The sequence below is a fragment of the Litoreibacter roseus genome (assembly GCF_009811795.1).
Classification (GTDB): domain Bacteria; phylum Pseudomonadota; class Alphaproteobacteria; order Rhodobacterales; family Rhodobacteraceae; genus Litoreibacter; species Litoreibacter roseus.
On sequence record NZ_BLJE01000001.1, the window covers coordinates 459,473 to 571,998 of the forward strand.

Below are 112,526 nucleotides of genomic sequence, written 5' to 3' on the forward strand. Positions count from 1 at the left end.
GCCCAATGCGGTAACGGGAAGTGTCCTCAGCGTATCGGAAGCGTCCGAAGATGTGCCAGAGGCAGAAACCGGCGCTGACGTGATCTACATGTCAGAGCCGTTGGATCGGCCAGCGGAACTGGAAGGTCAGACCTACAAGGTGAAGTGGCCCGACAGCGAACACGCGCTCTACATTACGATCAACGATATCGTGCTGAACGGCCACCGGCGTCCGTTCGAAGTGTTCATCAACTCGAAGAACATGGAGCACTTCGCGTGGACCGTTGCACTGACCCGCATGATCAGCGCGGTTTTCCGACGGGGTGGGGATGTATCCTTCGTCGTCGAGGAACTGAAGGCCGTGTTTGATCCCCGTGGTGGCGCATGGATGCAGGGCAAGTACATTCCATCTATTCTCGCAGCCATCGGCGGCGTGATTGAGCGGCATATGATTGCCATCGGGTTCATTGATGGAGAAGGCCTCGGTCTGAAATCGGATCCACAGGCGCAGGTCGTGAACCTCTCCGGCGGTCGCGGCCCCGCATGCCCAAGCTGTGGCCAGTACGAAATGAGAATGGTTGAGGGATGCATGACCTGTGTATCTTGCGGTCACTCCAAGTGCGGCTAAAGCCTGCTTAGCAGTGTAGTAATGCGACGGACTATGCGCAGGCATTCTAATCTAGGGATGAGCTGGAAAGGCGGTAACTGCGTTAGCCTTAAGTGGCGTTACTTTTCAGAACGGTGTTATCGTCGCCGAACGGGCATCTGACGTCTTCGCCGTTACTGGCGGACGTTGTGCTGCGCCGACCTATCCCCAACCCGTAAATAACCAATACGTCGGTCCGATGACGTAAGGAGTATATGGGAATGAGCTTCGGATTATCGTTCTCAGCCCTTCCTGTCGTCGGCGCCAGTCATGGCGACCGGAGGTGCTGCTAAATCCACGCAGATGACAACCAAACCGCTTATAACCTACAAGGGATCACCGTGGTAACGAGAAAGTAGGCAGCATGAACAAGACAGAAATTATTCAGTCGGACGTTCTCGAAGATCGCAAACCGGCCTATGCGTTGGTGGGCGAAGTAGATCTGGTGGTCGTCAAATTCGATGACGATGTCTCTGTCTTTTATGGTCGATGTCTGCATCGGGGCGCACTGATGTCGGACGGTCATGTCAGCGGCGATAACCTGATTTGCGGCCTGCATGATTGGGATTACCGGCTCGACAGCGGCGTGTCCGAGTACAACAACTCCGAGGTGTTGCCGAAATTCGAAAGCTGGATCGAAAATGGCGCTGTCGTGGTCAATGCCGACGAGATCAACGCATGGGCGCAAGACAACCCACAACCCTTCAATCGGGATGCTTACCTCGGTCTTTATGCCGATACGTCACACGGTACCGAGGAAGAACCCTACAATGGGCTTATCCAAGGATACGCCAAGGACGGTTTGTCGAAAACCGGTCATCACGGGGTAGTTGCTTCCATGGGGGTACCGCGCGGCGAGTTACCAGATTGGGACGATATCCAGATCCTGACAGCGCAGCTTGCAACGCCACCGCTGCTGGATGACGAACCCGTGGGGACCGAAGTTGTGATCGGTCCGAATGCGCAAAAGCCTCTTACGCTCAAGATCCCGCTCTTTGTGTCGGATATGAGCTTTGGGGCGTTGAGTGAACCAGCAAAGATTGCGCTGGCTCAAGGGGCCGAGATGGCAGGCACAGGCATTTGCTCTGGCGAGGGTGGGATGCTGCCGGAAGAGCAAGACGCCAACAGCCGCTATTTTTACGAACTTGCGTCCGCGAGGTTTGGGTTTTCGTGGGACAAGTTGGACAGGGTTCAGGCATTCCATTTCAAAGGCGGCCAAGGCGCTAAGACCGGGACGGGTGGGCATCTGCCGGGCAACAAGGTCAATGACAAGATCGCGGACGTGCGCGGGTTGGAGCCAGGGACAGGCGCGGTTTCGCCATCAAGGTTTCCTGAGTGGACCAAGCCTGCTCAGATTCGCGATTTTGCCGATGAGGTTCGTGATCGGACAGGTGGCATTCCGATCGGGTACAAACTTTCTGCTCAGCATATCGAAAAGGACATCGACGCCGCGTTGGCTGTTGGTGTGGACTATATCATTCTGGACGGACGGGGCGGCGGAACAGGGGCAGCGCCGATCATTTTCCGTGACAACATCTCGGTGCCGACGATCCCCGCATTGGCACGGGCAAGGGCGCATCTTGACCAACTTGGACGGCGTGACGTCACCCTAATCATCACAGGCGGGCTGCGCAAACCAGCGGATTTTGTCAAAGCCCTTGCGTTAGGTGCGGATGCAATCGCGCTGTCGAACTCCGCGATGCAGGCAATTGGCTGCATTGCTATGCGGGCTTGCCATACCAACAATTGTCCGGTTGGTATCGCGACGCAGAAGCCGGGATTGATCCGTCGACTCCAAGTTGAAAAATCTGCCGCGCAACTTGCTAATTTCTTTGGCGCAAGCGTGGAATTGATGCAGGTGATGGCGCGCGCCTGCGGCCATGACCATCTGTCGAAATTCACTCAAGATGATCTGACGACCTGGAAGAAAGAGATCGCTGCACTTTCCGGTGTAGCCTTTGGCGGCGTTGCCTGAAGGAGAGTGCCATGAATGAAGAGAGTCTAAACTGGATTTCCGTGGGCCACGTTGAAGATCTGCCTGATGGGCGGGTGAAAACCGTGACCGCACGGACAACGTCGATTTGTTTGTCTCATTTTGACGGACAATGGGCCGCGATGAACAACCATTGCCCTCATCAGCGTGGGCCGCTTGGGGAGGGCAGCATCGAAAAGGGTGTGGACGGCAAGTGTTGGATCCGCTGCCCGTGGCATGGCTGGGACTTCGACCCGTTGACCGGCAAACCTCCGGGCGGGCATGAGGATTCCGGACAGACGATCTATCCGCTGGAGATCCGCGAAGGTGAGATCTTCGTGGGTCTCGAACCTGAGCCTCCGCATGAACGTACGGTCACGGATGCCATGGTTGAGACGCTCACGAATTGGGGCGTGCAGAGCGTATTTGGCATGGTTGGCCATTCCAACCTTGGCCTGTCTGACGCGATCCGGTTGGCCGTGGCGGACCAGCGTATGAAATACTACGGCATTCGACATGAGGGTGCAGCAGCTTTTGCGGCCTCGGCCTACGGCAAATTGACCGGACGGCCGGCTGCCTGTCTAACCATTGCAGGCCCGGGTGCGACGAACCTGCTTACGGGGATGTGGGATGCCAAAGTGGACCGCGCACCTATCCTGGCGCTTACCGGGCAGGTCCAAACGCAAGTGATGGGGCCGGGTGCGTTTCAGGATATCGATCTGAAGTCAGCATTTCAGGCGGTGTCTGCATTCTCGCAACCCGTTCTTCCAAGTTCCGACCACGTCGAACTGGCCTCTCTTGCCTGTAAAACCGCGCTGGTCGAACAAAACGTCGCGCATCTGATCTTTCCGGATGATGTACAGACGCTGCCGTCCGATCAGGAGGCCGGTAGGCCGGACGGGCGTGTGACCCAGGCTGCTGTCCGACCGGCCCAAAGCGATCTGGATGCAGCAGCTAAAATGATCTCGGCCGCCAAGCGCCCCTTGATTATTGTCGGGCACGGGGCGTTCGATGTGCGTGAGGACGTCGCTGATCTGGCCAAACGTCTGGGTGCCCCTGTCGTGACGACGTTCAAGGCAAAAGGATTGGTGCCAGACGATCATCCCAACGCGGGCGGCGTTTTGGGGCGGTCAGGTACGCCGGTCGCCAGCTGGTTTATGAACGAAACCGATTTGATAATCGCGCTTGGTGCAAGCTTCTCAAACCACACTGGCATCGAAAAAGGGAAAGAAATTATTCAGGTCGATTATGACCGGATGCAGTTGGGCAGATTTCATCCCGTCGCCCTGCCAGTCTGGGGGGAGGTGGGAGCGTTTTGTAAAGGGCTCGACCCATCGCGCCATCCGGACGCTGATGATCAGATCAGCGAGTTGGCCGAACGCTGGCAAATCTGGCGCGCCGAAAAGCAGGCGCGCTTGGCCGAGGATCACGGCAAAGGCATCCATTCCTTCGCGATCTTCGACGTACTCGGCAAAGTTGTACCGGATGACACAATCTTTGCGGTCGATGTTGGCAACAACACCTATTCCTTCGGCCGCTATTTGGAAACCAAGGGGACGCAGCGGGTTCTGATGTCGGGTTATCTGGGCTCCATCGGTTTTGGCTTTCCTGCGGGCATTGGGGCATGGGCCGCCACACAGGACATCGAAAAGCTACGCGGTCGCAAGGTAGTATCGATCTCTGGTGATGGCGGGTTCGGTCAGTACCCGATGGATTTCACGACAGCCGTTAAGTACGGGATGGATGTCACCCATATCCTGCTGCACAACGGGGAGCTTGGCAAAATCTCGAAAGAGCAGCGCTCCGGCGAATGGCCCGTTTGGGAAACAGATCTGCACAACCCCTCCTTTGCCGCTTTTGCCCGGCTTTGTGGCGGGCACGGGGTCAAGGTGACGGACGTCAGCGACATGGAGGCTGCCATTGTGGAGGCTTTGGCTGTCGATGGTCCTGCACTTGTGGAGATGATGACCGACGCCGATTTGGTTTAAAAGCGTGCTTATCGTGAAGTTGCCATTGCCTGCTACGTAGCCGGGTTGGGCAAGACCTCAGCGATGTCAACACGCGCCACCGTTGACGTGTCTGAAAGGGTTGGTAAGTGCTGCCCTGTTGGCATCAGCCACCCCTTGTAGTGGGCGAGCAGACCGACGAGGGGGAGCGTCAGGCGCACGTCAAAGCAGAACCGTCCTTCGGTGTCTTGGTACTCCACTGTGTTCGAGCGTGGCGCAAGCACACGGGGCAATCGCAGTCTGCCGAGACAAAAGCCGCTGACCGGCATCTTGACCGTGCCACTCCCTGCGCTGACAGGAACGTCGAATGTGAACAGTGCAAATTTTTCGGTGAAAACGCCATCTCGCGCGCGTGTCAAAGCAGACGTTAGAATCGTACCATCAAAATTCCTTGTCCAACGCTCGCGGGGTAGGCCGTCTTCTTCAATGCTTCGATCTACTTGAACCGTCACCGGGATATTGACCCCTGTTGCTGGAAAACCAAAAAAGCGCGACAAAAGCTTCGGTAAAACCCATTTCCCGCCTTCGATTTGTGCTGTTCCAGACCAAACGGGATCGCCGGTTTGTCCATGAAAGTCGCGCAGAGCATCGGGCAAGTCCTGAAAGGTTTCCGTGCCAAGTTGAGTTTCGAAGATGCTGACACTTTCTTGGCAGATCTTCGCTTCGGTTTTGATGCTGTAGTGGACCATCTGTTCAAGAATATCTGATAGCGATAGGGCCTGATCCGCGAGCCTTGCGCCTACAGGTGCCGCGCCGCCAAGCAGCTTCCGAAGCGCCGCAGCGGCTGGCAAGATCGGGATGTACGGCCCGTGATCATTCTTCGCCAGCAATGACCACCTGGCTTGGGTAAAGGTCCCTTTAGGGTCAAGGCCGCGTATCTCCACCAGCATCGCCCCCTTGTCAGAGGTTGAAAGTCGGGTCAGCATTCTTGCCTTTAAAAGCAAAGGGATCAAGGCCTGCGGATCGGGGAACAGACCCCGTTCGCGGAGAGTTGCCATCGCCTCCAAACCCCATTGTTCTATGTTGGATTCGAGACCTGCGGAGAATGCGACGCGACCTCTCACGTTGTATTTCGGGCCAAGATATTCCGCGTCAAATGTCTCGACCGGCGCGACCCGGCGACGTCCCAGATTTGGAATGTCGACCGACTGACCCTTTGTCCAACCAGTTATTTGGTCGAGATGTCCGGCGCGCCAAACGGGGACCGCTTTGCCCGCATAACTCAGAATGGCCTCGATCACGGCACGTCCCACTTCGCTCTTCCCGCCGGGAGTGATGCAGATGTCGATTGTGTCCACGCGTTGCCAGTTCTTGGTCAGGTGTGCGACCACGCAGGACGACAAAGTCGGTGTTGAACTGGCCCCGGTCAACGCAGTGACGCTATGCTGGCACGCGACTTCATTCAGACTGTCCGCGAAACCGGCGAGGTAGTCTCTGGCGTCCGCCAGATCGATCAGATGCGCGCCTGCTTTGATGACAGCCCGAGCGGTCTCGTAACTCGCGGCTTGAAAGGGGCCTGAGCAGTCGACAACAGCGAACGGCTTGATCTCTTCCAACCGCGCTTGCAGAGAATTTCCCCGATCAAGATCGACGCCTTTCACGATCTTGCTTCCTGACCCTGTTAGCTCTTTCGCAAAACGACGCGCCTTTTGTGTGTTACGAGACGAGACGAACAGCTCGATCTCATCCCAGCCAGCGAGATGGCGCGCTAGACGTGCGCCAAACACGCCTGTCCCACCGATGAGAAGAACACGCCGAACCATCACAAGCCGAACCTACGGCGCGTGTCAGCACTTGGCGCGATGCAAGTCTCTTTTTTTCCAAAGAGGCGATACCGGTTCCGGGCAATTATTCCATATCCGAAGTCGCGCAGCGGCTTCGGTATGATTTTGAGCAGGGGCACCACTCTGGCGGGCCCTTTCAAGTGTCTGGATAGTGCTATGACCCCGTCTGACTTCTGCAAGGCGCGACCGTTTTCAATGAACAAGAAAGTGCCCGGGTCATCCGGGTCAATGCCGTGCTGCATCGCCAGAGCTCGACCCTCCGGCGATTGGATTGAAACAAACCGGATACTGTCTGTTTTCTCGTTCTTCAGGGTGTAGTGCACGCCTCCATCACATAAGACACATTGGCTGTCGAAGACCCAGATGGCGTAGTCCTTGCGCGGTGTCATATCTTGGCATCCTCAAAGATGGCGTCCTGGCTCAACACTTCACCAAATAGTCGGGTCTTGAGCCGTAGCGAGAACTTGAACCGGCCTTGTCCGAGATCGTGATGGCCAATCGCCAAGGCACCCGGACTGATCACTCGGGGAAGGCGAATCCGGCGGCCCAAGACGGATAGAAAATAATGATCACTCCGGAACCACAGAACACCTGAGGCAACGTTGACTTTCAGGGCCATGCCAATGCCGTATCCGATGTATTCTTCAAGCCCGGTCGGGCCTGCAAACCGTTTCGAACTGTGTACCATTTGGGGAAAGCCGGATCGTCGCCCGTACTGCCGAATCCAGAATTGCCCGTTGCCTGCTATATCTTCGGTGACAATCACAACGGCCGGTTGAGCGATACAACTCAGATCATAGGGCAGGGGCGCGCCGACGAGACGGGCTGCATGCGCCAGAAACCGACCAAACCAGGTCATACGCATTTCGGTCACGACCCCTTGGTAAGCGACACTATCACCGCCGCGTACTTTTTTACCAAATCGCTGGCGGATCGCTGGCGGCAGTTGGAGCCATCTGTCTTTTCCCAAGAGGGCGCTGAAGCGAGTGTCTTGCTGCTGAAGGTCTGGGTGGGGAAGCTGGTTCATTTGCATGTCTGTCACCATGTCGGATGTATCTGATATTTCTGTATGAACAGAAATTTGGGGTTAAAAAAATGCTGGAACTTACTCCGACTTTTTTCCCGTCAGGGACAGCAGTGAAATCACCTTATTTCCCATCTTCATAAGCATGTTCAGTTTGGATTTCGGCACACCCAGCATTTGCGCGTACCAACTATCAACGGTTTCCAGAAACTCCTGCATGTCTTTCATGCGTTTCAAGACGACTGGGTTCAAATTGCCTTCGTCTTCCGCGGAATTCACACAATCTGCCAACAACCGCATGGCTGGATCGATCTCGCGCTCTTTTCGGCCTTGCGCGATTCTCATCGCCATTTCCCAGACGTCGGTTTCTGCTTCAAAATGTTCCCGACGGTCGCCAAGAACCGGAACACGGCGGATCAACCTCCAACTCACCAACTCCTTCAAAGAGTTCGACACGTTGGATCTTGCGATCCCAAGCTCTTCGGAAATCTGTTCGGCATTGAGTGGCGCGGTGCTGAGGAACAAGAGCGCTTGGATCTGCGCCACGGAACGGTTGACCCCCCATTGTCCGCCCATGTCGCCCCAATACAGGATAAATTGAGACTTCGCGGCAGGTACTGATATGTCTTCTATTTCTGTCATGACAGAAATATCTGTCAATTCCGTTGGAGAGTCAACTAATTTCTTGGCTTGAGAACAGGTCAAGCCCGGTTCATCTCGTAACGGGATTTAACTAAGCTACCCTAACACGTGACGCGGAGCTAAATAACAGCCGATGAATATCCTTTTCATAATGTATGATCAGCTACGCTTCGATTATCTCAGCTGCGCCGGGCATCCGCATCTGCAAACGCCAAATTTTGATCGGGTGGCCGCTAAAGGCGTGCGGTTTACTAACGCGTTCGTACAGTCGCCCATCTGCGGTGCGTCCCGCATGAGCACCTATACGGGGCGCTATACCTCATCTCACGGGGCTCAATGGAACGGGTTCCCTCTGCGGGTTGGGGAGATGACGCTTGGCGATCACCTGCGCGAGATTGGAGTGGGCTGCTGGCTCGTCGGCAAGACCCACATGCGGGTGGATGCGAAGGGAATGGAGCGTCTTGGCCTGAGCCAAGATACCGTTATTGGCGCTCGTCAGGCGGAATGTGGTTTTGATATCTGGGTTCGGGATGACGGTCTATGGGGGCAGGGGCCGGACGGCTTTTACGATCAGAACCGCAGCCCGTATAACGAATATCTCAAGTCGAAAGGATATGACGGGGAGAACCCTTGGGCAGATTACGCCAACGCTGGAGTTGAGGATGGCAACATCGCGAGCGGTTGGATGTTCGAGAACGCCGACAAGCCAGCCAATATTGCGGAGGAAGACAGCGAAACGCCTTGGCTGACCTCCGAAGCCATCAGATTTATTGACCAGGCGGATGGTCCGTGGCTGGCGCATGTCAGTTATATCAAACCCCATTGGCCCTATATCGTGCCCGCGCCCTACCATGATCTGTACGGCCCTGAGCATATCGCACCCACAATACGCCACGATGTTGAGCGGACCGATCCGCATCCAGTCTATGGCGCGTTTATGGACAGCAAAGTCGCGTCCGCATTTCAGCAAGGTGCCGTGCGAGACAAAGTTGTTCCGGCCTATATGGGCTTGATCAAGCAATGCGATGATCAGCTTGGCCGTCTTCTCGATCATCTGGAGGATACCGGACGTGCAGAGGACACAATGATCGTGCTGACTTCGGACCACGGGGACTATCTGGGGGACCACTGGCTGGGCGAAAAGGATCTGTTCCACATGCCGTCAGTAAAAGTGCCGTTGATCATTTATGACCCACGACCCACAGCCGACAACACCCGCGGCACAACCTGCGATGCTTTGGTTGAGGCGATAGATCTGGCGCCAACCTTTATCGACGCCCAAGGGGGTAAGGTCCCGGACCATATTCTCGAAGGTCGGTCTCTGCTGCCTTGGCTACATGGCGGTCTGCCACAATGGCGTGAGGTTGCGATAAGCGAATACGATTACTCGGGCACATCCGTTTGTGAGAAACTTGGTCTATCTCCGCGGGACGCCCGGTTGTTTATGGTCTTTGACGGTCGCTTCAAGATGATCCACGCTGAGGGTGGATTTCGTCCCATGCTCTTTGACCTGGAAACCGATCCGGAGGAATTCTTCGATCTCGGAAAAGGTGCGGCGCATCAGGCCGACATTGACCGGCTTTATGGCCATCTGGGGAAATGGGGGCGACGGATGTCGCAGCGTGTCACCAAATCAGATGCTGAGATCATCGCAAGTCGGGGCGGATCAGCCCGAAAGGGGATATTGCCCTTTATGGTGGACGGATCGGAAGTCCCGGAAGAGTTGACGCAGACCTACCGCGGACCTGTTCGCCAAAACCACACAACTTCGGAAAGTGAAGGGGAGGAGCGGTAATCTTCACATGAAACAACTCGGCAGTCTGTATGCAGATGCACTTAGACCTCCGATGAATGGATAACTCCATACTGGGCATAACATCGGTGCAAATCCTGATGTTCGCTTCGACCGGGGTAGCTTGTTGCCAAGACCTGCCGGAGATCATCCCGTGGTTTGACGTGAAACCGCGCCAGAAACCGGCGCAAGGGGGTTACAAAGATCCGCGGCAGATTTGCCTGTGTGCCGAAATCCACCACATGAACTGAGCCGCCCGGCGCTAAATGCCTAACACTTTGGGCGAGCGCTGACTTCCAATCCGGGATCATTGATAGGCTGTAGGACAAGATGATCCGATCGAACTTTTCATGTCCAAAAAGTGCTCGTGCCTGAAAAGTGCATGCGTCCGCGCGGGCCAGTCGGGCCTTCGTCCCAACCTCAGCGCGGGCTGTTGTCAGCATCTCTTCCGAGATGTCGAGCCCGTAGAGATGACAGCCCGGATATCTTGCGCTGATATAGGCCAGGTTCCGTCCAGTGCCGCAAGCCACCTCAAGAACATGGCTGTCCTCTGCGGGGGCAAGATCAGATATCAGATGATCTCGGCCAAGGAGAAAGGCTTTTCGGGTGACGTCATAAATCAACCGCTGATGCCGATAGGTCGCGTCCATCAGATCTGCATGGTCCGCCGACACATTTGTCATAGGGTGAACCGATGCAGATAAAACCCGCCATAGATCGCGGATCCATCTGCCTCAAACCTGTTGCGGGAGATGACGATATGGTGGCGCCATTGACTCAAGATGTCCTCCGATACTCGCCTGGGCAAGATATCACCCACTCCGCCAGTCCGAAAGATCACACCTAGCCGGGCGCAGCGACACGTGTAATATTTGCCAGATCGGGTTCAATTGCGCGTTCCAGCAAACCCTCTCGCGATAGCGGAAGGTTCTGGAGTGCTGCGACGCCAAACTGGTCCCCGACGCTTGGCGAGTAGATCATAGAAGTCCCCAAATCATAAATCCGTATCGACGGATTATTTCGCCGATTTACTCTTTGGTTTCGATGTTGCGGCTCAGGACAGTTTACGCTTGCCGTCCAGAACCGCATCCCAATCAATGAGCCGCAGAACGGCATCCGGCGCTCCGATAATAACCGCACAGTTTTCGATTTCATGATAACTGAACTGGTTGCTTTGACCCGCCACCGTCGCTTCAAACGTCGTGATCGAGACGTTAAACCTCTGGGTATCCGCTGTGACGAGGTTGGGCGATGACGGCAAGAGACCCTGACGAGAATGGCTGGGCCAGTTCAGCTACAACATGGATCACCCGTATGAGTGGGGGCGGTGATTTCTCACGCATGCACGTACTGGACCGGCCGATGATCGTCCGCTTGAAGGCGATGCAAGCCGCCAAAGCCCTTGATGTGGGATGCGGCGAAGGTCGCTTTTGCCGTGTGATGGCCGACATGGGCTTCTGCGTGACCGGACTTGATCCGATCGCGCGTATGCTGGACATCGCGCGCGCCCGAGACGGCGAAAGTACATACGTCAAAGGTTTTGCGGAAAGTCTGCCGTTCGATACCGAAAGCTTCGATTTGATCGTCTCCTACCTGACTCTCATTGATATCGACGATGCAGAAAGCGCAATCTCAGAGATGGCTCGTGTGCTGGCTCCGGGTGGTCGCATTCTGGTGGCCAACCTCTCTGGTTTTGCGACGTCCAGCGCTGTTGTCGGGAAACGGTACTGCAGCGACACAGGGGAAGAACTTCGCCCCCTCGGGCGATATCTGGAGGACAAAAAGGAGTGGTTCGAATGGGACGGTCTGCGGGTTCAGAACTGGCATCGCCCTCTGTCGCGGTACATGCACTGGTTCCTTGCGAACAACCTGGCCCTTACTCATTTTGACGAACCAAGGACCACCGGGGGGCCAGCAGACCGTTTGAAATCCTACGAGCGAATGCCGTATTTAATGATAATGGAATGGCAAAAGCCGTTCTAGTCGGGATACCCTGATCTGCATCTGCTCCTTGCCGATCAGAGCGTCCCACCAAACTCTTCAAACGCGCGGATCATGCACTCTACGAACAAGTCTGTCGTCGGCAAACTGACGGCGCCGGCGGGCGTTAGAACACCGTATTTCATGGAGAACTCAGGTGTTATCTTTCGAACCGTCGCTGGCCGACTGATCGAAAAAGCGGTGAAAGGATCGGTGATCGTGTACCCCAGCCCCTGAGACGCAAGGTTCGCTGCAACAAGTGATGAAGATGTGCTGAGAACAGGCCTCGGTGTCTTTCCTGCTTCGGAAAAAATGGCGTTTATCTGTTGCTGAAGAAGCGTGTCCGGCGTGAGCGAGATTAGCGGTTCATTGATTAGGTCGTCGACCGAAATCGCATCATTTTGGCGCAGCGGATGATCTGGACCAAGTACGGCAACCGCAGATTTTGAGCCCAAGGGCCGGATGTCCAGTTGCATCTGTTCAACCGGAAGCGGGCCAAAGCCAACGTCAAAGTGATGCCCGGTCAACCAGCGCTCCATCTCTCGCCGATGATGGGTTTCGATAACGACGCCGACGTCTGGCATATGCTCTCGAAATTCCTTCGTTGCGATTGGCAGAATGCTGTTGGCAAGCCGTGTCAAAGCAACCACCCGCACTTTTCGACCCGCACCCTGCCTGATGTCCTCTGCGATGCCCGAAAGCTGTTCCAACCCCGCAAGAATGCGCTCGACGTCCCGGTAGAAGAGTCGCGCCTCTTCGGTCGGGCGCAGGGTGCGCCGGTCCCGTTGGAACAACTGAAAGCCAACCTCCTTTTCCAAATTGGAGATCAAACGTGAGACGGCGGGCTGGCTGAGGTTCAGGTCAAGCGCCGCGCCCGCAAGGGATCCGCGGCGAACAATAAGGCAAAATGCGTGGAGCGCCTTTGGGATCATGATCTATTCAGCTTTATGCAAGTTGAGGCGTCAGTCTTGCATAGAGCGGTGTGTTAAGCAAACCGCGGGGACTTGTTCAAACCGCAATCAGATGGTTGTCAAAGGCTAGATCGTGGGTTCGAAGCGGCGATAAGCCTGTTTCAGTCAACCGGTGCAATCCCCCCAGTCCGTCCGTCGCAAGGCCGCCACCGGGCGCAGTGGCAATACCGCTGATATCTGGTCTGCGGGCCTGCCCCTCGAAGCCCTCTACGGGATCAAAAATCTGAAGAAAGCCGCCCCGTGGAGACGTGATGACTATTTTTTGTGGGTCTTTCAGTACGGCCACGCTGCCCGCGTACCCGCTCATGGATCTGCGATGTAGTTCGGGGGCCGTCAATTGGGTGAGGCCCTTGCCGGGTTCATACACAGCGACCAAAGAGGGTGCCACGAAGGCGTCGCCCTGCCACTGAAAGGCGCAGGCGATCAGTCCGTTTTCACCAGCCGACAGATGGCGGAGTGAGTTCTGATGAAGGTCCTCTGGAAGCGCAACCTGATCCCGGATTTCACCGGCGGTGTTCATCACAGTAAGATTGGGCTTCATGGTGTCGAGGTTCAGTTTTTCCCGCCCGCTGTCGGGGTGGGTCCGAATGCCACCGTTCGCCACTGCAAGCAAACCCGTGCTCGGACAACGCAGAATGTCATGGGGGCCTATCCCGCCCGCAGAGAACTCACCAATTCTACGGTAACCCTTCGTGCTCTGCCAAATCCCGATAAGACCTTCACCCGTTTCAAAACGGTTTTCGGTCGTGAAAAGCAGCTCGCCGTCTGCGGAAAAGGCACCATGGCCATAGAAGTGATAACCTGCAGGCGCGGTGAGATTGCATAGATTTTTTCCCGTAACGCAGTTTATGACGATTGCGTAAGTGCCGGGTCTGCGGGCAAATGCAACGGCCTCGGGTTTCTTTGGGTGCGCCGCAGCCGCATGACCGCGACTTGGAAGCGGGATACGAAAGGCCAGTCCGCCGTCCATGTCCAGGCCGTACAATGCAAACGTACCGTCCAACTCTTGGGCGGCTGTCAAATAGCACGCATTACCGGCGTCGGCCCATGTCAGACTGGGCGTCGCTCCTGCGGCAAGCAAACCGCCCAGAAAGCGTCTGCGCGTGGTCATGTGCGGGTTCCGCGCGTTAAGAAACCGGTGCCCCACATCGGTTCAATGGTCGCGGCGGACCAACGTTTCAAAATTGCCTTCATCGTATCGCTACTTTCACCCTCTTCATTTCTTATAACTCTGCTCAGGAATATGCCAAGTGCGATTCACCTTGCCTTCCGTGACGGAGAATCCATCACACCCAGCATCCGACCGAGGGAAAGACGGCTGGTGTCCCGCAAGACAATGGCGCTAAGTGGTTAGATCGCGATTAGGTTGTGGACACAAAAACGATGACGGAACCTTCCTCGAAAACCTCCCGGCCTTTGATGGTTATCGGTTGGCACGAATGTATCAGCTTGCCTGATCTCGGGCTGCGGGACTTCGCAGTAAAGGTCGATACCGGCGCACGGACGACTGCGCTGCACGCAGCGAATATCGAGACATTTCGCAAAGATGGGCAGGACTGGGTGCGGTTTGACCCGCCAAGAATTGGCGACCACCAACCGGCTACATACGAAGGACCGGTGTTCGCGATACGGGACATTACCAACACCAGCGGAGTGCCCGAACCGCGCATTGTTATTCAGACACCGCTGGTCATTGCGGGGCGGAAATGGAAGATTGACGTTTCGTTGGCGGATCGCGGCTCGATGCGGTTCCCGCTCATTCTCGGTCGTCGTGCACTGCGGGGGCACAATATCGCAGTCCATCCGGGCCGGTCGTACCTCGTCAGCACAAAACCGAATTATTAAAGGATAAAGCTCATGAAAATCGCCATGCTTGCCCGAAATGCAGAGCTTTATTCTCACGTCCGTCTTAAGGAGGCCGCCGAGGCCCGCGGTCATACGCTGGATATTATCAACACCTTGCGCTGCTACATGAATATCGCGTCGCGCCGTCCAGAGGTTTACTACAACGGTGAAAAATTAGTGGGCTACGACGCTGTTATTCCGCGGATCGGTGCGTCTATCACCTTTTACGGGCTGGCCGTCTTGCGCCAGTTCGAGATGATGGGGGTCTACCCGCTGAATGAAAGTGTTGCGATCGGCCGGTCGCGGGACAAGCTGCGCTCGATGCAACTCTTGGCCCGTGACGGCATAGGCCTTCCAGTTACAACCTTCGCGCATGATGCCAAACAGGCAGAGGAGGTCGTGAAACTGGCTGGTGGCGCGCCGACGGTCATCAAATTGCTCGAAGGAACGCAGGGGATCGGTGTGGTTCTAGCGGATACCGAGCGGTCCGCGAAATCCGTAATTGAAGCATTCCGAGGCGCGAACGTGAACATACTGGTGCAGGAATTCATCAAGGAAGCGGGCGGTACGGACATTCGTGCCATCGTCGTCGGCGGTAAGGTGATTGCCGCGATGAAGCGGACCGGGGCGGAGGGAGAATTCAGATCCAACCTGCACCGCGGCGGATCTGCGCAACTTATAAAGATTTCGTCCGAAGAACGCGCAACTGCGGTGCGCGCCGCGAAATCCATGGGGCTGGCGGTATGTGGTGTCGATATGCTGCGCGCAAATCATGGACCCGTGGTGATGGAAGTGAACTCCTCCCCCGGCCTCGAAGGGGTGGAAAAGGCGACCGGCCTCGATATTGCGGGCAAGATCATCGAATACATCGAGAAACATGCGAAGCCTAACGCGACCAAAACCAAAGGTAAGGGATGACCAAGCGATCAGGATTTGAGATCGCTGGCGAAGTCATAGCGTCGGGCACCCGCAAGACGGTTCAACTGCCTGTCAGCACGCTTTCGGATCACACGCCTGTTGCCGTGTCAGCACATGTTATTCATGGACGGCGAGAAGGTCCGACGGTTTTTATCAGCGCAGGCATTCACGGTGACGAGGTGATCGGCGTTGAGATCGTGCGCCGGTTGCTTCGGGCCAAGAACATCAATGCTTTGCGCGGAACCCTGATTGTGGTGCCCATAGTGAACACCTTCGGGTTCTTGAACCATTCGCGGTACCTGCCGGATCGCCGAGATCTCAATCGTAGCTTTCCTGGCTCCCCCAACGGATCATTGGCGTCACGCCTCGCGCATATTTTCCTGAATGAGGTCGTCGCGCGCTGTTCTTTCGGGATTGATCTGCACTCCGCAGCGATCCATCGGACAAATTTGCCGCAGATCAGGGTTTCCGCCAACAATAAGGAAACCATGCGGCTGGCGCGGACATTCGGTGCGCCGGTTATTCTGACGAGCGCACTTCGCGACGGTAGCCTTCGGCAGGAGGCTAAGACTATCGGCGTCGACGTGCTGCTCTATGAAGCGGGCGAGGGGATGCGCTTTGATGAGATGTCAGTGCGGGCCGGTTTCGCCGGTATTCTGCGCGTATTGAAAGAACTGGGTATGTTGCCGCCGAAAGGGATTGCAAAGGCAAGTGCGCTGTCCGTTGTTTGCTCAAGCAGCCATTGGGTGCGTGCGCCACTTGGTGGCCTGCTGAGAGTGTTTAAGAGTGAGGGCGATGTGGTCGAGGAGGGCGTGGTCTTGGCGGCCATCTCGGATCCCTTCGGGGAGGACGAGACAGAAGTGGTTGCGCGCAGCGGCGGCATCATCGTCGGACGTGCCGTTATGCCCGTCGTCCATGAAGGGGACGCCCTGTTTCACATCGCGGCCGTTAAATCAGCGGACCTTGCCGAGGCGACGGTTGATGATTTGGTGAACCAGCTAGAAGAAGATCCGCTCTTTGATGAAGATGAAATCATCTAACTGAACTCCATTTTTACTGGCTTTATAGCCGTCAGACCAGCAAGCGGCCTATCCGCCGGCCGCCGACAGACGCCGCTGATCCTGAGGTGTTTGTCGAAGACTTGCCATTAAATGCTGGAACTTCTCGCCTTGGATTGCCACGTGGTTGCGCAACACGTGCGCTGCCGTTTCTGCATCGCCGTCTGCCAATGCGTTGACGATCAGCTTATGCTCGGCCATCGACTGCGGCATGCGGCCTCTTAGCCTGAGTTGGCTTCGCCGGAACGGCTCAAGCCGCCGTTGTAATCTGAGCGCCTCGCCCTCGAGAAAAGCATTTCCGGATTGCGTATAGATAATCTGGTGAAATAGTTCATTTTCAAGGTAATAAGTCGCTGCATCACCTGCTTTTGTCGCGGCCTCGCATGCTGCGTTTGCGCGCCGTAGGTCCTGCAGTGCGATGTCTGAAATCCTCGTGGCCGCAAGACGACCAGCGAATGCTTCCATCTCCGCCATGACCTCAAACATCTCAATCAGTTCAATCGGACCTGGCTGACGAACAAACACACCGCGCCGCGGGATCTGTTCAACGAGACCCGAGAGTGACAGCTTCTGAAAGGCTTCTCTGACCGGGGTCCGCGACACTTCGAATTTCTCGGCCAACTTGATCTCGTCCAGCCGCTCGCCATTGGTGAAATCGCCTTGAAGTATCATCCCTTCAAGCTCGGTTGCGATCAAATCTGCCCGGCGACCATTCATTCATATTGGATAGATCCTCCACGCCAAGGATGCAATAATTATCATATTGTATACAAAAAAATTGACATAGGATGCAAAACCTCCATTGTCTTCCTTTATCCGGATATCTGCTCTGCGTGATTCCGGACCGATCAAGTAGGGAGGATCGAATGAAAAGAATAATGATGACGGCAGTAGCCGCGCTTGGCGTGTGCGCCGCAACGACATCCAGTGCCACTGAGCTGCGTTTGTCTCACCAGTGGTCGAACCAAGACATTCGGCATCAGGTTGCACAGATGGTAGCAGACGAGGTTGCCGCTGCCGATGTTGATCTAGACATTAAGATTTTCGGATCAAAGTCGCTCTTTAAGCCTCGCGAGCAGTACAAGCCGCTCAGCCGGGGACAGCTTGATATGACGGTCCTACCGCTCAGCTACGCTGGGGGCCAACAGCCTGCCTTCAATCTCACACTTATGCCGGGGCTGGTGAAAAACCATGATCATGCAGCGCGCCTAAGCGACAGCCCTTTTATGGAAGCACTCGAAGAGAAAATGGCCGACGACGACGTCATGGTTCTGGTCCACGGTTATCTTGCTGGCGGTTTTGCAGGTAAAGAAAAATGCATCACAAGCCCCGCTGATGTTGAAGGGCAGCAGACACGTGCTGCTGGCAAGGCATTTGAACAGATGTTGGCAGGTGCCGGGGCATCCATCACCTCGATGGCCTCTTCGGAAATCTACAATGCGATGCAAACGGGCGTTTTGACGGCAGCCAACACATCTTCGTCGTCCTTTGTGTCCTATCGTATCTACGAGCAAGTGGCTTGCTATACGCCTGCAGCCGATGTCGCATTGTGGTTTATGTATCAACCACTTCTCATGAACAAATCCACCTTCGAAGGTCTTTCGGAGGAGCAGCAGACGGCACTTATGTCGGCAGCTGAAAAGGCAGAAGCATTCTATCTTGAAGAAGCCAAGAAGCAGGATGCGGCCTCGGTCGACGTATTCCGGAACGCGGGCGTCGAAATTGCCGAAATGTCGACAGATGATTTCGAAGCATGGCGCGAGATTGCGAAAGAGACGTCTTACAAAGCCTTCGTCGACGAAGTGCCGGATGGCCAGGAATTGCTCGATATGGCGCTGGCTGTCGAGTGAGCGGAAAGGGGCAGGGCTGCATGGCCCCGCCCCTTTTTTCTGGCTGAAGTTGGAACAAGGGGTCGGCTATGGCTGTCCAATCCACGACGTCTGTTGCACGGACCGGAGATAATGCATTTCTAAAAGCCGTCGCCGCGTTGTCCACCGTCGCTGGTTGGATTTCGGCGGGGATGATTGTGGTGGCCGTTGGGATCACCTGTCAGATGATCTTTGTCCGCTTCGTCCTGAATGCCTCTACGATCTGGCAAACCGAAGCGGTCGTCTATCTCGTGATCGCCGCGACCTTGCTTGGGCTGCCTTACGTGCAGCGGCTTCGTGGGCATGTGAATGTCGATCTCGTACCCCTTTGGTTACCGAAGGGTGCGCGTAAGGGGCTGGCCATCATCACACTTTCAGTGTCCATCGCGATAATCGCGGTAATGCTCTGGTACGGCTACGAGTATTGGCATTTCGCGTGGGATAGGGGCTGGCGATCGGACACTGTTTGGGGGGTGCGGTTATGGATACCGTATCTGGCCTTACCCGTGGGGTTCGGTTTGTTTCTGCTACAACTGATTGCCGATCTGGTCGCTGTTCTTCTGAACATTGAGGCCCCCTTCGGACTGGAGGACGACTGATGGATCCGCTTCTGCTCGGCGCATTGGTAGCCGTTTTCACAATCTTTGTTCTCTTCTCGGGCGTATCGGTTGCAGTTGGTCTCCTTATCGTTTCCGCGGGGTTCCTCATTGTTTTCGACGGCATGCGGTCATTGGAACTGATGCCCGAAATTCTGTTTGGAAAGCTGGATAACTTCGCGCTGCTCTCCATCCCCATGTTCATTATTATGGGGGCGTCCATTGCATCAACACGAGCGGGGGCCGACCTTTATGAGGCATTGGAGCGCTGGCTGACGCGGGTTCCGGGCGGGTTGGTTATCTCCAATCTTGGCGCATGTGCTTTGTTTGCAGCGATGTCGGGCTCAAGCCCGGCGACCTGTGCGGCCATCGGCAAGATGGGCATCCCTGAGATGCGCAAGCGTGGATATCCAGATGGCGTCGCAGCAGGTTCTATCGCTGCTGGTGGTACCTTGGGCATTCTGATCCCACCCTCCGTCACGATGATCGTCTACGGGATCGCGACGGAGACTTCTATTGGTCGTCTGTTTCTTGCTGGTGTCTTCCCTGGGTTGCTGCTGGTCGCGTTGTTTATGGCGTGGTCGCTCTATTCCACTTGGCGCACGGGCGACGCGAACGTTCTATCCAGTACGACCTATACATGGCGTCAACGGTTCGAGGTTTTGCCTCGCGTTTTACCGTTCATCGCGATCATCCTTGGTGTGCTTTATGCCATGTATGGCGGTATCGCGACACCATCAGAAACCGCGGCGGTGGGCGCTTTGCTGTGCTTAGTGATTGCAATTGTGATCTACAAACTCTGGAACCCCAAGGATTTGTGGGTCGTGCTGCGCGACAGTACGAAAGAGTCGGTGATGATCCTTTTCATCATCGCGGCCGCAGGCGTGTTTTCCTACATGCTGTCGAGCCTTTTTATCACGCAATCGATTGCTGAATGGATCGGCACTCTTGAAGTCAACCGCTGGGTCCTCATGGGCGTCATCAATCTGTTCTTGCTGGTCGCCGGGTTCTTTCTGCCGCCGGTTGCGGTAATACTAATGGCCGCCCCTATTTTGTTGCCGATCATCACGACAGCGGGGTTCGATCCGATTTGGTTTGCCGTTATCCTGACAATCAATATGGAGATTGGTCTGATCAGTCCGCCCGTTGGATTGAACCTCTATGTGATCAACGGCATCGCGCCTGACATTTCGCTAAAGACCATCCTGATGGGCTCACTTCCATTCGTCGCGTGTATGGTCATCGCGATCATCCTCCTATGCCTATTCCCCGGCATCGCGACATGGTTGCCAAACGCCGTCATGGGAACATCGGTATGAATGTGCTTGGCGACCTGCTGTCGACCTTGTTCGAGCGCCGCGCGCGCGAGACGGCCCGTGGTCGCGCGCCGGATGCAAGTTTCGCCGAGATGGCCGAGGAACTCTTGAGCACCCGTGGCGAGGTCACCGGCATGGTTCTGGCAGAGGATATACTGACCCGATATGAGACCCTATCACTGGATGAGAAACTCCAGTTTTTCAGATATCTGGTGCACGATATGGACATCTCCGCCGATGCCGTGCGCGACACATTGAATGCGTATCAGGGCGCGCAGTCCAAAGCGACCTATCGCGCCTTTATGCAAGCTGCCGAACCCCGGCGGCAAGAGTTGGTGAGACGTCTCAATCAACTGCCCGGCGCAACGGCCCGCTTGGTAAGAATGCGCGCCGATCTTCTGGGGTTTTTGCCAGACAATGCGGAACTGGCAGCGCTTGATCTCGACTTTCGCCATCTCTTTGCGTCGTGGTTTAATCGGGGCTTTCTTGTCTTGCGCGCCATCACGTGGGCAAGCGCGGCTGACGTTCTGGAAAAGATCATTGCCTACGAGGCGGTGCATGCGATCGACAGTTGGGATGATTTGCGCCGCCGCTTGAAACCAGCGGATCGCAGATGTTTTGCCTTCTTCCATCCTGCGATGCCAGGGGAGCCGCTCATATTTGTTGAGGTTGCTCTAACGAAGGGGGTGCCTGGTTCAATCGCGGATGTCTTGTCGGCGGACCGTGCGAGCATCGAGGCGCATGAAGCAGATACTGCAGTGTTTTACTCCATTTCCAACTGTCAGGCGGGCTTGGCCGGGGTGTCTTTCGGAAACTCGCTTATCAAACAGGTTGCGGGCGATCTGGCGGCAGATCTGCCGGGACTTGGGACATTTGTGACCCTGTCACCAATCCCCGGTCTCTTGAAATGGATGGCGTCTGAAAGCTTGGAGGCGTCATCTGAAGATCATGAGCGGGTTCGAAAGCTCGCGGCGTATTACCTCTTAAATGCAAAGCGTGATGACGGCCTTCCCGTTGATCCCGTTGCACGTTTTCACCTCGGTAACGGCGCTTTGGTACATGCGGTGCATGCGGGCGCGGATCCATCGGAGAAAGGGCGGGCACAGTCTTTGGGCGCTATGGTGAATTACGCGTACGACCTTGCCAATGTCTCGAAAAATCACGAGAGATTTGCGGTCGACCATGAAGTTGTTGCAGCCCCAACGGTGCGGCAGTTGTCGCAGATGGGCAGCAAGGAAGCAGCATAGGGGCAGGGCGGTGAGCAATCCACTTTTTGACACTCTTTTCGCGAAACATGCGGGGTCCGACCGGATATTCCTGATCCGGCCGGGGCTGGATGACCTCACCTATGCCGCGTTCCTCGAGATGTGTGCACGGTTTGCGAATGTCATTGCCGAAGCTGGTTTGACCGAAGGCGACCGTTTGGCCATTCAGGTGGCAAAGTCTGCGGAAGCGCTCGCGGTGTACGGCGCATGTGTACAATCAGGTGTAATTTTCTTGCCCCTCAACACGGCCTATACGGCCAGCGAAGTTGCGTATTTCGTCAAAGATAGCGGCGCGAAATTGGTTTTGTGCGACCCTGCTGCAGCTGACGATCTCAAGCCCGTCGCAGACACGAATGGTGCGGCACTTATGACTCTCGATGCTGAAGGCAGAGGAAGTTTTGCAGACGCCGCTGATACGCAACCGGTGAATTTCGTGACAGCAGAGCGCAAACTCGATGACTTGGCCGCATTTCTCTATACATCCGGGACAACCGGGCGCTCGAAAGGAGCCATGCTAACGCAAGGAAATCTTCTTTCGAACACGGAAACGCTGCACGAGATCTGGCGGTTTTCATCAGATGATATCTTGCTTCATGCGTTGCCAATTTTCCACACGCACGGGCTTTTTGTTGCGACAAACCTGATCCTGAATTCGGCCGCACGCATGGTGTTCTTTCCGAAATTTGATGCAGATTTGATGCTGGATCACATGCCCGACGCGACCGTTATGATGGGCGTGCCGACGTTCTATACCCGACTTCTAGGCTCTGAGCGGCTGACGCAGGATCAGGCACGATCAATGCGCCTCTTTATTTCGGGAAGCGCTCCGCTTCTCAGCGAGACCCACAGGCAATTCAAGTCCCGTACCGGTCACGCGATTTTGGAACGCTACGGAATGACGGAAACGAACATGAACACCTCGAATCCCTACGCGGGGGAGCGGCGTCCAGGCACAGTTGGCTTCCCCTTGCCAGGAGTCGAACTGAAAGTCACCGATCCGCTAACGGGCCAAGACTTGCCTGGGGGTCAGGTGGGACAGATCGAGGTGCGGGGGCCCAATGTATTCAAGGGCTATTGGAATATGCCTGAGAAGACCAAAGAAGAACTGCGGTCCGACGGATTTTTCATCACTGGCGATCTCGGGCAGATTGATGAAGACGGTTATGTCCATATTGTTGGGCGCAACAAGGATCTTATTATTTCAGGCGGGTACAATATTTACCCCAAGGAAGTTGAGGTTGTTCTCGATGCCCAGGACGGCATAGCCGAGAGCGCTGTCATCGGTGTGCCCCACGCAGATTTTGGCGAGGCTGTGATCGGTGTCGTCGTCCCGTCCGGAGAAGACGATCCCGACATTGATGCAATTACATCGGCAATCGCTGGTAATCTGGCACGATTCAAACAGCCAAAGCAGTTGATCGTCGTGGATGCGTTGCCCCGCAACACGATGGGCAAGGTCCAGAAGAATGTTTTGCGCGACAAGTATCGCGAAGCGTTCTCTTAGGGATTTCTCTTTTTTCCACGCCAATCCAAGCTCTTGTTATTGAGGTCAACCAGATCTTCTGATCCGACCAGCACCGCTTGTCCCAGCTTTATGGCCCGTACCAGTGTGGCGTCGGATGCCCATTTGTAAGCGGGGCGACCCTCAATATGGTCGTACCAAACTCCGTCGCACGCATTGTCCAAGAGAACCCTCTGAAAACAGTGGTCGAACTTTATGGGCCAGTCCCGCCCGCCCGCAACTTCCGGTAGGGTGATTTTTGTCAACTCCAGCCAGCGCATTTCGATGTCAGCCCGGTCCGTAGAGGTGTGGATAGTCATTGGCATTCACTGAAAATGGATCTGTTCTGGAGATACTCAAGCGGTCTCGGACATCTTGTTTGGAATGGTGTCGCCTCAGGGTCGGAGTGGCTTAAGAAAGAGCAGGACAAAAACAGAAGTATAGACGGCGATGTGCCGCATTTCTTAAATTCCATTAAACTACTGAAAAGTAATGGAGGCGAGTACCGGAATCGAACCGGTGTACACGGATTTGCAAGACTTAGCATCTATCTGAATTTATTGATAAAAATGTTTAGATAACGAGTGAAAATCGGCGGAACAGATCGTGAATGTTTAGACGTTATTTTTGCCGATTTAGAAGTTTTTTTGGGCCTCAAAAAGTCAATTGAGGTAAGGCTAATATTGCATCTAAATATTAACGATTTCACTTGGAAACCCACCTAAAAATAGCCCGATGATGTGATAGGATGGTTACAATTTACTTCCTTCCAAACGGTCGTGATCTCAGCGCCGAAATGATTCGAATAGCGTTGGCACTTGATTGGTCGAAATTTTCTGGTGGTAGGTATTCCAATTTGAAGCTGAACGACGCGAGAAAGAAACACTGAAAAGCTGCTGCAAGACAGAAGGGGCATACGACTGTTTTTCACAGATGAAAGCTCTCGGCCCAATCCGGACCTTTTGTTAAATGACCAACGCCGTGCTGAAGTTTCACCAAAGCGGACGTCATCCTATGATATATCTACGTCGCAGTGCCATCAGCGATGTCACACAATGTCTGAAGCAATGGATAGAATTCGCTGCAATCGACTTTACCTCGATTGGCGCGGATAACCTTACTCGCGAACTCGCCTTTTCCATATTCACTTGGCTGTAGCTTTTCGCCCTTTTTTTGTCTTAGCTTCGGTTTCCTTCCATCAAGCTCATACTTTAACCATTCGTCAGGAAAAAGCATCTCGATGTAAACATCCTCAACCAAACCTGCGGGCTTCGGGATCGGAACAACATAAAGATTACTTGAAACCTTGTAGTAGGTCTTTGAGCCATCAACCTTGGCTAAAGAGTTGGTCTCACGTTTTATAAAAGTCCACATACCTTCGCTTTGTTTGTCATTGTCAACGATAACAATCACAGGCTTCTGCCCCTCAACGGCGTGAAATTTTTTTGTTCTCTCAATGTGAAGTTTGCAAAACTTAACTAAGTTTCCTCCACCTCCGCTTACATCAAGGAAGCGGTCCGCAGATTTTGAGTGCTTTACAAAATCAACGCCCCAGTGGTCTCCATTTGCCTTTTTCCCTTTTGTTGGAAATCTTGAGATATCTACAAGGTTCGTGGCCACCCGTGCGTTACTTTTGTGCCAGAGTATAGCCTCCTTTAGATACGTGTAGTCGGTTTTTCCTTCGCTAATGATCAATGGCTTCGGCGAAATATGGATACGATGGTAGTGAAAGTAGTCACCGGAAAGCCGCAAATAATGTGGTGCTGGATTTGAACTAGTGTAGTTTCGAAGAGGTTGGATGGTGTTAGACCGATCTTTGATATCGCAAATGTGCCTTAGTTTCCCCCAAACCTGGTCGGAAGAAAGCGCATCATATTTAATGTTTAGTTTGTTGCTGGCGTGAGCTTCGCCTTTAGTCATCATCGCGTAAGCACAGTATCTTGCACCCTTGTAGTAGTGCTTCTTGATATTAACCCCTTCATTGACTGTAAGGTTGGTTACAGACTGCCAATGAGTGCGACCCTGCATGCGGGTTTTAGAAGTGTTGACTTTGAAACCACAACGAGTGATCTCGCGCTCTAAGCTGGGCCCAACGATCCATTTCTCAGGGATAGGAAATGGAAAGGCTATCTTACTTGGAAACTGGCGCAGATTTGTAGAGAAAGAAATATCATCAACGTATCTCGAGTAGGTGCACCTGTGCTCTTTGGCCAACTTCTGAAGTGCGACATCTAGAGGTTGTGCCAGAAACTCTGAGATTATTGGTGAAGATGGCGCCCCTTGAGGTAACGAGTTTTGAAAGCAGGCCAACTGCGAAATTGCGGTCGCTGCCTTCTCTCCAAGCTCAAACTTATTGTGTTTTAAGAAGAATCCCCTGACCCGGCCAAAATTGAAACTCGGAAAGAAATCTTCGAGATCAGCATTAAAGACAAACCGTCGAGAAGTGTGTCGACATGCATTGGTGTAGATCGACAGATCACGTTTCTTTTGAAACCCATGAGACAAAACTCTCATCGGATTCTTTGGAGTGCCAAAAATATCAAGGTAGCATTGATACAGTAGCCTGCTCAGACGAGATTGCATGAACTTTAAGTCTGGATTGGGAGCTAGAATTTTCCTGTCTGCACCGTTCTTTTTCTTAATTTCAAAAGCCTGGTATTTGTTCACATCGGCGGTCTTATAAATCGACTTTGACAAAAATTTGGGTTCGACACCAAGTAGATGAGCAACGTCTGAAAGGTCTGAACATCGCCGCAATTCGGCAAGACCATGATGGTAAATTTTTTTCATGTGAAGTGATCCGCAAGCACTCTTTCGTCTACACGGTAATTAACCGGAATGTAAGGATACATAAGGGGAAAGCCCACTGACCTTCTGTATAGCCATCACAATACATGATGGAAGGATCTGCTTGCGGATCTTTCGCTATGATAACTGTTTCTATGCGCAACTCAACAGGTGAGATTGGGCAAGACATGACTAGAATGGTATTTCATCGCCATACGCCTCAGCGGAGGGCGGGTCGGGAAGCGCCCCTGTTGGCAGTGGCAGATTTGTCGCTGTGAATAGATTGAGTAAGTCCTCTCTATCCATGAACATGAGCTGGCTTCGCTTTGTAGCGTCCAGTCTTTGACCCAACCAGTTCTTGGCTTGCTTGGTGATTTCCCCACCCGCTACGATGAATGCATGATCAACTAGAGCTTTCTTGCTAGTCTCAGGGTCGAAAATCTCGTGCCCCAACATCATCAAAGACTGTTGATGTATTTCTGAGATGTTTCTGTTACTGCCCTTGCTCATGCCTGCCGCATCCAGCTTTCCCTTCTTCGCTTGAATCCCGAAGTAGAGAACATGTCGCGTTGGCAACACGTAGCGCATCCATAAGTCTTTTCCGTATTCTAGGGCTTTATCTTTGTGGCCGGCTGCTTGAATTCGGTGAAACCCCAGCTGCCTGAACAGCGGCAGTAGTACCTCTTCGATCAGCTCGTCTTCCGAACACTTACTAAGGTAAGCATTTAGGGCTTTACGTCGCTCTATTTGTTTGGGTGTAAACGGATAATGAGGATTGGCCGCTTGTGAAATTGTTTTTGTTCCAATGTGTCTGACATAGAAGTGCCCGTCTTCACCGTAGTAGCCCTCATACCCCTCTCTAGAGAGCGGTTTATTCAAGTATCCGAGTGCAAGCGCGCGTTCGGGGTCATCATCTTCTGCATCGGATTTGTGCATTAGAACTCGTAAAACATGTACAAATCTTTCGGGCAGAACGTTTGGACCTGGCGTCGGTTCAGCCAAGAGCTGAGCCATTACGTCTGACGTCCATGCCCAGCGGGTTGAACCGTCATGAACGTAGTCCATGTCGCACTCCTCGAAGAACCGCGTGATATAGCTGCTTGATCTATACGGAAAATGTGGTGCATCCCCTATCACGGCTTCAGCCAGATTTCTAAGGTTGCGGTCTTTGAATTTCATTTTTGCTTTCTTTAATGAAGTGAATTGGCAAAAAGGGAAGTAGCGAAGCACAATGTCTGCTTTAGCTCGAGACGATAACCAAATCATATTCGCCGCGAAAGCCCGTTCGCCATCGATGTGCCTAGTGTTTGACGCATGAAGCGAATGATAGGGCCAAACTCTGCGGCAGGTGTGACTGCGTAACAGATCATGGGACCATTTGTCTTTGCCCTATCCTCGGCTTTGATCTGTGCGCATCTGTTGCGCCCTCTGGGCTCTGATGCGCTGGCGCACTTTTTTCGTGTAGTGCTGGACCATGGCCGGACTCTGTCCAGTGACTGAGGCTATAAGGTCGTCGCCACAACCCGCCTCAAGAAGCTCACAGGCCGCGTTGTAGCGCCAACTGTGGATGTCATACTCCAACGCGCCGATACGCTCTCTGACTTTCCTGACGGCCGCTGAGGCGCCCCTGTAGGACCAACGGTTCGATCCGTATTCGTTTGTCAGGATGAAAACAGAATTGCGGCTGGCGGCGTCTAGGGCGGTCTGTAGCTCAGGTAGAATAGGAACCCAAAGTTCCTTTGACGTTTTGCTTTGTCGTACCCAGACCGCGCCGTCTTCGATGTTTGACCAGCGCATGTTGAGAACGTCCCCGATCCTTTGTCCGGTGCAGACGCACAGTTCCATCACGAGCCGTTCGCGCGTGCCGAGATCACACGTTGCCCGGTAAGCCTCGATCAATTCGCGCGGCCACGGATCACGCTCGCGCTTTTGCGTTTTCAACTCTGGCACGCCGCGTGCAGGGTTGTTGTCGCGCCAGCCAAGATCGACGCAGTGTTCCATAAGAATTCGCAGAACGCGGAGCGAGTAATTTGCGAAATAGGCTTTGCCAGCATTTGCATCCCGCATCCGTATAACGTCTTTGCGCTGCATCTTGGCAGGGTTTGCTTCGCCCATAATCCGGCGGAAGAAATCCAGATGTTTGTCGTAGTCGAGGCCCGTACGGGGCTTCAAGTTTTTGTAGCGTGGTGACTTCCGGTAGTCGTCTATCAGGGCGTTGAAATTGCGTGAGACCACACGTCTGGGCTTGTCCTTCTGAGTGAGAATGCCTGCGTATTCGCTCCAGAACTCAGGTGTCCCGAATTCGCTTTGGAATTTTTGTGAAGGCCAGCCTCGGCGCTGGAAGTAAATTCCATTGCGCTGGCGATAGACGTGTTTGGGAAGCTCACGCTTTGCCATGACACATATCTATCCCGTCAAATTCGTCGCCATCGCACGAACCCGCAAGTTCGATTTCGATCCTTCGGCCTTCAACAACCACTCGGGAAACAGATTTTCCCGCGCTTTCAAGCGTGTTCAACAAGCGGAGTGCCCTCTGTTCTATCGTTGTTGCCGACATTGCCGTCGATACCCTTCATATCTGCGAGCGATATGAGTACCATATATAGTGTTTGTACTTGGTATCAACAACTACATGTTGTGTTTTGAAGGTTTTCTGTTGGTCTTTGCGGCGTTGATGGCCGATTAAGGTTTGATTTAGCGACAGAAGGTCGGTGTAAGCATATAATATCAATAGCTTAGCCTGTATCGATGGGGCAGCCAAGCAATGTTTAGGTTGAAATTGGAAACGCATTGATTCCGCGGTCGGCACTTTCTGAGCCGGGTTTGCGCATCACTGGCGATGAATGAAGTTCATTACTTCATGCAAACCATCCGACTTTATGTTTCGAAGCGTTTCCGAACATCTGGGTAATGATGGTTGGAGAGCCCTATGAGTGGGCGAAGTCATGGGGAGCCTGATCTATGGTGCACTTAATCGGTTTGGTGTCACTAACTGCATATCCCAACAAGATAGTGAGGGGAGGAATGTCACGCCACCCACCCCCTCCGATCCTTGCGTCTCCGGGGGCGGGGGCTAGTGTTGTTCACCGCCGGAAGCTGGAGGCTTCCTTGCGAATGGCGCCATCGGAAAACAATGAAATTTAGGTTCCTGTGCGTTGCGATGCCTTCGATTTTCGTGACCGTTGCACAGATGCCAACCGTTTGGGCATCTGTAGGATAACCCGCCGCTTCATCTCTGGGGAGCTGATTTCAAATCTGTCGCGAAATCGGCCTCTGACACTCGTCAGGGGGGGTGTTTTTTCAGGGTTTGTGGTGTCAAAAACAGAACAGAACAAAAACAGAATGTTTAGACATTTGTTTAGACGGCGACGCGTTGCTTCGCCTAAAATCAGCTAAGTCATTGAAAAGTAATGGAGGCGAGTACCGGAATCGAACCGGTGTACACGGATTTGCAATCCGCTGCGTCACCACTCCGCCAACTCGCCGAAGCCTCCGCGGATGTCTCTTAGACTATGGCATTTATGCGCACAAGCCAAAGTCGTTCGAGTTGTCCGTTGTCGTGCAGAAGTTTCTGTGCCAAAACGATTTGGATGGAAACTAGACTAAAGAGTTTAGTATGATGGATTTCGCGGCCAGCCGCACAATGATGGTCGACACTCAGGTCCGACCGTCCGATGTTACCAAGTTCCCGATCATCGACGCAATGCTCACCGTACGCCGGGAGGCTTTTGTGCCGAATGCAAAGCGCGCTGTGGCTTACGCTGGTGAGGATGTCGACCTAGGGCGCGGGCGTTTTTTGCTAGAGCCCCGCACGCTGGCGAAGATGCTGGATGCATTGGATATTCAGCAGGATGACTTGGTGCTCGATCTTGGATGCGGGCTTGGGTATTCAAGCGCTGTGCTGGCCCGTCTTGCTCAGGCTGTCGTAGCCGTGGAAGAAGACGAAACGCTTTTGTCCGAAGCTGAGACAGCCCTTTCTGAACAAGGTGCGGACAATGTAGCGGTGATGGCTGGCACGCTGGCCGAAGGTGCGGCCCAGCACGGCCCTTATGATGTCATTACAATTCAGGGAGGTGTCGAGCAGGTGCCTGATGCTCTGATTGACCAACTCAAAGACGGCGGCCGGATTGGCGCACTTTTCGTGGATGGCGCGCTTGGCGAATGCCGTATCGGATATAAAGTCGATGGGTGGGTCACATGGCGGATGGCATTTAATGCCGGTGCCCCGATCTTGGCCGGTTTCGAGAAGAAACCCAGCTTTTCGTTGTAGAGATATTTGAGCAGAGGCGCGACGCATGATCACGAAACGAACCATATACGGCGCTCGGGCCGCCTTTGCGTCGGCGTTGTGCATTGCGGCACTTGCAGCGCCAGTGTCAGCAGAAAGCATTCGCTCTGCGCTGGCGGCTGCATACGAAAACTCCAATCTTCTTGAGCAAAACCGCGCTTTGCTTCGGTCTGAGGATGAAAACGTAGCGGTTGCGCTGTCCGCCCTGCGCCCTCAAATCAACGGCACGTCGACGATTACTCAGAGCGATCAGGCGTCTAACCTGCCGGGCGGGGATCTTACCTCGACAATCAGCATCGGACTTGATCTGCTGATTTTTGATGCGGGATCCACACGTCTGGGCGTTGAAGCGGCAAAGGAAACAGTTCTGGCGGTCCGCGCGCAGCTTGTCGCGCTAGAGCAGCAGGTTTTATTCGATGCGGTGCAGGCCTATCTGAATGTGCTTCGCGATCAACGCGTCGTTGACTTGCGGCAGAATAATGTGCGGCTGATCACACAAGAGTTGCGAGCCGCGCAAGATCGGTTCGAAGTGGGCGAAGTGACCCGCACGGATGTGTCGCAAGCTGAGGCGCGCTTGGCGGAGTCCCGAGGCGAATTGGCGGCTGCGCAGGGTGACCTGGAAATCTCCCGTGAGCTTTATCGTGTGACGGTCGGACGTCGGCCCGGCGTTCTGGAGCCAGGTCGTTTCATCTACCCGTTGCCGAACAGCGAGAGCAGCGCAATCGCGGTCGGGCAGCGTGAAAACCCCAATATCGATCAGGCGCAGCGTGAAATCCGTGCCAATGAATTGAACGCCGCACGGGCCGAGGCCAACATTCGTCCTCGTATCACGCTGCAGGCGCAAGCGGGTCACAGCGAGCGGATAGACAACAATAGCAGTATCGGGCTGACAATGAATGTTCCGATCTATCAGGGCGGCCAACTTCGCGCTTTGGTACGCCGCGCCAATGCTGTGGTGCATGCATCCCGGGCGAACCTGAACCAACAGGTTCTTTTGGTACAACAGGGCATTTCGGACGCTTGGACAAATCTTGTCGTATCGCGGGCTCAAGTGGTTTCGAGCCAACAACAAATCCGGGCCGCCGAGGTCGCCTTTGAGGGCGTCCGCGAGGAAGCGACACTCGGCGCACGGACGACTTTGGATGTTTTGGATGCGGAACAAGACCTTCAGGACGCGCGGACAAATCTGGTTGTCGCTGAAACGACGGTCTTTATTGCGGGGTACCAGTTGCTAGCATCAATGGGCGTTCTGACCGTTGACGATCTGGACCTGGCGGTAGAGCGGTATGACCCGTCTGAGTATTACAATGCGGTGAAAAACGCGCCGGTTCCGGTCTCGCCGCAAGGACGGAACCTGAACCGTATCTTGAAGCGCTACGACAATTAACCCTCATCAGCAACGATATGTTGTGTGTTGAATAAGGTTTGTCTATTCTTTCGCTAAAAGAGTAGAGGTATGGGTATGGCCAATCCGGTGCACAGTGTTGAAGTTGAAGACGTCATGTCTTCCATTCGTCGCCTTGTGGCGAATACCGGTCCGGCACGGGCGGCCAAAGCTGCCGAGGCGCAGCAGGGCGCAAAGTCCGAGGCTCTCGTTCTCATTCCAGAGTTTCGCGTTGATGAACCCATTGCGAAGTCGACATCCGAAACCGACGGCAAGATTTCTGCAACCGCGCCGACCCTGTCTAACTTGCGCATGGCCTTGGACGGCGAGAAGATCAACACGCCTGCCGATATCAAGCTCCCGGATACGACACCTGAACCTGCAAAGCCGCAGGACGAGGGGATCAGACCGCCCAAGAAAACCGACTACTACGGTCGTACCAAGAGCCGCAGCCTCAGACGTGGCATACAAACACCGAAAAAATCGTCCCTCGTGGCTCAAGCGGCTGGCTTCGCCGAGGCGAAGGCGACAGAGTTTGAGCCAGAGCCTGCAGAAATGAACGCGCTGAGTGCGAAAGACGATCCGATGACGCGTTATTTGGCACGCTTTGCCAAGGAAGGCGCAGAACCGCCTAAGCTCGACCATACCGTTGCCCAAGTTGAAGGTATCCTGAACGCGGAGGCCGACGATATGATTGAGCAAATGCAAGTTACTGAACCAACTGCGATGCCCGCAAACGATATGTGGAGCGATGCAGATATCACGGACCGCGTGCGCGCGGCAGTGGTCGATACGCAGGCGCTGTCCGACGTGGAAGCACCTTCCATAGACGAAGAAATGCTGCGCGATATGGTGGCTGAGATCGTTCGGGAAGAGCTGAGTGGCGTTCTGGGCGAACGGATCACCCGCAATGTGCGCAAGCTTGTGCGCCGTGAAATTCACCGCGCTATCATGACCCACGAGTTCGAGTAGATCAGAGGTCGACCTTTTCGGTGAGACCCAACAGTCTTTCGATATTCAGATGCGCCGCGAGATGATCGGCGAGGTGATCTAATGTGCGCTCCACACTGTCCTCATAGGATGGCACATCAGATCCGCCACCGAGCTGCGATAGGTAGTCTGCTCTGAACGCATCTTGTGCAAAGATGCCGTGGACATAGCATCCCCTGATCCGACCATTGACGGACGCAGCACCAGCGCCGCGACCTTCAATCTCAAGCCACGCGCGGCCGCAGTCGGGCCCCGTCGTTTCGCCGAGGTGGATCTCGTAACCGCTGACAGGCAGGTCCTTTGTCAGTGCCTTGCCAGTGACGCGGTGAAGTGTCTTGTCGTGAGACATTTCCGTTGTCACGTCTAACAGGCCAAGCCCGGGAACAGCACCTTTTACACCTTCGATGCCGTCTGGATCGCTGACGATCCGGCCAAGCATCTGATACCCGCCACACAGTCCCAGAACATGCCCGCCGCGGCGTACATGTGCAAAGAGGTCGGTGTCCCATCCTTCTGCGCGAAACGCGGCCAAGTCGCCGATTGTCGATTTGGAGCCTGGAAGGATGACTAGCGCGGCATCACCGGGCAGGGCGCGCCCCGGCTCGATAATCTCGACGGTAACGCCCGGTTCGGCAGACAATGGATCCAAGTCGTCAAAGTTCGAAATACGCGGCAGACGCGGGACCGCGATTTTCAGAGGGCCGCCCTTGGACGAGGTGATGTCCATCACATCCTCTGCCGGGAGGCGCCACGCATCGGGAAACCATGGCAACACGCCGAGCGCAGTCCATCCGGTATGGTCAGAAATTGCGGTCATGCCGTCGTCAAAGAGCGAAACATCCCCGCGAAACTTGTTGATAAGAAATCCCTTGATCCGATCACGATCTGACGGTGGCAAAATTGCGGATGTCCCCACCATCTGAGCGATCACGCCACCACGATCGATATCGCCAACCAAAACGACTGGCACACCCGCCGCTTCGGCAAAGCCCATATTCGCAATGTCGCCCGCCCTGAGGTTGATCTCAGCGGGGCTTCCCGCGCCTTCTAGAACGATAATCTCTGCTTCCCCCGCCAACCGGTGGAAGCTCTCGACTGCTGGCACCAGCAACTGTGGTTTGGCCTTAGCATAGTCCCGGGCCTTCAGCGTCGCGACACGTTTGCCCTGTACGATAACCTGTGCCCCTATATCTGTCTCGGGCTTCAGAAGGATCGGGTTCATATCCGTGTGGGCCGCAACGCCACAGGCCCGTGCCTGCAAAGCCTGCGCGCGTCCAATCTCACCACCATCCACGGTTACCGCAGCATTGTTGGACATATTCTGAGGTTTGAATGGTCTGACGCTCATGCCACGTCGGGTCAGCAGGCGACAGAGCCCAGCGACAATCATTGATTTGCCGACATTGGAACCGGCGCCTTGAATCATGATTGCTCTGGTCATTTAAACCATCCTCCCGCAGGCTGACCTGAGACGAATTTGAAGGGAAGTAAAGCGCCAATGAACACCCCCGCGCATCTGATATTTGGTGCCGCGGCTTTTGCCCGCCCGAATGACTGGAAGATCAACTGTGCGGCAATCCTGGGCGCCTTTGCTCCGGACGCATCCCTTTATGCGATGGCGGGTTGGCATCTGCGGGTCTTGGGTACGCCGCCCGAGGTGGTCTTTCGGGAGCTTTACTATTCCGATGCGTGGCAATCTGTATTTGCCGTAGACAACTCTTTCTTTGTCTGGGGCGCGCTTCTTGCATTGGCACTCTATTTCAGACGGTCAGCAGGTATCGCGTTCGCGGGGGCCGGGCTGCTTCATCTCGCGCTGGATTTCCCGCTTCATCATGATGATGGCCGGATGCACTTTTGGCCCGTGAGCACTTGGGTTTTTGAAAGTCCGGTCAGCTATTGGGACCGCGCACATTACGGCGACATCATTGGACCCATCGAAATTGCCGTGAGCTTGCTTCTGTTAGGATTGCTTTGGCGCCGCTTCCGCTCGGCGATTGCACGCGGGCTCCTTCTTCTGGCTGCTTGTTTTCAGATCGCACCCGTCTTTTTCTGGTTGTTGGTGTTCGACGGCTAAGCGTCGAAATGCCGTGCGGCCTTGGCGGCGCTTGACCATTGCCGGTGCATCCGGCAGCGTCCGACCATGTTTCCAATTCGCGATCACAACCCCTCCGAAAAGACGCCCTGGGTCACATATGCGTTGATCCTGGTGAACGTCGTCGTGTTCATCAGTTATTGGCCACTCTTCGATGATCCGCGTGAAATCAACATGTTCTTCGATCAATGGGCCATGCGGCCCGTCGAGGTGAGCAATGGCGAAGAGTACTACACGCTGGTGACGTCTATGTTTCTGCATGGCGGCATCATGCATTTGCTTGGCAACATGCTCTTTCTCTGGATTTTCGGAGACAATCTCGAAGAGCAGTTGGGCCATGTGACTTTTCTGGGCTTTTATCTGCTGAGCGGGCTCGGCGCAGATGTCTTCCAGCTTCTGTCCGATCCGGGCTCGGTCGTGCCGACGGTGGGCGCATCGGGTGCCATCGCCGGGGTGATGGGGGGATACCTTTTGCTATATCCCAAGGCCAAGGTCGATATCCTGCTGATCATCGTGATTGTCTTCAAGATCATCCCTGTGCCCGCATGGCTGATGCTGGGGCTTTGGTTTCTTCTGCAAGTTGTGCAAGGCGTCGTCGTCGATGGGAGTGGGGGCGGCGTTGCTCACTGGGCCCATGCAGGCGGGTTCATCGTTGGACTTCTTCTTATGATCCCCGTCTGGTTGAGACTTGGCGGGCCGATGTACTGGCAGCAGACGGACGGACATCCACCACATCCAGAGGCGCAATACACCTCATCAAACTTGCCCAAGGTGACGCGTCGAAGATGAGCGGTTCTGGTGCAGGTACGCGGCAGACAGCCAGCTGTCACTGTGGTGCGGTTGAGATTACCTTCACCATGAAAGACGATTGGTCAGACGCGCGCCGGTGCGATTGCAGCCTGTGTCGCCGCGTAAAGCCCGCCGCCCTGTCGTCAGACGTGGATGCGCTTGAGGTAATACGTGGGCAGGATACGCTGAAGCTTTACCAATTTGGCACGAAGACGGCGCGGCATTATTTCTGCGGCATCTGCGGGACCCACACACATCATCAGCGTCGGTCAAACCCGTCGGAGATGGGTGTCAATGTCGGCTGTATAGTGGGTGCTGACCCCCGGTCGGCCGGGGACGCGCTTTGGGTCGATGGCGTGCGCCATCCAAACGACCCGAAGTGATCACGCGCGCTCGGCGTATTCCATCGTCTCAGTGTTCACGATGATGTCTTCATCTTGGCCGACGAACGGGGGAACCATGACCTTCACGCCATTATCGAGAACCGCAGGCTTAAAGCTGTTGGCGGCCGTCTGGCCTTTCACCACAGGCTCGGTCTCAACCACTTTGCAGGTGACCTTCTGAGGCAACGTCGCGTTAAGCGCCTCGCTCTCATAATACTCAATCACCGCGATCATGCCATCCTGCAAGAATGGCCGCCGGTCACCGAGAATGTCAGCCGGAAGTTCGATCTGCTCATAGTTTTCCGTATCCATGAACGTCAGCATTCCGTCAGATTCATACAGAAATTGTTGGTCTTTCTGTTCAAGACGGACGCGTTCGACCTTATCTGCTGAGCGAAAGCGTTCGTTCAGCTTGGAACCATTGCGCAGGTTCTTGAGTTCTACTTGCGCAAATGCACCACCTTTGCCGGGTTTTACATGATCTACCTTCACAGCGGCCCAAAGTCCGCCGTTATGCTCCAAAACATTGCCTGGTTTGATCTCATTACCGTTGATTTTCGGCATTGTGGCATTTCCTTGACGAAAGGTTGAATGAAAGGTGCCGCATCCTATATATGGCACTCGTCGCCGCATCAAGACGACTAAATGCGGTAAACAAAAGGCGAAAGCTATGCAAATGGTGCATGGGTGGCATTCCGATAATGCAATGACGAATCGGAAGTTATGTGTCAGACAGGACGCCATGCCGAATACACAAGAGCAAAAACAAAGGATACGAAATGGCTGCTGATTTCGTTGATGGCAACGCATTCAACTTTGAACAGGGTCAACGCGCGCGAAAGCTTTTCGCCGCAGTTGTTTTGGCCGCGCTGGACGATGCTATTGCTGACGACAAGAAGTATGGAAATGGTCCTGAACAGATCGCACGATGGGCACGCTCTCGTGACGGCCGTGAGGTGCTGAGCTGTGCGGGAATCGATCCGAACGAGCGTGTCGTATCTGGCCTGATGGCGTTTGTGGGGAACGGTGTCCGCACGTCGGTTGCGCTGTCTCGCGAAGAAAGCGAACGTCGGAGCCAAGCCGAAGCCGCTTAAGTCAACTTATAGACCAAAGAAAAGCGCGTCCGCCCGGGCGCGTTTTTCTTTTTGAGCGTGTAGTTTTCAAAGGTAAGCGATTGGTGGTACCCGCGGCCGGACTTGAACCGGCACGGCCTTTCGGCCCAGGGATTTTAAGTCCCATGTGTCTACCATTCCACCACGCGGGCGCTGACGGTCAGCATATCGCGGCGAAAAGATGGGCGAAAGGTCAGAGATCGGTTTCACGGATGTCTGGCGCGGTTTTTTCCAACGGTTGTAATCGATGGCGTTCGGGCAACCACGGGTTCCGTATCAACGCTTCGCGCAGCGCGATCTGCCCTTCCTCCTTCCGGCCCAGTTGCAGCAGCGCAAGCGCGCGTCCAGACAAAGCACCAATATGATCGGGCGTTAGTTCCAGAGCGCGTTCGAGATCTGTCAAAGAGGCCGGATAATCCTGCCGAATAAAATGGACAAATGCGCGCTGATTATAGCCCTCGGCGTAATGGGGGCAGTAATCGATCAGTGTGTCGAAGTCTTCCATTGCGCCTGCGAAATTATAGGATGCGCGCCGCTCCATCCCGCGGCGCAGGATTTCCTGAGCGGTTTCGTTTGGCGCGGTGGTCCAGATCTCCCACATCTCATTGCTCAGATTGCGGGCCGTGTCCTCATCTGGCGCGGACGCCACCAGCTCCATCAACTCTATATGGCGCGCGCTGCGGTCTGGCAGTGGCGGACACTCGGCGAGAGCTGGCAAAGCCACCAGCACGAGAAATACTACTCTCATCATACAAGTGATCCTGACGGCACGGACCGTCAGGTCAAGTCACAAGCCGGTCAATCGCGGACCCCGGAAAAGCGCGCCTGCCATGTTTCGCGATCCTCGTCACTGATTTTCGCAAACAGCACATCGGGCACGGCGAACTCATGTCCTGCGGGCAAGGCCTCCAAAGCGGCTGCAACGTCGGTTGGCCATTCCATGTCCAGTGTATTTATGGCTGACAACATTTTTGCAGATGCGGTCGGGATGAAGGGCGCGGACAGGACGGCGTAGAAGCGGATCAGGTTCAGCGACAACCGGATTTGCGCGGCGGCGGTGTCTGGATCTTCCTTGAAGACCGCCCAAGGTGCGGCGGCCTGCAAGTATTCATTCCCCGCCACCCAGATTGCCCGTAGCGCCGTCGATGCCTTACGCACCTCCATACGGTCCATGCAGTCTTGGTAGGTCTTCAGTCCTTGGGTCAATGTGTCGATCAGCGCAGTTTCGGCCGGGCCATAAGTGCCGCCCTCGGGCACGACCTCCCCGAACTTGGAACGGCAGAATTTCGTGACGCGGCTGACAAAGTTGCCGAGGACATCGGCCAGATCTTTGTTCACCGAGGTTTGAAAGTTCTCCCACGTGAACTCGCTGTCAGAATTCTCAGGCGCGTGGCTCAGCAGCCACCAGCGCCAATAGTCCGCTGGCAGGATGTCCAACGCCTGATCCATAAAGATACCGCGCCCTTGAGAGGTCGAGAACTGCCCGCCATCGTAGTTCAGATAGTTGAACGACTTGATGTAATCCACCAGCTTCCAGGGTTCGCCGGACCCAAGAATGGTGGCCGGGAAACTCAGCGTATGAAACGGCACGTTGTCCTTGCCCATAAACTGAAGATAGCGCACGTCCTCGGCGCCTTTGTCCGTACGCCACCATCGCTGCCACGCCTCATCATCGAGACCCTTGGCGTCGGCCCATTCCTTCGTGGCCGCAATGTACTCAATCGGCGCATCGAACCAGACGTAGAAGACTTTGCCTTCCATGCCGGGCCAGTCTGCATTGCCCCTCTTGACGGGAACCCCCCAGTCAAGATCGCGGGTAATGCCCCGGTCCTGCAATCCGTCACCGTCGTGCAGCCATTTTTTGGCGATCGAGGTGGTCAGGATTGGCCAATCGCTCTTGGAGTTGATCCAGGTGTCCAGCTCGTCCTTCAGCTTGGACTGCCTGAGATAGAGATGCTTGGTTTCCCGCACTTCCAGATCGCTGGAGCCGCTGATTGCGCTGCGCGGATCGATCAAATCGGTTGGATCAAGCTGCTTGGTGCAGTTTTCGCATTGATCGCCGCGGGCTTTGTCGTAGCCGCAATTCGGGCAGGTGCCTTCGATGTAGCGGTCCGGCAAGAAGCGACCATCTGCATTGGAATAGACCTGCTTCTCGTTGACCTCTTCGATCAAACCGGCATCAGCGAGACGGCCTGCAAAATGCTGGGTGAGCGCGCGGTTCTGCGGGCTGGAGGAGCGACCGAAATGATCGAATGACAAGCCGAACTGATCCGCGATGTCTGCCTGAACTCCGTGCATTTCCGCGCAGAATTCCGCGATGGGCTTGCCCGCTTTGGCAGCGGCCAATTCCGCCGGTGTGCCATGTTCATCTGTGGCGCAGATGAACATGACCTCGTCGCCCCGCGCCCGGTGATAGCGGGCAAATAGATCCGCAGGCAGTTGAGAGCCTACGAGATTGCCCAAGTGCTTGATCCCGTTGATGTACGGAATTGCCGAGGTGATCAGGATACGTGCCATGTCTATGCGCCTTGTTCGTGTGGCGGCACCTTTAGCCCAAGGGGGCCGCTGCGACCAGTGGTGCTTTTCAGAGCGCTAGCGATGGTCCCTTTGACGCCGCAACAGACGTCCGATCAGGAAGGACGTGCGGGGGGCGTAAACGTAGGGGGTCCGCTCCGGAACAGTTTTCCGTGCGCGCATCCGCGTCAGTCCAAAGGCAACCAGAATGGCATGACCGACCGAGATCATCAGGAACAATGCATCAGGGCCGTAAAGCGCAATCAGTTGTGATGCGAGCAGGGGCGAGGCAATTGCACCCAGAGCGAAGAAGAACATGAGCGCGGCCGACAACTCGACCCGTTCTTCGGATGTAGCGAAGTCATGAGCGTGGGCGGCGGCGACAGAATAAATCGGGAAGGTCGTCAGACCAAAAAACCCTGCCGTCAACATCAGGGCCGTGGTACCTGAGCCCGCCAGAAGAACCGTTGTGCCGCACGAAACCATTGCGGCCACGGACATCCAGATCAACACCCAACGGCGGTCGTATTTATCCGCAAGCCATCCCGCGGGATATTGGGCCAGCGCCCCACCCAGCACGAAAGCTGCGAGAAAATAACCGATCTGGTCTGGCCTCAAACCTACCTCTTGGCCGTAGATGGGGCCTACCATTCGGAAGGCGGCACTTGTCAGCCCGGCGACGACAACTCCGGCGGTGGCGAGCGGCGACTTGGCTATAGAGATGGCAGGCCTCAGGCGCGGTGCGCTTGGCGTTGCTGGTTGCGACACACGTGTCAGCACCAGCGGCAAAAGCGAGGCGCAGCAAAAGAGGGCCAGCAGGTTGTAGGAGACATAGCTTGCCGGTTCCAGAAATCCGATCATCAGTTGCGCCACAAGCGACGCCCCCATGTCCACGACCCTGTAGCTTCCCATGGCGCGCCCTCGGGTCTCGTTTGTGACCTTGGCCTGCAGCCAACTTTCGACGACTGTGTAGCATCCGGCGATGCACATACCCGACGCGATGCGCATACCGGCCCAGGCCAGCGGATCGATCACCAGCATGTGGGCCAGCAAACCGATGGCCCCTGTCGCGGTGAACGCGGCAAATGCACGGGAATGGCCGATGGACCCCATCAGACGGGGCGCCCACCAGCAGCCGATGAAGAAGCCCAGGAAATGCGCTGACCCTAAAAGCCCAACCTCAGCAGTCGTAAATCCAAGGGCGAGACCCGACAGGGCATCCAACGGACCAACGCCGCCGGAACTCAGCTGCAACAGGACGACTGACAGAAAGAGGGCAGCAAAAGATATCAGCAAGCGCATGGGATTGGCCTTGGATTGGATACCGGCACCATTGCAGACTCCGCACCCTGAGCCAGTTGATTTTCGCCATCTCCATGTCGTTTCCGGTGCGCAGCAACATTTTCGGGTTGCCGTTGAGGCCGCGGGGAATACTCTCGCTCGAAATGCCGGACGTGAGGGACCTACGATGAAAATGATGAAACTGGGCCGGACGGATTTGACCGTCTCTCAATTGTGCCTTGGCTCGATGACATGGGGCACACAAACCGACGAAGCCGGGGGACATGCCCAGATTGATGCATGTCTGGACGCTGGCATCAACTTTCTCGATACGGCTGAAACCTATCCCGTCAATCCGATGACAGCGGAAGGCGCGGGGCGGACGGAGGAAATTATTGGCACGTGGCTTGCCAAGACAGGGCGCCGCGATGATGTTGTGATCGCGACAAAGGTCAGCGGTGCAGGAAACAAGAATATTCGCGACGGCGCGCCGATCAGTTCCGAGACGATCAAGGTGGCTGTCGAAGGCTCCCTGAAGCGGCTGCAGACGGATGTGATCGATCTCTACCAATTGCACTGGCCCAATCGGGGCAGCTACATGTTCCGGCAAAACTGGACCTATGATCCATCCGGTCAGGATCGGGCTTCGACGATTGCCCATATGGAAGATGTGTTGGGCGAGTTGCAGCGTCAGGTGGATGCCGGGCGCATCCGGCACTTCGGACTCAGCAATGAAAGCGCATGGGGAACGACGAAATGGCTCGAAATGGCAGAGAAAATGGACGCGCCGCGGGTTCAGTCGATCCAAAACGAGTATTCCTTGCTCTGTCGGCTCTACGATACCGATCTGGCAGAACTTTCGGTTAATGAAGATGTCGCGCTTCTGGCCTTCTCGCCGCTCGCAGCAGGCTACCTTTCCGGGAAATACCAGGGCGGTGCCGTGCCGGAAGGATCCCGAAAATCGATCAACGAAACGGTCGGCGGCAGGGCTTCTGATCGGGTCCTGAATGCGACGCAGGCATATCTGGATATAGCGGAAAAGCACGGGCTAGATCCGGTTCAGATGTCCTTGGCATGGTGTTGCCAGCGGCCGTTCGCGGCATTCCCGATTTTTGGTGCGACGACGATGCCGCAGCTTGAGAACATTTTGGCGGGCAAGGATCTGGTGCTGAACCAAGAGATTCTGGATGAGATCGACGCTGCCCACAAGGCGCACCCGATGCCATACTAACGCAGATACGAGTCAAAGAGGGGGGACAACGATGCCGATGAATATGAACCGTGAGGTCTTTATCACCTGCGCCGTCACGGGCTCTGCTCAAACCCAAGACAAGAGCCCTCATGTCCCCCGGTCACCAAAAGATATCGCAGACAGCGCTATAGAAGCGGCAAAAGCTGGCGCGGCGATTGTGCACTGTCATGTTCGGGATCCTGAGAGCGGGGCGCCGTCACGCAAACTCGAATACTACCGTGAGGTCACGAACCGCATCCGCGACAGTGACACCGACGTCGTTTTGAACCTGACCTGCGGGATGGGGGGGGACGTGTATTTTGGACCAGCGCACAAACCTTTGCCCTTGGACAGCCAGACCGATCTGGTCAGCACAGAGGAACGTCTCGCCCATGTGGCGGAGTGTCTGCCTGAGATTTGCACGCTTGATTGCGGTACGATGAACTTTGCCGAGAACGATTATGTGCTCACCAACACGCCGGGAATGTTGCGCGATATGGGGCGACGCATGGTCGAGTTGGGGGTCACACCCGAGATCGAGGTGTTTGATACAGGTCACCTCTGGTTCGCCAAGCAACTGGTGTCGGAAGGCGTACTTTCCGATCCGGCGCTGGTTCAGTTCTGCATGGGGGTGCCGTGGGGTGCGCCGGACGATCTGAATACGTTTCTGGCGCTAGCCAACAATGTGCCGGACCGCTGGACCTTCTCTGCGTTTGGTCTAGGGCGCCAACAGATGCCATATGTGGCGGCGGCCGTCTTGGCCGGGGGCAATGTGAGGGTTGGGCTCGAAGATAACCTGATGTTGGATCGAGGTGTACTGGCGACCAACGCTCAACTGGTGGAGCGTGCGGTCGATATTGTTGAACGTCTCGGCGCACGTGTTCTTAGCCCGGCAGAGGTTCGGGACAACCTGAAGCTGACGAAGCAGTCCGCCAGATGAGAGGGCTATATCTGCGCTTGATTGCTGCGTGTGTTGCCCTTGCGGCCTGTAGTCCTCCATCGGATCAGATCCTTCGCGACCCTGCGGCACCAATTGCGTCTATTGCTGAAGTGGATATCACGCGGTTGACCGGCGACTGGGTCGTGGTTGAAGCCTTTGAGAGCAGTGAAATAGGCGCCGTGGGCGATAAAGTCCGCTTGCTTCCACTTCGGACGGGCCAGTCGGGCGCAGAATATGGCTTGATCATCGGCGCCGAGACCGGGCGGGGGATGGAGTTTGCGCTCAACCGCGCGGCGTCCGGGCGGTTTGAGGAAAACCGGCTTGCATCGCGAAACGCGCGCGCATTCTGGGTTCTTTGGGTTGATACCGACTACCGCACGGCGGTTATCGGAACGCCTTCGGGCCGACATGGATGGGTGATGGATCGCGGGCAAGAGACCTCCCCGGACAGGCTGAAAGCCGCGCGGGACATCTTGGACTGGTACGGCTACGATCTGTCGCAGCTTTCGGGCCAACCGAGATGAGGCAAACCGCAGCGATCATCGGCGGTGGCGTGATAGGCGGCGGGTGGGCCGCACGATTTCTGTTGATGGGCTGGGATGTCCGGGTTTTTGATCCTGATCCCGATGCGGAGCGAAAGTTGGCAGCAGTTCTCGAAAATGCCCGCCGCGCATTGCCAAGCCTGTCGGACGTTGCACTGCCTGCAGAGGGCGCGCTCAGTTTTCATGAGACAATTTCTGACGCAGTCACTGGCGCTGATTGGATACAGGAAAGTGTTCCGGAAAGGCTGGAGCTCAAACACAAGACGTATCAGCGCATTCAGTCAGCCTGTGCGCCAGACGCAATCATTGGCTCGTCCACCTCCGGGTTCAAACCGTCCGAACTGCAGAACTGTACGTCACAGCCCGAACAGATTTTGGTCGCTCATCCGTTCAACCCGGTTTACCTGCTGCCATTGGTGGAATTGGTGCCCTCAGACCAAACCTCCGACAAAAGTATTGAGGTGGCCAAATCGGTTTTGACATCCATAGGGATGCATCCGCTGCACGTTCGCGCAGAGATCGATGCGCATATTGCAGATCGCCTGCTTGAAGCTGTCTGGCGCGAGGCGCTTTGGCTCGTCAGCGACGAAATCGCGACGACCGCAGAGATCGACGACGCCATTCGCTACGGGTTTGGATTGAGATGGGCGCAGATGGGGCTGTTTGAGACCTACCGGATCGCGGGCGGGGAAGCCGGGATGGCGCATTTCATCGCTCAGTTCGGTCCCGCTTTGAAATGGCCCTGGACGAAACTGATGGATGTCCCTGACCTCACGCCGGATCTGACCGAGAAGATCGCCATGCAATCCGACGCGCAATCTGGCGGCCACAGCATTCGTGATTTTGAACGGTTGCGCGACCGAAACCTCGTCGCGATCCTTAGGGCGTTGAAATCGCAGGACAGCGCGGCAGGCAAGCTGTTGAACGCTCAAGACAACGCGCGGATCAAACCGATTAAGGATATGACTCGTCCGTTTGTGACAGTCCAGCGCACCGTCCCGCTCGACTGGACTGACTACAACGGTCACATGAACGAAGCGCGCTATCTGCAGGCCTTTGGGGATGCAGCGGATCGGTTCATGGAACTGATCGGCTGCGACGCCGCCTACATCGCTTCGGGCGGCAGCTATTTCACCGCTGAGACCCATATCCGTCACCTGAACGAAGTCCATGCGGGGCAGGAAATTTCAGTCACCACCCACTGCCTGGGTGGCGCTGGCAAGACCATGCACCTTTTTCACCAGATGAGGTCAGGTGATCGCCTGCTGGCCACAGGTGAACACATGCTGATCCACGTCAGTCTGCAGACCCGGAAAGCAAGCCCACCGGCTCCGAAGATTGCGGAAACGCTTGCGCAGATAGCGGAAGGTCATGGCGCCTACGGACACCCGGACGGAATCGGCGCTGCCATCGGGAAACGGTGAATTTTTAGTCAGACCCGAATGCTGTCTTGTCAGGCGGTGGCTTTGTGATTAGCCTCTGCAAGATTTCGAAAAATTCGGGGAAGAACCAAGATGCGCGTGGGTCGCGTTGAATGGCCAACTGTGGGCCTTTTGACACTTTGCTACTTCGTTTGGGCCGTTGGGACGACAGTCTTCGTAGGGGTGCATCCGGCGATCGGCGTGATCGTAACCGGCGTGTCGATCACCCTCTATTCTTCACTGCAACACGAGATCATCCATGGTCATCCATTTGAAAACCAAGCGCTGAACGAAGCGCTGGTCTTTCCGTCCCTCAACCCCGCTATCCCTTATCAACGGTTCCGCGACACCCATCTGGCTCACCACAAGGATGCCAACCTGACGGACCCCTATGACGATCCAGAAAGCAACTATCTGGACCCCGGCCGGTGGGAGGTTTGTTCCCCCGCATTGAAGGCTCTCCTGTCGTTCAACAACACCCTTTCCGGACGAATGCTGATCGGCCCTCTGATTGGGCAGATCTTCTTTCTCTACGACGAGTTGCGGCTATTGCGAGCGGGAAGCCCAACGGTTTTGAAGGCGTGGTACCTTTGGGCCTTGGGTCTTGTTCCATTGATCCTCTGGCTCGGCTTAGTGGGGCAAATGGCAGTCTGGCACTACATTGCGGCGACTTACCTTGCCTTGGCTATCCTGCGCATCCGCACGTTTCTGGAACATCAGGCCCATGAAAAGAGCCGTGCGCGCAGCGTGATCATAGAGGATCGCGGCCTGCTGGCGCTTTTGTTCCTGAACAACAATTTCCATGTGGTCCACCATATGCATCCGCGGGTTCCATGGTACCGGCTGCCCGCGCTCTATCGCTCCAACAAGGGCCGGTATCTGCGGGTCAACAACGGCTACGTGTTCGAAAACTACTGGCAGATCATGCGGCGGCATTTCTTTCGGGCGAAAGACACTGTGCCCCATCCCTTATGGCGGCGGGGATAAATTGGTGACATAGCAGGCCATGCCCTTGTGGATTGCCGTCACGATTTTCGCTGCATTCATGCAGAACCTGCGTTTCATGCTGCAAAAGCACTTGAAAGCGACGCAGCTTTCGACAGCAGGTGCTACGTTTTCACGGTTTCTTTTTTCGAGCCCATTGGTTGCGGTGGGGCTGTTTGTTTATCTTCATTTCGCATCTCTTGATGTGCCGCCTCTGTTGGACGACTTCTGGCCTTTCGCGCTGACAGGGGGCCTCGCACAGATTATTGCGACGGCGTGCGTCGTAGCGCTCTTTGCAGAGCGGAATTTTGCAGTCGGCATTGTTTTCAAGAAGACCGAGGTGATCCTGACGGCGTTGATCGGTCTGGTCGTCCTGGGGGAGGGACTCTCTTCATTTGCCGTCGTCGCCATCGTGATCGGCTTTTTTGGCGTGCTGCTGCTGTCAGACCCTCCAAAAGGTGGCGCACGGTTCTTTAACAGGGCCACAGGATACGGATTGGCGGCGGGGTTCTTGTTCGGCGTATCTGCGATCGGCTATCGCGGGGCCGCCTTGGCGGTGATGTCAGACAATGTCTTTTTGCGCGCGGGTCTCACCCTTGCAATCGTGACGGCCTTTCAGACAATCGTCATGCTGGCGTGGCTCGTGTGGCGGGAACCGGGTCAGATATCGAAGGTCGTGACCTCTTGGCGGGTGTCTGGCTTTGTCGGTGTGACCTCGATGCTCGGGTCATTCGGCTGGTTCACGGCCTTCGCGCTTCAGAATGCGGCCTATGTCAAAGCCTTGGGGCAGGTGGAATTGATCTTCACCTTCTTGGGATCCTATTTCATTTTCAAAGAGCGCAGCACGCCGCGCGAGATTGCCGGTATTGCGCTGATCGTCGTGTCTATTCTGGTTCTCGTTGCGAGTTTCTGAAGCTTACACCTGAAATACGTCGGCGCTGTCTGGATGCCGTCTGCGCCATGCATTCACGTAGGGGCACAGAGGCACGATCTTGTGTCCGTTTTCCCGGGCGTCCTGTACCATAAATTCCGCGAGCTTGGAGGCAAAGCCTTGCCCCTCTACCTCTTTCGGAACCACCGTGTGATCGACGATGATCATGGTCGACGAGGTGACCGAAAAAGTCATCTCCGCCGCGCCATGATCCGTTTCCAGAACGTAGCGGCCATGACCGCCCTCGATCTCTTTGCGGACATCAGCCAACGATTGCGGCTTCCGTAGCGCTTTTCAATTCGTCCTCGCTCACGCCGTCCGCAGTCTCGACGATCTTGAGGCCGCCTTCAACCACATCGAGCACACCCAGATTGGTGATGATGCGATCCACCACACCTGTTCCAGTTAACGGCAGGGTGCAGGCTTTCAGAACCTTGCTGTCCCCGTGCTTGTTGGTGTGATCCATGACCACCACGACGCGTCCGACGCCCGCGACCAGGTCCATTGCACCGCCCATGCCTTTGACCAGCTTTCCGGGGATCATCCAGTTTGCGAGGTCGCCGTTCTCCGCCACTTCCATCGCCCCGAGGATGGCCATTGCGATCTTGCCGCCGCGGATCATACCGAAGCTTTGGGCGCTGTCGAAATAGCTGGTGCGATCCAGTTCCGTGATTGTCTGCTTGCCTGCATTGATCAGGTCCGGATCGATCTCGTCCTCGGTGGGGAACGGTCCCATGCCCAACATGCCGTTTTCAGATTGAAGCGTTACGTCAACGCCCTTCGGAATGTAATTGGAGACCAGCGTTGGAATGCCGATGCCCAGATTGACATACATGCCGTCTTCCAATTCCTGCGCTGCGCGGGCGGCCATCTGATTTCTGTCCCAAGCCATGGTCTTAGCCCTCCCTCACAGTGCGTTGTTCGATGCGTTTCTCGTGATCGCCCTGAATGATGCGGTGCACGTAGATGCCGGGCAGGTGGATCAGGTCAGGGTCGAGCGAACCGCGCGGGACAATCTCTTCGACTTCGGCCACGCACACCTTGCCGCAGCTTGCGGCAGGCGGGTTGAAGTTACGCGCGGTCTTGCGAAACACCAGATTGCCCGTGTCATCGGCTTTCCACGCTTTGACGATGGACAAGTCGGCGACGATCCCACGCTCGAGAATGTACGTCTTGCCATCGAAATCTTTGTGTTCCTTATCCTCGGCGATTTGTGTGCCGACCCCGGTCTGGGTGTAGAAGCCGGGAATGCCCGCGCCACCTGCGCGCATCCGCTCTGCGAGGGTGCCTTGCGGGTTGAACTCCAACTCAAGCTCGCCTGAAAGGTATTGTCGCATGAACTCGGCGTTTTCACCGACGTAGGAGCTGATCATCTTCTTGACCTGACGGGTCTGCAGAAGGACACCGAGACCGAAATCGTCCACGCCCGCATTGTTGGAGGCGACCGTTAGATCCTTTGTGCCTTTGGCTTTGATCGCATCGATCAGAAGCTCGGGAATACCGCACAGGCCAAAGCCTCCCGCTGCGATGAACATTCCGTCAAACAGAAGACCATCCAGCGCTTCTGTTGCGTTGCCGTAGATCTTTTTCATGACCCCTCCGCTGAACCTATGCGTCTCGTTTTCGCGTGCGCAGAAAAGAGAGTCAATGAAGCCCGCAGAAATTGGTGATCCGGACAAGTTAAGCAAATTGCGGCGCAAACCTGACCTTACGTGACTTTCGGTCTTGAAACTGACCGCTTAATTCACATCTAAACTAAAGAGTTCACTTTTATTTCTGATCTTTTTTGAACGACACACACATTTGAAGACCGCCGACAGGCACGCAAAATGATACCTGCAATCAATATTTTAAGCGATTTTAGCGCAGAAGACCTTCACTACTCTGATGGCAGCGTGGCGCCGCCTGTTTTTCAGAGCAGGCTAGCGCTAAACGGAATTATGCGTTTCGACTACATCGAAGGGGGCCCTGGCTACCGCGGTCCGCAATCCAGCTCAGCCCATACCTTGATCATGCCCGTTCAGGACACCCCCATCCGACTAACGATTGATCAGGACGGGTATCGTGAAAACGTCGTCTTCAAGCGAGACGATATTGCACTTGCGAAGGCTGGTTCCGTAACCGGGTGGAGGTGGCGCGACCACGCAAAGGTCATTCGAATACTCATTGATCCCGAGGGGCTTGCGGCATTCATGCGACGCGATCTGAAGATCGAGTTGCAGCGCAGTCGATTTGAAGGTCAGACACTTGTTCACGAGCCTGACCTACGCAGCGCGGCGGAACGGATGCGCTCCGCATTGGTAAGCCCTGACATCGGGTCTGATGTTGTCTTCGAGGCATTGGCGCGGGTGTTTTTGGTCCGCTTGGTCCAACGCGCTGCAGTCGTGCTGCGGACTTATGATGCTCGGCTTCAGGATTTTGATGTACGCAAATACGCCCGGCTTATCGCCTTTGTCGAAAAGAATATGTCGGCGAAGATAACGGTGCAGGACCTTGCATCAGAAATCGCGATGAGCCGAACCGCCTTGGCCCGGAAGTTCAAACTCAAGACCGGAAAGACACCCATGCAATTCGTCACCGAACTCAGGCTTGAGACGGCGGAGCAACTGCTGAGCGATGGTGATTTGTCATTGGCGGAAGTGTCGGTGGCCTGTGGATTCGCGGATCAGGCCCATTTCTCGCGCTGCTTCAAGAAAGTTCGCGGTTTTTCACCTGGGGCTTTCCGCAAAACACTGAGCCTAAAATGAAACAGGCCCCGGATGAGCGGGGCCTGGCTCTGACAGTCAGTCGTATCTGTCTATATACATTTTACCAAGCTCTTCCGGCGTGTAGTCATCCGGCGAGACGCCCAGCTCTTCAGCCAGTTGTCGATGTCCGATGCTGTCGCTACCGAGGGTGGTCATCTCGGGATCGCTGGGAACAATGATCCGCTCTTCCGTGCCCTCGCTTGAGAGAATGTCCGCGGCTTGTCCCACATCGCCGACGCTGCCACCGGGCGGTAGAAGTTGGGTTCCGTAGTTCTCGGCGGGGGAATCTTGCGCAAAGGCCGGTGCGGCAAGAGCGACCAGTGCTGCGCTGATCAATAGCTGTTTCATGATGTGTCCTTTCCAGTCTTGGGCGCAGTCGGGGAGGTATCTGCGCCTCGTGGAAAAGATGACAATTCTGGATCGTTTTTCCTTGAACGAGCGTCTCGAGCTTTTGAAGGATCGTACCTAAGTCGGTGTCCTACGTGGAAAACCCCTGAACCAGATCGTCGATCAGATTTTGATGCATTGCCTGCAATTTCGGACCCGGTTGTCGCTGTTCAAATGTTGCCGACAGGGGATCTTCTGCGGTAATGGCGCTGCCGGACATTTGCTGCAGCACGTGATGGCCGCAAAACGGAACATACACCTCCGAATATCCGCCTTCGTGGGCCATCATCAGCCGCCCGCCACAGAGATCATCTGCGGTTTCCATCACCATTTCGGTCATCGCCCGAAACGTCTCTGCCGTGGCCAGCATCCGGCCCAGGGGATCGATGGCCGCCGCATCAAAGCCACAGGCAATCACAATGACATCGGGGCGAAATTTCGCCAATGCCGGCAACACCAACCGCTCCATTGCGTCAATGTAAAGCGCGTGACCGCCGCCCGGTGGTAGTGGGATGTTCATGTTGAAGCCTTCGCCCACACCAACACCGCGATCCTCGGCGTCGCCGGTATCCATCGGGTAGTTGCGCTCCTGATGCAGTGAAATGGTCATGACATCGTCACGATCGTAGAAGATTGCCTCGGTCCCATTGCCATGGTGAACGTCCCAATCGACAATTGCCACACGTTCAGTCAACCGGTCCGCAAGAGCGGCTTCAACGGCAATCCCAAGATTCGAGAGCAAACAGAATCCGTTGGGGAAATCAGGCAGACAATGGTGCCCCGGCGGGCGGGACAGCGCATAGGCGTTCTTATGTTGACCGTTCAAAACTGAATACAAAGCCGTCTTGGACAACCCCGCAGACAGGGCGGCCAGCTCGAAACCGCCTTGGCCAAATGGCGTTCTCAGCCCGATTTCACCGCCACCGCTATCTGATAAGCTTTTGAACTTCTGCAAGAAACCTTCTGGGTGAACCCGTACAAGATCCTCCCATGAAACTTCCGTCGCCGTCCTGGCATCGAGGTCGTTGATCAGCCCGGTGACATCCAGAAGATTCTTGAGGCGGCGCTTGGTCTCCGGGCTTTCAGGCAGCCCGCCCGCCGCCAGGGGTTGCACCAGACCACCGACCGGCAACGTGAATGCATAGTTGCCGCCGCTATGCCAAAAGCAGCGCTCGTCCCAGAAAAAGCCGGTGCTCATTTCTTCCGCTCCAGCCGGTATGATCCCTCCGGCAGGTTAAGGGCGGCGGCGATGTCTTGCGCCTGCTGCATAGAGAAGGTGATCTTGTTGACCCGCTCGGTGTGAGGGTCGACCTGTTCCAGCGTGATGCAGTCGTCAAATGCCGCAATCGTGACATCGCCTTGCAAGTGTGGCGTGCCTTCATCCACCAGCGTGATCACCGTCGCATCAAATTCGTGTTCGATTGTGAACATTTTAAGGTCCCCGCGCTTATCTCTGCGACAGCAGACCAGCGCGCCGCGCAAAACGCAATCATCGGGCCACTGAAATGCCACTTTTCGGGGGTTCTGTTTTGCCAACCCGCTGGTATTCTGGGACAAACTGGAAGGATTGAGCATGAAGAAACTTTTGATCACTGCGGCGCTGCTTGGGTTGGTTGCCTGTGAGCCGGTAGAGGTGACAAGCCAGAGCCGTCCAAAGCCTGAAGCAACACCGACGGCAAAAGTCAAAAGCCCGCCACGCGTTTCATCTCGCACAGCAGCTGCAAACTTCAAAGCTGTCGTTGCCCGCGTGGAACCTGTGGCCGAGCAGGAATGCAAACGCCGGTCACCAAATCTTAACTGTGACTTCAAGATTGTAGTCGACAGCCGCAGGGGACAGCCGCCGAACGCGTTTCAAACCCTTGATAAAAAAGGCCGACCCATCATCGGTTTCACAAGCGCGCTGATTGCTGACGCACGTAACCGCGACGAGCTTGCATTCGTTCTGGGTCACGAAGCGGCGCATCATATCGAAAACCACCTTGCACTGCAGCGCCAGTCTGCAACGGCCGGTGCTGCGGTCGGTGCGATCCTTGCCGGGGCTTTGGGGGCAAATGCAGATATTGGACAGCGGATCGGTGGTACGGTTGGCGCACGCGCGTATTCAAAGCAGAACGAGCTTGAAGCCGACGCGCTTGGCACGGTGATCTCCAAACGGGCCGGATACGATCCCGTAAAAGGGGCACAGTTCTTTACGCGCATCCCTGATCCCGGCGATCGGTTCCTTGGAACCCACCCGCCCAATGCATCGCGGATTGAGACCGTTAGGCGGGTCAATTCACGCCTCTAAGGGGGCATTTCAACAAAAGTCTATGAACCCAAAGCCTTGAAAAGCGCTGTTTTTACAGCGCTTTTCGTCGTGCTCGCGAAGCGATGACGAAATGGTGAACTGAACGGTTCATTTGTGCACCAAGTCTGTGCTATATTGTCTATATGAAACGAGGGTCCAAACACTAAATACATTTTCATCAGCAACAGCGTAAGAACGCACAGGAGATCCGATATGGCTTCTAAAAATTTCAAGTTCTTGCCCGCCGTTAGCACAGCCCTGTTTGCCGGCATTCTCGCCCTGACATCGCTTCCCGCTGCGGCGGACGATCATATGGCCCGCTTTATTGAAGCGCCCACCAACTACGGTATTCAGACATTCGACGCACCAGGTCGCATTCTGTCTGCAACCTATGTTGACGATGTTTTGACCATTGATTTCGTCGTACCCGATCACAAGGGGGACCGTGTGGTTCAACTGATTGGCTCCCGCGTAGACGATTACAGCTACAAGGGCGAAGCGACAGGTACGGACAATGATGGGCGCAAAGTCAGCCTTCCGGTCAGCCTGAAGGTTGAACCCGATGGAACAATGCCTGTCACCATTGGAATGAATGGTCTGCAAGGGGTCCGCGGCGTTATCTATCCCATGGACTAGACAGAAGTTGGCGGGTGCGTTGTCTCAGCGCGCCCGTTTGCCCCACAAATCGTATTCACCGGCCTCATCGACAATAACCTCAACAAGGTCGCCGGGTTTCAAATCTTCGAAATCCTCGTCAATGAAGAGATTACCGTCAATCTCCGGCGCATCCGAGATCGTACGGCAGGTCGCGGCCTCCCCATCGACGTCGTCGACCAAAACCTGCATTCGGTGACCGACCTTCGCGGCGAGTTTCGCCGCTGAGATGGTCTGTGCCTTTTCCATGAACCGGTTCCAACGATCTTGTTTGATGTCCGCTGGGACGTGATCCGGCAGGGCGTTCGAGCGCGCGCCGTCGACATTTTCGTACTGAAAACAACCGACCCGATCGAGCTGCGCTTCGTCCAGCCAATCCAGCAGCGTCTGAAATTCGGCCTCTGTTTCGCCAGGGTATCCGACAATAAATGTCGATCGCAGCGTGATGTCAGGGCAAATGGCGCGCCACGCTTCAATCTCTTCCAGCGTTTTTGACCCCGCCGCGGGGCGCGCCATGCGCTTGAGCACATCCGGATGAGCATGCTGAAACGGGATGTCCAGATAAGGCAGAACCCCGTTTTCTGCATCCGCCATCAGCGGGATCAGTTCGCGCACATGGGGGTAGGGGTATACATAATGCAATCGAACCCAAGCACCCAACTGACCCAACTCCCGGGTCAAATCAGTGATGTGGCTGCGAACACTCCGGTCTTTCCACGGATTCTCATCGTACCGCCGATCCAACCCGTACGCCGACGTATCCTGAGAGATTACAAGAAGTTCTCGCACGCCCGCATCGACCAGCTTCTCGGCCTCCCGCAGGATGGCGTGGGCCGGACGAGACGCGAGTTTTCCCCGCATATCCGGAATAATGCAGAACTTGCATTTGTGATTACAGCCCTCTGATATCTTCAGATAGCTATAGTGACGTGGGGTCAGGGAAACGCCTGTTGCGGGCAGAAGATCAATGAACGGATCGGGGGCGGGGGGAACGGCTGTGTGGACTGCATCCAGCACCTGCTCATATTGGTGGGGGCCGGTCACTGCCAGAACGGACGGGTGCGTGCCGCGAATGTAATCCTCTTCGGCGCCGAGACAGCCGGTCACGATCACGCGCCCGTTTTCATTCAAAGCTTCCCCAATAGCATCAAGGCTTTCCGCCTTCGCGCTGTCGAGAAAGCCGCAGGTGTTTACGATAACCGCTTCCGCCCCCGCATAGTCCGGGCTGATCGCATATCCCTCAGCCCGCAGCCGCGTCAGAATGCGTTCGCTGTCGACAAGCGCCTTCGGGCAGCCAAGGGAGACCATGCCGATCTTGGGCTGCCCCGCGCGGGCATCTTCCCGTACGGTCGCATTGGCCAGATCAGGGCGGAGGTTTGGAGGGTTCGCAGTCATAGGCTGTGTTAACGCGCCTCTCTTGGCAAGGAAAGCCGCAGTCAGCCCCAAGACCGGTATGTGGCGTTAATATGGCGAATGATCCCGCTTCGGGAAACTAAGTGTTTCCAAGTAGTGCGTCATATCCAGTACCGCTTTCGTTCATGTTTCGTTAATAATGGCAAAAATACGGTCTTAGTTAAGGGTAACAAAATGGCACTCAAGCCACTTCTTCTCTCTCTCATGGTTGTGGGCGCTGGCGGTGCTGCGTCAGCGTCCACTATCGATTTCAACAGCTTTGCCCATAGCGATAACGTCACAAGCGTGATGTCATCCGACGGCCTTGTGTCCGCTAACGTGACAGCGTCCGGCGGGATCAATCAGGCGTGGGCGTTCAATACGAACCTGACAACGACACGCGACAATGATCTCGAAGGTCCGTTCGACAGCTTCAACGGTACCTCGCCCGACGGCTATGATGCTGGCAACGTTCTGATCATTCAGGAAAATTTGAACACCAGCGCGGATGACAATGCAGGCGGTGGGTCGATCACCTTCCAATTTGCCGAGGCGGTTACGCTTCTGGGGTTCGGTTTGTTCGATGACGCCGTTGTGACAATCACGTCCGTATCCGGCGGCACAACATTCACCGGATCGCTTCCTGTCCCTGCGGCAGACGGCAAGTACGACAATTTCGATGTCGGCTCGCTTTTCGAGAATGTCACTGACCTGACCTTCACACTTGATGGATCGGGCGCGATTGATGATCTGCGCTTTGCACTGACACCGATCCCGGTTCCTGCGGCGCTTCCAATGTTGCTGGCGGGTATCGGTGGTCTTGGACTGGTTGCGCGCCGCCGCGCGCGCCGCTGACACTAACCAACTGAGTCTGAGGGCCGTCCGTCGAAAGAGGGGCGGCCTTTTCTGTTCTGACATTGTGATCAACCGTCGCGGGTGCATCTCCTTGTAACGCGCCCTATCGCGTCGTAGCCTTTCACCATTGTTGAGAGAGGTTGCCGAATGCGCTGGATTCTGCGGATTGCCCTAACACTGCTGACGCTGGTTGTCGTCGTGATCGCCGCTTTGTTTCTGATCCCAACGGACCGGATCGCGCGCATCGCAGAAACCCAATTTGAAGAAGCAACGGGACGCGTTCTGACGATCACGGGGGATGTGTCCCCGACGCTCTATCCCCGTCTCGGCGTTGCTCTGGAAGGTGCCTCGATTCAGAACGCGGCTTGGTCTGAAGACGGACCAATGTTGCAAGCAGACCGTCTGGAGGTCGCGGTGGGCCTGTCTGCCCTCATGGGGGGCGCAATCGATGTGGAGGCCTTCACCGTTGATGGCCCGGTCATACGATTGCAGCGTCAACCGGATGGCAGCGCCAATTGGGATTTTCTGACCCAGATGGGCAGCAGCGAGGATACGAGCGATAGCGGGACACCCAACATCTCGGTTCCCAAGGCAACCATCACTAACGGGACTCTGATTTTTGATGACGCTGGCACGGCGTATCAGCTGGATAACGTCAATCTGACGCTGACCCTGCCGGACCTTGAAGGTATCGGCGAAATTGATCTGGCCGCCGAATTGCGTGGACAGGCGATAGAACTGGGCGGCACGATTGATGGGGTACAACAGCTTCTTGATGGCAGCGAGCGTTCGGTTGACCTTGAGCTTACGGCGGGTCGCACATCCGCAAGCTTCGATGGGATCGCCGGAATTGATCCGGTGCGGGTGAAAGGCCAAGTCACCGGGGACATTCAAGATCAAAACGCACTTTTTGCACTTCTGGGCCAAGAGGCTCCGATCATACCGCCCGGCTTGGGCCAGACTGTGAAGATGTCTGCTGAACTGACCATGACGCCCGACAACCAACTGTTTTTGCGTGGGGCTGATGTTCTTCTGGATCAAAACCGGCTGCAAGGCGACGTGGATCTTGCTTTGACGACGCCCCCGACAGTAAAGGCGCGTCTGACGGGCGATAGTCTCGATTTCTCGGCCATGAGTACGGACACAACCGAAGGTGACGGCGCCGCCAATGCAGGGGCGGGCGGCTGGTCCGACGCCCGTCTCGATGTGAGTGGCTTGAATGCCGTGAACGGTGATTTCAGCTTCAAGGCCAATGCTGTCGACCTTGGCTCTATCAAGCTGGGCCCGACCGATATGCAGGGATCGCTCGACAATTCCCGTCTGGTGTTGGACCTGAGCGGGGTCAGTGTGTTCAGCGGTCTTGTCTCGGGTCAATTTGTGGTCAACGGTCGCGGTGGCTTATCCGTCGGCGGTGATCTGAGCGCGTCCAACGTGGCCATGCAGCAGGTTCTGAACGATTTCGCGGGCTATGACAGACTTGTGGGCAATGCGTCCATGCGCCTGAAATTCTTAGGTGTTGGCGGGACCATGGACCAGATCATGAAGGGCCTGTCCGGCTCAGGATCGCTTGACGTAGGCGCGGGTGAGCTTCTGGGCCTGGATATCGCGGGTATGATCAAGAACCTCGACACCTCCTATCAAGGCAGCGGATCTAGGACGATTTTCGATGACATCACCGCCAGCTTCACGATTGCAGACGGTGTTCTGCGCAACAGGGATCTGAGCTTTATCGCGCCGCTTTTGACAGCTTCGGGTGCAGGCCAGCTGGATCTTGGCGCACAGACCATCGACTACCGGGTCGAGCCGGTGGCCCTTGGTGGCGCGCTTGAAGGTGGCATCCGGGTTCCAGTGCTGATCACCGGGCCGTGGGGCAACATCAAGTTCCGCCCTGATCTGGAAGGCTTGATCGATATGGAACTTGAAGAAGAGAAAGAACGGCTGAAGGCCAAAGCCAAAGAGAAAGAGCGTGAACTAAAAGCAAAGGCCGAGGCCAAGCTTCAGGAAGAGCTGGGCGTAAGAAGCCAAGACGGCGACAGCCTAGAGGATACGCTGAAGAAAGGTTTGGAAGAAAAGGCCAAGGAAGGCCTTTTCAAGCTCTTCGACTAGCGTTTGCGATCGCGGCGCGAGCTCATCGGCTGGAATGCGACGCCCACATGCGCTTCGCAGTAGGGTTTGCCTGACTGAACAGGCAGACCACAGAACCAGAAATCTTCTGTTGCCGGGTCGCCAACGGGCCATTTGCAGGTCCGTTCCGTCAGTTCCATCACGCTGAGTTTCTTGGCCTTCTTCTCGACCTCACGAACGGAGGCCAGCGCTTCGGGGCTGATCTCATTCGCAGATGGCTGAGGCGGCAAAGGCTGGCCTGCGGTCACCACAAGTTTCGGGCGTGGCATCACTTTGACCGGTGTGTTCGCTGGCTTGGGATCGCTCTCCGTTGCCACGACCTTGGGTTTTTCGGGCGCCTTTGGTTTTGCCGCGGGCTTTTCCTTGTCCGCCGTCTTTGCGGCGGTCGCTCCGCCAGAGCGGTTTGACAGACCCAGACGATGCACTTTTCCGATCACCGCATTGCGTGTCACGCCACCAAGCTCTTTGGCGATCTGCGAGGCGGATTTCCCCTCACCCCACATTTTTTTGAGAATTTCGACGCGATCATCGGTCCACGACATCTGCTTGCCCTTTCAAATGACAGACCGCCCGGGAATGCCGGGCGGCGCTGTGGAATGCTCCTAGTTTATGCACGCTGCGCGGTGGATACAAGCGCTCCGAGCGGGACGTGCGGTCGCGGGTGCCCTAGAAATTTCTGGACAGGCGTCGCTAAAGCGGTCAAAGGAGCAGCCATGATCAAATTCGAACACATTCTGCGACTTCGACGCCGACGCTGAGCCGGCTGCCTGATCTATCCGTGCGCGTGTCATGCGCACATCCCTTACATCAATTGACTTGGACCGGAACATCCTGAATATCCGGAGTTCCCATGCGTAAAGGAGTACGCACATGATCCCCGCCGTTTTGCCGACCTATTCCCGGGCGAAGATGACCTTTGAGACAGGGGAAGGCAGTTGGCTCATCGACCGAGACGGCACGCGATATCTCGACTTCGGGGGCGGTATTGCAGTGACGGCACTGGGTCACGCGCATCCCACACTCGTGAAAGTCCTGCAGGATCAGGCGGCAAAGCTCTGGCACACGTCGAACCTCTACCATATTCCCAATCAGGAAGCGCTGGCTGAAAAGCTGCGCGAGGCGACCTTTGCCGATACCATGTTTTTCACCAACTCCGGGGCGGAGGCGATGGAATGCGCAATCAAGATGGCGCGCAAGTATTGGTACGAGAAGGGTGAAACACAGCGCACCAACATCATCACGTTCTCCGGCTCATTCCATGGTCGGACCTTGGCCACGATCTCTGCCGCCGGGTCAGAGAAGCTTACGAAGGGGTTCGGACCGCTCCTGCCAGGGTTTATTCACTTGCCATTCGGTGATCATGAGGCACTGCGCGCGGCTATGGACGATACGATTGCGGCGGTGATTGTTGAACCCGTAATTGGCGAAGGCGGAATCATTCCTTTGCCGGATGCGTGCCTGAAAGGGTTGCGCGATCTTTGCGACGAAACCGGTGCCTTGATGATATGCGACGAGATTCAATGTGGCATGGGGCGAACGGGTAAGCTGTTTGCCCATGAATGGGCCGGTGTCACACCCGATATCATGGCAGTTGCCAAGGGCATCGGGAACGGCATCCCCTTGGGGGCATGCCTTGCCACGGAAGACGCAGCACGCGGTATGACGGCGGGAACCCATGGCTCCACCTATGGGGGTAATCCACTGGCCTGCGCGGTCGGGGCCGCGGTAGTGGAACTTATCAACACACCTGAGTTTTTGGGGGATGTCAGTCGCAAGGCAGGTCTTCTGCGTCAGAAACTGGAGGGCTTGGTTGCCTCGCACCCGGATGTGTTCGAAGGCGTACGCGGAACGGGCCTGATGCTGGGGCTGAAATGTAAGGCTGCCAACGCGGATGTTGTTGCCGCTGGGCATGGCGAGCATCTGCTGACCGTTATGGGCGGCGATAATGTCGTGCGGCTTTTGCCAGCGCTGAACATCAGCGACGACGAGCTAACCGAGGGCGTCGCACGGCTTGATGCGGCAGCCAAGACACTGGGATCTGCAGCATGACTCACTTCCTCGATATTCATAAAACAGCTCCCAAGGAACTCAGACGGATCATCGACACTGGTCGTGCCATCAAGGATCAGCGCAACGGTCGTCCGAAAGGTGCCCCTGATGACGATCAGGCCCTCAAAGATCACATGGTCGCTCTGATTTTCGAGAAACCTTCGACGCGGACCCGGGTCAGTTTTGACGTTGGCGTCCGTCAGATGGGTGGACAGACAATGGTCCTATCCGGTTCAGACATGCAACTGGGCCATGGCGAGACGATTGCTGACACCGCCCGCGTGCTGTCGCGCTATGTCGACCTGATCATGATCCGAACTTTTGAAGAGCAGACACTCTTGGAAATGGCGGAATACGCGACGGTGCCTGTGATCAATGGGCTGACAAACCGCACTCATCCCTGCCAGATCATGGCGGATATCATGACGTTCGAAGAACATCGCGGGCCCATCAAGGGCAAAAAAGTCGTGTGGTCCGGGGACGGCAACAACGTCTTTTCCAGCTTCGCTCACGCGGCGCAGCAGTTCGAATTCGATCTGGTGTTCACAGGCCCCGAAACCTTGGATCCCGAACACACCGTTCGCGACGGCGTCACCATAGAGCGAAACCCGGAACGAGCGGTGGACGGGGCAGATCTGGTCGTGACTGATACGTGGGTTTCCATGCACGACCCGCAATCGGCACGGGAACGGCGTCACAATCAACTCCGTCCCTACCAAGTCAACGCGGAGTTGATGGGACATGCCAATGACGACGCGCTATTTATGCATTGCCTGCCCGCGCACCGGGACGAAGAGGCGACATCAGAGATCATGGACGGCCCGCATTCGGTTATTTTCGATGAGGCTGAAAATCGGCTCCATGCGCAAAAAGCCATTATGCGCTGGTGTCTGGGGAAGTAAGACAAGGACTTAGAAATGATCGAAGAACCCAAGTTGATGCGCGTGGCCCGTGACATGCGCCGCCCATCGGCAGCGCAAATCTCTGCGCTGAAGGACGTGCCGACCGGCTATGTCGTCGATGCGATGCAGGGCGTCGGTGCATTGTCACCGGATATCAAAGCCATCGGCGACGGGCGGGATATCGACTGTGTTGCCTGTGGTCCAGCGCTGACGGCGGGCAATGCGCCGTCCGACATCATGGCGACGCTTTGTTCGTTGAAATTCATCCAGCCCGGTGATGTCGTTGTCGCTGCGTTTGGAGGATTTCAGGGCTGCGCGGCGGCGGGCGATCTGGTGACCGGTATGATGCACAATTCCGGGGCGGCCGGGTTCGTGACCGATGGTCCCATGCGCGACTATGATGGCATCGTCGACGTGGGGCTGCCATGCTGGTGTACCGGTCTCAACCCCAACTCCCCTTTCACGAACGGGCCCGGCCGGGTCGGACTGCCGGTGCAGATCGGCGGGCGCACCGTCGAAACCGGCGATATGATCGTCGCAGACAGGGACGGCGTGGTTGTGGTACCTTTTTCCCGCATCGCTGAGGTGATCGGTGCGTTGACGGATGTGCGGCAGGCCGAGTCCGATATGGAGGCCGAGGTCGAAACCGGGCTCAAGATCCCAGAGAGCATCGAAGCACTTTTGGCCAGCGAAAACACGGAATATGTCTGAGCGTCAGGTCATCTTCATGATTATGCAGGTGGTCGACCCGGTGGCATAGAGTTTGCCGTCATCGACACCTTTGATCCAGCCATTGGCGACGCCCGTGGATCGTCCGGCGTGCTCGACGGTGCCGGAGGCCACGATATCCATGCCTAGGGGAATGCTGCGGACAATATTCACCTTGTATTCCAGCGTCGTGTAAGCCGATCCCTTCGGGACAGTCGTCATCACGGCGCAGGCCATCGCGCTGTCCAGAAGGCTGCCGTACCAGCCGCCGTGAACAGTTCCCATAGGGTTTGTGTGCTGGAATTCGGGCGACCCACGAAATTCCACATGACCTTCCTGGACCATTGTGACGCGGTAATTTAAAAGTCCTGCGATAGGTGGTCCAGCCAATGCGCCCGAGGCCATGCCGTGCATAAACTCAAGCCCCGACATCGACAGCAAGGTCTCGCGGCTTGGCAATTCATCAGGCGATTTGGCTGCGTATTGGTTCGACATGAGGCACCCTTACTTGGTTTGCCGCGACGCTATGCGCGCGCGGCCAAAGGGGCAAGATATCACGCGACCTGAGATAGGGACGTGCGTTGTGTGATGCCAAGTGCAGTGCAGATATCGCGGGTCAGTTCCGGGCGATTGAGCGTATAAAAATGCAGATGCTCTACCCCACCTTCAACCAAATCGGCGCACAGTTCGCTTGCGATGGCGATAGACAGCAAATCCTCACGGTCGTCCCGCTGGGCCGCCGTATAGGCATCATCCAACCAACCGGGGATCTTGGTTCCGCAACGCTCGGCAAACCGGCGGGCCGATGTCCAGTTCTCGATTGGCAGGATACCGGGCAGGATGGGCTTGTCTATACCGGCCGCAACGCAGGCATCGCGGAAGCGGAAGAACGTATCGGCCTCGAAGAAAAACTGGGTGATCGCGGCGTCCGCGCCCGCATCAAGCTTGCGTTTCAGGTAGGCGATATCCGCTGACATATCCTGCGCATCGGGATGGATATCCGGATAAGCTCCCACGCGGATCGTGAAATCGCCGGTCTCTTTCAGCGCCTCAATCAGTTCGACGGAAGAAGTGAAGCCATCTTTGTGCGGTGTGAACGTGTCTGTCCCTTTAGGAGGATCACCGCGCAGGGCAACGATGTCACTGACCCCGGCTTTCTTGTAAGCCCTTGCGACCTCGAGGGTTTCGTCTCGGGACGCATCGACACAGGTCAGATGGGCGGCGACGGTCAATTCGCTGGATTTCTGGATCGCTTCCACAGCCTCGTGGGTAAGCTGCCGTGTCGTTCCCCCAGCCCCGTAGGTGACGGAGACAAATTCCGGCTCAAGCGGCGCCAAGGTTTGAACAGCATCCGAAAGCTTGAAGCTGGCCTCGACATTGCGAGGCGGGAAGAATTCAAAAGAAATGGCAGGCTTGGTCATCGGGACGCGCTCCGGCTAGACAATTGAGAACCTTGATCCTACACCCCGCATTATTTATCAAACTCATAACTCTCAAGATAAACATGAGAAGAATATGCATATAGAGTTTCGCCATCTGCGGACGGTCAAAGCCATTCACGAGGCAGGGGGGCTGGCCAAGGCTGCTGATCAACTCAATATCACACAGTCCGCGCTGAGCCACCAGATCAAAGGGCTGGAGGATCAGGCGGGCGTAGAGTTGTTCATCCGACGCTCCAAACCGATGAAATTGTCCTCGGCCGGGATGAAGTTGCTGAAGCTCGCCGACAAGATCCTACCCGAGATCGCGGCGCTTCAGGACGAGTTTACAGGGCTGCGCATGGGCAAAAGCGGCAGGTTGCACATCGCGATTGAATGCCACGCGTGCTTTGAATGGCTTTTTCCCGTTCTCGAAGGGTTCCGCAAAAGTTGGCCGGATGTGGATGTGGACATCCGCCCCGGCCTTAGCTTCGACGGTCTGCCTGCGCTTCTGAGAGAGGAGGTCGATCTTGTAGTGTCCTCCGATCCGGAGGATTTGGACGGCGTCGATTTCACCCCACTTTTCGACTACGAACCTGTGTTTGTGGCCTCCTCCCAGAACCCTTTGGCCCAGAAGCCCTATATAGATGCGGAAGACTTGCGGGATCAGATGCTGATCACCTATCCCGTGGACCGTCGTCGTCTTGACGTCTTCACCGAGCTTTTGACACCCGCGGGCGTGGAACCGCGCGGAACCCGCCAAGTGGAATTGACTGCAGTGATATTGCTGCTGGTTGCGTCAAACAGGGGTGTCGCGGTATTGCCCGATTGGGTGGTGAGAGAGGTGCGCTACAATTCTGATTATGTCACGCGACCACTGACGAAAGAGGGGCGCATCAAGCGTCTCTACGCGGCGACGCGCAGCGATGACACGACGAAACCGTTCATGTCCCACGTAATCCGGTTGGCCCGGACCGAGCCTGTCAAGCTGCAGCGGGCCTAGGTTTCGGGGGGCACCAGACGAGCCGTTTGCCGTTCCCGAGCCACGATGTAAAGACCTGACGCCATCGTGATCGTGATGCCAAGAAAGGCCAGCCCGTTTGGCCAATCCTGAAAGATCAGATAGCCGATCATCGTCGCAAAAGGGATCTCCAGATATTGCATTGGGGCCAGCGTGGCTGACGGGGCAAACCGCAACGACCACGTCATCAACAGATGCGCTAGCGTGCCGATGATGCCGATGGTTAAAAGAAGCGCGTAGTCGAGGCCCGACGGAAAGACGATGTCAAACATCGGCCATGATTGCGGTCCGGGAAGCAGATCCGGCAGCAGCAAAAGCACCCCCAGAAAGATCGTCGCGACGACCCCACTGACGGCTTGCAGGCTGATCGGGTCCACATCCTTTGCAATCTGCCGCGTCACCAGCATGAAAAGCGCAAAGACCACCGCGACCACAAGCGGCAAGAGGGCAGGCAGACCGACGGCGGCAAAGCTGGGCTGAATGACCAGAAGCGTTCCAATGAAGCCCACGCAGCAGGCGATCAGGCGGCGGGCACCGACTGTTTCGCCCAAAACATAGCGTCCCAAAAGAAGCATGATGAACGGCATCACGAAGGCAATGGCGACGGCATCGGCGAGGGGAAGGAACCGCAATGAGGTGAACATCGCCCCGATCCCGATGATATGCAGCCCTGTCCGGTAGAGCATCAGGCGAAATACACGCCTGTTCATTTTCAACGACCGGGCCGTCAGCCAGGCAAATGGGATCAGCAAGGCGGCCTGTACCCCGAAACGCGTCACCAGAAGCTGTCCCAACGGTATGGTTTCGCCCAGCACTTTGGCCAATGCGTCGCCCATCGGCGCCAGCACGCAAAATCCCAGCATCAGCAGGATACCCAGCATTGGCCTGTCTTGTCCCATGGCGGCACGCTAGGCGCGGCACGTGAAGGCTGCAATGGGTCTTTCCCTCATCCCGCGCGCCCGGTATACGCGCGGCCTGACATTCAGGAGCATCAGGCATGCAAGGCAGCGCGAATCTCAACATCATGGTCAAAGCCGCCCGCAAGGCGGGCCGCAGCCTCGTCAAAGACTTTCGGGAGGTCGAGAACCTGCAGGTGTCCATGAAAGGGGCCGGGGACTTTGTATCCCGCGCTGATCTGGCGGCGGAACAGATCATCCGCGAAGAGCTGACCGAAGCGCGCCCCAACTACGGCTGGGTGGGCGAAGAAAGCGAGCCTGTCGAGGGCACCGATCCGACACGCCGCTGGATTGTAGACCCCCTTGATGGAACGACCAATTTTCTACACGGAATGCCGCATTGGGCCATTTCGATTGCCTTGGAACATAAAGGCGAGATCGTTTCGGCGGTGGTTTATGATGCCGCAAAGGACGAGATGTTCTTTGCCGAAAAAGGCGCGGGGGCATGGCTGAACGACAGCCAGCGCTTGCGGGTGTCGGGTCGCAGCAAGATGATCGAAACCGTCTATGCCACAGGCTTGCCGTTCGGCGGACGCAAGTATTTGCCTGCTAGCCTGAAAGACCTCGCGAACCTCTTGCCGCAATGCGCCGGTGTGCGGCGGTGGGGCGCGGCAGCGCTTGACTTGGCTTACGTCGCCGCGGGCCGCTACGACGGCTATTGGGAGCGTGGGTTGAACATCTGGGACATTGCGGGCGGCGTACTTCTGGTAAAAGAGGCTGGCGGCTTGGTCGAACCCTTGCGCGAGGGTCAGAGCCTTCTGGAAGACGGTCACTTGATCGCTGCGAATAGCGAGATTTTTGACCAGTTCGCCAAGGTCATCCGCAGCACCGAGGCGGGCTGACCCGCTTCAATCAGCCGTCCAGCCGGCTGACGGTAACCCCATCCGCAGTCATGCCTGCGTCGGCCCGGTCAAAGCGCAGATAGGCCAAGCCTTGGCCGCCTGCTTGCGTGTAGACTGTCCCGACGGGTTTTCCGTCCCGCGTGATTGCCGTGCCCGCGGGCACCTCACCCTCCAGCGCCACGACCGCTAAGCCTTTGCGTAGTTCGGTCTTGTGCTTCATTCGGGCGGTGACTTCTTGTCCCACATAACAGCCTTTGCGGAAGTCGACGCCGTTCAGGCGCTCGAACCCCATCTCCAGAATGTAGCTTTCGTTCGGGATCAGTTCGATACCGCCTTCGGGAATGCCATGAGCCACCCGCAGCGCGTCCCAATTCACCTCGGGGCTCTCCGCGGCACCATAAAGCCGCCAACCCAAGTTCGGATCGCGCGGGTCTGTAAACGCCCCGTCCGGCGCGTCGCCAATACCGCATGTGACGGCAATGTCCGTTTTCTCGATTGTCACATCTGCCCGTAATTTGTAAAAGCCCAACCGCTTCTGAAGATCAGCGGCCAATGGTTCGGCCACATCAATGAGAATCCGGTCCTCGTCCGGGACCATGAAGAAATCCGCCAGATATTTGCCCTGCGCAGACAGAAGAGCTGCGTAAACCAGTCCGTCCTTCAGCTTGGCGACATCGTTTGTCACTAGGCCCTGAAGAAACTCTTCCCGATCCCCGCCACCAACGGCCAGTACAACCCGCTGCATCTCACCACTCCAATTCCTGCTCTTCATCACATATAGAGATCCGGACACCGAACAACAGGCCCCGGATCCACAACCATGAGCGCGCGCGTCTCGATTATAATTCCTACCCTGAACGCGGCGGACGCCTTGCCTGAGACGCTGGACAGTCTGTTGCCCGGCGTCGCGCAAGGGATTTTGCGGGAGGTCATCGTCTCGGACGGCGGCAGCACGGACACAACGCGTCAGATCGCCGACGATGCGGGCGCTGTCATAATTGAGGGCGCGGCAGGTCGCGGTGGGCAGATCGCGCGCGGCACATCCATGGCCAAAGCACCGTGGGTTCTGGTGCTTCACGCGGACAGCCATCTGCCGCCTGACTGGGTGGGAGCAGTGGCCGTTCATATGAATGAGCACAGCGGACAGGCCGCTGTCTTCCGCCTGACCTTCCGTGCAAAAGGGATATTGCCCGCAATCACAGCTGGATGGGCCAATCTGCGCACGCGGATCTTCCATCTACCCTACGGCGATCAAGGCTTGCTGATATCACGCGCAGTGTTGGATCAGATCGGGGGCTATCCGGATCAACCGTTGATGGAGGATGTCGCGGTTGCGCGCGCGCTCAAAGGACGACTTCGTCTTCTGGATGAAACCATCACGACCAGCGCCGAGCGTTATCAGCGCCGGGGGTGGACACGGCAAGGCGCGCGCAACATTCTCACACTTGCCCGATATCTGTGCGGCGCTTCGCCAGATCGGCTCGCCCGCATCTATCACAAACGGTGATATCCCGCTGCGCAAAGGATCGATTGACCCCTTGCCGCCTGCCGCATACCCCTAGGAAAATCGAAAACCGGAAGTACGCTTATGTCTCTCGCCCATGGTCGCCATACTCTTGCCATTCCCGGCCCCTCTGTCATGCCGGATCGGGTGCTGCAGGCCATGCATCGGGCCGCGCCAAACATATACACAGGCGAGTTGATCGACATGACCCACGGCCTTGTGCCGGACTTGAAAGCCGTGGCGAAAACCGACGGGCATGTGGCGATGTATATCGGCAATGGCCACGCCGCGTGGGAGGCCGCGCTGGCGAATGTGCTGGCCCCCGGCGATAAGGTTCTTGTTCCCGCTACGGGACAGTTCAGCCATGGCTGGGCGGAAATGGCGACGAAGCTTGGTATCGAGGTTGAGATCATCGATTTTGGCAAGCGGGACGTGGTTAACCCGGCGCGGGTCGAGGAAGCTCTGACCGCCGACAAAGCTCACGCTTTCAAAGCGGTGCTTCTGGTCCAAACCGACACCTCCACCAGCGCGAAGAGCGACCTCGCCGCCATTCGGAGGGCAATTGACGCGGCAGATCATCCCGCTTTGATGATGGTGGATAGCATCGCCTGTCTGGGCTGCGACGACATGCAGATGGATGCCTGGGGCGTCGATATCCTTGTGGCTGGATGCCAGAAGGGTCTGATGACCCCGCCCGGCATGGCATTCGTGTTTTTCAACGACAAGGCAGACGCCGCGCGGGACCGGATGACGCGCGTGTCCGGCTACTGGGATTGGAAGCCTCGGGCGAACCCTTCGTTTTACTATCAGATGCATTGCGGGACTGCGCCGACCCATCATCTTTATGGCTTGCGCGTCGCACTGGACATGATCCTCAAAGAGGAAGGTCTGGATCAGGTCCTCAAACGCCACGCTACGCTGGCCAGCGCTGTCTGGACCGCATTCGAGACGTGGGGGCAGGATGGCCCCATCGAGTTGAACATTACCGACCGCGCCAAGCGCAGCAACGCTGTGACATCCATCCGGATTGGCGCGCCCTACGGAACGCAACTGCGCGATTGGCTGACGGATCAGGCTGGCGTGACGCTTGGCATCGGCCTTGGCATGGCGCCGTCAGACGATCCAGCGTGGCATGGGTTTTTCCGGGTCGGGCACATGGGCCACCTCAACACGCACATGTTGATGGGCACACTCGGCAGCATCGAGGCCGGATTGACGGCGTTACAAATCCCCCATGGCAAAGGTGCACTGGCCGCCGCGGCTGAGGTGTGCGCCGCGGGCTAGGACGCCGCTCAGTCCCGTCTGGGAAGCCTGCCGATGAAAAGATGGGCGACAGCGCCGCTCAGGAGCGATGCCAGATATCCAAACGTCGCCCAGAGCGTGATGAACCCTATGAACAAAAGCACGCAGAGCATCCACAGGAACGGCTTGGTGTAATCTTCCACTTCACGGATAGGGCGGTGCGACATCGCAAATCTCCGACGGTTCGACCCAGACTAGCGTCGCTGACGGTGAAGGGAAATCACAATACCTCGCGTGCCTTGGCCAGGGCGGCCGGCAGCGCATTGTCAAAGGCACGCATTGCGTCGCCCGGTCCGCAACTGATGCGTATGGCCCGATCCTGAGGGGCGACAAATGGCATGCGGGCGAAAATTCCGCTTTTGGTCAACTCGGCCAAAACTGCGCGGGCGAACGTCCCGTCGAGACCGCAATCCATCGTCACAAAATTGGTGGCTGAGGGCAGGGCCGTCAGCCCGTTCGCGTCCGCAATCCGGTTCAATGCCTTGCGGGAAGTTTCGACCTGCCCGATCACCCATCGCAGGTGTGACTGGTCTTCGAGGGCTGCCAACGCCCCGGCTTGCGCGATCCGGTTGACGCCGAAATGGTTGCGTACCTTGTCGAAGGCTCGGATCAGCGGTGTCGCCCCCATTGCATACCCGACGCGTGCGCCCGCCATGCCATACGCCTTTGAAAACGTCCGCAGGCGAATGACCCTTGGATTGTCCGGCGCGATGTCGGGCGCGGTCTTTCGCGGGGCCAGTTCCACGTAGGCTTCGTCCAGCGCAAGCAGGCAGCCGTCGGGCAGGTCCTCGATCATTTTTTCCAATGCGGCCGCCGCGTGCCAACTGCCCATTGGGTTGTCTGGATTGGCAAGGTAGATGAGCTTGGCGTCCACCTCTTTTGCCTTCGAAACAAGGGCTTCTGGATCCTCGTGATCGCCCGCGTAGGGCACTTTGTGCAGTGTGCCGCCGAACCCCGCAACGTGGTAGTTGAAGGTCGGGTAGGCACCGTCTGACGTCACAACCGCATCGCCCGGTGCCACCAGCAGCCGCACGAGATAGCCCAGCAGACCGTCGATGCCCTCACCGATCACGATATGATCCGCTCCAATCCCGTAATGTGCCGCTAGCGCGTGGCGCAGATCGTAGGTCTCTGGGTCGCCGTATTTCCAGATATCCCGGCTCGCCCGTTGCATTGCGGCCAGCGCCTTGGGTGACGGCCCGAACAGGCTTTCATTTGCGCCCAGACGCGCGATAAATGGTGCGCCGCGTGTCCGTTCCTGTGTCTCAGGCCCGACAAACGGAACCGTGTCCGGCAGGGAGGCCGCCAGATCCGTCAACCGGGGGCCGGGACCGTTCGTCATGCGATCTCGGCCAGACGTGCCAATGCTGCGTTCAGCTTGGCTTCTTCCTCTTCCCGAGCGGCGAGGTTCGACTGCGCTTCCGCGACGACATCTTCGGGGGCACTTTCGATGAATTTGGGGTTGTTGAGACGTCCCCTCAGGCCACCCAATTCCTTGGCCAGCTTGCCTAAGGTCTTCTCCAGCCTCGCTTTTTCCTCGCCCACGTCGATGATATCGGCCAAGGGCAGGGCGAAGCTGCCACCCGCCACAGGCAAGGTGACGGATCCCTTCGGTGCGGTCCCTTCGGACACGCTGTCAATGCGGCTGAGTTTCAGGATCAGCGCTTCGTTGTTGGCAAAGGCACGTTGACCGGCGGCGTCCAGCTCGACCTGAACAAGCGGGATCTTCAGCCCCGCAGGCACGTGCATTTCCCCCCGCGCGGAGCGGACCGCGTCGATCAGCGAGATCACCCAGTTCATTTCGCGGTCGGCGTTTTCATCAACCAGATCAGAGGCTTGATAGGTTGGCCAATCGGTATGGGCCAGCATCTTGGCCCGGGTGGCCGTGGCGCCCCAAAGCTCTTCAGTGATGAAGGGCATGATAGGGTGCAGCAGGATCATGCACTGGTCCAGAACCCAGCCCATCGTCGCGCGGGTCTCGGCTTTGGTGGCCTCATCGCCGTCCATCAAAAGGGGCTTGGAGAACTCCACATACCAGTCGCAGACCTTGCCCCACACAAACGCATAAAGCGCGTTGGCGGCGTCGTTGAACCGGTAGCTGTCGAGCGCCTGATCGACCTCTTCCCGGATCTTCGCGGTTTCCCCGATGATCCATTTGTTGACCGTATTCTGGCAGTCGGACTTCAATCGGAATTCTGTCGGACTTTCGTCGGACCCCTCAGCCGGGTCGTAGACGCCGTTCATTTCCGCAAAGCGGACGGCATTCCACAGCTTGGTCCCGAAATTGCGGTAGCCCGCGATGCGCTGCGTCGACAGTTTCAGATCGCGGCCCATGGCGGCCATGGCGGTCAGCGTGAAGCGGACGGCATCAGCACCGTATTCGTCGATCAGCTCCAGCGGGTCGAGCACATTGCCGAGCGACTTGGACATCTTCTTGCCCTTCTCGTCCCGAACGAGCGCATGAACATAGACCGTGTCGAACGGCTTCTGACCGACCACGGCGTATTGCATCATCATCATCCGGGCGACCCAGAAGAAGATAATGTCAAAACCGGTGATCAGGACGTTCGTGGGGAAGTATTTCTGCAGTTCTGGCGTGTTTTCGGGCCAACCCAGAGTACCAATGGGCCAGAGGCCGGAGGAGAACCACGTGTCGAGGACGTCTGAGTCTTGACTAAGATAAACGCGGTTGACCTGACCGCCTCCATTCTCTTTAGCTGCCAAAATATCATATCGTGTGCTTTGACGTCCGATAGGCTCGTCTGTCTCAACGATCACCTCGACATTTTCACCATAGAACTCTTCAGCCTGAGACTTGGCCTGCTCGACGGTTGCAGCACAAAAATACTTAAACTCGCCGACGTCTTTATCTGATTCCAGATAGCCACCGGATGGAATATCCGGCCCATACCAAACCGGAATCCGGTGACCCCACCAGAGTTGGCGGCTGATGCACCAAGGCTCGATATTCTCCAGCCATTCGAAATAGACCCGTTTGTCCCGCTCGGGCAGGATCTGGGTCTCGCCGTTGCGCACGGCGTCCAAGGCGGGGCCGACGATCTTGTCGGTGTCGACGAACCACTGATCGGTCAGCATCGGCTCTATAATGACCTTCGAGCGGTCGCCGAAAGGCTGCATGATGGGTTTGGACTCAACCAGCGGGACCAGTTGATCGGCGCGGTCTTCGCCGCCTTCTTCCGGGGCCAGCGGCTTTTGCGGGGCTTTGCCCAAGCGGGGATCGGACGCTGGCACCATGACCGCCAAGCCCTCGGCGGTGATGTCTTCGATCACTCGGGTCCGCGCCTCAAACCGGTCAAGACCGCGTAACTCATCGGGGACCAGATTGATCGTGTCGGCCTCTGCCTCGCTGAGTTTCCGTTCGCCCCGTGCCACCGCCAGCGCGGTTTGCGCCGCGTCCGCGTAGGGCGCGCCGTCGTTGCGCATTGCCCCCTTGGTGTCCATCAGGCGGTACATCGGGATGCCGCCACGCTTGGCCACTTCGTAGTCGTTGAAGTCGTGGGCGCCAGTGATCTTGACCGCGCCGGACCCGAAATCGGGGTCCGGATACTGGTCCGTGATGATCGGGATCAGGCGGCGATGCTCTTTCGGTCCAACGGGAATTTCGCAGAGTTTTCCGACAATTGAGGCGTAGCGCTCATCGGACGGATGCACGGCCACCGCCCCGTCGCCCAGCATCGTTTCGGGCCGGGTTGTCGCGATGGAGATGTAGTCCCGCGTTTCCCGCAGGATGACGGTGCCGTCTTCGTCTTTTTCAACGTATTCGTAGGTCTCGCCGCCGGCCAACGGATACTTGAAATGCCACATGTGACCGGGCTGTTCGATGTTCTCGACCTCGAGGTTGGAGATTGCCGTTTCGAAATGCGGATCCCAGTTGACCAGCCGCTTGCCGCGGTAGATCAATCCCTTCTCATACATGTCAACGAACACCTTGGTCACCGCGTCGGGGAAGCTCCCGGACATGGTGAAGGCCTCGCGGGACCAGTCACAAGACGCCCCCAGCCGCTTGAGTTGGTTGATGATGGTTCCGCCGGATTGCGCTTTCCAATCCCAGACCTTTTCCAGAAACGCCTCGCGCCCCATCTCGCGACGGGTCGCGTTGGATTTGTCCTTCGCCAGTTCGCGCTCGACCACCATTTGTGTGGCGATGCCCGCGTGATCGGTGCCGGGCTGCCAGAGCGTGTCGTAGCCCTGCATGCGTTTCCAGCGGATCAGGATGTCCTGCAGCGTGTTGTTGAACGCATGCCCCATATGGAGGGAACCGGTGACGTTGGGCGGCGGGATCATGATGCAGAACGTCTCGGATTTGGCCGCATTTGCGCCCGCCACGAAGCATCCGGCCTTTTCCCATGCGTCATAGAGGCGGCGTTCGGCCGCGGCTGCATCAAAGGTCTTGTCCATCGCCATCGTGATCATCCTGCATGAAGTTGCAGGATCATCTAGCGAAGCGCGCGGCCAAGGAAAAGACCGGCGGCGGATTTAGGGGAAATTAGGAGGGCGTTTGGCTGCCTGCCGGGGTTTTCGTAGGGCCGGCGCTGCGCCATGGCAGCCGCGGTCTGCGCCGGGCGGCCTGACGGATGCGGACGCTGTCATGGACATGCTCGGACGGATCATGCCCCACCGGACGGGGCCAGCGGTGCCAGAACAGCTTGCTCCACCCTCTGAAGGTGCCGACGGAGGGGGCCATGGCGTCCTGCGGAAAGCGGTCTTTCCAGCCCGGTGGCAGGGTCAGACCGCAGCTTTCGGCCTTTTCCAGCATCCAGACCAGCGGGATGTTAGCCAGCGGACGCGCGGTTTCGACGCCCAAAAGGTGACCGCCCACATCCCCATGGGTGCCGGGAAACCAGACCTGTTCCAGATGGCCGTCAAAGTCATCTTTCGTGTTCCAGAGAACTGGCGCGAAGGCCTGCCGCGGCTCGTTGAAGGCGAGCGCGTGATAGCCGTGCTGGACGCTGGGGCCAAGTTGATGGTCATGGAAGGCGTGTTCGGCGGGCGACAGATGCCAGAGTATCGGTAAGCGGACCCCTAATGCGCGCACGGTGTCCCAGACGCCGATCATCTGGATCGGTGCGCTGTCATGGCAATGGGCGGCGCGAAAGGTTTGGGCGATATCGCTGTCGGGGTCGCGGCGGTAGTGCCGCCAGGCCTGCCGGACGTTGCGCTCGGTCGCGCAATCACCCTTCAAAAGGCCGACCCGGTCGATGACCCCCGCAAGGGACCGGACTGCATAGGCGCCGCGCGAAAACCCGAAGAGAAAGATCCGGTCGCCGGGCCGGTACCGCGAGGCGATGAAGCCGTAGGCATTGCGGATCTGCTGGTTGATGCCGACGCCTGCCATCACATCTATGGCGCGCCGGAACCCGCGCCACTGGATGCCCTGTTCATATTTCAGGGAGACAGCGGCATTGGGCGCAACTTCGCTGAGCAGCTTGAAGGTGATGCCTGCGTTGGTTTCGAACCCGACCTCAAGGCTGGACATGGTGCCGTCGAGAATGACCACGTGGGTCACAGGGCCACGGGTCGGTTTTGCGAGGACCGATTTGGGCGCGGGGCCGAAGCCGACAAGGCGTTTGAGACGGTCTGACATGGGCAAAGGCTGCCCAAAAAACCTTCCTATCACCTTAGACCACCGCACGGTCGACACCTCGTCTTAACTCTTTAGCGCACCCACCAACTTATGATCCTGCCCAACCTCTTGCCAGTCAAAGGATTTCACAGGGAGGTTAAGAAACATTTCAGGCCGAAACATAAATATTCACTCGGCGGCCATCTGCTTTTCATTGAGCCAAGACCAGACGCGCATTGGCGTGAAGGGCATGTCGACGTGACGCACGCCACTGTCCCAGACCGCATCCAGCGCCGCATTTGCAACTGCCGCCAGCGCACCCACGGTGCCTGCCTCGCCGCAACCTTTCATGCCCAGAACATTGGCCGTCGAGGGCACAGGTTCGGAGTAGAAGGCGATGAACGGCATCTCCAGCGCGCGGGGGATGCCGTAATCCATGAAGGTGGCAGTCAGAAGCTGGCCATCTTCGTCATAGACCACATGCTCGCTGATTGCTTGGCCGATACCTTGAACGACACCGCCGTGGACCTGGCCCTCGGCCAGAACCGGGTTCATCAGGTTGCCCAGATCATCGACCACCGTGTACTTGACGACCTGCGTGACGCCGGTGTCGGGATCAATCTCAAGCTCCGCCACATGGCAGCCATTGGGGAAGCTGCGACCGGGCAGGGTGGTCGTCTCTGAGGTGGTCAGCAGATCGGCCTCGCCGGCCTCTCGTGCCAGATCCGCGGCCTCGATCAGGGTCATCACCGTGTTGGATCCGTCGGCCCGGAAGGCACCGTCTTCGAAGGCCACCTCGGGCACACCCAACTGGTCGGCCACGAACGGCTTGAACCGGTCCACGATGGCCTCGGCGGTGCCTTTGATGGCCGTGCCCTGCGTCGTCACCGAGCGGGACCCGCCTGTGCCGCCACCTTTGGCGATCAGGTCGCTGTCGCCCTGTACCACGTCGATCACATCCAGCGGGATGCCGGAATATTCGTGCAGAAGCTGTGGGTAGACGGTCTCGTGCCCCTGACCGTTGGATTGCGTCCCCACAAACAGCTGTACGCGGCCCTCATCGGTGAATGACACCTTCGCTGTCTCCGATGGATCGCCAAGAATGCTTTCGATGTAATAGCAAACACCCAGCCCGCGCAGCTTGCCTGCGGCTTTCGAGCTTTCCTTACGCGCGGCGAACCCCGCGATGTCGGCTTCCTGCTCGGCGCGTTTGAGAACTTTGTGGAAATCGCCCACGTCGTACAGCTCGCCCGTGACGCTGGTATAGGGGAACTGGTCGGCGGGGATGAAGTTCTTGCGCCGCAGGTCCAGCGCATCGACCCCCAAAACCCGTGCGGCGTGGTCAATTGCGCGCTCCAGCACGTAGATCGCCTCGGGCCGCCCGGCGCCGCGATAGGCATCGACCTGCGTCGTGTTTGTGTAGATGCCCCGGTTGCGGAACCATGCGATCTGCACGTCATAGGTGCCCATCAAAACCTTGGCCGCCAGCTCCGACTGAATGAACTGAGCATAGCCCGAGTTATAGGCGCCGAGATTGCAGGTCGTGTCCACCCGGTAGGCGGTGATCTTGTGATTGGCGTCAAACGCGAGTTCCGCCGTTGAATAGAGATCGCGCCCACCATTGTCCGACAGCATGCTTTCTGTTCGTTCCGCCTGCCAGCGCACAGGCTTGTTCACGGCGCGGGCCGCATGGGCGATCACGAAATACTCGGGGTAGTCCATGGACTTCATGCCAAAGCCGCCGCCCACGTCTGGGTTGGTGACGCGCACATCCTCGGGGCTCAGCCCCAAGGCACGGGACACGGACGCCTTGAAACCCCAGACCCCTTGGCCCGAAAACGCCACGTGCAGCCGACCGTCCTGCATTTCCGCGAAACATCCGCGCGGCTCCATCGAGTTTGCGATGATCCGGTTGTCGGCAATCTCAAGGCGCGTGGTGTAGGCTGCGCTGTCAAACGCCTTGGCGGTCGCATCCTCGTCACCCGTGGCCCAGTCATAGGCGACGTTGCCGGGGGCCTCCGCGTGAATTTCCGGACCGCCCTCGGCCACGTCGACCTTGGCGTCCAGATCATCCGCGTCGAGCAGGATCAGATCGGCGGCATCGCGCGCCTGCGCCATGGTTTCTGCGACGACGACGGCCACCGCCTCGCCCACGAAGCGCACGCGACCTTCAGCCAACAGCGGGCGGCGCGGCGCGGCGCCCTTGGTGCCGTCGCGGTTCTGGATGATCGACGCACCCATGCCGTTCTTGATGCCTGCCTCTTTCAGCGTTTCGGCGGTCAGCACCATATGAACGCCCTCGGCCTCTGCCGCGTCGGACACATCCAGTTCGGTGATATCTCCGTGGGCTACCGAAGAGCGGAGGACATAGGCATGCAGCGCGCCTTCGGGGGCGATATCGTCCAGATATTGACCACCGCCGGTCAGAAACCGCGTGTCTTCCAGCCGCTTGATCGGTTGGGATGTGCCGAATTTCGCCATGGGTCAGGCCTCCTGTACAGGTTTGAGGGGACACTAGCCGGAAAGACAGCGCTGTCCAGAGCGCGCGTCTGCGGCGTTTCGACAAAATGACCTTGCCCGGTCGAAGACGCCCTTTGGTGGGTTATTTGCGGCGTTTCGCGCGCAGGGTCGGATCGGCGGCGGTCGGATCTTCGGGCCACGGATGCTTTGGATAGCGCCCGCGCATGTCTTTGCGCACATCGTCATAGGAAGACGCCCAGAATCCCGGCAGATCGCGGGTCACCTGAACCGGGCGGCCTGCGGGCGACAGAAGCGTGACCTTCAGGGGCGTGCCGCCTACGGTGGGGTGGGTGGTTTCGCCGAAGAGCTCTTGCAGGCGGACCGAGATCTCAGGAACTTCGCCGCTGTAATCGACAGCGACCTTGCGGCCCAAGGGCGTCTCGAAACTGGGCGGTGCGAGACGGTCGAGCGTTTGCTGCCCATCCCACCCAAGGGCGGTTTGTAAAGCCGTCAGAAGCGGCGCGGTTTTCAGATCCGCTGCCGTTTTCAGGCCGCCGAGGTAGGGCGCGAGCCAAGTGTTCAGGTCGTCGAGCAAGGCTGGGTCCGACCAGTCCGGTATGCCGGGGGTTCCGAACAACAGCCGGACTCGCGCCCTCAACAACCGGGCGGGCTTTGTCCAGTTGAGCGCATCCAGCCCCAGGTCCCGCACCCCGTCGATCAGGGCTTCGGTCACGGCATCCTCCGGCGCGTCTTTCCAGGACCGATCCGACAGGATCAGCGCCCCAAGCCGTTCCTGCTGGCGGGCCAGAACCCGCTTGTCGCGGCGCGACCAGTCGCATGTGGTCACCCGTTCGATCTGATCGGCGTAGAGATCGCGGATCTCGCTTTCGGTGATCTGTGCCGCCAGCCGTATTTTGGTGTCGCGCCCGTCCCCGTCCAGATCGGCGGCCACAAGAGCGCGCGCGCCGGACAACGCGTCCCCGTCAGTCAGTTGCGCGCCGCGCCCGCCCGAGAGCAGATAACGCGGCGCCTCCCCGCTGCGCCGGAGGCCGATGCGGTCCGGGTAAGCCAGTGCCGTCATCTCGCCCAGCGACCGTGCGGGCCCCTTGGCCCATTTGGCGAGCCGCTTCGCCTCGGCCTTGATACGGGCGCGGGCTTTTGCATCCCCGGTGTTGTCCTGAAGGGCGCGCATGCGCAGGGCCAGATCCGCCCCCGCGCTGCGACCCAAAAGGTCCCGATCCGACAGCAAAGCGGCCAGCTGGGCGGCGTCTGGACCGGCGTGCGCCAGCATATGTGCCAATCGCGGATGCACTGGCATCGCGGCAATTGTCTTTCCGTGATCCGTCAGCCGCCCCGCAGCATCCAACGCCCCCAATCGCTGGAGCAGCGCCCGCGCATTGGCAAATGCGCCTTCGGGCGGCGGCGTCAGGAAGGCCAGATCATCGGGTGCGGCGCCCCACAGACACAGCTCCAAGGCGAGCCCCGCCAGATCGGCGGCCTCGATCTCGGCGGGGGGGAAGGCGGGCAGGGCGCCTTCTTCGGCCTTGGCCCATAGCCTGTAGCATATACCCTTGGCCACACGACCCGCGCGGCCCCGGCGCTGATCGGCCTCGGCGCGGCTGACCCGTTCGGTGATCAGTCGCGACAGGCCCGCCCCCGGATCATAACGCGCGCGGCGTGCCCGCCCGCCATCCACGACGACCCGCACATCCTCGATCGTCAGTGAGGTTTCAGCGATGGACGTGGCCAGCACGACCTTGCGACCGGTCTGCGCAGGGGCGATGGCCGCGCGTTGTTCGGCAAAGGGTAGGGCGCCGTAAAGAGGGCGTATCTGCACGCCGTCTGGCAGGGTCAGCGCGTTGGCGACGCGCCGGATCTCCCCCTCACCGGGCAAAAACACTAGAACGCCGCCAGAGGTTTCGGCCAGGGCTTGCTGGATCAGGTCGCTCATGGCCCGCTCAAACCAGATGCCTGCCGCAAGCGGGCGTGGCAACCATCGGGTCTCGACCGGGAACGCACGACCTTCCGAGGTGATCACCGGCGCATCGTCCAGCATCCGGGCCACCGGGGCCGCGTCCAGCGTGGCGGACATGACGAGCACGTTCAGATCATCCCTGAGCGCGCCGCGCACCTCCCACACAAGGGCAAGGCCCAGATCACCATTCAGGGAGCGCTCGTGAAACTCGTCGAACACGACCGTGCCGACACCCTCCAGCGCGGGATCGCTCTGGATCATGCGTGTCAGAATGCCTTCCGTGATCACCTCGATCCGGGTAGTCCTGCTGATCTTGGTCTCACCCCGCATCCGGTAGCCCACGGTTTGCCCGACGGGTTCGCCCAGCATTGCGGCCATCCGTTCGGCGGCAGCGCGGGCGGCCAGACGCCGCGGCTCCAGCATCAGGATGCGGCCTGTTATGCCCCGCTCCAGCAGTGCCAGCGGCACGCGGGTGGTTTTCCCGGCACCGGGCGGGGCCTGCAGCACCGCAACGCCGCCCGCACGGAGCGCCTGCCAGAGATCTTCCAGAACTGGTTCGATGGGCAGGGCGTCGGTCATGGATCCTCGGACGGCATAAAAAGCAAGGGCTGTGCGGGCCGCAAAACATTGCAATCCGCCGCAAGCGCGCACCATAAAGCGCAAACCTGTCCAAGGACGAGAGGGTGATGACAGAAAATCCTCAGACAACCGATGAGATTACCGATCTCGCCGACCGGATCCGCGCGGGCGAGCGGCGCGGACTTGCGCGCGGGATCACCCTGGTCGAAAGCACTCGCGCCGATCACCGGGCGCAGGCACATGCGCTAGTGGATCTGTTGGCGCGTGACGGCAAGCAGGCCCTGCGGATCGGTCTGTCCGGTACCCCCGGCGTCGGCAAATCGACCTTTATCGAGGCCTTCGGTCTGCATCTGACGGCCCAAGGGCTGCGTGTCGCGGTGCTGGCGGTTGACCCGAGTTCCACCCGCTCGGGCGGGTCGATCCTTGGGGACAAGACGCGGATGGAGCGGTTGTCCCGCGATCCCGGTGCCTTCATCCGGCCGTCGCCATCCCAAACCCAGCTGGGCGGTGTCGCCCGAAGGTCCCGCGAGGCGATTGTTCTGTGCGAGGCCGCAGGGTTTGACGTGGTGCTGATCGAGACCGTGGGCGTCGGCCAGTCCGAAACCATGGTGGCCGAGATGGCTGATCTGTTCGTGCTGCTGCTGGCCCCGGCTGGCGGCGATGAGTTGCAGGGCGTCAAGCGCGGCATCATGGAGATTGCCGATCTCATCCTGATCAACAAGGCCGATGGTGATCTGAAAGCTGCCGCCACCCGGACCGAGGCGGATTATGCGGGCGCGCTTCACCTTTTGCGCAAACGTCCCCAGGACCCCGAGGGTTTCCCCAAGGCGCGCGCCGTGTCTGCGCTGTCAGGCACCGGCCTGTCCGAGGCGTGGGACGACATGCAGACCTTAACCCACTGGCGCAAGGATCATGGCCATTGGGACGCCACCCGCACGGCTCAATCCGGTCATTGGTTTCAGGAGGCCGTGCGCCAGGGGATGCTTGATCATCTGCGGTCTGACGCAGGGCTGCGCGACCAGATGGCAGCGTCCGCGCGGGCTGTTGAAGCGGGCGAAACCTCCCCCGATGCGGCGGCGGCGGCCCTTCTGTCGAAGCTCTTTTGAGCGGGCAGGTCCGGCGCGCACTGCTCACCACGGTCAAAACTGCGCGGAAAAGGCCTATTGCAGCCTTGACGACACAGGAATCTCTGCGTATTGCGAGCGCTCAGATTTCAGACATCGCCCGCGAGGCGGGTCATCACGTTATACATCCGGAAGGAAATCAGAAATGTCGCGCGTCTGTGAATTCACTGGCAAAGGGCCGATGACAGGTAACAATGTCAGCCACGCCAACAACAAGACCAAGCGTCGCTTTCTGCCCAACCTGAACGATGTCACCCTGACATCCGACACACTGGGCCGGTCCTTCAAGTTTCGCATTTCTGCTGCTGCCCTGCGCACGGTCGATCACCGCGGTGGGCTTGACGGGTTCATGGCAAAGGCCAAGGACACCGAGCTTTCCACGAAAGCCCAGAAGGTCAAGAAAGACATCGCAAAAGCACAGGCCGAGGTCGCTGCAACAGCCTGACCCGATCTGCCTTCAAAGTTCAGAAAGCCGCGCCCGACCATCGGACGCGGCTTTTCTTTTGTCGTAAGCTGGGGACGGCTTTGTGACTTGGCACGGGCGTTCACACCGCATATCTGTCGGGACGCTATGACGATCCGCGCCCTCCTTCAGGCAGCCTTGTGTCTGCTTCTGATCACCACCTCCGGAACATTGGCTGCTGTCAATGCCGGGCACGGCGGGGACCATGCCGTGATCTGCGCCGGTGGCACCTCCGTCATGGTGCAGATCGGTCCCGACGGTCAGCCCGTCGAGATCGAGATGGTCTGCCCCGATTGCCTGCTGGCGGCGGCGGATCTGCCAAATGCGATCTTGTCCGGTCTGCTTGCCCCGAATGTCATCACGACGCTGGTCGCATGGCCCGTTGTCGTGGGCACGCCAAGCCAGACGACTGCCAGTGCCTTTGCCCGTGGCCCGCCCAAGATGTCGACCCTCTGACATCCCACGGAAGACCCACATCAAAGGACAACACCCATGTTTCTTAAATCACTGGCGCTTGCCGCCTCCGTTTCGCTTGCCGCACTGCCGGGCCTTGCTGCCGATCAGATGATCATGGTCGACGATGCCTATGCGCGTGCCTCGACGCCCTCTGCCAAATCCGGCGCTGCTTTCATGCAGATCATGAATATGGGCGAGACCGAGGACAGGCTGATCGCCGCCTCGACAGATGCAGCCATCCGCGCCGAGCTTCACACCCATCAAGAGGCCAGCAATGGCGTCATGCGCATGATCCACGTGGAAGAGGGTTTCGTGATTCCCGCAGGCGAAAGCCTGAGCCTGCAGCGGGGTGGAAACCACGTCATGCTAATCGGACTTTCGGATCCGTTGGAGCAGGGCGAGACGGTCAACATCACGCTCACCTTTGAAAATGCCGGCGACGTCATGGTCGAGGTTCCTGTTGATCTGGAACGCAAGCCCCAGGCCGGTGCCCACGGGGGACATGGTGGTGGTCACGGGGCCGATCACGGCACCATGGAGCACAAAACCAACTGAGGGCTGATCAGTCACAGATATAGCACGTCTTCGAAAAGAGGGGGTCCGCCCCCTCTTTTTGCGTTTATTTCACTGGCTTGTGTAGATTTTTTAGGCATATTGGACGGAGCGAATGCATGCCAAAGTACCGGTTGACGGAGGGTCATGCCCAGTTTTTTGCATTTTTAATAAAATTAACTTTAACAATTATTGAAAAGAACCGCCATCTGACGCAAACGTCACAACAGCTGGGGAGCTAAAGTGTGACTGATGTAATCCTGTTCGTCTGTATGACGGATCTGTGCCAGTCGCCTCTTGCAAAAGGGGTACTGCGCCGCGAACTCAACGCCGCATCTCTCGACTTCAGGGTCGAAAGCGCGGCCACATCCAACTGGAACACCGGGGATCCGCCCGATGAGCGTGCTATCGTTGCGGCGCGTCTTAGGGGAATGGACATATCCGAGAGCCGTGCGCAACAAATCTCGCCGGGGCATTTCGTGAGCGCGTCGCTCATCATCCCGATGAGCCAGAGGGACGTCGCCCAACTCGAGAAATGGCGACCCGCGGGGGTCGATACGCCCGTCCGCCTGCTCAGCAGTTTTGCGCCCGACATCGACTATTCGGATATTCCTGACCCGTACTACACAGGCCGGTTTGATCCGGTGATCGACCTGATCGAAACCTGCGTGGCGGGATTGGTGGAAGAACTCAAGACCAACGGGTTGCCAAAAGCGGGGTCTTAGCACACCGGAGACGTCCCCGGTGCGACCCGCTCAGCGCCGCCGCGTCCGGCAATAGGACTGGGCGCTGCCCGCAAATCCCTTATAGCGCTGCCAGAAGGCCTCGTCCCGTGGTCGGTCCGACTGCCGCACAACCTGTGCCTGATGGGGATCCGAGAAAAAGCTCGCCGCCAACTTCTGATCTTGTCGCGACAAGGTGATGTCCGCCACCTGCTGCACGCAATTGCACAAATACCGGCTTTTCGCCGAGCGGTCGGATTTCATGCAAGCCCGCTCAATCGAACCCGCCATGCCCATGCCGGCACTCAGTCCCAGCACGGTTGTCAAAAGAATTAGTGTTCTACCCATTCCATTCGCCTCTTCATTTTTGTTTTTTCCACAAGAATGAAAAACTCGGCGCGGCGTTACAACAGCAATATGCCGCCCCGTGATCACATTTCACGACAGGTCGTAGCAAAATTATGGCGGCTCTATGGTTAGGATATGGTGAATGACAGGCTGTGGCGACTTGCTCCCAGGCGCGTGCGCGGTGTCAGACTTTCAGGCCGGCCACGATCTTTCCTGTCGCCGCAAGAACCAGGACGCACAGCATGACCTTCGATAAGGTTTCCATCGTACCGTCGATCAGCAGCGCATGGGCCACGGTGCCCAGAACTGTCACCACAGCAAGCGCGGCATGACCCAGGCGCCATCTGCGGGGTCTCAGGCGCAATCGCTTGCGAAGGGCCGCCAGAAGCGCTGCAGCGAAAACGGCCCACATGGCGATTACGCCCCAGACCGAGAACGGCGTGGGCGAGACCAACAGCAGCGCGTCCACCACATCAGGCGGGCTGGTGATCCAAAGCGCGCCCACATGGATTAAGACCGCGGCGACCAGAATGCCCCCAATCCAGCGGTGAACCCGTCGTCCGGGTGGACCAGATAAGCCCGGCAAGAGTCCCCCGATCAGCAGCGGTTGCACCAGCAAAAGCGCCATGCCAACGATCCCTGCGAACCCGGCCAGAATGTAGATGGGGTCGCGCCACGCCAGAAGTGGGCTGGTCGCGGCCGCTGCGATCGGGACGGCGAGGACACCGACAAGGGCGGTCCAGATCAGGGCGAACCGGACCCGGTCTGATATCATTCCGGTCAGGCCGGCTGCAGGACAAAATCTGCGGTCAGGCTGGTGTCGCTCGCGCTGGACATCACCGGGCGCAGGAACACCGTTTCGAACGCCTCATCATCATATGCGAGATGGCCGTGGGCCTGACCGAACGCAGGCACGATCTGCGGCATCTCAAGGCGGAACTCACCGTTGGCATCGGTCAGCGTTGCCCCGTGGCTTTGGGGGTCCCGCTCATGACCTTCGGTGGTATGGGCCCAGATCTGGATCCGCTGCCCCTCAAGGGGGGCGCCATCGCCCGCGCGGCGCACTGTGCCACTCATCCAGAACCCACCGCCGCCAATCCGCTCCACAATCGGGGCGCCGGGGCGGTAGTTGTTCGACCCGCCCCGCATCGAGGGTGTGGGCGCAAGGGTTTGGGCGCGCGCGGGTACCAGAAGGCCAGTGGTGCCTGTGGCAATGGCGGCACCCCCCGTGGCGAGGAGGGTGCGACGCGTGAACGGAACAAAGCTCATTTCGATATCTCCTGTTTTTGCGTGCTTGGTCGGGATAATAGCGCGCTTGTCGTCAATTCCGAACTGGGGACGGGGACGTCTGCGGTAAACGATCAACACGCCTTCGTGATTGCCGCATTTTCACGCGGAAATCGGCCGTGACCAGCGGGACGTGTCGCATTTCCCCGCTTTGGACCGGGACGCACAGTCCGCAATTCCGGTAAGGTGATGACAGAGACCGCACAGGCCGTGGTGCACCGAAAAGGGGACAGAGATGAAAGTGATTGTCGTAGGGGCCGCAGGGGATGTGGGGAAAGCGGCGTGCGAAGAACTGGGACAGCGCCATGACATCATCCGCGTCGGCCGCTCCAGCGGTGACATTCAGGTTGACCTGTCAGACCGGGCCGCGATTGATCAAATGTATACGCACGTGGGGCAGGTGGATGCGGTCGTCTCCACCGCGGGTGATGTGCATTTTGCACCTCTGAGCGAGCACACCGAAGAGACGCTGATGCTGGGGTTCAGACAAAAGGTGATGGGCCAGATCAATCTGGTGCTGGCGGGCCTCGATAGGGTGACGGAGGGCGGCTCGTTCACCCTTACCAGCGGCGTTCTGGACCGGGACCCGATCCCAATGGGGGTCGGCGCCGCCGCCGCCAACGGCGCGCTGGGTGGCTTTGTGGTCGGTGCCGCCATCGAGATACCCCGGCAGTTGCGGATCAATGTGGTCAGCCCCGGCCTGCTGGAGGCATCGGTCCCCCGCTACGGCGACTGGTTCCCCGGCCACACCCCGGTCTCCTCAACCCGCGTCGGACGAGCCTTCGCGAAAAGCGTGGACGGCAAGATCACCGGGCAGGTAATTGTGGTGGAGTGACACCGCGCGGAGAACGCCTTCTGACCGGGTCCGTGCAACTTGGGACGAACAAGTTCGGTATGGGGGACTTAGTTGCCGTTCACGTGATGTCTACTAATTTGACTTCCACAGTTTCGACAGCCTGCGTTCGGCGATGAAGACTGCCAAGACCCAAACTATAAATCCAATATTTAGTTCGGTGTTTCCCCAGTTCGGGAAGGCCAAATACCTGAGAAGAAAGAAAATAGTTGGGCCCAAAACTACCACCGCAATTAAAACTGCGAGTCCGCGAACAACATTGGGATTTTTGAACATACCAGCGCACCTTAGGCTATCGGAGCGTATAGTCATACTTCACTGAGGTCAATTTGGGCTCAAAGCGGACCTGCGGCGATGCAGCGGAGCCAAAACTCTTGGAGATGACTGAAGTGCGGGACTTTGCCGACTTTGGAGAACCGTCTTTGAAAGTCTGCTTTACTGCCATCTTGACTAATTAGCAGCCTGATTGTCAGCTTCTGCATATGTTCAAATACGTTTTCTTACCTGCTGATGTCCCTGTTTCTGTTCCGAAAGGGATGATCAAGTTCAAGTGCCTGATACTCATGGAGCGCGAAGTTGGTGGGGGCTATCGTAACGAGGTCAGCAAAGCTCTTGTAGAAGCTGGATGCCTCTTCTCCTTGGCATGGGGAATGGATTGTTCTGTATGGGACGATAGCGTCGATTGGGCATTTTTAGAGGCTCATAACTTCGGCGACTACCCCGAGGATGAGTTTGTCATGACAACTTGGCATGAAGACGAGGCGCTTGAAGAGGTTGTGGGGTTCGCGAAACACTGCACCGATTATTCTGAGGTGAAGCTTGAAGATATCTTAGTTCTTGATTTTGCGCATCACGAACGCAGCGAGTTAATCGAAAAGCTCTACCTCGCCGCTTGAAATCTGCCATTCAAACACATCGCAGGATTTGGGAGGTATGGGGCTCTTTCCGGACATTCACCAACTTCCCGTAAACGCGCCGCTCGACAGGTGTAGCAGTCTCACATAATGCCTTTGTTTCGCCATGTCGGCGTGGGACGAACTGCCATGCTGGATGAACTCTCCTTCACGCTGGTTTCGGCGGCCTATCTGCTTTGGTATGGCTGGCGCGTGTTCGTGACGGACAAGGGCAATCCGGGTGCGCTTGGGTTGACGGTGTCGGTTCTGGCCTTCGGGCAGATTTGTGCTTGGCTTGCCTCCTGACCCGGCGGGACGGCGACTGTGCTGCCACGGTGCGGCGCCGTGCGCGCACCGGCTTGCCCCCCGCGACGTTGCGTTGCGCCAAGCCTGCTTGACCAGACCCGCTTTCCCCCGCATATCCCTGCCATGACAGAGCTTTCGAACATCCGCAATTTCTCCATCGTGGCGCATATTGACCACGGCAAGTCCACATTGGCCGACCGGCTGATTCAGGAGACGAACACCGTCGCCACACGCGACATGAAAGAGCAGATGCTCGACAGTATGGATATCGAGCGCGAGCGGGGCATCACCATCAAGGCCAACACCGTACGGATCGATTACCGCGCCGATGACGGGCAGGATTATGTGCTCAACCTGATCGACACCCCCGGCCACGTGGATTTTGCCTATGAGGTCAGCCGCTCCATGCGCGCCGTCGAAGGCTCGCTTCTGGTGGTGGACAGCACCCAAGGGGTCGAGGCGCAGACGCTGGCCAATGTCTATCAGGCCATCGACGCGGATCACGAGATCGTCCCGGTGCTCAACAAGATCGACCTGCCGGCTTCCGACCTTGATCGGGTGGCCGAGCAGATCGAGGACGTGATCGGCATCGACGCATCCGGGGCGATCCCGGTCTCCGCAAAAACAGGGCAGGGCATCCACGAGACGTTGGAAGCCATCGTCCAGCACCTGCCAGCGCCGAAGGGGGACCCGGATGCGCCGCTCAAGGCCATGCTGGTGGACAGCTGGTACGACGCCTATCTGGGCGTCATCGTTCTGGTGCGGATTATCGACGGACATCTGAAAAAGGGCGACCGCATCAAGTTCATGTCGAACAACACGACCCACCATGTGGACCGGATCGGCGTGTTCAAACCCGCGATGGCCGAGATCGACCGCCTTGGCCCCGGTGAAATCGGCTTCCTGACGGCCTCCATCAAGCAGGTGCGCGACACCCGCGTCGGCGACACGATCACCCACGAAAAACACGGTACCACCGACGCGCTGCCCGGCTTCAAACCGTCCCAGCCGGTCGTGTTCTGTGGACTTTTCCCCGTGGACTCCGCCCAGTTCGAAGATCTGCGCGACGCCATCGAAAAGCTCGCCCTGAACGACGCCAGCTTCTCCTACGAGATGGAGACCTCCGCCGCTCTGGGTTTCGGCTTCCGCTGCGGGTTTCTGGGGCTTCTGCACCTTGAGGTCATCCGCGACCGGATCGAGCGCGAATATGACATCGAACTGATCACCACCGCGCCCAGCGTGATCTACCACGTCTACATGCGCGACGGCAGCATGGTCGAGCTGCACAACCCCGCCGACATGCCCGACCTGACCCATGTGGATCACCTCGAGGAACCGCGGATCAAGGCCACCATCCTTGTGCCCGACGAGTATCTGGGCGACGTGCTCAAGCTGTGTCAGGACCGCCGCGGCATTCAGGAGGATCTGACCTATGCGGGCTCCCGCGCGATGGTGGTCTATGACCTGCCCCTGAACGAGGTGGTCTTCGACTTCTACGACCGGCTGAAATCCGTGACCAAGGGCTATGCCAGCTTCGACTACCAGATGACCGGCTACCGCGAGGATTTCCTCGTGAAGATGCAGATCCTCGTGAATGATGAGCCGGTGGATGCGCTCTCGATCATGGTTCACCGGGACCGTGCCGAGCAGCGCGGCCGCGCCATGTGCGAAAAGCTCAAGGACCTGATCCCGCGCCACATGTTCAAGATCCCGATCCAGGCCGCCATCGGGGGCCGCATCATCGCCCGCGAGACGCTCGCCGCCCTGCGTAAGGACGTGACCGCCAAATGCTACGGCGGCGACGCCACACGGAAGCGCAAACTTCTGGACAAGCAGAAAGCCGGTAAGAAAAAGATGCGCCAGTTCGGAAAGGTGGATATCCCGCAGGAGGCGTTCATTTCAGCGCTGAAGATGGACGGCTAACCCGCTGGCGTGTTTTTCGAAGGAGAGCTGAGTTCTTCATACATGTTCCCGTGCCAATCGTTGGGGGATCAACGTAGCGCGGCTCGAAAGAAGATACACCGCATCTCAACGCGCGATAAAAAAGGGGCGCGTCCGAAGCGCGCCCCAATACGCTTCATTGCTGTCCAAGCAACCTATCACAAGTCGCGTCGTTTCAGGACGCCAAGCGCGCCGAGCCCAAGCAGGAGAAGTGGGAAACCAGCGGGCACCGGTACCGGTGAGATGTCGGGCTCATACGCATCGGGATCGTGGATATACTCGAACGGATACTCCACCCCCATTTCCACAAAAAGACCGCCGTCATCCTGCAGTGAGGTCGAGGTGGTGATCAGAACGCCGACGCGCTCCAGGTCGCTGCCGAGGCCCAGATCCCGGCTCGTTGCCATGATCCCCAGAAGATTTGGTGAAAACGTGCCGGGTATAATCTCGCCCGTATCATCGTCGCGCCCGACCTCAAACAACAGCCCGTCGCCGGATCCGTCCGGGAAGCGCGACGTGTCCACAAAGAAGATACCCATGGGGTCATCAATCTGAATCGCAAAATTGGGATCTTGGATCGTGTCATCAAAACAGTCGCACTGAACGTCCCGACTGTCCGAGAGCCAGACATATCGGTTGGTGGCATTCAGCCTGTAGGATGATGACGCGAGGCTTTCGTCGAAGGTTACAGTGCCGGTTGTCGATAACCCGATCAGCGGATCATCGTCGGGCGACGTAAAGGTCTTTGGGTTCCAAGCATAAGGATCTTCGTAGGTGCGCGTGATCTTCAGCTCAAAGGGAAGGGTGGTAACGGCCATAGCCGACGATGCCGCGGTGCAGAGCACCAGCGAAAGAAAGGTTATCATTTTCAAGGGATTTATCCTTTTCGGATTGTATTGAGCAACGAAAGGAAGTCGGCTGCACCTTACGCCGGGGTAACCAATCAAACAATTTCTGATGCGAGAACAATTTATCTCTCGAATAGAAACCAGGGCGCGCCAACAGGTTGGTCTGCGCGCGACGGATTAGCAGGACAGCAACCCCAAAATGCCAACCGAATGCGATCCTTGACACAGAATCAGGGCCTTGTACCTTTGCGAATTATTTTAACCAGTTCGGAAAGCCCTTTTTCCCATGCGCCGTATTATTCCGCTTTTTCTTTTGTCCCTTGCCGCCTGCGATGCGACGCTGATGCCCGGGGACAGGTCGGGGCCGACCATCTCTGTCATCGGTAACATCAATGGCGGCGGGCCGGTCCTTGCCTCAAGCGATGAAAGCGTTGAGGTGAACCCGGCCGCGTGTCCACCCGGCCGGACGGCCGGGCAGTCCGGGGAAGGGTTTGTTTACAACACGCCGGGCCTGAACCCTCAACCGCTCTCCTTTTTGTTTTCGGATAAGTCCGGCATTGTCTCTTACAGCGTGACCGTCGGGACGCCCGCCCTGATCGATTTACCGACCGAGACGGAAGTGCGTCCGGATGGCAGTCTTGGGACGCGCGAGATCTATGAGGTTACCAAAACCGGCAATTTCAAAACGGCGGAAACCGTGAACGCCGAAATTCGCGTGATCAGCACTGGCGCCGGTAATCCGTTCCACGGCCATCAGGTCATTTTGCGCGCCACGGATCAGGCGGGGAATACCAGCACCTTTCCGTTTTTCATGATGAACACGGATCTGCGTTGCGGGCCGGAATAGGCGCGCCCGCATGACCCACGTCCGGGTCAATTACATCTGGGTTTCAGCGTAGCTTGCCATTGCCGTTGGGGGGCGCTACCCGCCCGCGAACTCATGGACGCGGCGCAGGGCAGGGCGACGATGCCCCCCCGGACCTTTCATTCGGCGGAAATTTTTCAGATCCGCGATGCTGAGCGCCTGTTTGAACACGATGCCGATGCTGTCCGGTCGGGTCCACGCCACGCGTGCCGCTGTCTGACGGCCCAGAATTTCCACCGTGATCGGCATCCCGATCATCAGGCCCAGATCGCATTTCAGGCGCATGCCGTAGGGGCTGATATTGATGGCCTGCACCAACACGTGGGTGTCCCCCGCGATGCAATTCAGGTCGATGTCGGTCACGTAGCGGTGTGGGCGGTATTTCATCTGCTCTCTCGCGTTTGCTCGGCACCACTCTAGCAGCGCTTCGTTAACGCAGGGTAAGCAACAAAATTCACCGCCTCCGCGCCCCGGATCTCGGGGCTGTAATCAGATCGCGCGGTCGATCGCGTTGCCCGCGCCGGTGATGTCGCGGCCTACGCCTTTGATCGTTTCGCAGCCCGACAGAACGAGGGTTGCAAGCAAGAGAAGGGTGGCGGTCGCAATGCGGATCATGGGGGCGGTCCTTTGATTTGAGACATGTCTTATGACGTGATTGATAACTGTCTACGCAGCGCGGGGTCAGGGGCGCAAGCGGGCGGCTCCTGATTTCCCGCCGCGCGCGATTTTCGCGCCACAACCGGATTTTCAGAGAGCCGCTACCGGGGTCCGACAGATGTCCGATGAAAGTCCGATGGATGTCCGAAAGCCGGCTACTGGGTCAGAAAGGCCCGCACAGCTGCCTCGAACTCCCGCGGTTTTTCCGCATGCAGCCAATGTCCGGCGCCGGGAATCTTGGCAAATTTCGCGTTGGGAAAGAGCGGTTTGATCTGCGCGCGATGCTCTGGCAAAACGTAATCCGACGCCGCCCCTGACAGAAACAGGGTGGGCCCATCGAACTGGCCGCCGATCTCAGGAAACCCAATGATATCAGGCATATGCTGGCGCAGTACGGGTAGGTTCAGCAGCCACTTTTTCGCCTTCAGGTCGAGCGACTGAAGCAGAAATGCACGCACCGCCGCCTCGGGAATCGCCGTCTTCAACGCCTTGTCCGCGTCCGAGCGCGCGGTGATCTGCGACAGGTCCAACCCCTCCATCGCGTCGATCAGATGATTTTGGCTGTGCGCATAGCCCACTGGTGCGATGTCAGCGATGATCAAGCGATTGATTTTATGAGGATATTTCAGCGCCAACGTCATCGCCGCCTTGCCCCCCATAGAGTGGCCTAGCACGTCAAACTTGCCTTGGATCTCACCGGTCAAATCCTCGGCAAGATCTTGATACGTATGGGTTTTCTCATTCGGACTGGTGCCGTGATTTCGCATATCCACGGCGATCACCTGCCGGTCATCCGAGAGCCGTTTTGCGATCACCCCCCAATTTCGCGCTGACCCAAAGAGCCCATGCGCAATCAAAAGCGTTGTGTTATCAAGGGCTTCCCCGTGTGTCACAGAAGTCAACATGCCCCCGCGTAACAGGTTGCGGCGCTTGTGAAAAGTGTGTCCGTCAGGCAATCTTGGTCCCGCAACAAGGACGCATGCCATGGACCCGACGACCGTAAATCAACTCGCGCAACGTATCTTTGAGTTGCTGGGCGAACGGCTGGGCGCGCGGGGCTCAACGCTAGAGAAGCGGGTTCGCCACGCAGGTCGCCTTTTGCCCCGCCGGGTGCGGCAGGCTGCCAAGACCTTGGTTGACGCCGAGAAAATGGCCCAGAACCAGACACTTGCGATGCGGCTCGACCCACAGCAGATCAGCGGTGCCTATGATCGATGTATCGATTATCTCGACAACATCGATCCGGCCGCAAGAAGATCTCAGGCCCGGTTCAATATGGCGGCGACCCTGGCGTTTCAGGTGCTTGCCGTCGGGCTGCTTCTGGCTATTGTCCTCAGATGGCGCGGCTACCTCTGACCAGTCGATGTAGCGCTTTTCTGGTCGGTTTTTGACCAGAACTCCTGACCTGTTTTTGTGAGGCTGACCGAAACGGAGGGATATATGCAGGCAGGTTTTATTGGTTTGGGGAATGTCGGTGGCAAGCTGGCAAGGTCTTTACTGCGCAACGGTGCTGAACTGGTGGTTCATGATCTGGATGACGGGCTTGTGTCGCAGATCGTCTCGGAAGGCGCGCGGGCCGGGGCTTGCCCAGCTGAAGTGACCACAGGTTCAGATGTCGTCATAACCTGTCTGCCGCATCCGAGCATTTCAGCGGAAGTGGTAGAAGGGACGAATGGCATACTGGAACAGATAGGCCCCGCTCAGACATGGCTCGAAATGTCTACGACCGACGCTGCAGAAGTTAAACGGTTGGGCGCACGCGTCATTGCTCGGGGCGCGCAAGCCGTGGACTGTCCGGTATCCGGTGGTTGCCATCGGGCAGCGACCGGCAATATCAGCATCTTCGCGGGCTGTGATCGGGCGACGTTTGAAGATGTCCTGCCGGTCCTGACGATCTTGGGGCGCCGCGTCTTGCATGCAGGCGATCTGGGTACGGCCAGCACGCTGAAAGTCATGACGAACTTTCTTGCGACGGCGAACCTTGTGGCTTGCACCGAGGCGTTGGCGGTGTCTGCAGCTGCGGGTCTTGATCTTGGCGTCGCCTATGAAGCCATCCGAATTTCATCCGGGACATCCTTTGTTCACGAAACAGAAAGCCAGGTCATTCTGAACGGATCGCGCGATATCTCTTTCACAATGGACTTGGTTCTAAAAGACATCGGACTGTTTCAAGCGGTTGCCGACGAAGGCGGGGTGCCTGTTGAACTGAACCCCTTGCTGATCCGTCAGTTCTCGGACGGCGTCGCGCGCTTTGGTCCGCGGGAATTGTCACCCAATATCATCAGGCGCCTGGAGGAGGCAGCAGGCCTCGACGTCCGGGCCGCCGGGTTTCCCGCCGAAATGACAGATATGGAACCCGAGGAACCGGGGCGCGAGGTCGAGGTCCGGGGCCGCACGATCTGAGGGCTGGTCCTCCCTGCCGGAATTCTCTATGGCGAACGGGCTTTGGCCATAGCGAGAACGGGATCACTTCGTGTCCGACATTATCACCGGAATGACGCCGTCAGCCGCGCGTCGTGTGTTTGGAACTGGCGTTTTGCTCTGCCTTGGGGGGCTGTTGCTGTATCTATCCGCGGCGCAGCCGCCTGCTGAACTGCACTATCTTGCTTTGTTATTGGTGGTGGCAGCTGCGATCCTTGGGACCGGCTACAAGATGTGGATCTCGACCGCTCACCGGATCGAGCTAACCGAAACTGAACTTCGTTTGTCCGACGGGACCATTATTTGCCGCATCGAAGACATCAAAAATGTGGATCGTGGCTTCTTCGCCTTTAAGCCGTCCAACGGGTTTCTTTTGACACTCAACAAGTCGTATCCCCGCAGCTGGGCGCCGGGTCTATGGTGGCGCGTGGGGCGTCGTGTAGGTGTGGGGGGGATCACGCCAGGCGCGCAGGGCAAGATTATGGCCGATAGTCTCGCCGCGATGGTTGCGCAGCGAGACGGCGAATTTTAGCAGCAGATCTCAGAGCCCCTTCGCACGGTAGCTTGCCGCAACCCGACCGATCGAAACCAAATAAGCCGCGATCCGGAGGTTTTCGACTTTGTCGTTGCTATGCCAGACCTCACGCATGTCCTGATAAGAGGTGCGCATGGTATCATCGAGGCCGGACCGCACGAGTTGCAATTCGCCAGCCCCCTCAAGGTACTTCTTCTTGAAGTTTTCACTCAGCTCCCATCCCAAGCCCTTGTCTGCTGACAGCCGTTCCAGTTCCGTGACCAGCATCATGTGCTGTGCTTCTTCCTGTCGCTTTTCCATGCGGCCGAAGCGGATATGGCTGAGGTTTTTCACCCATTCGAAATAACTGACCGTAACACCACCCGCGTTAGCATAGAGGTCGGGAATGATGACCGTACCGCGCTTGTTTAGGATCTCGTCCGCACCCGCTGTGATAGGCCCATTGGCCGCCTCGATGATCAGCTTTGCTTTCACCCGCTCGGCATTCTCCAGATTGATCACGCCCTCCAGCGCCGCCGGAATGAGAACATCGCAGGGTTCTTCCAACAGCGCGCTGCCGTCTTCGACATAGGTGCCATCCGGGCAACCTTTGACACCGCCATGCTGGGCAATCCAATCCCGAACCCCGTCGATGTTGAGGCCGTCTTTGTTTACAAGCGCGCCGTCCCGTTCGATGATCGCTGTAATTTTCGCGCCGTCCTCTTCACTCAGAAACTTGGCGGCGTGGTAGCCGACATTGCCCAAGCCCTGAACAATAATGACCTTCCCGTCCAGCGTACCCTCAAGACCCGCTTTTTTCACGTCTTCGGGATGGCGAAAAAACTCCTGAAGTGCGTATTGCACGCCACGCCCGGTTGCTTCGACCCGCCCCGCGATACCGCCCGCATTCAGCGGTTTGCCCGTCACGCACGCGCGAGAATTGATGTCCGTCGTATTCATTCTGGCGTATTGATCCGCGATCCATGCCATCTCCCGCTCGCCCGTTCCCATGTCAGGCGCAGGCACGTTCTGAGAGGGGTGGATCAGATCGCGTTTTGCGAGCTCGTAGGCGAACCGGCGTGTGATCTGTTCCAGTTCGTGCTCGTCCCAGTCCCGCGGATCAATCGAAAGCCCGCCTTTGGAGCCACCGAACGGGGTTTCCACGAGTGCGCACTTGAATGTCATCAGTGCGGCCAGCGCTTCGACCTCATCCTGATTGACGCTGGGTGCAAAGCGGATGCCCCCTTTGACAGGCTCCATATGTTCTGAATGGACTGCCCGATATCCCGTGAACGTATGGATCTGGCCCCGAAGCCTGACGCCGAACCGGACGGTATATGTTGCATTGCAGACCCTGATCTTCTGCTCAAGTCCAGCGGGCAGGTCAATCAACCTGACGGCGCGGCTGAACATGAGATCGACGGAGTCACGGAAGGACGGTTCATTGGTCTTTGTCATGGTTCTGATCCTGAGGTCAAAGATACTAAGAATATGTTGCGTCGCAGGCAGGCAATCCGGCACGACAGCGTATCGGTCGTGATGGCGACGGTAGCGAAGGTCTTGCGATTTCAAAAGAAACTTCGTTGGCTGCTTAAAAATTAACCATTTTGCGAGATACGGAAACAGTGCTCGTGATACCTCAGAATTGCCTCGTATGCGTTTAAAAACAGCCAGAAAATAGCCCGGCTTTGCCTAAATTTGGTCACAGTGCTGGGGCTTCTATAATAGAGATTAATTCCATCGACGCGGCTGCCAATGGCGCTGAAGGAAGGACTGTGATGAGTCATAAAGAAACGAACCGTTTCCTATCTGCGGGGATCTCGGGTCTGAAGAAAAGAGCTTTTTCGTTCCGCCAAGAACAGCGCGGATCGATGCTGATTTTCGGCTTTTTCATCTTGATTGCAATGCTTGCAGCCAGCGGGATGGCTGTGGACATCGTGCGCCATGAGATGCGGCGCGTTCAAATTCAGACGACATTGGACCGGGCCGTGCTTGCTGCCGCGGATCTCAACCAGACACGCGATCCGAAGGTCGTTGTTCAGGACTACCTAGATGCTGCCGGTATGAGCGGTGTGAAAGCTGTCATTCCAGAACCGGAAACCGGGCTCGGCTTCAAGAGCGTGACTGCTACAGGATCGACCGAGGTGCGGCCGTACTTTATGCGTCTTCTCGGTATTGATCAGATTTCGGTGGCGACGACGTCAGCTGCTGAAGAGCGGATCGAAAACATCGAAGTTTCTCTTGTTCTCGATATATCTGGCTCCATGCGGTTCACCGACTCGACAGGCGATCCCAGAATCACAAGTCTGCGCGCCGCTGCGAAAGAGTTCGTGGACATCGTGCTTGGCGGCGATGCTAAGCTGACTTCTACGATCAATCTTGTGCCCTATGCCGGGCAGGTGAACCCAGGTCCGTACCTCTTCGACAAGATTGGCGGTAAGCGGGACCATGGCTATTCTTCCTGTCCGAAGATGGAACGGGCGGATTTTGATTATACGGGACTTCCCACATTCTCGACAAAGCAGGTTCCGCATTTCATGAAATGGGACATTGCGAACAGTTGGATGGACTGGGGCTGGTGTCCATCGGACAATGCTGCAATCCAAGTTGCGTCAAACAACGCGGCGGAGCTGAAAAAATTCATCGAAGACGTCAGACTTCATGACGGGACCGGCACTCATATCGGAATGCGTTGGGGGTTGGCACTTCTTGATCCTGCAACCAAGCCCGTAATCGCAGATATGAAGGGACAAGACTTTAAGTACAATAAAGTTGAGTTCGTCGACGGTACAGGCAATGTCGAAGACGAAGGCGACCTTTACGCGTCTACCGAAGTCACCGTCAAACGCAACAAAGTGGAGCCGGGATTTCGCGACCAGAGGCCTGCCGCATGGGATGCAGATGACACAATCAAGTACATTGTCTTGATGACGGACGGTAACATTACCGACCAGTTCGTCCCGAAAAAAACCGGGTTTGATGGGTCGTCCAAGGATAAGGACAGGAAAGAACCCGATAAAAGTAGGGACCAAGACGGTTACAAAGGCACTTTCCATGACTTTGAAAACTGGAAAGAGGAACTGGATGATCAGCCCTACAATTGGGGTGACAAGACCATGACCAGTAGCCGTGCCGACAACGTAACTGACTTTTACAAGGCCTGTACGCTCGCCAAAAATAACGGTGTGATCATATTCACCGTTGCCTTCGAGGTGGCGACGACTGCAAGTGCGCACACGGAAATGGAAACATGTGCGACCGGCGGTGAGAAGCCTGGGTTGACCAGCTACTATCACAACGTCAAAGGTGCTACGGCTCTGAAAGGCGCATTCGCCGAGATCGCACGCACGATCCACGATCTTCGGTTGACCCGATGACCCCTTGGCGCACAAAAACCCGCTCATTCCTCAGGTCTGAGCGGGGCAATTCGACGCTCGAGTTTTGCTTGGCGTTCCCGGTGATGATGATGGCTTTTTTCACCATCTTCGAATTGGGTATGTTGATGACAAAGCACGTTCTTTTCGAACGCTCTGTCGATATTGCCGTTCGCGATGTGCGCCTTGCCGGCGGTGCTGAGTTTACGCGGGATCAGATCGGCGACATGATTTGCGCGAAAGCCGCCATCTTTCCCGAATGCAAGAAGAACCTCGCGGTTGAGCTGACGGTTCTAAACGAGACATCTTCCAACATACCCTCAGGTGCCCGTGAGTGTGTTGATCGTGGGGGTCTCGATGACTTCGTTCCGTCTTCTGCGTTCGAGCAAGGTAAAGAAAATCAGACTGTCTATCTTCGGGCGTGTATGGTCGTGAAGCCGTTCTTCCCCGGAAGTGCGCTTGCCGTCAGTCTGAGTCGTGATGCGACAGGTCGCTACGCGATGGTGACGAAAGGCGCGTTTGCAATCGAACCCGCCATCGATGATGTCGCCACTGCCGCTGCTGGCGCTGGAGGAACCTAGGATATGTTAAATTATTTTTCGACGGCACTTAATCGATTTTGGAAAGATACAAGCGCTTCTGCGACGGTTGAACTCGTTGTTGTGATACCGCTGATGTTGGCTTGGTATGCCGCAAGCATCACGTTCTATGACGCTGTTCGAGATCGAAACCAAGGCATCAAGGCCGCGAACATGATCGGTGATATTCTGTCGCGGCGGACGGATGCAGCGACCCCGATATATCTGGATTCTCTTGAAACTCTGTTTGCAGATCTTGCAGGCGACAGAGGCGTCACTGGGCTTCGCGTCAGCCAAATCCAATGGGATGGAACAAAGCACATCATCGATTGGAGCTATTCTACGGAGACCGTAGCATTTCCGAAGCTGACAGAAGCCGAAATGACGATGACTTGGTTCACCGATCAAGTTCCCACGATGTTTTCTGGTGAGTTCGTGCTCATTGTAGAAAGCTTCTCGGCCTACACACCGCTTTTCAACGTCGGCTTGAAAAAAGAAGGCAACTTATACAAGAACTTTATTGTGACAAGCCCACGCTTTGCGGCGCGATTGGCGTGGGATGATCCCAATGACCCTGATCCCGGCGGGAACGGCGACGGGGAAGAAGGTGGGGCGACCGCAGGGGGCTGATCAGACCACTTTGTCGCGAACTGAATTTTCTATGTCGGGTGGGGTATTTGAACTCCGCCCGTTTTGCTGTTTTGGTGTCCCCATCCACAGGGGAGACGCATGGGATACAGCGCTTTTCAATTGCTCAAAGAGGGCCTGACCGGCAACAAAGGCTGGCGGCCGGTTTGGCGCGATCCCGAGCCCAAGGCTGAGTATGACATTGTCATCATAGGTGGTGGTGGCCATGGTTTGTCGACCGCCTACTACTTGGCGAAAAACCACGGAATTACGAATGTCGCAGTTCTGGAAAAGGGATACATCGGCTCCGGGAATGTGGGACGCAACACAACAATCGTTCGCGCGAACTATTTTCTGCCTGGAAACTCAGAGTTCTACAGCCATTCTCTGAAACTCTGGGAAGGGCTTGAAAGCGAACTCAACTACAATGTCATGCACTCAGGGCGCGGGTTGATTAACCTGTTTCACTCGGATGGCCAACGAGATGCCTTTGCGCGGCGGGGCAACATGATGTGCAATCAGGGGGATGATGCGATCCTTTTGGACCGCGACGGCGTGCGCGCGGAATTGCCGTATCTCGATTTTGAAAACACCCGCTTTCCGATCTATGGCGGTCTCTTTCATCCGCGCGGTGGAACGGCCCGACACGATGCGGTGGCATGGGGATACGCCCGCGCAGCCGACACACTCGGTGTTGATCTGATTCAGGGATGTGAAGTCTTAGACATTGATGTTGACGGTGGAAAGGTAACCGGCGTCCAGACCTCGCGCGGGCCGATCCGGGCCAAGAAAGTCGGGATCGTTGTCGCAGGGCGATCTTCGCAGGTTGCTGCAATGGCGGGCCTCGAGGTGCCTATCGAAAGTCACGTGCTGCAGGCGTTTGTCAGTGAAGGTCTGAAGCCTGCCGTCAATCATGTGGTCAGCTTCGGCATGGGCCACTTTTACCTGTCCCAATCGGACAAAGGGGGGCTCGTTTTCGGGGGCGATCTGGACTTCTACGCTTCTTACGCCCAGCGGGGCAACATTCCGATGATGGAGCACGTGATGGAGGCGGGCATGACGCTGATGCCCGCAATCGGCAAGGCCAAGGTTTTGCGCAGTTGGGGTGGTATCATGGACATGACGCCGGACGGCTCCTTCATCATAGACCGCACAGAGATTGACGGTCTCTATATGGACTGCGGCTGGTGCTATGGCGGGTTCAAGGCTGTTCCGGCATCTGGCTGGTGCATGGCGCATTTGATGGCCGAGGATCGGTCCCACGAGGTCGCCCAACGCCATACATTTGATCGCTTCCGAACCGGCGGCGGGCTCATGGATGAAGAGGGCACAGGCTCTCAGCACAACTTGCACTAGGGACGGACGATGCGACTGACATGCCCCATTTGCGGCGACCGAGATCGGCGGGAATTCTACTATCTCGGCGCTGCAGATTATTTGGATCGACCTGTCGAGGGCGAAGCTGAGGCAACGCATCGCTACCTTCACCTGCGGGACAACCCAGCGGGCGTAACCCGGGATCTTTGGCAACATGAGGCTGGATGCGCAGCATGGCTTGTCGTTGAGCGCAATGTTACGACGCATGAGATCTTGCAGGTGAGCTTGGCCAAGGATGAGATCCGCGATGCGCGTTGACGGCAAAGGGCTAGTCCATCGAGACCAATCGGTCAGCTTCAAATTTGACGGTCAGACCTACAAAGGACTTGCCGGTGACACCTTGGCATCTGCCCTTATGGCGAACGGTGTCAGGTTGATCGGGCGGTCTTTCAAATACCATCGTCCGCGTGGGATAATGTCGGACGGCCCGCAGGACCCCAACGGTCTGGTTGAGCTTCACAGAGGCGATCAGATCACGCCCAACGTGCGCATGACCCAGCAAGAAATCCACGCTGGTATCGACGCCCGATCCCAAAACCACTGGGGCAACCTGACATGGGATGTGCTCGAACTGAACGATCTGATGGCCCCGTTTCTGGGCGCAGGTTTCTACTACAAGACGTTCATGTGGCCGAAGGCATTTTGGGAGAAGCTTTACGAACCCATCATCCGGCGGGCAGCGGGCCTTGGATCGTTGTCGATGGCGCACAACTCTGATGACTACGAAAAGGCGTTCGCGTTCTGCGATGTGCTTGTCATCGGGTCCGGACCTGCGGGGATTATGGCGGCTTTGACTGCAGCCCGGTCTGGGGCAGACGTGATCCTGTGTGAAGAGGATTTCCGGTTCGGCGGCAGGCTGAACTTTGAAAGCTATGACATCGATGGCCAACCAGGCGCTGCATGGGCCGCCGCCCGGGTAGAAGAACTCAGCGAGATGGAAAACGTCCGGCTGATGCGGCGAACAACTGTTACCGGGGCTTATGACGGTGGAACCTACGCCGCGCTCGAACGTGTGGCGCAGCACGTGAGCGACCCGAAGGGCGCCCCGCTGGAGACGTTCTGGCGTATCGTCGCGAAGGGCGCCGTTTATGCAGCCGGTGCGATGGAGCGCCCCATCGCCTTTCGCAATAACGACCGTCCCGGCATCATGATGGCCTCTGCCATCCGTGGCTATCTCAACCGGTACGGGGTTGCGCCCGGCAAGCGCATCACCTTGTTTGGGAACAATGATGACGCCTTTCGGTCTGCGTTGGATCTGCAAGCTGCAGGGCTCGAGGTGGCGGCTTATATTGACAGCCGTCCGGATGCTGAAATCAAAGGAGATTTCCCGATCTACAAGGGTGCCCGGATTACCGGCGCGCGTGGGCGGATGCGGGTCGACGGTGTGACGCTGCGCACCGCCCAAGATCAGGAGGTCTGGCTGACGACCGATTGTGTCGGCATGTCGGGGGGATGGAACCCGACGGTTCATCTGACGTGCCACATGAATGGACGTCCCCAATGGAACGAGCAACTTGTCGCCTTCATCCCGACGCCGGGTTCCGTACCGGGGATGGAGGTTGCCGGGGCCGCAGGCGGAACCTTCTCAACCAAAGGTTGCCTCAAGTCGGGCATCTTCCGCGCAAAGACAGTGCTCGACGCGATTGGGATTTCCGCCAAAACGACACCGGCGCCTGAGGCAGAAGACAGCGCGACGAAGATCTCACCACTCTGGGTCGTTCCGGGAAAAGGGCGGGCGTGGATCGACTTTCAAAACGACGTCACCGCGAAGGACGTGGCATTGGCCGCTCAGGAAAACTTCAAATCTGTCGAACATATGAAACGCTACACAACCCAAGGGATGGCGCCGGATCAGGGCAAGAATTCAAACATCAATGCGCTCGCGGTGCTGGCCGACGTCACGGGGCGTTCCATTCCCGAGACAGGAACTACAACGTACCGACCACCATACACGCCGGTGTCGATCGCGGCGATGGGCGCGTATGCGCAGGGCCACGGCTTTGCACCGCAACGCCTGACCACATCGCACGTGGCAAGTGTCAAGGCCGGGGCGCCGATGATTGAAGCGGGTCTTTGGTATCGCCCCAGTTACTTCCCAAAGGCGGGCGAGGTCACGTGGCGCCAGTCCTGTGACCGGGAGGTTGAGATGGTCCGCAACCATGTGGGCGTCTGCGACGTCTCGACCTTGGGCAAGATAGATATTCAGGGTCCGGACGCCGGTGCATTTCTGGACTTTGTCTACATCAACACGTTTTCAACGCTGAAGGTTGGTCGGGTTCGCTACGGTGTGATGTTGCGCGAAGACGGTCACGTGATGGATGACGGGACGACCGCGCGTCTGGGGGAGCATCATTTTGTGATGACCACCACGACCGCCGCGGCGGGACAAGTCATGCGCCATCTGGAGTTTGTCCATCAGTGCCTTTGCCCGGATATGGACGTTCGCTTCATTTCCACCACCGAGCAATGGGCGCAATTCGCGGTAGCTGGTCCAAAATCTCGTGACCTGTTGAACGGACTTTTGGATGCGCCCATCGACAATGACAGCTTTCCCTTCATGGGGTGCGGCGACGTCAGCGTAGGCGAAATTACGGCGCGGCTCTTCCGGATTTCGTTCTCGGGAGAGCACGCTTACGAGATCGCGGTGCCAAGTCGCTACGGTGCGGCACTTTTTGATGCGCTGTGCACGGCGGCCAAAGAACAAGGCGGCGGCCCCTATGGCATGGAGGCGCTGAACGTCTTGCGAATAGAAAAAGGCTTTATCACCCACGCTGAAATTCATGGGCGGGTGACAGCCTTTGATATCGGGATGGAGCGGATGATCTCGGGCAAGAAAGATTGCATCGGTAAAACTGCCGCTCAGCGTCCCGGCCTCTTGGGGGATACGCGTGAGCAACTGGTCGGTCTGAAACCTGCGGGCGCAGTCAAGAAAATGAACGCGGGCGCGTTTCTCTTTTCGCCAAATGATGAGCCGACCCGGACAGCCCAGCAGGGCTACTCGACGTCCGTAGGATTTTCTCCGACCCGTGGCATGCTGGCTTTGGGCTTCTTGCGCAATGGGCGCGCGCGCCATGGCGAGACGCTGAAACTGGTAGACCATTTGCGCGACCTCGAAACACTGGTCGAGGTCTGCGACCCTGTCTTCCTTGACCCGGAAGGGACCAGAGCCCGTGGTTGAACTTGTTGCTCGAACGCCCTGCGAAGGGCTGCTGCCGTATGAGGCGGGTGAGGCTGAACTGAGCGAAATCATTCCGAAGCGCATTACGTCGCTTGCCCCGTTCGAAGACAGTACGCTGTTGAAGCCGTTGAAAACCGCTCTTGGGGTTGAGCTTCCAGCGCCGGGTCAGAGCGTTAAAGCAAAAGACGGCCGGATCGTATGGACCGGGCAAAACCAGTTCTTCGTTTTGGATGCCGAAGTGCCAGCGCTGGACGCGGCGGTGACGGACCAATCGGACGCATGGGCGATGGTCGCATTAGGCGGCGCTGCCGCCATCGATGTTATGGCACGGATTTGTCCGCTCGACTGCGCGCACATGACCGCAAGCCAAGTTGCAAGATCGCTCATTGGTCACATGCCAGCCATCATCATTCGGACCAAGACGGGGTTCGAGATCATGGTGTTTCGCGCGTTTGCAAAGACGCTGGTGAATGAAGTGTCCCATGTGATGGACGCTGTCGCTGCACGCGGCGCTCTGTCCACCTAGACTCTGGGAGTGCGCGGACCGATATTGCAGGGATGAGTCTGCCACCCGGATTTCTTGATGAACTGCGGTCCCGCTCCTCCATCGCGCAAGTGGTGGGGCGCAAAGTCACGTGGGACACGCGTAAATCAAATCAGGGCAAAGGTGACATGTGGGCGCCGTGCCCTTTTCACCAAGAGAAGACCGCCAGCTTTCACGTCGATGACCGGAAGGGCTATTACTATTGCTTCGGCTGCCACGCCAAAGGCGATGCGCTCGGTTTTATAAAAGAGACCGAGAACGTCAGCTTCATGGAGGCCGTCGAAATCCTTGCGCGCGAAGTTGGGATGCAGATGCCGGCCCGCGATCCGCAGGCGCAGAAGAAAGCGGACCGCCGGACCGAACTGGCCGAGGTGATGGAGCAGGCCGTCCAGTTCTACAAACTTCAGCTCAAGACGTCTGCCGCCACCGAGGCGCGCGACTATCTCGCCAAGCGGGGGCTGAGCGAGGTAGTGCAAGAACGATTCGAGATTGGCTTCGCCCCTGATGCACGGCAGGGGATCTGGGCCCACTTGACCGGAAAAAGCGTCAAGCCAGATTTGATCATCGATGCCGGGCTCTGTGCAAAACCCAATGACGGCAAGCAGCCATATGACCGGTTCCGCGATCGGATCATGTTCCCCATCCGCGATCCGCGCGGCAGATGCATCGGTTTTGGTGGCCGTGCAATGCAAAAAGAAGCACGCGCGAAGTACCTGAACTCCCCCGAGACCGAGCTCTTTGATAAGGGACGCAGCCTTTACAACCACGGTCCCGCGCGTGAGGCCGCCGGGAAGGGCCAGCCGCTGGTCGTCGCCGAAGGTTACATGGATGTCATCGCGCTGGCGACAGCAGGGTTTGGTGCAACCGTTGCGCCTCTGGGCACTGCGATCACTGAAACGCAGCTGCAGCTTTTGTGGCGGATATCGCCGGAGCCGGTTATTGCGCTGGATGGCGATGTTGCGGGCTTGCGTGCCGCTCAGCGGTTGATTGATTTGGCGATGCCGATGCTGGGGGCGGGGCAATCCCTGCGGTTTTGCGTGCTGCCAGAGGGTCAGGACCCCGACGATCTGATCCGCGCGCAAGGGCCAGAGGCGATGCGCAATCTGGTTGAGGGGTCAAAGCCTCTCGTCCATTTGCTTTGGCAACGCGAAACCGATGGCAAAGTCTTCGACAGCCCGGAACGTCGCGCGGCCCTCGACCAATCCTTACGCGCGGCGTTGGGGAAAATTCAGGATGTCGGTCTGCGCAACCACTACGCGATGGAAATCAAGCGTCTACGCGCAGAACTCTTTGCGGCCGCAGCCCCCAAACGCCAACGTAAGTCTTGGAACCCTGGGGGCCAGTTTCCGACCAAAGGCGTTGCACTTGCGTCGACGAAGAACTCGCTTCTCGCGCAATCCACGGATGTTGAAGAGCGGGTTCGTGAGGCGGTCATTCTGGCGATACTGATTTCTCACCCGGATCTACTACCTGATTTTTTGGGTGATCTTGAGACTTTGGATTTGCACGGTGCCGACCATCGCGCCCTGCTGTCAGCGCTTCTGCGACATCCCGACGAGACCGACCGCGACAGATTGCGCAACATTTTAGAAGCCGAAGTGGATAAAAGGGCTATTGAAAAATTGTTCAGTCTTAGCCATGTGCAGGTAGTAACTGCTGCACGTCCGCAGACAGACAGGAGTTTCTGCATAAGAGCCCTATCTGACGAACTTGCAAAATTGCAAGCAAGGCGTTTGGAAATAGAAGGCATCGACGAGGCAACGAGTGAGATATCCGGGCTTCCGGATGAAGGGCTGACTTGGCGACTTAGCCAAGCGAGGGGCGACCTTTTAGACGCTGAACGTCGAGGGTCAGAACAAGAAGATACAGATGAACTTGACCGTGGCGCAACGGCGGCTGATCTACAACGTCTCATCGATGGTGAGGTTTGGGTAAAGAAAAGAAGGTAAACAGACGTGCGAATCACTGCGATTCGCGATAATGATTCGGAATCGGACTGACGCCGATTCGCGTTTAAGGAGCATTACATGGCCCCCAAAGACACAGACGATCAGAAGCAAGACCGGGAAGACGCCGAAAACGGCTTGGATATGAGCCAAGCTGCGGTGAAGAAAATGATCGCAGAGGCCCGAACGCGTGGCTACATCACCTACGATCAACTCAATCAGGTTTTGCCTCCTGATCAGGTGTCGTCTGAACAGATCGAAGACGTGATGTCGATGCTGTCTGAAATGGGCATTAATATCATTGAGGAGGAAGAAGCCGAGGAAGAAGACACCTCCTCTAAGGCGCTCGCCGAGACGTCTCAGTCGAAAGAAGTCGTGCTTGCATCCTCAACGACGGAGACACTTGACCGGACGGATGATCCGGTCCGGATGTATCTGCGCGAAATGGGCTCGGTGGAACTGCTGTCCCGTGAAGGCGAGATCGCAATCGCCAAGCGTATCGAAGCCGGCCGCAACACGATGATCGCGGGGCTCTGTGAGAGCCCACTGACCTTTCAGGCGATTACGATCTGGCGCGACGAACTTCTGAGCGAAGATATCCTTTTGCGCGACGTGATTGATCTGGAAACCACATTCGGCAACTCTCTCGATGAAGACGGGGAGGAGGGCGAGGAATCTGTCACGGCCGCCGCCACGACGGAAACTGCGGAGAAGAAAGAAGAGACACAAGAACTCGACGCTGACGGCAACCCTATCGCGACCGACGACGAAGACGATGAGGATGAGCAAGCCAATATGAGCCTTGCGGCCATGGAAGCCGCCTTGAAGCCGCGGGTGCTTGAAACGCTTGACCTGATCGCGGATGACTACACGAAGCTTGCGGACATGCAGGACCTTCGGATTTCGGCGGCCCTCAACCACGACGAGAGCTTCTCGAAGAAAGAAGAGACCGCCTACCAGGAATTGCGGACAGAGATCGTGGTGTTGGTTAACTCGCTGCACCTTCACAACAACCGGATTGAGGCGCTGATCGACCAGCTCTACGGCATCAACCGTCGGATCATGTCCATCGACAGCTCTATGGTGAAACTTGCGGATCAGGCGCGGATCAACCGTAGGGAGTTCATTGACGAATACCGCGGTTATGAGCTTGATCCCGGCTGGGTTGACCGCATTTCCGAAAAAAGCGGTCGTGGCTGGACGGCTTTGATAGAAAAGTCCCGTGAAAAGGTGGAAGATCTGCGGGCCGAGATGGCTCAGGTGGGTCAGTATGTCGGCGTAGACATCACGGAATTCCGCCGCATCGTTCAGCAAGTTCAAAAGGGCGAAAAAGAAGCACGGGGCGCCAAGAAGGAAATGGTCGAGGCCAACCTGCGCCTCGTGATTTCTATCGCGAAAAAATACACCAATCGCGGGCTTCAGTTTCTCGACCTCATTCAGGAAGGTAATATCGGCCTGATGAAAGCGGTCGATAAGTTCGAATATCGGCGCGGCTACAAATTTTCGACCTATGCGACGTGGTGGATCCGGCAAGCGATCACACGCTCCATTGCCGACCAGGCGCGCACGATCCGTATTCCGGTGCATATGATCGAGACGATCAACAAACTGGTGCGCACGGGCAGACAGATGCTGCACGAAATCGGGCGCGAGCCGACGCCGGAAGAACTGGCAGAAAAGCTCCAGATGCCTCTCGAAAAAGTGCGCAAGGTGATGAAGATCGCCAAAGAGCCCATTTCGCTTGAGACGCCCATCGGGGATGAAGAAGACAGCCAACTTGGGGATTTCATCGAGGATAAGAACGCCGTTCTGCCGCTCGATAGCGCGATCCAAGAAAACCTCAAGGAAACCACAACGCGCGTTTTGTCCTCGCTGACACCGCGCGAGGAACGGGTTTTGCGGATGCGTTTCGGGATTGGCATGAATACCGACCACACGCTTGAAGAGGTGGGTCAACAGTTCAGTGTGACGCGTGAGCGGATCCGTCAGATCGAAGCAAAGGCGCTTCGCAAGTTGAAGCATCCCAGCCGGTCACGGAAGCTTCGGTCTTTCCTCGATCAATAGAACTTTGGGCGTACGCGGATTTGCGTGCGCCCAAAGTCTCTTGCCGAGAGTTTCTTACGAGCAAATCGGATTGGTGCCGTGGGATCAGTTAATCGCACTGTATAACCGTCGCGGGCTGCAGTTATGCGCTGGCTCTCGACTTCTCCGTGGGACCGTCGTCAAGCGTCGCGTAAATCGCATCGATATGGCCAAGCCCTTCGCTGGCGAGCTCAATGTTCTTGGCCGACCCCGAGAGTGTCAGGTCGATACCATCGCGCGCGGCCTTCAAGTTCTCAAGAAGGTCTTGCACCACTATAATTTCTTCATCCAGTACATGGCTGCTGTTGACGGCATCGGTCTTAACAGTCGTCGTCGCCTCGCCTAGATCTGACATGTTTTGCATCATCTCGGTGAGACTCACGTCAAGGTTTTCAATGAAGGTCTGGTTCTTACTGCGAATTTTTCCCATGCTCTGAACGCGCTGTTCAAGGTCTGTCACAGATGCCGCAATCGAAGCCGCCTGTTCCCGCGCAAGGTTCGCCAAACCACGCATCTCCTGCGCCACAATCGCAAAGCCTTTGCCTGCCTCACCGGCCCTTGCTGCCTCGACCGACGCATTCAGCGACAACAGGCGTACCGATACTGCGATGGTATCTACAGCGCCGCTTGTCGTTTTCACATCCTCAAGCCGGGCTCGCATGTCTTCCATTTCATCCCGGATCTGATCCAGTCTGCTGCGGGCCTCTGCTGACCTCAATTGGTGGTCCCTGAAAGTTTGGGTGATCTTCAGGTTCAGGTCAGAGACTGTCGCGGAATGATCCACCATCCCCTTCAACGTTCCCGTGACCCTCGCCAACCGCCCCGTCACTTGTTGGGAGACCTCTGCCACCCGCTCGTAGTTCGCCTTGCGCTCTGTCACGATCCGGTTAACGCTTCGCGCATTCTGCTGGACCGTCTGAAAGATGTGCCGGATCGCCGCAATGCGCGTTGGATGGATCGTCATGCTCGGAAAATCCTTTGGAAACCGGGCGCATCCTAGTAGCGAAAACCTCAATATCTTCTTAAAAGGTCGCTGTTGAAGGCGTTCTCAAACCGCAATTTTTAGGGCCGCAAATATCCCTCTACACAAACTGTGGGTGGCTCCCTATAGTGTGTGTGGACATTGGGGACCAACACCCAAGAGACCACATATAGGGGTAATGTGATGCGCTGTCCTTTTTGCGGAAACGTCGACACTCAGGTGAAAGATTCCCGGCCTGCCGAGGATCATGTCGCTATTCGCAGGCGCCGATTCTGTCCGGCATGCGGCGGTCGGTTTACCACTTATGAACGCGTGCAATTGCGTGACCTCGTGGTGATCAAATCGTCCGGCAAACGCGAAGATTTTGATCGGGACAAGTTGGAACGGTCAATTAGGATCGCGTTGCAGAAGCGTCCGGTCGAACCGGAGCGCGTGGATCAGATGATTTCAGGCATTGTGCGGCGTCTTGAAAGCATGGGCGAAACAGATATCCAATCTCCGGTCATCGGTGAGATCGTGATGGAGGCGCTCGCGCGTATTGACACGGTGGCCTATGTACGCTTCGCCAGTGTTTACAAGAATTTTCAGGCGGCGGACGATTTCGAAGATTTCGTCTCCGAACTGCGCCCGCCCTCTCAAAAAGACGAGTAACCCGATATGGCTGGCAGCGACATGCGCTGGATGGCGCTTGCGCTGCATTTGGGTCGGCGCGGGTTAGGACTGACATGGCCCAATCCGTCTGTTGGATGCGTGCTCGTCAAAGACGATAGGGTTGTTGGTCGCGGCACCACGGCCCCCGGTGGAAGGCCCCATGCAGAACGGGTCGCGTTGAAGCAGGCAGGCGCCGCTGCGAACGGCGCCACCGCCTATGTCAGTCTTGAGCCGTGTGCCCATCACGGCAAGACATCACCCTGCGCGCAAGCGCTGATCGATGCCAATGTTGCGCGCGTCGTGTATCCCATTGCTGATCCGGATGATCGCGTGTCAGGGAAAGGGCAGGACATGCTGACTGCTGCCGGTATTGACGTAACCGCAGGGATCATGGCGCAGGAGGCCGAGATCGCTCACCAGGGTTTCCTGACGCGGGTGCGCACCGGGCGACCTTTTCTGACCCTCAAGCTCGCAAGCTCATTTGATGGCCGCATCGCGACGGCGAGCGGGGAGAGCCAGTGGATCACTGGTCCGCACGCGCGGCGCGAGGTGCATGCAATGCGCGCGCGTCATGATGCGGTGCTGGTCGGCGGCGGAACTGCACGGCTTGATTTACCGTCTTTGACCGTCCGCGGGGTGGGGCGGTGGAACACCCCGGTGAGGGTTGTGGTCAGTGCCGGGTTAAGCCTACCGAAAACCGGTCCCCTTGCTGAGAATACTGCGGCTGCCCCGCTTTGGCTCATCCACGGTCCTTCTGCATCCCAAGAGGATCGCACCTTCTGGGGGACCAAGGGCGCTGATCTGATAGAGGTCGAGGAAAAACCTGACGGGATCAATCTGAACCACGCCCTAAGCAAGCTCGCTGAACGTGGACTGACCCGAGTTTTTTGCGAGGGTGGCGGCACACTCGCGGCGGGTTTGCTGGCTGAGGGATGCGTTGACGAGCTGGTGGGCTTTGAGGCCGGGCTGGTTCTGGGGGCCGATGGATATCCATCCGTTGCGGTAACGGGTGTGACTGATCTGGGCGCAGCGCCCCGTTTTGAATTATACGACACAAGACAGGTCGGTCCTGATCTTCTCAGTCGCTGGCGTCGGGTCAAATGACGTTCTGACTAACCTCGCCCCTTATATGTTTCAAAAACTGGCTTAGAAGCTTCGATTTCTCACGGCGTAGTGTTCTCTTGTCCGTTAGAAACCCTTTATGTGCGTATGCGCACTTAAATCACAAAAAATACAGTAAACGTGCGTTGATTGCTATCAGGCTTGGTCGCATATTCATTTCATCAAACGGGCAAAACAGCCCAACACACAAACGCACCAAAGGAACAGACAATGAAAACCTTCATAGCAACCGCCGCAATCGCCGTTTCCCTCAGCGCCCCCGCCTTTGCGCAAGTCACTGATGCACAATCATATTTCGCACAGTTCAACGACAGCGCAGCCGAACAGATCGTTCGAGCACCTGCTCAGATCCCAACCCGAGGTGTTGGACCGGACTTCGTCGCAGCAACTGAAAGACTGGAACATGAGGACAGCATCGACGGCCGCTACTTCTTCGGCGGAAACGTAGAAACGAACACGTCAGGTAAAGCGCAGATCGCCGCATCTCTGGGCGTTGACGCAGACAATTATTCGCTGGCCGAGCTCATTAACCTTCGCAACAGCCTGGAGGATGACGACTCTTAAAGGCCCCTCGACTCCCTCCCCCCGCAGGCGTTTCCCCCGCGCCTGAAAAGCGGGCCCTTCCATCGGAGGGGCTCGCTTTTTTAGGTCTGGTAGTAGTCGCGATACCAAGCCACGAACGCGTCGACCCCGTCCTGAAGCGACGTTTGCGGACTATATTCTGTCAAGCGGTTCAACAGCGTCCCATCGGCCCATGTCGCAGGGACATCGCCCGGTTGCATCTCCATGAACTTTTTCACAGCGGGTTTGCCGATGCTGGTTTCAATCGCCGCAATGAAATCCATCAGTCGGACCGGACTGTTGTTACCGATGTTGACCACCCGCCACGGTGCAACAGGAGACAGGCTGTCATTTTCGATGGCAGCGTCTGACGTGTGATCCGGCACCGCATCCATCAGCAGTCTTATCCCTCGGACCAGATCGTCAATATAGGTGAAGTCGCGTTGCATGTCGCCGTGGTTGTAAACCTCGATTGGCGCGCCTTCAAAAATAGCCCGGGTGAATTTGAAATAGGCCATGTCAGGGCGGCCCCATGGCCCATACACCGTAAAAAAACGGAACATTGTGATCGGAAGGTCATAGAGATGCGCATAGGAGTGCGACATTGCCTCATTGGCCTTCTTCGTCGCCGCATAAAAGCTCATCTGGTGATCGACACGATGGGTCTCTTGATAGGGCATTTCCGTATTTGCGCCGTAGACAGAGGATGTCGAGGCCATCAGGATATGTTTCGGCGGGTTGGCGCGAGCAGCTTCAAGCAGGTTGAATACCCCAATCAAATTGGCGTCGAGATAGGCGCGTGGGTTGTCTATGGACCAACGAACGCCCGCCTGACCGGCCAAATGAACGACCACATCGGGCTGTGATTCTTCGAACAGCCTCTGAAAGACGCCGTCGGTTTCCATCAGTGCTTCAACTGGGCGAAAATTTGGCGATTGTGACAACATCTGATGACGACGTTTTTTAAGGGCGACGTCATAGTAGTCCGACATCCCATCTAACCCGACAACATCGAAACCGTCGGAAAGCAGCTGATTTACAAGGTGGTAGCCGATGAAACCCGCGGAGCCGGTCACAAGCGCAGTCGGTCGGCCGTTTGCCAAACTCATCAAACATTTTCCTTTTCCAGACGTCGCCTGTTCGGTGACGAATTCCGGCGCCGAGGTCAATATAACGACGCAATCCTTGGCTATTTTAAGGTCAAGGTAACCTGATCAGAGGTTTATTTGAGCAGTGTTTGGCCGTTGGACGCAGGTGGACGTTTAGGCGGAGTGACCACAGGCGGCAAGACTTGGTAAGGTAGAGACAAGATGAGTTTTTTGAAATCCATGATGGGGCGGAAAGTGCCCGTAGAAATGCTGGAGCTCGAAATGGGCCAGCCCGAGCCTGATGGCGCCCTGTTTGTCACCGGCGACATTCATGGACGTATCGATTTGCTCGAGGATATACTGGGTCAGATAGACAAGGTGATCGGTGAGCAGCGCTATCCCGATCCGAAACTCATTTTTCTGGGCGATGCGATAGATCGGGGTCCTGACAGTCAGGCCGTACTGCGTCGCTTGCACGCGCTCAGCGCGGAATTTCCGGACAATTTCATCTGCTTGATGGGAAATCATGAACAGATGCTTCTCGATTTTCTGGAAGATCCAAGTGCGCGCTACTCCCGCTGGCTGCGGAACGGTGGACTTGCCACTTGCCAGAGCTTTGGTCTTGACGTGAGCGCGCCGAATATTGGTGGCGATGTGGCGGAAGAATTGGCCGTTGATCTGGAAGACGTGATGGGCAAGGCCCTTATCGATTGGCTGCGCGCGCGCCCGACAAAGTACATCAGCGGCAATGTTGCGATGGTCCATGCTGCCGTTGATCCGTCTAAGGATATAGAGATGCAAGCGGATCGTGTGTTGATCTGGGGGCATCCTGACTTTCTGTCGAGGTCTCGCTCCGACGGCATATGGGTGGTCCACGGACACACCACCGTCGAGCAGCCGTCTTGCCAAGATCGCCGGGTTTCAATTGACACCGGTGCCTACGACTCCGGCGTTTTGACCTCTGCCATCATGTTCCCGGGCGAAGATGTGAGTTTCCTGACGACGTCAGTATCTCAGTCCCACTAACGCCGCCAGAGTGGCGCGTGGCTGGCAAACAGCCCTTGAAGCTTTGACAGTGCGCGGTTGCGAAATCCTGCGCTCGGCAGAATCCCGGATGCCAGACGCGCGACAATGACTTCTGCCGGTGCGGGCTGTCGCGTCACGGGATCGAAATAGCGTGGATAATCCAACAGCGCCGCATGGACCAATTGATCCAAGCTGGGTCGCGCGGCGCGCCTGGTGGGCATGGCCATCTTATCTGTCGTTAGTCCCCAACCAGCGTAGAACGGGACACCATAGCAAACCACGGGAATGCCCCGAAGCAGGGCCTCAAACCCCATTAGCGAGGTCATGGTGGCAACAATGTCGGCTTGCTCCAGCAGGGCGACGGCATCGGCATTCGATGTGACCAGATCGGCGGCACTGCTATCGGTGAGCGTGCCTGCTCTCAGGCCAGCCTCGACATCAGGGTGAGGTTTGAAAACAAGAAAAGCGTCTGGATATTCGGCGCGAACGACCTCAATCAGGTCTTGATTGGTCGATACAGTTTCCGCGCCCAGCAGGACAGAGGCGTCATCTTCGACCTGAC

112 protein-coding genes and 2 tRNA genes (2 of these 114 running past the window's edge) are annotated in these 112,526 nt (G+C 57.1%); 64 read left to right on the forward strand and 50 right to left on the reverse strand.

Translation table 11 applies throughout. The features are described 5' to 3' along the window. The 3 genes from KIN_RS02285 to KIN_RS02295 all read left to right on the forward strand — a co-directional run. A protein-coding gene (locus tag KIN_RS02285; RefSeq protein ID WP_159804333.1) for an adenosylcobalamin-dependent ribonucleoside-diphosphate reductase crosses the window boundary here: on the forward strand, positions 1 to 607 show its end. It extends 1,655 nt beyond the left edge of the window; 607 of the gene's 2,262 nt are visible here — the last part of the coding sequence; the start codon falls outside the window, past its left edge; the stop codon is at positions 605 to 607. Between the two features lie 382 nt (positions 608 to 989). After that, complete coding sequence (locus KIN_RS02290; RefSeq protein ID WP_159804334.1) at positions 990 to 2,600, forward strand: glutamate synthase-related protein; 1,611 nt, start codon at positions 990 to 992, stop codon at positions 2,598 to 2,600. An 11-nt stretch (positions 2,601 to 2,611) separates the two neighbouring features. Then, a complete protein-coding gene (locus KIN_RS02295; protein ID WP_159804335.1) occupies positions 2,612 to 4,585 on the forward strand; it encodes a thiamine pyrophosphate-binding protein in 1,974 nt (657 codons plus the stop codon). A gap of 32 nt (positions 4,586 to 4,617) precedes the next feature. Here the strand turns inward: KIN_RS02295 and KIN_RS02300 are convergent, their stop codons facing one another. From KIN_RS02300 to KIN_RS02315, 4 genes are all read right to left on the reverse strand, one after another. Beyond that, a complete protein-coding gene (locus KIN_RS02300) occupies positions 4,618 to 6,366 on the reverse strand; it encodes a saccharopine dehydrogenase family protein (protein WP_159804336.1) in 1,749 nt (582 codons plus the stop codon). Further along, a complete protein-coding gene (locus KIN_RS02305) occupies positions 6,366 to 6,776 on the reverse strand; it encodes a thiol-disulfide oxidoreductase DCC family protein (RefSeq protein ID WP_159804337.1) in 411 nt (136 codons plus the stop codon). Before KIN_RS02305 ends, KIN_RS02300 begins: the two co-directional genes overlap by 1 nt. Continuing rightward, positions 6,773 to 7,414 (reverse strand): DUF4166 domain-containing protein, encoded by a 642-nt coding sequence (locus tag KIN_RS02310; protein ID WP_159804338.1) that lies wholly within the window; start codon positions 7,412 to 7,414, stop codon positions 6,773 to 6,775. Before KIN_RS02310 ends, KIN_RS02305 begins: the two co-directional genes overlap by 4 nt. A gap of 78 nt (positions 7,415 to 7,492) precedes the next feature. Beyond that, entirely contained in the window at positions 7,493 to 8,053 is a 561-nt protein-coding gene (locus KIN_RS02315) for a GbsR/MarR family transcriptional regulator (RefSeq protein WP_159804339.1), read from the reverse strand. 133 nt (positions 8,054 to 8,186) lie between these two features. Between KIN_RS02315 and KIN_RS02320 the strand changes: the two genes are divergently transcribed. Continuing rightward, positions 8,187 to 9,848: a sulfatase-like hydrolase/transferase gene (locus tag KIN_RS02320; protein WP_159804340.1), complete on the forward strand. Its 1,662-nt coding sequence runs from the start codon at positions 8,187 to 8,189 to the stop codon at positions 9,846 to 9,848. A gap of 41 nt (positions 9,849 to 9,889) precedes the next feature. Here KIN_RS02320 and KIN_RS02325 read toward each other — a convergent pair whose 3' ends face one another. From KIN_RS02325 to KIN_RS02335, 3 genes are all read right to left on the reverse strand, one after another. Beyond that, a complete protein-coding gene (locus tag KIN_RS02325) occupies positions 9,890 to 10,528 on the reverse strand; it encodes a class I SAM-dependent methyltransferase (protein WP_159804341.1) in 639 nt (212 codons plus the stop codon). Between the two features lie 160 nt (positions 10,529 to 10,688). Next, positions 10,689 to 10,826, reverse strand: coding sequence for a hypothetical protein (locus KIN_RS02330; RefSeq protein ID WP_159804342.1), 138 nt, complete (start codon positions 10,824 to 10,826; stop codon positions 10,689 to 10,691). Positions 10,827 to 10,899: 73 nt separating this feature from the next. Further along, positions 10,900 to 11,106: a hypothetical protein gene (locus KIN_RS02335; protein ID WP_159804343.1), complete on the reverse strand. Its 207-nt coding sequence runs from the start codon at positions 11,104 to 11,106 to the stop codon at positions 10,900 to 10,902. On the opposite strand from KIN_RS02335, the gene KIN_RS02340 reads away from it, so the two are divergent. After that, positions 11,097 to 11,828 carry a class I SAM-dependent methyltransferase gene (locus KIN_RS02340; RefSeq protein ID WP_243144792.1) on the forward strand — a complete coding sequence of 244 codons (732 nt, stop codon included), beginning with the start codon at positions 11,097 to 11,099 and terminating at the stop codon, positions 11,826 to 11,828. The two genes, KIN_RS02335 and KIN_RS02340, sit on opposite strands and share 10 nt — an antisense overlap. 35 nt (positions 11,829 to 11,863) lie before the next feature. Here KIN_RS02340 and KIN_RS02345 read toward each other — a convergent pair whose 3' ends face one another. Beyond that, positions 11,864 to 12,757 carry a LysR family transcriptional regulator gene (locus tag KIN_RS02345; RefSeq protein WP_159804344.1) on the reverse strand — a complete coding sequence of 298 codons (894 nt, stop codon included), beginning with the start codon at positions 12,755 to 12,757 and terminating at the stop codon, positions 11,864 to 11,866. 76 nt (positions 12,758 to 12,833) lie between these two features. Further along, the gene (locus tag KIN_RS02350; RefSeq protein WP_159804345.1) at positions 12,834 to 13,907 is read right to left on the reverse strand and encodes a DUF1513 domain-containing protein; all 1,074 of its coding nucleotides are present in this window, start codon (positions 13,905 to 13,907) and stop codon (positions 12,834 to 12,836) included. 272 nt (positions 13,908 to 14,179) lie between these two features. Here KIN_RS02350 and KIN_RS02355 point away from each other — a divergent pair, with 272 nt between their 5' ends. The 3 genes from KIN_RS02355 to KIN_RS02365 are packed head-to-tail and all read left to right on the forward strand — an operon-like array spanning position 14,180 to position 16,599. Next, positions 14,180 to 14,641, forward strand: coding sequence for an ATP-dependent zinc protease family protein (locus KIN_RS02355; protein ID WP_159804346.1), 462 nt, complete (start codon positions 14,180 to 14,182; stop codon positions 14,639 to 14,641). A gap of 12 nt (positions 14,642 to 14,653) precedes the next feature. Next, positions 14,654 to 15,559 carry a 30S ribosomal protein S6--L-glutamate ligase gene (gene rimK, locus KIN_RS02360; protein ID WP_159804347.1) on the forward strand — a complete coding sequence of 302 codons (906 nt, stop codon included), beginning with the start codon at positions 14,654 to 14,656 and terminating at the stop codon, positions 15,557 to 15,559. Continuing rightward, a complete protein-coding gene (locus KIN_RS02365) occupies positions 15,556 to 16,599 on the forward strand; it encodes a succinylglutamate desuccinylase/aspartoacylase family protein (protein ID WP_159804348.1) in 1,044 nt (347 codons plus the stop codon). Before rimK ends, KIN_RS02365 begins: the two co-directional genes overlap by 4 nt. A gap of 48 nt (positions 16,600 to 16,647) precedes the next feature. Here the strand turns inward: KIN_RS02365 and KIN_RS02370 are convergent, their stop codons facing one another. Continuing rightward, entirely contained in the window at positions 16,648 to 17,334 is a 687-nt protein-coding gene (locus KIN_RS02370; protein WP_159804349.1) for a GntR family transcriptional regulator, read from the reverse strand. A 149-nt stretch (positions 17,335 to 17,483) separates the two neighbouring features. On the opposite strand from KIN_RS02370, the gene dctP reads away from it, so the two are divergent. The 5 genes from dctP (at position 17,484) to KIN_RS02395 (ending at position 23,166) form a co-directional block, all read left to right on the forward strand. Continuing rightward, a complete protein-coding gene (gene dctP / locus KIN_RS02375; protein WP_159804350.1) occupies positions 17,484 to 18,467 on the forward strand; it encodes a TRAP transporter substrate-binding protein DctP in 984 nt (327 codons plus the stop codon). 68 nt (positions 18,468 to 18,535) lie between these two features. Then, positions 18,536 to 19,084 (forward strand): TRAP transporter small permease, encoded by a 549-nt coding sequence (locus KIN_RS02380; RefSeq protein WP_159804351.1) that lies wholly within the window; start codon positions 18,536 to 18,538, stop codon positions 19,082 to 19,084. Then, on the forward strand, positions 19,084 to 20,400 hold the full coding sequence (locus KIN_RS02385; protein ID WP_159804352.1) for a TRAP transporter large permease: 1,317 nt from the start codon (positions 19,084 to 19,086) through the stop codon (positions 20,398 to 20,400). The genes KIN_RS02380 and KIN_RS02385 overlap by 1 nt, the downstream gene beginning before the upstream one ends. Beyond that, positions 20,397 to 21,644, forward strand: a complete 1,248-nt coding sequence (locus KIN_RS02390) for a malonyl-CoA decarboxylase (RefSeq protein WP_159805314.1) — start codon at positions 20,397 to 20,399, stop codon at positions 21,642 to 21,644. The genes KIN_RS02385 and KIN_RS02390 overlap by 4 nt, the downstream gene beginning before the upstream one ends. 10 nt (positions 21,645 to 21,654) lie before the next feature. Continuing rightward, positions 21,655 to 23,166: a malonate--CoA ligase gene (locus KIN_RS02395; protein WP_159804353.1), complete on the forward strand. Its 1,512-nt coding sequence runs from the start codon at positions 21,655 to 21,657 to the stop codon at positions 23,164 to 23,166. Here KIN_RS02395 and KIN_RS02400 read toward each other — a convergent pair. From KIN_RS02400 to KIN_RS02420, 5 genes are all read right to left on the reverse strand, one after another. Further along, positions 23,163 to 23,483 (reverse strand): hypothetical protein, encoded by a 321-nt coding sequence (locus KIN_RS02400; protein WP_243144793.1) that lies wholly within the window; start codon positions 23,481 to 23,483, stop codon positions 23,163 to 23,165. The genes KIN_RS02395 and KIN_RS02400 overlap by 4 nt on opposite strands. A gap of 703 nt (positions 23,484 to 24,186) precedes the next feature. Continuing rightward, entirely contained in the window at positions 24,187 to 25,953 is a 1,767-nt protein-coding gene (locus KIN_RS02405) for a retron Ec67 family RNA-directed DNA polymerase/endonuclease (RefSeq protein ID WP_159804355.1), read from the reverse strand. A 189-nt stretch (positions 25,954 to 26,142) separates the two neighbouring features. Beyond that, positions 26,143 to 27,129 (reverse strand): PDDEXK family nuclease, encoded by a 987-nt coding sequence (locus tag KIN_RS02410; protein ID WP_159804356.1) that lies wholly within the window; start codon positions 27,127 to 27,129, stop codon positions 26,143 to 26,145. A 210-nt stretch (positions 27,130 to 27,339) separates the two neighbouring features. Continuing rightward, entirely contained in the window at positions 27,340 to 28,347 is a 1,008-nt protein-coding gene (locus KIN_RS02415; protein ID WP_159804357.1) for a tyrosine-type recombinase/integrase, read from the reverse strand. A 1,014-nt stretch (positions 28,348 to 29,361) separates the two neighbouring features. Continuing rightward, positions 29,362 to 29,435, reverse strand: a tRNA-Cys gene (locus KIN_RS02420). Between the two features lie 131 nt (positions 29,436 to 29,566). On the opposite strand from KIN_RS02420, the gene KIN_RS02425 reads away from it, so the two are divergent. The 3 genes from KIN_RS02425 (at position 29,567) to KIN_RS02435 (ending at position 32,594) form a co-directional block, all read left to right on the forward strand. Further along, positions 29,567 to 30,220 (forward strand): protein-L-isoaspartate O-methyltransferase family protein, encoded by a 654-nt coding sequence (locus tag KIN_RS02425; RefSeq protein ID WP_159804358.1) that lies wholly within the window; start codon positions 29,567 to 29,569, stop codon positions 30,218 to 30,220. Between the two features lie 25 nt (positions 30,221 to 30,245). Further along, entirely contained in the window at positions 30,246 to 31,625 is a 1,380-nt protein-coding gene (locus tag KIN_RS02430; RefSeq protein ID WP_159804359.1) for a TolC family outer membrane protein, read from the forward strand. 69 nt (positions 31,626 to 31,694) lie between these two features. Beyond that, positions 31,695 to 32,594: a hypothetical protein gene (locus KIN_RS02435; protein ID WP_159804360.1), complete on the forward strand. Its 900-nt coding sequence runs from the start codon at positions 31,695 to 31,697 to the stop codon at positions 32,592 to 32,594. Position 32,595: 1 nt separating this feature from the next. Here the strand turns inward: KIN_RS02435 and KIN_RS02440 are convergent, their stop codons facing one another. Continuing rightward, the gene (locus KIN_RS02440; RefSeq protein ID WP_159804361.1) at positions 32,596 to 34,053 is read right to left on the reverse strand and encodes a cobyric acid synthase; all 1,458 of its coding nucleotides are present in this window, start codon (positions 34,051 to 34,053) and stop codon (positions 32,596 to 32,598) included. A gap of 57 nt (positions 34,054 to 34,110) precedes the next feature. On the opposite strand from KIN_RS02440, the gene KIN_RS02445 reads away from it, so the two are divergent. The 3 genes from KIN_RS02445 to KIN_RS02455 all read left to right on the forward strand — a co-directional run bounded on the left by KIN_RS02445 (position 34,111) and on the right by KIN_RS02455 (position 35,876). After that, a complete protein-coding gene (locus KIN_RS02445) occupies positions 34,111 to 34,686 on the forward strand; it encodes a cobalamin biosynthesis protein CobQ (RefSeq protein WP_159804362.1) in 576 nt (191 codons plus the stop codon). Between the two features lie 66 nt (positions 34,687 to 34,752). Then, positions 34,753 to 35,493, forward strand: coding sequence for a rhomboid family intramembrane serine protease (locus KIN_RS02450; protein WP_159804363.1), 741 nt, complete (start codon positions 34,753 to 34,755; stop codon positions 35,491 to 35,493). After that, positions 35,490 to 35,876, forward strand: coding sequence for a GFA family protein (locus KIN_RS02455; RefSeq protein ID WP_159804364.1), 387 nt, complete (start codon positions 35,490 to 35,492; stop codon positions 35,874 to 35,876). The genes KIN_RS02450 and KIN_RS02455 overlap by 4 nt, the downstream gene beginning before the upstream one ends. On the opposite strand, the gene efp is transcribed toward KIN_RS02455, so the two are convergent. Continuing rightward, positions 35,877 to 36,440: an elongation factor P gene (gene efp / locus KIN_RS02460; RefSeq protein WP_159804365.1), complete on the reverse strand. Its 564-nt coding sequence runs from the start codon at positions 36,438 to 36,440 to the stop codon at positions 35,877 to 35,879. Positions 36,441 to 36,655: 215 nt separating this feature from the next. Between efp and KIN_RS02465 the strand changes: the two genes are divergently transcribed. Next, on the forward strand, positions 36,656 to 36,970 hold the full coding sequence (locus tag KIN_RS02465; protein WP_021099617.1) for a DUF6280 family protein: 315 nt from the start codon (positions 36,656 to 36,658) through the stop codon (positions 36,968 to 36,970). Positions 36,971 to 37,054: 84 nt separating this feature from the next. Here the strand turns inward: KIN_RS02465 and KIN_RS02470 are convergent. The 4 genes from KIN_RS02470 to KIN_RS02485 form a co-directional block, all read right to left on the reverse strand. Further along, positions 37,055 to 37,140: transfer RNA gene (locus KIN_RS02470), tRNA-Leu, on the reverse strand. Between the two features lie 41 nt (positions 37,141 to 37,181). Next, positions 37,182 to 37,739 (reverse strand): tetratricopeptide repeat protein, encoded by a 558-nt coding sequence (locus tag KIN_RS02475; RefSeq protein WP_159804366.1) that lies wholly within the window; start codon positions 37,737 to 37,739, stop codon positions 37,182 to 37,184. A 47-nt stretch (positions 37,740 to 37,786) separates the two neighbouring features. After that, entirely contained in the window at positions 37,787 to 39,505 is a 1,719-nt protein-coding gene (gene metG / locus KIN_RS02480; RefSeq protein ID WP_159804367.1) for a methionine--tRNA ligase, read from the reverse strand. 75 nt (positions 39,506 to 39,580) lie between these two features. Then, the gene (locus KIN_RS02485; RefSeq protein WP_159804368.1) at positions 39,581 to 40,804 is read right to left on the reverse strand and encodes an MFS transporter; all 1,224 of its coding nucleotides are present in this window, start codon (positions 40,802 to 40,804) and stop codon (positions 39,581 to 39,583) included. Positions 40,805 to 40,970: 166 nt separating this feature from the next. Here KIN_RS02485 and KIN_RS02490 point away from each other — a divergent pair, with 166 nt between their 5' ends. From KIN_RS02490 to KIN_RS02515, 6 genes are all read left to right on the forward strand, one after another. After that, positions 40,971 to 42,014 carry an aldo/keto reductase gene (locus KIN_RS02490; protein ID WP_159804369.1) on the forward strand — a complete coding sequence of 348 codons (1,044 nt, stop codon included), beginning with the start codon at positions 40,971 to 40,973 and terminating at the stop codon, positions 42,012 to 42,014. Positions 42,015 to 42,045: 31 nt separating this feature from the next. Further along, positions 42,046 to 42,954: a 3-dehydrocarnitine:acetyl-CoA trimethylamine transferase BcoG gene (bcoG, locus tag KIN_RS02495; RefSeq protein WP_159804370.1), complete on the forward strand. Its 909-nt coding sequence runs from the start codon at positions 42,046 to 42,048 to the stop codon at positions 42,952 to 42,954. Further along, complete coding sequence (locus KIN_RS02500; RefSeq protein WP_159804371.1) at positions 42,951 to 43,478, forward strand: lipocalin family protein; 528 nt, start codon at positions 42,951 to 42,953, stop codon at positions 43,476 to 43,478. The genes bcoG and KIN_RS02500 overlap by 4 nt, the downstream gene beginning before the upstream one ends. Continuing rightward, the gene (locus tag KIN_RS02505; RefSeq protein ID WP_159804372.1) at positions 43,475 to 44,920 is read left to right on the forward strand and encodes a carnitine 3-dehydrogenase; all 1,446 of its coding nucleotides are present in this window, start codon (positions 43,475 to 43,477) and stop codon (positions 44,918 to 44,920) included. Before KIN_RS02500 ends, KIN_RS02505 begins: the two co-directional genes overlap by 4 nt. Positions 44,921 to 45,010: 90 nt before the next feature. Continuing rightward, on the forward strand, positions 45,011 to 45,904 hold the full coding sequence (locus KIN_RS02510; protein WP_159804373.1) for a fatty acid desaturase: 894 nt from the start codon (positions 45,011 to 45,013) through the stop codon (positions 45,902 to 45,904). Positions 45,905 to 45,923: 19 nt separating this feature from the next. After that, positions 45,924 to 46,814, forward strand: coding sequence for a DMT family transporter (locus tag KIN_RS02515; protein ID WP_159804374.1), 891 nt, complete (start codon positions 45,924 to 45,926; stop codon positions 46,812 to 46,814). A gap of 3 nt (positions 46,815 to 46,817) precedes the next feature. Here KIN_RS02515 and KIN_RS02520 read toward each other — a convergent pair whose 3' ends face one another. From KIN_RS02520 to KIN_RS02530, 3 genes are read right to left on the reverse strand one after another with little or no spacing between them, the layout of a single operon-like run. Beyond that, positions 46,818 to 47,102, reverse strand: a complete 285-nt coding sequence (locus KIN_RS02520) for a GNAT family N-acetyltransferase (RefSeq protein WP_243144794.1) — start codon at positions 47,100 to 47,102, stop codon at positions 46,818 to 46,820. Next, a complete protein-coding gene (locus KIN_RS02525; RefSeq protein ID WP_159804375.1) occupies positions 47,095 to 47,724 on the reverse strand; it encodes a 3-oxoacid CoA-transferase subunit B in 630 nt (209 codons plus the stop codon). Before KIN_RS02525 ends, KIN_RS02520 begins: the two co-directional genes overlap by 8 nt. Before the next feature lie 4 nt (positions 47,725 to 47,728). Next, positions 47,729 to 48,424: a CoA transferase subunit A gene (locus tag KIN_RS02530; RefSeq protein WP_159804376.1), complete on the reverse strand. Its 696-nt coding sequence runs from the start codon at positions 48,422 to 48,424 to the stop codon at positions 47,729 to 47,731. Positions 48,425 to 48,772: 348 nt separating this feature from the next. Here KIN_RS02530 and KIN_RS02535 point away from each other — a divergent pair, with 348 nt between their 5' ends. Beyond that, positions 48,773 to 49,579 carry a helix-turn-helix domain-containing protein gene (locus KIN_RS02535; protein WP_159804377.1) on the forward strand — a complete coding sequence of 269 codons (807 nt, stop codon included), beginning with the start codon at positions 48,773 to 48,775 and terminating at the stop codon, positions 49,577 to 49,579. A gap of 36 nt (positions 49,580 to 49,615) precedes the next feature. On the opposite strand, the gene KIN_RS02540 is transcribed toward KIN_RS02535, so the two are convergent. The 3 genes from KIN_RS02540 to KIN_RS02550 form a co-directional block, all read right to left on the reverse strand. Then, the gene (locus tag KIN_RS02540) at positions 49,616 to 49,927 is read right to left on the reverse strand and encodes a hypothetical protein (protein ID WP_159804378.1); all 312 of its coding nucleotides are present in this window, start codon (positions 49,925 to 49,927) and stop codon (positions 49,616 to 49,618) included. Between the two features lie 130 nt (positions 49,928 to 50,057). Beyond that, positions 50,058 to 51,164 (reverse strand): histone deacetylase-like amidohydrolase, encoded by a 1,107-nt coding sequence (locus KIN_RS02545; protein WP_159804379.1) that lies wholly within the window; start codon positions 51,162 to 51,164, stop codon positions 50,058 to 50,060. Next, positions 51,161 to 51,397, reverse strand: coding sequence for a DUF8831 family protein (locus tag KIN_RS02550; RefSeq protein WP_159804380.1), 237 nt, complete (start codon positions 51,395 to 51,397; stop codon positions 51,161 to 51,163). Before KIN_RS02550 ends, KIN_RS02545 begins: the two co-directional genes overlap by 4 nt. A 142-nt stretch (positions 51,398 to 51,539) precedes the next feature. Here KIN_RS02550 and KIN_RS02555 point away from each other — a divergent pair, with 142 nt between their 5' ends. Beyond that, positions 51,540 to 52,253 (forward strand): M48 family metallopeptidase, encoded by a 714-nt coding sequence (locus KIN_RS02555; RefSeq protein WP_159804381.1) that lies wholly within the window; start codon positions 51,540 to 51,542, stop codon positions 52,251 to 52,253. A gap of 213 nt (positions 52,254 to 52,466) precedes the next feature. After that, complete coding sequence (locus KIN_RS02560; protein ID WP_159804382.1) at positions 52,467 to 52,889, forward strand: hypothetical protein; 423 nt, start codon at positions 52,467 to 52,469, stop codon at positions 52,887 to 52,889. 24 nt (positions 52,890 to 52,913) lie between these two features. On the opposite strand, the gene rimO is transcribed toward KIN_RS02560, so the two are convergent. Beyond that, positions 52,914 to 54,302 carry a 30S ribosomal protein S12 methylthiotransferase RimO gene (gene rimO, locus KIN_RS02565; protein ID WP_159804383.1) on the reverse strand — a complete coding sequence of 463 codons (1,389 nt, stop codon included), beginning with the start codon at positions 54,300 to 54,302 and terminating at the stop codon, positions 52,914 to 52,916. A gap of 192 nt (positions 54,303 to 54,494) precedes the next feature. Here rimO and KIN_RS02570 point away from each other — a divergent pair, with 192 nt between their 5' ends. Together KIN_RS02570 and KIN_RS02575 are read left to right on the forward strand one after the other, a co-directional pair. Next, on the forward strand, positions 54,495 to 55,154 hold the full coding sequence (locus KIN_RS02570) for a VPLPA-CTERM sorting domain-containing protein (RefSeq protein WP_159804384.1): 660 nt from the start codon (positions 54,495 to 54,497) through the stop codon (positions 55,152 to 55,154). Positions 55,155 to 55,301: 147 nt separating this feature from the next. Then, on the forward strand, positions 55,302 to 57,260 hold the full coding sequence (locus KIN_RS02575) for an AsmA family protein (protein ID WP_159804385.1): 1,959 nt from the start codon (positions 55,302 to 55,304) through the stop codon (positions 57,258 to 57,260). Here the strand turns inward: KIN_RS02575 and KIN_RS02580 are convergent. Beyond that, positions 57,257 to 57,820, reverse strand: coding sequence for a GcrA family cell cycle regulator (locus KIN_RS02580; protein WP_159804386.1), 564 nt, complete (start codon positions 57,818 to 57,820; stop codon positions 57,257 to 57,259). The two genes, KIN_RS02575 and KIN_RS02580, sit on opposite strands and share 4 nt — an antisense overlap. A gap of 328 nt (positions 57,821 to 58,148) precedes the next feature. Here KIN_RS02580 and KIN_RS02585 point away from each other — a divergent pair, with 328 nt between their 5' ends. From KIN_RS02585 to KIN_RS02595, 3 genes are read left to right on the forward strand one after another with little or no spacing between them, the layout of a single operon-like run. Beyond that, a complete protein-coding gene (locus tag KIN_RS02585; RefSeq protein WP_159804387.1) occupies positions 58,149 to 59,327 on the forward strand; it encodes an aspartate aminotransferase family protein in 1,179 nt (392 codons plus the stop codon). After that, complete coding sequence (gene argF / locus KIN_RS02590) at positions 59,324 to 60,229, forward strand: ornithine carbamoyltransferase (protein ID WP_159804388.1); 906 nt, start codon at positions 59,324 to 59,326, stop codon at positions 60,227 to 60,229. The genes KIN_RS02585 and argF overlap by 4 nt, the downstream gene beginning before the upstream one ends. Before the next feature lie 15 nt (positions 60,230 to 60,244). Continuing rightward, positions 60,245 to 60,940, forward strand: coding sequence for an RraA family protein (locus KIN_RS02595; RefSeq protein ID WP_159804389.1), 696 nt, complete (start codon positions 60,245 to 60,247; stop codon positions 60,938 to 60,940). A 3-nt stretch (positions 60,941 to 60,943) separates the two neighbouring features. On the opposite strand, the gene KIN_RS02600 is transcribed toward KIN_RS02595, so the two are convergent. Together KIN_RS02600 and metF are read right to left on the reverse strand one after the other, a co-directional pair. Then, on the reverse strand, positions 60,944 to 61,432 hold the full coding sequence (locus KIN_RS02600) for a PaaI family thioesterase (RefSeq protein WP_159804390.1): 489 nt from the start codon (positions 61,430 to 61,432) through the stop codon (positions 60,944 to 60,946). Positions 61,433 to 61,491: 59 nt separating this feature from the next. After that, positions 61,492 to 62,358 (reverse strand): methylenetetrahydrofolate reductase [NAD(P)H], encoded by an 867-nt coding sequence (metF, locus tag KIN_RS02605; RefSeq protein WP_159804391.1) that lies wholly within the window; start codon positions 62,356 to 62,358, stop codon positions 61,492 to 61,494. Positions 62,359 to 62,452: 94 nt separating this feature from the next. Here metF and KIN_RS02610 point away from each other — a divergent pair, with 94 nt between their 5' ends. After that, positions 62,453 to 63,358, forward strand: a complete 906-nt coding sequence (locus KIN_RS02610) for a LysR family transcriptional regulator (RefSeq protein ID WP_159804392.1) — start codon at positions 62,453 to 62,455, stop codon at positions 63,356 to 63,358. Here KIN_RS02610 and KIN_RS02615 read toward each other — a convergent pair. After that, positions 63,355 to 64,275 carry a DMT family transporter gene (locus tag KIN_RS02615; RefSeq protein WP_159804393.1) on the reverse strand — a complete coding sequence of 307 codons (921 nt, stop codon included), beginning with the start codon at positions 64,273 to 64,275 and terminating at the stop codon, positions 63,355 to 63,357. The genes KIN_RS02610 and KIN_RS02615 overlap by 4 nt on opposite strands. A gap of 98 nt (positions 64,276 to 64,373) precedes the next feature. Here KIN_RS02615 and KIN_RS02620 point away from each other — a divergent pair, with 98 nt between their 5' ends. Beyond that, positions 64,374 to 65,174: an inositol monophosphatase family protein gene (locus tag KIN_RS02620; protein ID WP_159804394.1), complete on the forward strand. Its 801-nt coding sequence runs from the start codon at positions 64,374 to 64,376 to the stop codon at positions 65,172 to 65,174. A gap of 10 nt (positions 65,175 to 65,184) precedes the next feature. Here KIN_RS02620 and ygfZ read toward each other — a convergent pair whose 3' ends face one another. Beyond that, positions 65,185 to 65,919 (reverse strand): CAF17-like 4Fe-4S cluster assembly/insertion protein YgfZ, encoded by a 735-nt coding sequence (gene ygfZ / locus KIN_RS02625; RefSeq protein ID WP_159804395.1) that lies wholly within the window; start codon positions 65,917 to 65,919, stop codon positions 65,185 to 65,187. Between the two features lie 75 nt (positions 65,920 to 65,994). On the opposite strand from ygfZ, the gene KIN_RS02630 reads away from it, so the two are divergent. Next, on the forward strand, positions 65,995 to 66,681 hold the full coding sequence (locus KIN_RS02630) for a TIGR04283 family arsenosugar biosynthesis glycosyltransferase (RefSeq protein WP_159804396.1): 687 nt from the start codon (positions 65,995 to 65,997) through the stop codon (positions 66,679 to 66,681). Positions 66,682 to 66,762: 81 nt separating this feature from the next. After that, positions 66,763 to 67,962 carry a pyridoxal-phosphate-dependent aminotransferase family protein gene (locus KIN_RS02635; RefSeq protein ID WP_159804397.1) on the forward strand — a complete coding sequence of 400 codons (1,200 nt, stop codon included), beginning with the start codon at positions 66,763 to 66,765 and terminating at the stop codon, positions 67,960 to 67,962. 8 nt (positions 67,963 to 67,970) lie between these two features. On the opposite strand, the gene KIN_RS02640 is transcribed toward KIN_RS02635, so the two are convergent. The 6 genes from KIN_RS02640 to hrpB all read right to left on the reverse strand — a co-directional run bounded on the left by KIN_RS02640 (position 67,971) and on the right by hrpB (position 78,578). Further along, entirely contained in the window at positions 67,971 to 68,147 is a 177-nt protein-coding gene (locus KIN_RS02640; RefSeq protein ID WP_159804398.1) for a hypothetical protein, read from the reverse strand. Positions 68,148 to 68,200: 53 nt separating this feature from the next. Then, the gene (locus KIN_RS02645) at positions 68,201 to 69,322 is read right to left on the reverse strand and encodes a pyridoxal phosphate-dependent aminotransferase (RefSeq protein WP_159804399.1); all 1,122 of its coding nucleotides are present in this window, start codon (positions 69,320 to 69,322) and stop codon (positions 68,201 to 68,203) included. After that, the gene (locus KIN_RS02650) at positions 69,319 to 72,405 is read right to left on the reverse strand and encodes a valine--tRNA ligase (protein WP_159804400.1); all 3,087 of its coding nucleotides are present in this window, start codon (positions 72,403 to 72,405) and stop codon (positions 69,319 to 69,321) included. Before KIN_RS02650 ends, KIN_RS02645 begins: the two co-directional genes overlap by 4 nt. 82 nt (positions 72,406 to 72,487) lie before the next feature. After that, complete coding sequence (locus KIN_RS02655; RefSeq protein WP_159804401.1) at positions 72,488 to 73,585, reverse strand: T6SS phospholipase effector Tle1-like catalytic domain-containing protein; 1,098 nt, start codon at positions 73,583 to 73,585, stop codon at positions 72,488 to 72,490. A 168-nt stretch (positions 73,586 to 73,753) separates the two neighbouring features. After that, positions 73,754 to 76,045: a xanthine dehydrogenase family protein molybdopterin-binding subunit gene (locus KIN_RS02660; protein ID WP_159804402.1), complete on the reverse strand. Its 2,292-nt coding sequence runs from the start codon at positions 76,043 to 76,045 to the stop codon at positions 73,754 to 73,756. A 121-nt stretch (positions 76,046 to 76,166) separates the two neighbouring features. Continuing rightward, positions 76,167 to 78,578, reverse strand: coding sequence for an ATP-dependent helicase HrpB (gene hrpB / locus KIN_RS02665; protein ID WP_159804403.1), 2,412 nt, complete (start codon positions 78,576 to 78,578; stop codon positions 76,167 to 76,169). Positions 78,579 to 78,685: 107 nt separating this feature from the next. Here hrpB and meaB point away from each other — a divergent pair, with 107 nt between their 5' ends. The 5 genes from meaB to KIN_RS02690 all read left to right on the forward strand — a co-directional run bounded on the left by meaB (position 78,686) and on the right by KIN_RS02690 (position 81,898). Continuing rightward, a complete protein-coding gene (gene meaB / locus KIN_RS02670) occupies positions 78,686 to 79,684 on the forward strand; it encodes a methylmalonyl Co-A mutase-associated GTPase MeaB (protein ID WP_159804404.1) in 999 nt (332 codons plus the stop codon). 163 nt (positions 79,685 to 79,847) lie between these two features. Next, the gene (gene rpmB / locus KIN_RS02675) at positions 79,848 to 80,147 is read left to right on the forward strand and encodes a 50S ribosomal protein L28 (protein ID WP_159804405.1); all 300 of its coding nucleotides are present in this window, start codon (positions 79,848 to 79,850) and stop codon (positions 80,145 to 80,147) included. 126 nt (positions 80,148 to 80,273) lie between these two features. Beyond that, positions 80,274 to 80,621, forward strand: a complete 348-nt coding sequence (locus tag KIN_RS02680) for a hypothetical protein (protein ID WP_159804406.1) — start codon at positions 80,274 to 80,276, stop codon at positions 80,619 to 80,621. A gap of 36 nt (positions 80,622 to 80,657) precedes the next feature. Then, entirely contained in the window at positions 80,658 to 81,176 is a 519-nt protein-coding gene (locus KIN_RS02685) for a copper chaperone PCu(A)C (protein ID WP_159804407.1), read from the forward strand. 242 nt (positions 81,177 to 81,418) lie between these two features. Further along, positions 81,419 to 81,898, forward strand: coding sequence for a low molecular weight protein-tyrosine-phosphatase (locus KIN_RS02690; RefSeq protein WP_159804408.1), 480 nt, complete (start codon positions 81,419 to 81,421; stop codon positions 81,896 to 81,898). A 30-nt stretch (positions 81,899 to 81,928) separates the two neighbouring features. On the opposite strand, the gene KIN_RS02695 is transcribed toward KIN_RS02690, so the two are convergent. The 3 genes from KIN_RS02695 to KIN_RS02705 form a co-directional block, all read right to left on the reverse strand. After that, complete coding sequence (locus tag KIN_RS02695; protein WP_159804409.1) at positions 81,929 to 82,243, reverse strand: hypothetical protein; 315 nt, start codon at positions 82,241 to 82,243, stop codon at positions 81,929 to 81,931. 184 nt (positions 82,244 to 82,427) lie between these two features. Continuing rightward, positions 82,428 to 83,018, reverse strand: coding sequence for a ferric reductase-like transmembrane domain-containing protein (locus KIN_RS02700; RefSeq protein WP_159804410.1), 591 nt, complete (start codon positions 83,016 to 83,018; stop codon positions 82,428 to 82,430). Between the two features lie 5 nt (positions 83,019 to 83,023). After that, positions 83,024 to 83,512: a peptidase associated/transthyretin-like domain-containing protein gene (locus tag KIN_RS02705; protein ID WP_159804411.1), complete on the reverse strand. Its 489-nt coding sequence runs from the start codon at positions 83,510 to 83,512 to the stop codon at positions 83,024 to 83,026. A 253-nt stretch (positions 83,513 to 83,765) separates the two neighbouring features. On the opposite strand from KIN_RS02705, the gene KIN_RS02710 reads away from it, so the two are divergent. The 4 genes from KIN_RS02710 (at position 83,766) to lepA (ending at position 87,505) form a co-directional block, all read left to right on the forward strand. Next, on the forward strand, positions 83,766 to 84,365 hold the full coding sequence (locus tag KIN_RS02710) for a short chain dehydrogenase (protein ID WP_159804412.1): 600 nt from the start codon (positions 83,766 to 83,768) through the stop codon (positions 84,363 to 84,365). Positions 84,366 to 84,865: 500 nt separating this feature from the next. Continuing rightward, complete coding sequence (locus tag KIN_RS02715) at positions 84,866 to 85,279, forward strand: DUF7684 family protein (protein ID WP_159804413.1); 414 nt, start codon at positions 84,866 to 84,868, stop codon at positions 85,277 to 85,279. A gap of 147 nt (positions 85,280 to 85,426) precedes the next feature. Next, a complete protein-coding gene (locus KIN_RS02720; protein ID WP_159804414.1) occupies positions 85,427 to 85,582 on the forward strand; it encodes a hypothetical protein in 156 nt (51 codons plus the stop codon). 123 nt (positions 85,583 to 85,705) lie between these two features. After that, positions 85,706 to 87,505, forward strand: a complete 1,800-nt coding sequence (lepA, locus tag KIN_RS02725; RefSeq protein WP_159804415.1) for a translation elongation factor 4 — start codon at positions 85,706 to 85,708, stop codon at positions 87,503 to 87,505. A 176-nt stretch (positions 87,506 to 87,681) separates the two neighbouring features. On the opposite strand, the gene KIN_RS02730 is transcribed toward lepA, so the two are convergent. Beyond that, positions 87,682 to 88,389 (reverse strand): VPLPA-CTERM sorting domain-containing protein, encoded by a 708-nt coding sequence (locus KIN_RS02730; RefSeq protein ID WP_373281645.1) that lies wholly within the window; start codon positions 88,387 to 88,389, stop codon positions 87,682 to 87,684. Positions 88,390 to 88,657: 268 nt separating this feature from the next. On the opposite strand from KIN_RS02730, the gene KIN_RS02735 reads away from it, so the two are divergent. Further along, positions 88,658 to 89,218 (forward strand): hypothetical protein, encoded by a 561-nt coding sequence (locus tag KIN_RS02735; protein WP_159804417.1) that lies wholly within the window; start codon positions 88,658 to 88,660, stop codon positions 89,216 to 89,218. Positions 89,219 to 89,293: 75 nt separating this feature from the next. On the opposite strand, the gene KIN_RS02740 is transcribed toward KIN_RS02735, so the two are convergent. The 3 genes from KIN_RS02740 to KIN_RS02750 all read right to left on the reverse strand — a co-directional run bounded on the left by KIN_RS02740 (position 89,294) and on the right by KIN_RS02750 (position 90,798). Continuing rightward, positions 89,294 to 89,623: a PilZ domain-containing protein gene (locus KIN_RS02740; RefSeq protein ID WP_159804418.1), complete on the reverse strand. Its 330-nt coding sequence runs from the start codon at positions 89,621 to 89,623 to the stop codon at positions 89,294 to 89,296. Between the two features lie 102 nt (positions 89,624 to 89,725). Then, entirely contained in the window at positions 89,726 to 89,851 is a 126-nt protein-coding gene (locus KIN_RS02745) for an entericidin A/B family lipoprotein (protein WP_159804419.1), read from the reverse strand. A gap of 197 nt (positions 89,852 to 90,048) precedes the next feature. Beyond that, positions 90,049 to 90,798, reverse strand: a complete 750-nt coding sequence (locus KIN_RS02750) for an alpha/beta fold hydrolase (RefSeq protein ID WP_159804420.1) — start codon at positions 90,796 to 90,798, stop codon at positions 90,049 to 90,051. Positions 90,799 to 90,877: 79 nt separating this feature from the next. Between KIN_RS02750 and KIN_RS02755 the strand changes: the two genes are divergently transcribed. The 3 genes from KIN_RS02755 (at position 90,878) to KIN_RS02765 (ending at position 92,846) form a co-directional block, all read left to right on the forward strand. After that, complete coding sequence (locus tag KIN_RS02755) at positions 90,878 to 91,249, forward strand: hypothetical protein (RefSeq protein ID WP_159804421.1); 372 nt, start codon at positions 90,878 to 90,880, stop codon at positions 91,247 to 91,249. Positions 91,250 to 91,333: 84 nt separating this feature from the next. Continuing rightward, on the forward strand, positions 91,334 to 92,296 hold the full coding sequence (locus tag KIN_RS02760) for an NAD(P)-dependent oxidoreductase (RefSeq protein ID WP_159804422.1): 963 nt from the start codon (positions 91,334 to 91,336) through the stop codon (positions 92,294 to 92,296). Positions 92,297 to 92,366: 70 nt separating this feature from the next. Further along, on the forward strand, positions 92,367 to 92,846 hold the full coding sequence (locus KIN_RS02765) for a hypothetical protein (RefSeq protein WP_243144795.1): 480 nt from the start codon (positions 92,367 to 92,369) through the stop codon (positions 92,844 to 92,846). Positions 92,847 to 92,855: 9 nt separating this feature from the next. On the opposite strand, the gene KIN_RS02770 is transcribed toward KIN_RS02765, so the two are convergent. Continuing rightward, entirely contained in the window at positions 92,856 to 94,286 is a 1,431-nt protein-coding gene (locus tag KIN_RS02770; protein WP_159804423.1) for a Glu/Leu/Phe/Val family dehydrogenase, read from the reverse strand. 320 nt (positions 94,287 to 94,606) lie between these two features. On the opposite strand from KIN_RS02770, the gene KIN_RS02775 reads away from it, so the two are divergent. The 9 genes from KIN_RS02775 (at position 94,607) to rpoD (ending at position 106,516) form a co-directional block, all read left to right on the forward strand. Beyond that, entirely contained in the window at positions 94,607 to 96,205 is a 1,599-nt protein-coding gene (locus tag KIN_RS02775; protein ID WP_159804424.1) for a Tad domain-containing protein, read from the forward strand. After that, the gene (locus tag KIN_RS02780; RefSeq protein ID WP_279285218.1) at positions 96,202 to 96,783 is read left to right on the forward strand and encodes a TadE/TadG family type IV pilus assembly protein; all 582 of its coding nucleotides are present in this window, start codon (positions 96,202 to 96,204) and stop codon (positions 96,781 to 96,783) included. The genes KIN_RS02775 and KIN_RS02780 overlap by 4 nt, the downstream gene beginning before the upstream one ends. Positions 96,784 to 96,876: 93 nt before the next feature. After that, entirely contained in the window at positions 96,877 to 97,410 is a 534-nt protein-coding gene (locus tag KIN_RS02785) for a hypothetical protein (protein ID WP_159804426.1), read from the forward strand. 99 nt (positions 97,411 to 97,509) lie between these two features. After that, complete coding sequence (locus tag KIN_RS02790; protein WP_159804427.1) at positions 97,510 to 98,763, forward strand: sarcosine oxidase subunit beta family protein; 1,254 nt, start codon at positions 97,510 to 97,512, stop codon at positions 98,761 to 98,763. Between the two features lie 9 nt (positions 98,764 to 98,772). Beyond that, positions 98,773 to 99,042 (forward strand): sarcosine oxidase subunit delta, encoded by a 270-nt coding sequence (locus tag KIN_RS02795; RefSeq protein ID WP_159804428.1) that lies wholly within the window; start codon positions 98,773 to 98,775, stop codon positions 99,040 to 99,042. Beyond that, entirely contained in the window at positions 99,032 to 101,962 is a 2,931-nt protein-coding gene (locus KIN_RS02800) for a sarcosine oxidase subunit alpha family protein (RefSeq protein WP_159804429.1), read from the forward strand. The genes KIN_RS02795 and KIN_RS02800 overlap by 11 nt, the downstream gene beginning before the upstream one ends. Continuing rightward, a complete protein-coding gene (locus KIN_RS02805; RefSeq protein WP_159804430.1) occupies positions 101,955 to 102,488 on the forward strand; it encodes a sarcosine oxidase subunit gamma in 534 nt (177 codons plus the stop codon). The genes KIN_RS02800 and KIN_RS02805 overlap by 8 nt, the downstream gene beginning before the upstream one ends. Before the next feature lie 32 nt (positions 102,489 to 102,520). Further along, positions 102,521 to 104,455 (forward strand): DNA primase, encoded by a 1,935-nt coding sequence (gene dnaG / locus KIN_RS02810; RefSeq protein ID WP_159804431.1) that lies wholly within the window; start codon positions 102,521 to 102,523, stop codon positions 104,453 to 104,455. Positions 104,456 to 104,533: 78 nt separating this feature from the next. Then, positions 104,534 to 106,516 carry an RNA polymerase sigma factor RpoD gene (gene rpoD, locus KIN_RS02815; RefSeq protein ID WP_159804432.1) on the forward strand — a complete coding sequence of 661 codons (1,983 nt, stop codon included), beginning with the start codon at positions 104,534 to 104,536 and terminating at the stop codon, positions 106,514 to 106,516. 121 nt (positions 106,517 to 106,637) lie between these two features. Here rpoD and KIN_RS02820 read toward each other — a convergent pair whose 3' ends face one another. Further along, entirely contained in the window at positions 106,638 to 107,498 is an 861-nt protein-coding gene (locus KIN_RS02820) for a methyl-accepting chemotaxis protein (protein WP_159804433.1), read from the reverse strand. 201 nt (positions 107,499 to 107,699) lie between these two features. On the opposite strand from KIN_RS02820, the gene nrdR reads away from it, so the two are divergent. From nrdR to KIN_RS02835, 3 genes are all read left to right on the forward strand, one after another. Further along, positions 107,700 to 108,167, forward strand: a complete 468-nt coding sequence (gene nrdR, locus KIN_RS02825) for a transcriptional regulator NrdR (RefSeq protein WP_159804434.1) — start codon at positions 107,700 to 107,702, stop codon at positions 108,165 to 108,167. Between the two features lie 6 nt (positions 108,168 to 108,173). After that, complete coding sequence (gene ribD / locus KIN_RS02830) at positions 108,174 to 109,271, forward strand: bifunctional diaminohydroxyphosphoribosylaminopyrimidine deaminase/5-amino-6-(5-phosphoribosylamino)uracil reductase RibD (protein WP_243144796.1); 1,098 nt, start codon at positions 108,174 to 108,176, stop codon at positions 109,269 to 109,271. 228 nt (positions 109,272 to 109,499) lie between these two features. Continuing rightward, positions 109,500 to 109,853 carry a hypothetical protein gene (locus KIN_RS02835; RefSeq protein ID WP_159804435.1) on the forward strand — a complete coding sequence of 118 codons (354 nt, stop codon included), beginning with the start codon at positions 109,500 to 109,502 and terminating at the stop codon, positions 109,851 to 109,853. Positions 109,854 to 109,933: 80 nt separating this feature from the next. On the opposite strand, the gene KIN_RS02840 is transcribed toward KIN_RS02835, so the two are convergent. Next, on the reverse strand, positions 109,934 to 110,959 hold the full coding sequence (locus KIN_RS02840; RefSeq protein WP_159804436.1) for an NAD-dependent epimerase/dehydratase family protein: 1,026 nt from the start codon (positions 110,957 to 110,959) through the stop codon (positions 109,934 to 109,936). A gap of 201 nt (positions 110,960 to 111,160) precedes the next feature. Here KIN_RS02840 and KIN_RS02845 point away from each other — a divergent pair, with 201 nt between their 5' ends. Next, the gene (locus KIN_RS02845) at positions 111,161 to 111,964 is read left to right on the forward strand and encodes a metallophosphoesterase family protein (RefSeq protein ID WP_243144797.1); all 804 of its coding nucleotides are present in this window, start codon (positions 111,161 to 111,163) and stop codon (positions 111,962 to 111,964) included. Here KIN_RS02845 and KIN_RS02850 read toward each other — a convergent pair. Then, positions 111,961 to 112,526, reverse strand: partial view of a capsule polysaccharide biogenesis protein gene (locus KIN_RS02850; protein ID WP_159804437.1) — the final stretch only. The gene runs 1,480 nt beyond the window's last position; only the last 566 of its 2,046 coding nucleotides appear in the window; the start codon falls outside the window, past its right edge; it ends in the stop codon at positions 111,961 to 111,963. The two genes, KIN_RS02845 and KIN_RS02850, sit on opposite strands and share 4 nt — an antisense overlap.

Bases quoted from the DNA above. Each gene is read 5' to 3' on its own strand.
- KIN_RS02290 (WP_159804334.1), top strand. From the start codon at position 990: ATGAACAAGACAGAAATTATTCAGTCGGACGTTCTCGAAGATCGCAAA.
- KIN_RS02295 (WP_159804335.1), top strand. From the start codon at position 2,612: ATGAATGAAGAGAGTCTAAACTGGATTTCCGTGGGCCACGTTGAAGAT.
- KIN_RS02300 (WP_159804336.1), bottom strand. From the start codon at position 6,366: ATGGTTCGGCGTGTTCTTCTCATCGGTGGGACAGGCGTGTTTGGCGCA.
- KIN_RS02305 (WP_159804337.1), bottom strand. From the start codon at position 6,776: ATGACACCGCGCAAGGACTACGCCATCTGGGTCTTCGACAGCCAATGT.
- KIN_RS02310 (WP_159804338.1), bottom strand. From the start codon at position 7,414: ATGAACCAGCTTCCCCACCCAGACCTTCAGCAGCAAGACACTCGCTTC.
- KIN_RS02315 (WP_159804339.1), bottom strand. From the start codon at position 8,053: ATGACAGAAATAGAAGACATATCAGTACCTGCCGCGAAGTCTCAATTT.
- KIN_RS02320 (WP_159804340.1), top strand. From the start codon at position 8,187: ATGAATATCCTTTTCATAATGTATGATCAGCTACGCTTCGATTATCTC.
- KIN_RS02325 (WP_159804341.1), bottom strand. From the start codon at position 10,528: ATGACAAATGTGTCGGCGGACCATGCAGATCTGATGGACGCGACCTAT.
- KIN_RS02330 (WP_159804342.1), bottom strand. From the start codon at position 10,826: ATGATCTACTCGCCAAGCGTCGGGGACCAGTTTGGCGTCGCAGCACTC.
- KIN_RS02340 (WP_243144792.1), top strand. From the start codon at position 11,097: ATGACGGCAAGAGACCCTGACGAGAATGGCTGGGCCAGTTCAGCTACA.
- KIN_RS02345 (WP_159804344.1), bottom strand. From the start codon at position 12,757: ATGATCCCAAAGGCGCTCCACGCATTTTGCCTTATTGTTCGCCGCGGA.
- KIN_RS02350 (WP_159804345.1), bottom strand. From the start codon at position 13,907: ATGACCACGCGCAGACGCTTTCTGGGCGGTTTGCTTGCCGCAGGAGCG.
- KIN_RS02355 (WP_159804346.1), top strand. From the start codon at position 14,180: ATGACGGAACCTTCCTCGAAAACCTCCCGGCCTTTGATGGTTATCGGT.
- rimK (WP_159804347.1), top strand. From the start codon at position 14,654: ATGAAAATCGCCATGCTTGCCCGAAATGCAGAGCTTTATTCTCACGTC.
- KIN_RS02365 (WP_159804348.1), top strand. From the start codon at position 15,556: ATGACCAAGCGATCAGGATTTGAGATCGCTGGCGAAGTCATAGCGTCG.
- KIN_RS02370 (WP_159804349.1), bottom strand. From the start codon at position 17,334: ATGAATGGTCGCCGGGCAGATTTGATCGCAACCGAGCTTGAAGGGATG.
- dctP (WP_159804350.1), top strand. From the start codon at position 17,484: ATGAAAAGAATAATGATGACGGCAGTAGCCGCGCTTGGCGTGTGCGCC.
- KIN_RS02380 (WP_159804351.1), top strand. From the start codon at position 18,536: ATGGCTGTCCAATCCACGACGTCTGTTGCACGGACCGGAGATAATGCA.
- KIN_RS02385 (WP_159804352.1), top strand. From the start codon at position 19,084: ATGGATCCGCTTCTGCTCGGCGCATTGGTAGCCGTTTTCACAATCTTT.
- KIN_RS02390 (WP_159805314.1), top strand. From the start codon at position 20,397: ATGAATGTGCTTGGCGACCTGCTGTCGACCTTGTTCGAGCGCCGCGCG.
- KIN_RS02400 (WP_243144793.1), bottom strand. From the start codon at position 23,483: ATGACTATCCACACCTCTACGGACCGGGCTGACATCGAAATGCGCTGG.
- KIN_RS02405 (WP_159804355.1), bottom strand. From the start codon at position 25,953: ATGAAAAAAATTTACCATCATGGTCTTGCCGAATTGCGGCGATGTTCA.
- KIN_RS02410 (WP_159804356.1), bottom strand. From the start codon at position 27,129: ATGAAATTCAAAGACCGCAACCTTAGAAATCTGGCTGAAGCCGTGATA.
- KIN_RS02415 (WP_159804357.1), bottom strand. From the start codon at position 28,347: ATGGCAAAGCGTGAGCTTCCCAAACACGTCTATCGCCAGCGCAATGGA.
- KIN_RS02425 (WP_159804358.1), top strand. From the start codon at position 29,567: ATGATGGATTTCGCGGCCAGCCGCACAATGATGGTCGACACTCAGGTC.
- KIN_RS02430 (WP_159804359.1), top strand. From the start codon at position 30,246: ATGATCACGAAACGAACCATATACGGCGCTCGGGCCGCCTTTGCGTCG.
- KIN_RS02435 (WP_159804360.1), top strand. From the start codon at position 31,695: ATGGGTATGGCCAATCCGGTGCACAGTGTTGAAGTTGAAGACGTCATG.
- KIN_RS02440 (WP_159804361.1), bottom strand. From the start codon at position 34,053: ATGACCAGAGCAATCATGATTCAAGGCGCCGGTTCCAATGTCGGCAAA.
- KIN_RS02445 (WP_159804362.1), top strand. From the start codon at position 34,111: ATGAACACCCCCGCGCATCTGATATTTGGTGCCGCGGCTTTTGCCCGC.
- KIN_RS02450 (WP_159804363.1), top strand. From the start codon at position 34,753: ATGTTTCCAATTCGCGATCACAACCCCTCCGAAAAGACGCCCTGGGTC.
- KIN_RS02455 (WP_159804364.1), top strand. From the start codon at position 35,490: ATGAGCGGTTCTGGTGCAGGTACGCGGCAGACAGCCAGCTGTCACTGT.
- efp (WP_159804365.1), bottom strand. From the start codon at position 36,440: ATGCCGAAAATCAACGGTAATGAGATCAAACCAGGCAATGTTTTGGAG.
- KIN_RS02465 (WP_021099617.1), top strand. From the start codon at position 36,656: ATGGCTGCTGATTTCGTTGATGGCAACGCATTCAACTTTGAACAGGGT.
- KIN_RS02475 (WP_159804366.1), bottom strand. From the start codon at position 37,739: ATGATGAGAGTAGTATTTCTCGTGCTGGTGGCTTTGCCAGCTCTCGCC.
- metG (WP_159804367.1), bottom strand. From the start codon at position 39,505: ATGGCACGTATCCTGATCACCTCGGCAATTCCGTACATCAACGGGATC.
- KIN_RS02485 (WP_159804368.1), bottom strand. From the start codon at position 40,804: ATGCGCTTGCTGATATCTTTTGCTGCCCTCTTTCTGTCAGTCGTCCTG.
- KIN_RS02490 (WP_159804369.1), top strand. From the start codon at position 40,971: ATGAAAATGATGAAACTGGGCCGGACGGATTTGACCGTCTCTCAATTG.
- bcoG (WP_159804370.1), top strand. From the start codon at position 42,046: ATGCCGATGAATATGAACCGTGAGGTCTTTATCACCTGCGCCGTCACG.
- KIN_RS02500 (WP_159804371.1), top strand. From the start codon at position 42,951: ATGAGAGGGCTATATCTGCGCTTGATTGCTGCGTGTGTTGCCCTTGCG.
- KIN_RS02505 (WP_159804372.1), top strand. From the start codon at position 43,475: ATGAGGCAAACCGCAGCGATCATCGGCGGTGGCGTGATAGGCGGCGGG.
- KIN_RS02510 (WP_159804373.1), top strand. From the start codon at position 45,011: ATGCGCGTGGGTCGCGTTGAATGGCCAACTGTGGGCCTTTTGACACTT.
- KIN_RS02515 (WP_159804374.1), top strand. From the start codon at position 45,924: ATGCCCTTGTGGATTGCCGTCACGATTTTCGCTGCATTCATGCAGAAC.
- KIN_RS02525 (WP_159804375.1), bottom strand. From the start codon at position 47,724: ATGGCTTGGGACAGAAATCAGATGGCCGCCCGCGCAGCGCAGGAATTG.
- KIN_RS02530 (WP_159804376.1), bottom strand. From the start codon at position 48,424: ATGAAAAAGATCTACGGCAACGCAACAGAAGCGCTGGATGGTCTTCTG.
- KIN_RS02535 (WP_159804377.1), top strand. From the start codon at position 48,773: ATGCGTTTCGACTACATCGAAGGGGGCCCTGGCTACCGCGGTCCGCAA.
- KIN_RS02540 (WP_159804378.1), bottom strand. From the start codon at position 49,927: ATGAAACAGCTATTGATCAGCGCAGCACTGGTCGCTCTTGCCGCACCG.
- KIN_RS02545 (WP_159804379.1), bottom strand. From the start codon at position 51,164: ATGAGCACCGGCTTTTTCTGGGACGAGCGCTGCTTTTGGCATAGCGGC.
- KIN_RS02550 (WP_159804380.1), bottom strand. From the start codon at position 51,397: ATGTTCACAATCGAACACGAATTTGATGCGACGGTGATCACGCTGGTG.
- KIN_RS02555 (WP_159804381.1), top strand. From the start codon at position 51,540: ATGAAGAAACTTTTGATCACTGCGGCGCTGCTTGGGTTGGTTGCCTGT.
- KIN_RS02560 (WP_159804382.1), top strand. From the start codon at position 52,467: ATGGCTTCTAAAAATTTCAAGTTCTTGCCCGCCGTTAGCACAGCCCTG.
- rimO (WP_159804383.1), bottom strand. From the start codon at position 54,302: ATGACTGCGAACCCTCCAAACCTCCGCCCTGATCTGGCCAATGCGACC.
- KIN_RS02570 (WP_159804384.1), top strand. From the start codon at position 54,495: ATGGCACTCAAGCCACTTCTTCTCTCTCTCATGGTTGTGGGCGCTGGC.
- KIN_RS02575 (WP_159804385.1), top strand. From the start codon at position 55,302: ATGCGCTGGATTCTGCGGATTGCCCTAACACTGCTGACGCTGGTTGTC.
- KIN_RS02580 (WP_159804386.1), bottom strand. From the start codon at position 57,820: ATGTCGTGGACCGATGATCGCGTCGAAATTCTCAAAAAAATGTGGGGT.
- KIN_RS02585 (WP_159804387.1), top strand. From the start codon at position 58,149: ATGATCCCCGCCGTTTTGCCGACCTATTCCCGGGCGAAGATGACCTTT.
- argF (WP_159804388.1), top strand. From the start codon at position 59,324: ATGACTCACTTCCTCGATATTCATAAAACAGCTCCCAAGGAACTCAGA.
- KIN_RS02595 (WP_159804389.1), top strand. From the start codon at position 60,245: ATGATCGAAGAACCCAAGTTGATGCGCGTGGCCCGTGACATGCGCCGC.
- KIN_RS02600 (WP_159804390.1), bottom strand. From the start codon at position 61,432: ATGTCGAACCAATACGCAGCCAAATCGCCTGATGAATTGCCAAGCCGC.
- metF (WP_159804391.1), bottom strand. From the start codon at position 62,358: ATGACCAAGCCTGCCATTTCTTTTGAATTCTTCCCGCCTCGCAATGTC.
- KIN_RS02610 (WP_159804392.1), top strand. From the start codon at position 62,453: ATGCATATAGAGTTTCGCCATCTGCGGACGGTCAAAGCCATTCACGAG.
- KIN_RS02615 (WP_159804393.1), bottom strand. From the start codon at position 64,275: ATGGGACAAGACAGGCCAATGCTGGGTATCCTGCTGATGCTGGGATTT.
- KIN_RS02620 (WP_159804394.1), top strand. From the start codon at position 64,374: ATGCAAGGCAGCGCGAATCTCAACATCATGGTCAAAGCCGCCCGCAAG.
- ygfZ (WP_159804395.1), bottom strand. From the start codon at position 65,919: ATGCAGCGGGTTGTACTGGCCGTTGGTGGCGGGGATCGGGAAGAGTTT.
- KIN_RS02630 (WP_159804396.1), top strand. From the start codon at position 65,995: ATGAGCGCGCGCGTCTCGATTATAATTCCTACCCTGAACGCGGCGGAC.
- KIN_RS02635 (WP_159804397.1), top strand. From the start codon at position 66,763: ATGTCTCTCGCCCATGGTCGCCATACTCTTGCCATTCCCGGCCCCTCT.
- KIN_RS02640 (WP_159804398.1), bottom strand. From the start codon at position 68,147: ATGTCGCACCGCCCTATCCGTGAAGTGGAAGATTACACCAAGCCGTTC.
- KIN_RS02645 (WP_159804399.1), bottom strand. From the start codon at position 69,322: ATGACGAACGGTCCCGGCCCCCGGTTGACGGATCTGGCGGCCTCCCTG.
- KIN_RS02650 (WP_159804400.1), bottom strand. From the start codon at position 72,405: ATGGCGATGGACAAGACCTTTGATGCAGCCGCGGCCGAACGCCGCCTC.
- KIN_RS02655 (WP_159804401.1), bottom strand. From the start codon at position 73,585: ATGTCAGACCGTCTCAAACGCCTTGTCGGCTTCGGCCCCGCGCCCAAA.
- KIN_RS02660 (WP_159804402.1), bottom strand. From the start codon at position 76,045: ATGGCGAAATTCGGCACATCCCAACCGATCAAGCGGCTGGAAGACACG.
- hrpB (WP_159804403.1), bottom strand. From the start codon at position 78,578: ATGACCGACGCCCTGCCCATCGAACCAGTTCTGGAAGATCTCTGGCAG.
- meaB (WP_159804404.1), top strand. From the start codon at position 78,686: ATGACAGAAAATCCTCAGACAACCGATGAGATTACCGATCTCGCCGAC.
- rpmB (WP_159804405.1), top strand. From the start codon at position 79,848: ATGTCGCGCGTCTGTGAATTCACTGGCAAAGGGCCGATGACAGGTAAC.
- KIN_RS02680 (WP_159804406.1), top strand. From the start codon at position 80,274: ATGACGATCCGCGCCCTCCTTCAGGCAGCCTTGTGTCTGCTTCTGATC.
- KIN_RS02685 (WP_159804407.1), top strand. From the start codon at position 80,658: ATGTTTCTTAAATCACTGGCGCTTGCCGCCTCCGTTTCGCTTGCCGCA.
- KIN_RS02695 (WP_159804409.1), bottom strand. From the start codon at position 82,243: ATGGGTAGAACACTAATTCTTTTGACAACCGTGCTGGGACTGAGTGCC.
- KIN_RS02700 (WP_159804410.1), bottom strand. From the start codon at position 83,018: ATGATATCAGACCGGGTCCGGTTCGCCCTGATCTGGACCGCCCTTGTC.
- KIN_RS02705 (WP_159804411.1), bottom strand. From the start codon at position 83,512: ATGAGCTTTGTTCCGTTCACGCGTCGCACCCTCCTCGCCACGGGGGGT.
- KIN_RS02710 (WP_159804412.1), top strand. From the start codon at position 83,766: ATGAAAGTGATTGTCGTAGGGGCCGCAGGGGATGTGGGGAAAGCGGCG.
- KIN_RS02715 (WP_159804413.1), top strand. From the start codon at position 84,866: ATGTTCAAATACGTTTTCTTACCTGCTGATGTCCCTGTTTCTGTTCCG.
- KIN_RS02720 (WP_159804414.1), top strand. From the start codon at position 85,427: ATGCTGGATGAACTCTCCTTCACGCTGGTTTCGGCGGCCTATCTGCTT.
- lepA (WP_159804415.1), top strand. From the start codon at position 85,706: ATGACAGAGCTTTCGAACATCCGCAATTTCTCCATCGTGGCGCATATT.
- KIN_RS02730 (WP_373281645.1), bottom strand. From the start codon at position 88,389: ATGATAACCTTTCTTTCGCTGGTGCTCTGCACCGCGGCATCGTCGGCT.
- KIN_RS02735 (WP_159804417.1), top strand. From the start codon at position 88,658: ATGCGCCGTATTATTCCGCTTTTTCTTTTGTCCCTTGCCGCCTGCGAT.
- KIN_RS02740 (WP_159804418.1), bottom strand. From the start codon at position 89,623: ATGAAATACCGCCCACACCGCTACGTGACCGACATCGACCTGAATTGC.
- KIN_RS02745 (WP_159804419.1), bottom strand. From the start codon at position 89,851: ATGATCCGCATTGCGACCGCCACCCTTCTCTTGCTTGCAACCCTCGTT.
- KIN_RS02750 (WP_159804420.1), bottom strand. From the start codon at position 90,798: ATGTTGACTTCTGTGACACACGGGGAAGCCCTTGATAACACAACGCTT.
- KIN_RS02755 (WP_159804421.1), top strand. From the start codon at position 90,878: ATGGACCCGACGACCGTAAATCAACTCGCGCAACGTATCTTTGAGTTG.
- KIN_RS02760 (WP_159804422.1), top strand. From the start codon at position 91,334: ATGCAGGCAGGTTTTATTGGTTTGGGGAATGTCGGTGGCAAGCTGGCA.
- KIN_RS02770 (WP_159804423.1), bottom strand. From the start codon at position 94,286: ATGACAAAGACCAATGAACCGTCCTTCCGTGACTCCGTCGATCTCATG.
- KIN_RS02775 (WP_159804424.1), top strand. From the start codon at position 94,607: ATGAGTCATAAAGAAACGAACCGTTTCCTATCTGCGGGGATCTCGGGT.
- KIN_RS02780 (WP_279285218.1), top strand. From the start codon at position 96,202: ATGACCCCTTGGCGCACAAAAACCCGCTCATTCCTCAGGTCTGAGCGG.
- KIN_RS02785 (WP_159804426.1), top strand. From the start codon at position 96,877: ATGTTGGCTTGGTATGCCGCAAGCATCACGTTCTATGACGCTGTTCGA.
- KIN_RS02790 (WP_159804427.1), top strand. From the start codon at position 97,510: ATGGGATACAGCGCTTTTCAATTGCTCAAAGAGGGCCTGACCGGCAAC.
- KIN_RS02795 (WP_159804428.1), top strand. From the start codon at position 98,773: ATGCGACTGACATGCCCCATTTGCGGCGACCGAGATCGGCGGGAATTC.
- KIN_RS02800 (WP_159804429.1), top strand. From the start codon at position 99,032: ATGCGCGTTGACGGCAAAGGGCTAGTCCATCGAGACCAATCGGTCAGC.
- dnaG (WP_159804431.1), top strand. From the start codon at position 102,521: ATGAGTCTGCCACCCGGATTTCTTGATGAACTGCGGTCCCGCTCCTCC.
- rpoD (WP_159804432.1), top strand. From the start codon at position 104,534: ATGGCCCCCAAAGACACAGACGATCAGAAGCAAGACCGGGAAGACGCC.
- KIN_RS02820 (WP_159804433.1), bottom strand. From the start codon at position 107,498: ATGACGATCCATCCAACGCGCATTGCGGCGATCCGGCACATCTTTCAG.
- nrdR (WP_159804434.1), top strand. From the start codon at position 107,700: ATGCGCTGTCCTTTTTGCGGAAACGTCGACACTCAGGTGAAAGATTCC.
- ribD (WP_243144796.1), top strand. From the start codon at position 108,174: ATGGCTGGCAGCGACATGCGCTGGATGGCGCTTGCGCTGCATTTGGGT.
- KIN_RS02835 (WP_159804435.1), top strand. From the start codon at position 109,500: ATGAAAACCTTCATAGCAACCGCCGCAATCGCCGTTTCCCTCAGCGCC.
- KIN_RS02840 (WP_159804436.1), bottom strand. From the start codon at position 110,959: ATGAGTTTGGCAAACGGCCGACCGACTGCGCTTGTGACCGGCTCCGCG.
- KIN_RS02845 (WP_243144797.1), top strand. From the start codon at position 111,161: ATGAGTTTTTTGAAATCCATGATGGGGCGGAAAGTGCCCGTAGAAATG.